The organism is Burkholderia sp. ABCPW 11 (assembly GCF_001523445.1).
Taxonomy (GTDB): Bacteria; Pseudomonadota; Gammaproteobacteria; order Burkholderiales; family Burkholderiaceae; genus Burkholderia.
On sequence record NZ_LOVM01000004.1, the window covers coordinates 52729 to 165770 of the forward strand.

Sequence of the window (113042 nt, forward strand, 5' to 3'; positions counted from 1 at the left end):
TACGTGGGGAGCGAGCGCAAGACGCGATACACGGTGGCGCTCGTCAGCTACAACGATCCGTCGAACCAATACAAACAGGCGGTCGAGTACGTGCCGGACGACGACGGCATCGCGCGGTACGGCGTCATCAAAACGCAGGTAACGGCGTTCGGCTGCACGTCGCAGGCGCAGGCGCACCGGCTCGGGCGCTGGCTTCTCCTGACGTCGCGCTACGAGTCGGGCACGGTGTCGTTCAAGGTCGGGATGGACGGCGTGCTGGTCGGCCCGGGGCAGGTGATCGCGATCGCCGATCCGCGAAAAGCTGGTCGTCGCATCGGCGGGCGCATTCGCGCGGTGGCTGGCAACGTCGTCACGCTCGACAAGGCGCCGACCGTGGCGCCTGGCGATCGCTTCACGGCGATTCTGCCGTCGGGCGTTGCCCAGTACCGAGCGGTGAAGTCCGTCGACGGCGACGTACTCACGCTGGTCGATCGCTTCGACGCGGACCCGGTGCCCGGCGCGGTGTGGATGCTGGAAAACGCGGAGGTCGCGGCGCAGCTCTATCGCGTCGTGAGCGTTCAGGAAGGCGACGACGACGGCCTGCTCGAGTACACGATCACGGCGACGATGCACGAGCCGGGGAAGTACGCGGCGATCGACGACGGCGCGCAGATTCAGCAGCGGCCGGTGACGGTCGTGCCGCCGTCGGTGCAGGCGCCACCGACCAATGTGCGCGTGACGACGTACTCGGCCGTCGATCAGGGGATTTCCAAAACGACGATGGTGATCGCGTGGGACGCCGCGGATAACTCCGTGACGTACCTGCCGGAATGGCGGAAGGACAACGGCGAGTGGGTCAGTGTGCCGCGCACGGGCGGCCTGCAGGTCGAGGTGCCCGGGATTTATCAGGGGCGGTACGTGGCGCGCGTGCGTGCGCAGAACGTGATGGGCGTTACGTCGCTGCCGGCGATCAGCGCGGAAACGCAGCTGAAGGGAAAAACGACGCCGCCGCCAGCCGTTGCATCGCTCAAGGCCGCCGGCATCGTGTTCGGGATCAATCTGGATTGGGCATTCCCCGGCGACGGTACGGCCGGCGATACGCAGCGCACCGAGCTCTGGTACAGCCGCACGCCGAGCCGCGACGACGCGATCAAGCTGTCGGACTACGCGTATCCGCAGGCTTCGACGTCCTTGCAGGGGCTCGCGGTCGGTCAGGTGTTTTATTTCTGGGCTCGGCTCGTCGACACGTCGGGAAACGTCGGGCCGTGGTATCCGGCGGCCGGGCCTGGCGTGCAGGGGCAGCCCACGACCGACGAAGGCGAATACGAGAAGTATTTCTCGGGACGGATTTCGAACTCGGCGCTGGGCGAGGATCTGCGCAAGCAGATCGATGCGATTCCGGGGCTTCAACAAGGCGTCGCGGATAACGCGAGCGCCATCGAAAAGGAGATTCAGGATCGCGCGGACGCGATCGCGAAAGAGGCTCGGGACCGGGCGGACGCCGTGGCCGAAGAGGCGCGGCAACGTGGCGCAGCGGTCACGGCCGAGCAGCAGGCGCGGCAGACGGCCGACACCTCGCTCGGCCAGCGCATCGATGCCGTGACGGCCAGCGTCGGCGACGCGGCGGCGGCCATCAAGCAGGAGGCAACCGCGCGCGCCGACGCCGACGGTGCGCTGTCGACGCGAATCGATACCGTCGTCAGCAAGGCGAGCGACAACGCGGCGGCCATCTCGTCGGAGGTCACGGCGCGGGCGGCCGCAGACACGGCGCTCGGTAAGCGCGTCGACGCCGTGACGGCCGACGTCGGTGCGAACAAGGCGGCGATCACGGCCGAGCAGCAGGCTCGAGCCGATGCCGACGGCGCGCTGTCGTCGCGTATCGATTCGACGGCGGCCACGGCGAACGCGAACAAGGCCGCGATTTCGGCGGAGCAAACCGCGCGCGCCGATGGCGATTCCGCATTGTCGCGGCGGATCGACTCGGTTTCGGCACAGATCAATGTGCCGATGGCCGGCGATACCGGTCAGGCTGCCGGCTCGACGCTGGTAATGGCGGGCGTCTATTCGGAACAGTCCGCGCGGGCCGAAGCCGATATGGCGCAGGCGCAACGGCTCGAATCGGTGACAGCGCGCATGCAGTCGGCGCAGGCGAATCTGGTGGCCGATATTCGTACCGAGTCGAAGGCGCGGGCGGACGCCGACAGCGCGCAGGCCGAGCAGATCACGACGGTGCGTGCGCAGGTCAACGAAAACTCCGCTGCCGTGCAGACGGTTGCGCAGTCGTATGCGGACCTGAACGGTCGCGTGTCGGCGTCGTACCAGATCAAGACGCAGATCACGTCGGACGGTCGCACCTACATCGCCGGCATCGGGATCGGCATCAACAACGACAGCGGCATTGTCGAGTCGCAGGTTCTGGTATCGGCGCAGCGCTTCGCGGTGGTTGACCCGAACAACGGCGGCGCTTCGATCGTGCCGTTTGTGGTGCAGGGCGGGCAGGTGTTTCTTCGGCAGGCGCTTATCGGCGCCGGCTGGATCACGAACGCGATGATCGGCAGCTACATCCAGTCCGACAACTACATCGCGGGCCAGCAGGGCTGGCGGCTCGACAAGAGCGGCTGGTTCGAAATCAACGCGTCTAACGGCAGCGGAAATCGACTGGTGATCGACGGCAGCAGTGTTCGTGTCTATGACGGCAACGGCGTGCTTCGCGTGCGCATGGGGATGTGGTGATGGCTACAGGGCTTCAGATTTTCGACGGCGCCGGTCGGCCGATCTTGGATGCGCGTTCGCGCGCAGGGCGCGTCGTCGGTATTGCATCAACCGGCGGCGGTAACGGAAGCGTTGCAGCGGACCTTTCCAGCGGGGAGCCGTTCTGGGCCTTCATGCCAGCGCGGATTTTTTATCGCGTATCGGGCGCCGAACCATCTCCGATTATTGCGATCGACCGGAACGGCGTGAGTTGGCGGTACAGCGGCAATACGAGTGGATCAAATGCCTACACGCAGGTGCCCGGCTGGATAGTTTATGGAGTGTATTGATGCCGGCAGGATTTCAGGCGTTTACTGATTCGGGCGTGTATCAGATCGATGGATTGACGCCGAATTATCAAATGGTGCAGGCGATGTCGGCACAGTCGGTGGACACGTCGCTACTCCTTGCGGTCAACGATGCGGGGAAGAAATTCAATGCGACGCTTCCGAGTGTAGCGTTTACGTTCAACGCAACGGCAGGCCCGATGTACGGCGTATATGCGTCGGATGGTGCTGGCATCACGATTTGGAGTACCGATGTTGACGGGGCCACATACACCCTGAGATTTGTAACGGAGCGGCCATGCACTGTCTATTTTTTTCAGTTCGATCGTGTGCCGCCGGCGTCAGGAAATTTCGGGCTTCAGGTATTCAATGAGCAGGGGCGCCTCATTGCTGACTCGTCCAAACCATTTCTGCGCGTGCTTGACGTGATCTACAACGAGTACGTTCCGGGAGATGGGTGGATGGTGGAGGGTGCGCCGAGCCCGCAGTGGGACTCTCGGGCATACGATGTCCCAATCATCGTCTCGGGAATTTATCCGGTTCGTCACGCGTGGAGCTATGACCCTGCGGGCGTCGAGTTGACTTCGATTCGCGTGAGCGGGGGTAGCGTTTCTTGGGGGACAACAATGTACGGAGGTGGCCGAAAGCCAAACTTGGCAGGATTTCGAGAACAATGGCATTCACGCTTCATGGTGCTGGATGCGACAGGGATTGTGTGATGGGCCGCCAACTTGGCGGCCTTTCTTTTTACGGGGCTGGAAACGGGGAGCGGTAATGCAAGAGCACGAGAAGACGATTCTGGAGTTGATCCTCATGGGCGGACTGATTGGCATTGCGAAAGTGTTGGTGGGGAGCGAGCAGCTGACGTTCCGGCTTGTGGCCGGGCGTGCCGTGCTCGGTTCGGCGACATCGATGGTTGCGGGGCTGGCGCTGCTGCAGATCCCGGATTTGCCGCCGATCGCGTTGCTCGGCCTCGGGAGTGCGCTCGGCATCGTCGGGTCGCAGTACCTCGAAGTGCTGCTGCGACGGAACGCAAAACGAATGTTTGGGGGGAAGTGAATATGACGAATCTGACTGCACATTTCACGCTCGAGGAATTGACCGCGAGCGACACGGCGCGCCGGCGCGGCATCGATAACACGCCGTCGGCCGCCGTGACGGCGAACCTGCGTAGGACGGCGGAAGCGCTCGAACGCGTGCGCGACGTGCTCGGCGGCCGACCCGTGATCATCACCTCGGGCTATCGAGCCGCGGCGCTCAATCGCGCGGTCGGCGGCGTTCCGACGAGCGCGCATCTGTCGGGCCTGGCCGCCGATTTCGTCTGTCCGAAATTCGGCGCGCCGCTCGACATCTGCCGGGCGATCAGCGCGTCGCCGATCGAATTCGACCAGCTGATTCAAGAGGGCACGTGGGTTCACATCGGCCTCGCGCCGATCGGGACGAAGTCGCGTCGACAGGTGCTGACGGCATCGTTTGGCGCGACGAGCACGACGTACTCGGAGGGGCTATGACCTGGTTCGATCCGCGGCTTTGGCTCGCAATCGTCGCGGCGGTGGTCATCGGTTCCGCGGCTGGATATTTCAAGGGCCATCGCGACGCCGACCAGTCGCACACGGTGGAAACACAGGCGCAGCGAATTCGCGAGCTCGTCGGCGAGCGCGACGAAAGCGACCGTATCGCGCGTCAACAACAGGGGAATGCTGAAAATGCTGCGAAACAACGTGAACAGGCTCGCGCTGCTGCTGATGCTGCCGGTGCTGCTGCTAACAGCCTGCGCAAGCAGGTCGCCGAGCTTGTCGCCCGAACGCGCGATCCCGCCGCTCCGGCCGGAGGCGCGGCAACCGGCAGCACCCTCGATCTGCTTGCCGACCTGTTCGGCCGGGCTGACGAGGCTGCGGGAGAGTTCGCGCGAATCGCTGACGAACGGGGCATTGCCGGCCGGCAATGCGAAGGCGACTACGACGCGCTGACGGGCGCGGCACCGCGATAGAAACAGGGCGACCGAGGGGCGTGCGGTAACACGCCCCTCGGTCGCTTTTCCACTGTCTGAGCCAGTGAATCAGCCAAGGCCCTGCATACCTACGTAGGCGGGCCGGATTCTACACCAAGTTCAAAAACGGCTTTCACAATGGCAAATCCGATTATTCCGTGGATCGGCGGCAAGCGCCGGCTTGCAGACCATCTCATTCCGCGCTTTCCGGCGCACGACTGCTACGTTGAGGTGTTCGCGGGCGGCGCTGCTTTGTATTTCATGCGGCCGCCGGCAAAGGTTGAGGTAATCAACGACGTCAACGGCGAGCTGATCAACCTGTATCGCGTCGTGCAGCATCACCTCGAGGAATTCGTGCGGCAGTTCAAATGGGCCCTCACCAGTCGACAGGTGTTCGAGTGGTTGAAGCAGACGGCGCCGGAGACGCTCACCGACATCCAGCGTGCGGCGCGGTTCTACTACCTGCAGAAAAACTGCTTTGGCGGGATTGTCCACGGGCAGACGTTCGGCACGGCTACCACTGCGCCGCCTGGTCTGAATTTGCTGCGGATTGAGGAAGAGCTATCCGCGGCGCACTTGCGCCTCGCGAGCGCATATATCGAGCGTCTGGACTGGGCGGATTGCATCGATCGCTATGACCGGCCGCACACGTTGTTCTATCTCGATCCGCCGTATTTCGAAACGCGCGGCTACGGCGTCGATTTCCCGTTCACTGAGTACGAGCGGATCGCGGAGAGGCTCCGCCGCATTAAAGGGCGAGCCATAGTAAGCCTGAACGATCACGATGAGATCCGGCGCGTATTCGATGGATTTCACATTGAGACAGTGCCGCTGCAGTACACGGTTGCGGGCTCGCATAGAAGCGTCGAACGAAGCGAATTGATCATCTTCAGTTGGGACGACGCGGCGCAGCCGGCCGGGTTGTTCTGATCGCCGCCCGCGCTTGCCGCGGGCTTTCTATTTCCCGAATTCGTAATCGATATGTAAAATCGACGATCCGGGGATATAACAACTTCCGACCTGAGAACCACAATGAAAAATACTTTGATTTCTGCTGTGTTGGCGGGGCTTGCGCTGTCCGCGTGCGGTGGCGGTGACGATTCGTCGACGCCGGCCGCGACTGGTCCGGCAATCCGCCTTGCGTATTCGGGGGCGCCGCTGGTGTCGACGCAGCGGGCGCGCGCAATGGCTGCTGCGGCGGACGTGGCGAGTGCGGCATCCGCGCCTGATGCTTCTGCCGGCGATGTGGAGCCGACGATCACTGCGCTGCAGAACGCGTTCAAGGCGAGGGGCGCCGACATCGCGGTCTATCCTGGTGTCGTCAACGGCTCGAAGCTGCACGACATCGTCATGAGCGAAAACGGTGGTGTCGGGCCGACTGACGCCGAGATTGCGAATTCGAAAACTAACATCAGCGAGTGGGCGCTGGTGTACTTCGAGCTCGACGATATGTCCGGATACATCGATTCGGCACAGCGGCGCGCCGAAGTTACCCAGTTCAAGCGTGACCTGCAGGTGTACGGTGCGCGCGAATATCTCAAGGGGCGAGTCATTTTCGCGGCGCGGCCGATCGTGTCGTGTGCGGGGCCGAAGGAGGTTCGAACCGTCAACGGCGACGGGATGGTCGTGGTGGACACGTATAAGCCGACGTCGCAGGTACTGTACGAGGTAATCGAGGGTGCCAGCAACGAGGGGTTGGTGTCGCCGATCGGTGGAATTTACAGGCCCGACGTTTCCCATATGGGCGCCGACTGCAGCACGCCAGATCAGACGGTGCGAGATGCGCACCTCGCCAGCATTGCCGATCCGCTGGTCGATCGATACAAGGTCGCGCTCGACACGATCAATAAGTGCAAATACAACCCGTCGGCCATTCCGGAAGCTGACCGGTCGGCACAGTGCTGGGGTATCGAGCCGGTAAAGAAGTAACGGCCCGGCGTTTCAGCGGCGCGCCTGGACCGCGCGCTGATGTCTGCTCAGTCGCCCGCGATACTGTCGCGGGCGGCCAGCGGCTAGTTGAGCGGTTCGATATAGAACCCGCGCGCCGTCAGGTCCATCTTCGCGTCACTGAACGACTCGAAAATATCATATCCGCATTCGACGTACGTGGTCTTGGAGTCGAATTTGAGATCCTCGATATTGCGCTTCCACGTGAGCGGCAAGTCGGTCGCGTGCCCCGGATCGAAGTGGACGACGCTCAGGTACGGCGCACGAATGCCGCGAGGCGGATACTCCGTGCGTAGTACGAGCTCGACGTTCACGACGACATGGTGTGCCGGGATGCGGTCCGCGTAACGCAGCAGGTACGCCCGCAGCGAATGGCCGTCCTTCCGGTCTTGCGCCGAGGCGAAGCCGAACCAGTCGTCGTCGGAATCGCTGAATTCTTCCTGAATCGTGCGCATGTCGATCTCCAGTGCGACGAGCGTCCAGAATGCCACAGGTGCGTCGCTAGGTCAGACCCGTCGCGAAATCGTCCGAGCCCCTTAAAGCCCCGTACTACCGCATCCCGGCCCGCCGCATCTCCGCGCGCAGCAGATGCATCAGCCGATACAACTGGCCCTGCGCGCCGGCAAGGTCGCCTTTGTTCGCGACGTTCTTGTCGGTGTAGAGATACCAATCCTCGATGCGCTCGAGCGACTTCCTCAGCGCACGGATTTCGAGGATTAACCACCGCACCTGAAGGTCCGTGTACTCGCGCCACAGAGCGCGCAGCTCGGCGTCGGTCGGGGCATCGAATTCGGGCACCTCCGGTCGCAGCTTGAATCGTGAATCCGTCAGAGGAACGCGGTTGCGATCGATCCTGGTCGCCTCGATCGGTGCGGATGTAACGAGGAACACCGACCGCGGGTCCTCGTCGATCCAGTGCTCAAATTCGCGTTTGGTGAGCTCGACCGGGGTCCTCAGGCGGTTCTTCTCGCCCTGGAATCCGTACTCCCAGATGTAGGCCCACTGTGGCTTGATCACGGCAGAAACACTGTATAAAAACACAGTGTATCCCGAGGTAAGATGGGGCCGTCAAGATCGAAAATTGGGGACGGCGATGTGCACGAACTACGTCGCGCCGGGCGAAGATCCGGGCCTGAGCGAGCTCAAGATCGACAACTTCCGCGACTTGTACCGCTGGACGCCGTGGAAGCCCGAGATATACCCGGACTACGACGCGCCGATCGTCGGCTACGTCGACGGTCAGTTCAAGCCGCTGATCGCCGGTTTCGGCTTCTGGCCGAGCGCACTGCAGAAGGCGAACATCAAGAGGGCGAGGGAGCAGGGGCGCAAGCCGCCGCTCATGCGCAGCACGATGAACGTGCGCGACGATAACCTCGGGAAGTCTCCGCTGTACGGACCAACCTGGCGCGGCGGTCGACGTTGCCTGATTCCGGCACGTTTCATAGTCGAGCCGTCGTACCCGGAGGCGTATCAAGATGAGAAGGGGAAATGGGTGAACGGGCCGTGTGTGTGGCAGCGCATCGGCGTCGTCGATCGTCCGACGATGTGCGTCGCCGGCATCTGGCGCACGCTTACGAACCAGGACGGCGCCGAGCACCACGTGATGTCGATGATCACGGTTAACGCCGACGGTCACCCACTGATGTCGCGCATGCACAAGCCGGCCGACGAAAAGCGGTCGGTCGTAATTCTGCGGCCCGACGATTGGGAAGAGTGGTTGACGACGGCGAACGTCGAGGCCGCGCGCGCGATGCTGCAGCTCTATCCGGCGGACGAAATGTATGCGGAGGCGAAGTGATTTGGTATTACGCCAAATTTACGCCAAATTCGGCAGGGGGGCTTATCGTATAAGGCTGGGGTGGGGTGTCACTGGTCCCCCCGACAGGAATCGAACCTGTATCTAGCGCTTAGGAGGCGCTTGTTCTATCCATTGAACTACGGGGAGAGCCATGTCCGGCTAATCGCGCGCAAAAAACACGAACCGGACGGCGGCGTGGACAGCGCGCAGAGTATAGCAAACGCGCGGCGCGTCGGCGGGGCGGAATGCACACCGACGCGCGTATCGCGTAATCAACCGCGATCGGAACGGAAAATCAGAAATCGACGACGACGAAATCTTCCTTGCCCACGTCGCACAGCGGGCAGCGCCAGTCGGCGGGAATGTCGGCGAAACGGGTGCCGGCGGCGATGCCTTCATCGGGCAGGCCTTCCGCTTCGTTGTAGACCCACCCGCAAATCAGGCAGACCCAGCTCTGGTATTCGGTTACTTCGCTCATGTTGCGCTCGGGACAATGAAAATTCGGCGATGCCGTCCGCAGCCTCGCCGGCGGACGAAAGGCGCAATGGTACCGGAATTTCGCCGAACACCTGCGCAACGTCGTTTTAAACGTACGCATCGCGAACAACCGACGCCGACGCGTCGGCCGGGCACGCGGTGTATGCTTCGTGAGCCTGTCAATCAGAAGGAGGTAACGATGCTCAACAGAAAGTGGATCGCGGGTGCAGTCTGTGTCGCGGCGCTGGCCGTGTCGACGCTCGCGCGCGCCGAAGCGCGTGTGTTCTTCGTCGAGCCGCAGGACGGCGCGACGGTGTCGAGCCCCGTGCACGTGAAGTTCGGTCTCGAAGGCATGGCGCTCAAGCCGGCCGGCGACATGACGCCGGATACCGGTCACCATCACCTGTTGATCGACGGCAAGCCGGTGCCGAAGGGCGACGTGATCCCGGCGACCGATCATTCGCTGCATTTCGGCAAGGCCCAGACCGAAACCGACGTGAAGCTGCCGCCCGGCCAGCACACGTTGACGCTGCAGCTCGGCGACGGCGCGCACCGTTCGTACGGCCCCGAAATGAGCTCGACGATCACGGTCAACGTGAAATAACGAAATAACCGCGCATCCCGCGCAGGCGCCCGATGCGCCGCGCGCGGGATCTGCCGATCGGCCGGCCGCGCGGGCATCCGGCCGGCATTCGGTCGTTTTCGCGGGAACGCAAACCGCGGCCGGCATCCGCACCGGAATCCGGCCGCAACCCGCTCACGGCGGCGCGCCGGCGCGCTTCGAGCGCCGCCCGCGGCCTTCGTCCGTCCGGCCGAGCCGATACCGGCCTCCGCGACCGGTACAATGGGCGCTTCCGATTTCTCTCATCGCCGTCTTCCCATGTCGCTCTATTCCATTACCGGCGCGCAGCTCGCGTTCGGTCACGTCGCGTTGCTCGATCACGCGGATTTCTCGCTGGAGGCCGGCGAGCGCGTCGGCCTGATCGGCCGCAACGGCGCGGGCAAGTCGTCGCTGCTGAAGATCGTCGCCGGTCTCGCGAAGGCCGACGACGGGCTGGTCACGCGCCAGCAGGAGCTCGTGACCGTCTACGTGCCGCAAGAGCCCGAATTCGAGCCGGGTGCGACGGTGTTCGACGCGGTCGCGTCGGGGCTGGCGCACACGCGTGAACTGCTCGAAGAATACGATTCGATCGCGCACCGCCTCGCGGAGATACCGGAAGGTGCCGAGCACGATGCGCTGCTCGCGCGGATGAACGCACTGCAGTCGTCGCTGGACGCGCACGACGCATGGAACTGGCGCACGCGCGTATCGATGACGCTCGCGCAGATTGGCCTGCAGGACGGCGACGCCCGCGTCGACGCGCTGTCGGGCGGGATGCAGAAGCGCGTCGCGCTGGCGCGCGCGCTGGTGCTGCAGCCCGACGTGCTGCTGCTGGACGAACCGACCAACCACCTCGATTTCGACGGTATCCGCTGGCTCGAAGAGCTGCTCGTCGCGCAGCGCGCGGGCCTGCTGTTCATCACCCACGATCGCGCGTTCCTCGACCGCGTCGCGACGCGCATCGTCGAGCTCGATCGCGGCCGGCTGCTGTCGTATCCGGGCAATTTCTCCGCGTACCAGACGCGCAAGGCGCAGCAGCTCGAAGTCGAGCGCGTGGAGAACGAGAAATTCGACAAGCTGCTCGCGCAGGAAGAAGTGTGGATCCGCAAGGGCGTCGAAGCGCGCCGTACGCGCAGCGTCGGCCGCATCGCGCGGCTCGTGCAGATGCGCAACGAGCGCGCCGAGCGCCGTAATGCGCAGGGCAACGTGAAGCTCGACGTCGCGCAGGGCGAGAAGTCGGGCAAGATCGTCGCGGAGCTGACCGACGTGACGAAGCGTTACGGCGGCCGCACGGTGGTCGACCGTTTCTCGACGACGGTCATGCGCGGCGACAAGATCGGCTTCGTCGGCCCGAACGGCGCCGGCAAGACGACGTTGCTGAAGCTGATCCTCGGCGACCTGAAGCCCGACGAAGGCACGGTGCGCACCGGCACGAACCTGCAGGTCGCGTATTTCGACCAGATGCGCGCGCAGCTCGACCAGGAGAAGAGCCTCGCGGATACGATCAGCCCCGGCAGCGAATGGGTCGAGATCGGCGGCGTGCGCAAGCACGTGATGAGCTATCTCGGCGATTTCCTGTTCGCGCCGGAACGCGCGCGTTCGCCGGTGAAGTCGCTGTCGGGCGGCGAGCGCAACCGGCTGCTGCTCGCGCGCCTGTTCGCACGCCCGGCCAACGTGCTGGTGCTCGACGAACCGACCAACGACCTCGACATTCCGACGCTCGAACTGCTCGAAGAGCTGCTGGCCGACTACGACGGCACGGTGCTGCTCGTCAGCCACGATCGCGCGTTTCTCGACAACGTCGTGACGTCGGTGATCGCGGCCGAGGGCGACGGCAAGTGGCGCGAATACGTCGGCGGCTTCACCGACTGGCAGATCCAGAGCGCACGTTCGGAGCAGCTCGCGCAGCAGGAGGCGGCGAAGCGCGCGGTCAAGGAGGCGGCGCCCGCGAAGGACGAGCCGGCGAAGAGCGCGGCGGGCCGCAACGCGCAGCGTACGGTGAAGCTGTCGTTCAACGAGCAGCGCGAACTCGATTCGCTGCCGGAGAAGATCGCCGCGCTCGAAGCGGAGCAGAAGACGATCAATGCGCAGCTCGAGGACGGCTCGATTTTCGCGAAGGATCCGCAGGAGGGCACGCGCCTGACCGAGCGGTTCGCGGCGATCGACGACGAACTGCTCGCCGCGCTCGAACGGTGGGAAACGCTCGAGGCGAAGCGCAAGCCGGCGTGACGCGTGCGGCGCGCGCCGATCCCGCGATTGGCGCGCCACGCGGAACCAGTAAAATACCGCGCGTTCAGGAGCGCGCCGCGCACGCCGCGCGCCCGCTTTCGGAGCAGTCCAAGCACACCGTTGTTTCGATTCGCTTTTTTACGGAACTCAACGTTTTGTCCACGACGTTATCCACACGAGGTGTGGACAACGTCCCGATGAATGACGAAATTCAGCGCCTATGTCAACGAAGAAACCCAGCGCGGCCTATAGCGAAGCATCGATCAAGGTGCTCAAGGGTCTCGAGCCGGTCAAGCAGCGGCCCGGCATGTACACCCGTACCGAAAATCCGCTGCACATCATCCAGGAAGTCATCGACAACGCGTCCGACGAGGCGCTCGGCGGCTACGGCAAACAGATCACGGTCACGCTGCACACCGACCAGTCGGTGTCGGTCGAAGACGACGGCCGCGGCATCCCGTTCGGCATGCACCCGGAAGAAGGCGTGCCGGTGGTCGAGATCGTGTTCACGCGCCTGCATGCGGGCGGCAAGTTCGACAAGGCCGCCGGCGGCGCGTATACGTTCTCGGGCGGCCTGCACGGCGTGGGCGTGTCGGTGACGAACGCACTCGCGACGCGTCTCGACGTGACGGTCTGGCGCGACGGCAAGATCGCCGAGCTCGGCTTCGCCGACGGCGACGTCGTGAAGCCGCTCGCGACGCAAGCCGCGGGCCGCAGCGAGAAGAAATCCGGCACGCGCGTGCAGGTGTGGCCGAATCCGAAGTACTTCGATTCGCCGAACCTGCCGCTCGGCGAGCTGCAGCGCCTGCTGCGCTCGAAGGCCGTGCTGCTGCCGGGCGTCGAGGTCGTGCTCGTCAACGAAAAGACCGGCGAGCGCCAGACGTGGAAGTATGAAGACGGCCTGCGCGGCTATCTGCTCGACGAAATGAACGGCAGCGAGCTCTTGATCCCGCTGTTCGAAGGCGAGCGTTTCGCCGATTCGCGTTCGACCGACGAAACCTTCGCCGAGGGCGAGGGCGCGTCGTGGGTCGTCGCATGGAGCGAGGAAGGCTCGCTCGTGCGCGAGTCGTACGTGAACCTGATCCCGACGCCGGCAGGCGGCACGCACGAGTCGGGCCTGCGCGACGGTCTCTATCAGGCGGTGAAGAGCTTCGTCGAGCTGCACAACCTGCAGCCGAAGGGCGTGAAGCTGCTCGCGGAAGACGTGTTCGCGCGCGTGTCGTTCGTGCTGTCCGCGAAGGTGCTCGATCCGCAGTTCCAGGGGCAGATCAAGGAGCGGCTGAACAGCCGCGACGCGGTGAAGCTCGTGTCGTCGTTCTCGCGTCCGGCGCTCGAATTGTGGCTGAACCAGCACGTCGAGCACGGCAAGAAGCTCGCGGAACTCGTGATCAAGCAGGCGCAGGCGCGTACGCGCGCGGGCCAGAAGGTCGAGAAGCGCAAGAGCTCGGGCGTCGCGGTGCTGCCGGGCAAGCTGACCGATTGCGAGACGGAAGATATCGCGCGCAACGAACTGTTCCTCGTCGAAGGCGATTCGGCGGGCGGCTCCGCGAAGATGGGGCGCGACAAGGAGTACCAGGCGATCCTGCCGCTGCGCGGCAAGGTGCTGAACACGTGGGAAACCGAGCGCGACCGCCTGTTCGCGAACAACGAGGTGCACGACATCTCGGTCGCGATCGGCGTCGATCCGCACAGCCCGGACGACTCCGTCGACCTGTCGAACCTGCGCTACGGCAAGATCTGCATCCTGTCGGACGCGGACGTCGACGGCTCGCACATCCAGGTGCTGCTGCTCACGCTGTTCTTCAAGCATTTCCCGCAATTGATCGAGCGCGGCCATGTCTATGTGGCGCGCCCGCCGCTGTTCCGCGTCGACGCGCCCGCGCGCGGCAAGAAGCCCGCGCAGAAGCTCTATGCGCTCGACGACGGCGAGCTCGAAGCGATCCTCGACAAGCTGCGCAAGGACGGCGTGCGCGACACGCAGTGGAGCATCAGCCGCTTCAAGGGTCTCGGCGAAATGAGCGCGGAGCAGCTGTGGGACACGACGATGAACCCCGATACGCGCCGCCTGATGCCCGTGAAGCTCGGCGAGCTCGACTACGAGGCGACCGTCGCGCGGATGACGATGCTGATGGGCAAGGGCGAGGCAGCCGCGCGGCGCGGCTGGCTCGAGGAAAAGGGCAACGACGTCGAAGCGGACATTTAAGCGGACCTGCCGCGCGGCCGGGCATGACGCCCGGCCCGGCCTCACGCCACTTACGAATACGGAATTCAGATGGACGACAATACTTCCGATCTCTTTGCCAGCCCCGACGCGCCGGAGAGCGACGCGCTGACGCTCGGCAACTACGCGGAGCAGGCGTATCTCAGCTACGCGGTCAGCGTCGTGAAGAGCCGCGCGCTGCCCGACGTGTGCGACGGCCAGAAGCCGGTGCAGCGCCGGATTCTCTACGCCATGAACGAAATGGGCCTTGGGCCCGACGCGAAGCCGGTGAAGTCGGCGCGCGTGGTCGGCGACGTGCTCGGTAAATACCATCCGCACGGCGACCAGTCGGCGTACGACGCGCTCGTGCGTCTCGCGCAGGATTTCTCGCTGCGCTATCCGCTGATCGACGGGCAGGGCAACTTCGGCTCGCGCGACGGCGACGGCGCGGCGGCGATGCGTTACACGGAAGCGCGCCTCACGCCGATCGCGAAGCTGCTGCTCGACGAGATCGACCAGGGCACGGTCGACTTCATGCCGAACTACGACGGTTCGTTCGAGGAGCCGAAGACGCTGCCGAGCCGCATGCCGTTCGTGCTGCTGAACGGCGCGTCGGGCATCGCGGTCGGCCTCGCCACCGAAATCCCGTCGCACAACCTGCGCGAAGTGGCGGCCGCGGCGGTCGCGCTGATCCGCAATCCGAAGCTCACGCACGCGGAGCTGATGAACCTGATTCCCGGGCCGGATTTCCCCGGCGGCGGCCAGATCATCTCGAGCGACACCGAAATCTCGGCGGCGTACGAAACGGGCCGCGGCAGCCTGAAGGTGCGGGCGAAGTGGAAGATCGAGGATCTCGCGCGCGGCCAGTGGCAGCTCGTCGTGACCGAGCTGCCGCCGAACACGTCGGGCCAGAAGGTGCTCGAGGAAATCGAGGAGCTGACCAACCCGAAACTCAAGCTCGGCAAGAAGACGCTGACGCCCGAGCAGCTCAACACGAAGAAGGCGATGCTCGACCTGCTCGACGCGGTGCGCGACGAGTCGGGCAAAGAAGCGGCGGTGCGGCTCGTGTTCGAGCCGAAGTCGCGCACGATCGACCAGACGGAATTCGTGAACACGCTGCTCGCGTACACGAGCCTCGAATCGAACGCGACGCTGAACCTCGTGATGATCGGCGCCGATGGCCGGCCGGGCCAGAAGGGCCTGCTGACGATCCTCGACGAATGGGTGAAGTTCCGCCAGTTGACGATGACGCGTCGTTGCCGCCATCGTCTCGCGAAGGTCGACGACCGCATCCACATCCTCGAAGGGCGGATGATCGTCTTCCTGAACATCGACGAGGTGATCCGTATCATCCGCGAGTCGGACGAGCCGAAGGCCGCGTTGATGAGCGCGTTCGGGCTCAGCGAGCGGCAGGCCGAGGACATCCTCGAAATCCGCCTGCGCCAGCTCGCGCGGCTCGAGAAGATCAAGATCGAGAAGGAACTCGAAGCGCTGCGCGACGAGAAGGCGAAGCTCGAGGAACTGCTCGCGAACGAAAGCGCGATGAAGCGGCTGATGATCAAGGAGATCGAGGCCGATGCGAAGCAGTACGGCGACGATCGCCGCACGCTGATCCAGCAGGAAAAGCGCGCGACGTTCGAGGCGAAGGTGGTCGACGAGCCGGTGACGGTGGTCGTATCGCAGAAGGGCTGGGTGCGCGCGCTGAAGGGCCACGGGCTCGACCCGGCCGGCTTTACGTTCAAGGCGGGCGATCACCTGTACGCGGCCTTCCAGTGCCGTACGCCGGATCGCCTGATCGCGTGGGGCAGCAGCGGCCGCGTGTATTCGGTCGACGTGTCGGTGCTGCCGGGCGGGCGCGGCGACGGCGTGCCGGTCACGTCGCTGATCGAGCTCGAGTCGGGCTCGCACCTGATGCACTACTACGCGGCGCCGGCCGACCAGCAACTGCTGCTCGCGTCGAGCAACGGCTTCGGCTTCATCGCGAAGGTCGGCGACATGGTGAGCCGCGTGAAGGCCGGCAAGTCGTTCATGACCATCGACGCGGGCGCGGTGCCGCTCGCGCCGATGCCGGTGCTGCCGAACGCGACGCAGGTCGCGTGCCTGTCGAGCGGCGGGCGCCTGCTCGTGTTCGGGATGGACGAGATGAAGACGCTGTCCGGCGGCGGGCGTGGCGTGATCCTGATGGCGCTCGACGACAAGGAAACGCTCGTGCAGGCGCTGGCGATCGATCCGGCGGGCGTCGTGCTGATCGGCACCGGCCGCGGCGGTAAGGTGCAGGACGACACGCTGTCGTACGCCGGGCTCGCGCCGCACATCGGCAAGCGCGCACGCAAGGGCCGCGCGCCGGAGACGAAGCTCAAGATCGTCAACGAGCTGCGTCCGCTGCTCGGCTGACGCCGCGCGCGATCGCCCGGTTCAGCCGCGATCGAAGGCCGCACGTCCGCTTCGGCGGGCGTGCGGCCTTTTCTTTTCGGCGCGGGGATGCGGGTAAGCAAGCGTGGCGTTGTCACGCGGAACTTGCAAAATAATGTGAAATCGCGCCGAGGGCCTGAACCGCGACGCGGCTGGCGGGTCGAACGTCGCTTGATGCCGCGTGCGACGCGGCTGTTCGTTGCACCTCACTCATCACAGGATCGTCTCCATGTCCCACGCCGTTGCCGTCGCGCTGTTTCTTCACCTGCTGGCCGTCGCCGTGTGGGTGGGCGGGATGGTCTTCGCCAACTTCTGCCTGCGCCCGGCGCTGTCCGACCTGTCGCCGCAGCTTCGGTTGCCGCTGATCGAAGGCGTGTTCGGCCGCTTCTTCAACTGGGTGTCGGGGGCCGTGATCGTGATCCTGCTGTCCGGCGGGTTCCTGTTGACGAGCTTCGGCGGGGCGCACGCGACGTGGTCGCTGCATGCGATGGCCGGGCTCGGCGTCGTGATGATGCTGATCTTCGGGCACATCCGCTTCGCGCTGTTCCCGCGCATTCGCCGTGCGGTGCAGGCGCAGAACTGGCCGGACGGCGCGCGTGCGGTGAATGCGGTGCGCCTGCTCGTCGTCGTGAACCTCGTGCTCGGCGTCGTCACGATCGGCGCGGCCGTGCTGTCGCGCGGTTTCTGAGCGGCCGGCGCCCGCCGCGGCCGCAGGCCGCTGGCCTGGCTGCATGCGCCGCTACGCGGCCAGCATCGCGTCGAGCAGCCATGAGCCGGCCGGCCCGAGCGGCCGGTTGCGCGACCAGACCGCGTCCACCCGCACGCGGCGCGGCCAGCCGCGCGAGCGTAGCTCGCACAGGCGGTCGCGCGCGAAGTGCTCGACCATCCAGCGCGGCAGTTCCGCCCAACCGAACCCCAGTACGGCCATCTCCAGCAGCATCAGGTAGCTCGGCGCCAGCCAGTGCTGCGTGCCGACGACGATCCGGTCGTCGGTGCCGCGGCCTTCCGTTTTCACGTACGTATTGAGGCGCAGTTCGCGCACGTCGCGCAGCGCCGCGTGCGGCACCTCGGTGTCGCCGTATTCGGCGAGCGCGTGCTTGCGGCCCACGAACAGCCCGATCTCCGATTCCTCCGCCACCGTCGCCGCGCCGATATCGGCCGGGTAGGCGGCGCGCGCGGCCATCAGCCCGAGTTGCGCGCGGCCCTGCTGGATCAGGTCGAGCACGTCGTCGTGCTCGGCGATCTGGTATTCGAGCTCGAGCGCCGGAAAGCGCCGTTCGAGCGCCATCAACGTTTCTTCGTAGCGCTTCGACTGATACGTATCGGACACGACGAGCGTGAGCCGCGCTTCCTCGCCGTGCGCAAGCCGCGCGGCCGTGCGGTCGATCGCCGCGCTGGCTTCGAGCGCGCGTTGCACCTGCGGCAGCAGTGCGCGCCCGGCGTCGGTGAGCGTCGGCGTGCGCGTCGAGCGATCGAACAACTGCACGCCGAGATCGATTTCGAGGTTCGCGATCGCCTCCGACACGGTCGACTGACGCTTGCCGAGCTTGCGTGCGGCGGCCGTAAACGAGCCGAGCAGCGCCGCCTCGGCGAATGCGAGCAGGGCTTCCGGGGCGTGGTGCATGCAGTGCTCCTGGCGGCTTCATATCGGTAAAACCGATGATATCAAACTGGATTCATCCGGTTTCGCCGATCAAAATGGCCGCCATGAATCAGGTCATGCCTTGGAGGACATCATGAAACAGACGAATAAAACGGTGACGGAACGCCTGCTGCACGCGCTGACGTTCGAACTGGTGGCGATCGCCCTGTGCGCGCCGATCGGCGCGTGGCTGCTCGACATGCCTGTGTCGCACGTCGGTGTGCTGACGGTGATGGTGTCGCTGATCGCGATGGCGTGGAACATGATCTTCAACGCGCTGTTCGACCGCTTCGAGCGGCGAGCCGGGTTGTCGCGCACGCTCGGCATGCGGATCGCGCACGCGGTGACGTTCGAGCTCGGCCTCGTCGCGATGGTGGTGCCGGTTGCCGCGTGGTGGCTGAACGTGAGCCTCGTCGAGGCGCTGCTGCTCGACCTCGGCATCGTGCTGTTCTTCCTGCCTTACACGTTCTGCTTCAACCTCGCATACGACGCGCTGCGCGTGCGCTGGATGGCACGCCGGGTCGCGACGCAGGCCGGTTGACGGAGCCGGGCACGCAGGGCGTTGGCGGGTTGGAGGCGGCCGCCCGTCAGTGCGCGGCGGCCCACAGCCACACGCTGCACGCGACGGCGACCGCGCCGTACACGGCATAGACGGGCACCTTGAAGCGCGTGAAGCACAGCGTCGCGAAGGCGCCCGTCAGCCAGTAGACCGGGTCGGCGGGCTCGCGATGCAGGATCTTCACGACGGCGACCACGAGAAAGCCCGTCGTCGCCGCGCGCAGCAGGCGCATCCCGTGCTCGAAGCGCGAATGGCGCTTGAGCCGGAACAGGTGGTTGTGCGCGAACACGACGAGGCATCCCGACGGGATGAACAGCGCGGCGGTGGCGAGCAGCGCGCCGACCCAGCCGTCGGTCAGGTAGCCGAGAAACGGCACCACGTTCAGCAACGGCCCCGGCGCGACCGGCGACAGCGCGAATGCCAGCGTGAAGTCGTGATCGGAGATGCCTGTTGCCGGCGAGACGAACAGCGTCTTGAGCACCGGCAGCGCGGAGAAGCCGCCGCCGAACAGTGTCATGCCGGCGCCCGCGAGGCGCGGCCACAGCAGCTCCGCCTGGTAATTGCCGGGCAGCGGCACCGCGAACAGCAGGACGAGCACGCCGAGCAGCACGAGCAGGCCGCGGTCGCGCTTGGACAGCGTGAAATCGACCGCGTCGCGTTGCGACGGCCCCGTCAGCCAGCCCGCTGCAAACGCGGCGAACAGAATCCCGACGAAAGCGGCCGGACTATGCGCGAAAGCGAGCAGAATCGTCGATAGCGCGGCGATCGACTGTTCGAGCCGCGTGCGCGCGAGCGAGCGCAACTGCTTGACCCACGTTACGCCGATCAACGCCGCGAGCACCATTCCGAAGTGATTGATCAGCATCGGCGCCGCGAGCGAGCGCACGAGCGGCGTCCGATAGAAGATCGCGAACAGCGTCATCAGGATCGAGAACGGCAGCACGCTCGCAATACCGGCGACCCATGCGCCGGCACGGCCGTGCAGCGTTTGGCCGACCTGCACGGCGACGTTGCAGCCGACGGGGCCCGGGACGAGCCACGCGAGCGCGACGAGATCGCCGAAGACGTGCGGCTCGATCCGCTGCAGCCGCTCGACGTAATGGCGTTCGAGTTGCGCCATCATCGAAAGTCCGCCCCACGAGACGGCCGAAATGCTGGCGACGACCTTGAACAAGGCCCAGAGGGATGCCGGTGCCTCTTCGACACGAGCGGGCGCTTCGACTTCGACGGTTGTCATGATTGTGTAGTTGGCGCAGGGCCGGATCTCTCGCGTATGGCCATGCCGGTGGCCGACCGACACGTAGGCCCTCCCAATTGTCCGCCGCGCATCATGACACTGCCATGCGCGAAAACGCTAGTTAATGAACTCGACGATCGGATCGGAAAACGCAACAATTGCGACGGCGCGCCATGGCGGCAGCGGCGCGGCGCTCAGGCGCCCGTGCTGCCGGTCGCGCGATGCGCGACGACGTTCGGATGATCGTCACGCACGCCGAAGCGTGCGATCAGCGCGGGAATCGCATCGGCCGGCACCGGGCGCGAGAACAGGAAGCCCTGCGCCTCGATTTCGCCGAGCGTGGACAGCCACGTGATCTGCTCCTCGGTCTCCGTGCCCTCGACGACGACGGTCAGCCCGAGCGAGCGCGCGAGATGTACGATCGACGACACCATCACGCACACGCTGCGATCGGTCGGAATCGCCTGCACGAACGAGCGGTCGACCTTCAGCGTGTCGACGGAGAAGCGGTGCAGGTACGACAGCGACGAATAGCCGGTGCCGAAATCGTCGAGCGCGATCCGGATGCCGAGCTTTTTCAGCGCGACGATCTTCTCGGATACGAGTTCCGGATATTCCATCATCGCGGTTTCGGTGATCTCGATCTCGAGCCGGTTCGCGTCGATGCCGGTGTCCTGCAGCGCCTGCGAGATCGTTTCGATCAGGTCGCCGCGCCAGAACTGCACCGGCGAGATGTTGACCGCGAGCGTCAGCGTGTCGTGGCCCTCGTCGCGCCAGCGCGCGATCTGCTCGCACGCGGTGCGGATCACGAAGTCGCCGATCGGCACGATCAGGCCGGTCGATTCGGCGATCGAGATGAACTCGTTCGCGGAGATGACGCCGTGTTCCGGATGATCCCAGCGCGCGAGCGCTTCGAAGCCGGTGATATAGCGGTGCGTGAGATCGATCTTCGGCTGGTACGCGAGGAACAATTGCCCTTCGGCGAGCGCGACGCGTAATTGCTGTTCCCAGCGCATCAGGTGGTCGGCGCGGTGCGACAGATGCGGCGCATAGAACTGGTAGCAGTTCTTGCCGGCGTCCTTCGCGCTGTACATCGCGAGGTCGGCCTTCTTCAGCAGGTCGATCTCGCTCTCGTTCGCGACGGTGTGCAGCGCGATGCCGATGCTCGCATGCAGCACGAACGAACTGCCGCGTACGTCGAACGGCTCGCTGAACATCCGGATGATCGCTTCCGCGAGCCGCACCGCACGCCGCTCGACGTCGTCGCCCTTCATCACGACGACGAACTCGTCGCCGCCGATGCGTGCGAGCGAGCCTTCGTCGTCGACCGCATCGGCCAGGCGCGACGCGGTCATCTGCAGCACGATGTCGCCGGCGTTGTGGCCGAGCGTGTCGTTGACGGTCTTGAAGTTGTCGAGATCGATGAACAGCAGGCCGAGCCGCGACAGGCTCGCGGGCATCGACACGTCGTTGCGCAGCCCGCGCAGCGTCGCATAGCGGTTCGCGAGGCCGGTGAGCAGATCGTATTCGGCGAGCTGCGTCATTTCGCGCTCGCGGCCGAGCAGCTTGCCGATCAGGCCCGTCGCGACGCCGAAGAACGCGAGCATCGCGAGCGTGATGAAGCTCGTCATCAGCAGGTAGACGTTGCGCGTGTGGTAGTAGTCCGCGAACTCTTCCGTCTGCGACAGCCCGACCATCACCGCGAGCGGGTAGCCGTCGAGGTGGCGGTACGACACGATGCGCGTCACGCCGTCGATCGGATCGATGATCGTGCCCGTCACGCGCTCCGCGATCGGGTAGACGCCCGAGGCCGAAAACGCGCCCGGCGCGTTGCTCACCGAACCCGTGCGCCGTGCGAGCACCGCGCCCGTGTCGGATACGACCGCGATCACGCCTTCCTTGCCGATCGCCGCGTTGTTGTAGAAATCGTTCGTGAAGTAGCTCGGGTCTTCCGACACCACGACGATGCCCGCGAAGCTGCCGTCCGGGTTGTTCAGGCGCCGCGTCATCTGCAGCGTCCAGTGGCTCGACACGCGGCCGAGCACGGGCTTGCTGATGAAGAGGCGGTCGTCGTTGTGCGCGAGATGGACTTTGAAGTGCTCGCGATCGGACAGGTTGATCGGTTGCGGATGGAGTTCGGCGGTGTTCGCGAACAGGATGCCCTTCGCGTTGACGAGCGACACCTGGATCAGCGTGTCGCTCGGCACGACGCCTTTTTCGACGGCGCTCGCGAGATTGAAGCGCGCCGGCGATTTCTCGAATTCGAACTTGACGAAGCGGGTGATCTGGTCGACCTGGTGGATCGCCTTGACCGTATGCTGCTCGAGCGCGGACGACAGGATCGCCGCGGAGGCCGCCGCTTCCTTGTAGGCGCTGTCCTTTTCGACGGACAGACGCGCGATGATCACGGCCCACAGTAGCGCGAGCGCCAGCATCCCGAGCAGCGGGATGGCAAACAACGCACGCCGGCGCGATTTGCGCGGCGCGCGCAGCGGCCGGTTCGGCGGCGTGTGGTTGGACCGGGCGGAGCTCATCGAAGAGGGCGGCGTCCTGCTCGCGTGCGCCATCCGTCTGGATGGCCGGCTATGGTTCGGATTGTCCCGACGTCTGTTCGTTCGCGGGACGCGCAACCATGGACAGACCTCCGAAACAACGGATTAGGCCCGATATTACTGGCTGGAACGTTTTTGCGATAGTTGGGCAAAGCGTAGGGCGCCGGACGAGCCGGCGCCATCGCACATCGCGAAATGTCAGGCGGGTGACCGGAACGTGCCGTCGACGACCGTGACGACGTGGCCGCCGATCCAGGTCGTGCCGTCTTCGTCGTAGCTGACGAAGATGCGGCCGTCGCGACCGATCGCCGTGCCCTGGCGGGCGGTGTACGACTGGCCGGGGCGGCGTTCCTGCCGCGTCAGCAGCCCGGCCAGCGCGGCGTTCGCGCTGCCGGTGACGGGATCCTCGCCGGGGGTGCCGAACTGGCCGCCCGTCATCAGGCAGCGGATCTCGAACGTCGCGGGGCCGCCTTCCGCGTGCGGCGCGTAGGCCGCCACGCCGTGTACGCCGTAGCGGTGCGTAAGTGCCGGGAGCGCGGCCGGATCGGGCGACAGGCCGATGCACGCGTCGGCCGACTTCAGCCGCACGACCAGCCACGGCGCGCCGTTGTCCACCGCGCACGGCTCGGCGTCCAGGTCGAGCGCGTCGCTGTGCAGCGCGGCGGCCAGTGCCGGGTAGTCCGAACGGTCGAGCGGCGTGACGCGCGCCGGCGGCGCGGCGAATGCCCAGCCGCCGGCCTGCTCGCGCAGCGCGACCCGGCCGACCCCGCATTGCTGGATCAGCCGGCCCGGCGTGCGCGGCCGCGCACCGCTTTCCAGGAACGCATGCGCGGTGCCGAGCGTCGGGTGGCCGGCGAACGGCAGTTCGCCGCCCGTCGTGAAGATCCGCACGCGATAGTCGGCTTGCGGATCGGTCGGCGTGCAGAGGAACGTCGTTTCCGACAGGTTCGTCCAGCGGGCGATCTCGAGCATCGCGTCGTCGCCGAGCGCATCGGCGTCGAACACCACGGCAAGCGGATTGCCCTTGAACGGCACCGACGTGAACACGTCGACCTGCTTGAAGCGAACGAGACGGCCAGGCATCGCGGTGCGTCCGTTACGCGACTTCGGCGATCAGTTCGATCTCGACGCACGCGCCGAGCGGGATCTGCGCGACGCCGAACGCCGAGCGCGCATGCTTGCCCGCATCGCCGAACACTTCGGCGATCAGCTCCGATGCGCCATTCGTCACGACGTGCTGTTCGGTGAAGTCGAGCGTCGAGTTGACGAGGCTCATCAGCTTGACAATGCGCGTGACCTTGTTCAGGTCGCCGGTGTGCGCGTGCAGCGTCGCGAGCAGATCGATCGCGATCGAGCGGGCGGCCGCCTTGCCGTCTTCCGTTTGCAGATCCGCACCGAGCTTGCCGGCCCAGACCTTGCCGTCCTTCTTCGCGATATGGCCCGACAGGTAGACGGTGTTGCCGCTTTGCGCGCTCATCACGTAGGCGGCGGCCGGTGCGCCGGCGGTCGGGAGCTCGATGCCGAGCGACTTCAGTTTGTCGTAGACGTTAGCCATGCGTTCGATTCCTCGTAGAGAGTCGTGACAGGGAAAAAGGGGATCAGAGGCGCTCGCGCAGCAGCTTGCCGAGGCGCGCGACGCCTTCCTCGATCTTCTCGGGCGGCACCGTCACGAACGACAGACGCAGCGTGTTCTGCTGCGCATTCTCCGCGAAGAACGGCGCGCCCGGCACGAAGGCGACGTGGTTGTCGACGGCCGCGGCGAGCAGCTTCATGCTGTCGATCTGCGCGGGCAGATTCACCCAGATGAACATCCCGCCTTCCGGACGGTTCCACGTGACGCCTTCCGGCATGTGGCGCGCGAGCGCGCCGAGCATCGCGTCGCACTGCGCGCTGTACAGCTCGCGGATCGTCGGGATGTGCTCGTCGAGGAAGCCGTCCTTGATCACTTCGTGCGCGATGCGCTGCGTGAGCGTCGGCGTGTGCAGGTCGGTGGCCTGTTTGGCCTGCACGAGCTTGAAGTGGAGTTCTTCGGGCGCAATGATGTAGCCGATCCGCAGGCCCGGCGCGAGCACCTTCGAGAACGTGCCAAGGTGCACGACGTGATCGGGCGCCATCGACAGCATCGTCGGCAGCGGCTCGCCCCGGTAGTTCAGCGCGCCGTACGGATCGTCCTCCAGCACCGGGAACGGGCTCGACTGCGCGAACGCGGCGAGCGCGCGGCGGCGCTCGACGGGCAGGCGGCGACCGGTCGGGTTCTGGAAGTTCGGCTGCGCGTACAGCAGGCGCGCGCCTTGCGTGAGTTCGGGCGTGAGGCCTTCCGGCAGCAGGCCCTGCTCGTCGGTGGGCACCTGCACGTAGCGCGGCTCGTACAGCGAGAACGACTGCAGCGCGCCGAGGTAGGTCGGCGTTTCGACGAGGATCGGGCTGCCCGGGTCGACCAGCGCCTTGCCGAGCAGGTCGAGCGCCTGCTGCGAGCCGGTCGTGATCAGCACCTGCGACACGCGCACGCTGTAGCGTTCGGCGATCCACTCGCGCAGCGGCAGGTAGCCTTCGGTCGCGCTGTACTGGAGCGCGGCGGCCGGCGCGTCGCGCAGCACGCGATCGGCGGCGGCGCGCATGCGTTCCGCCGGGAACGTCGCGGGGGCGGGCAGGCCGCCGGCGAACGAGATGACCTCGGGGCGCTCCGTGACCTTCAGGATCTCGCGGATCGCAGAGCTCGTCAGCTTGCGGGCGCGTTCGGAAAGCTGCCAGTGCGGCGGATGCAGGTCGCTCGGATTCATAGTCTCCTCGTTCGGGTATCGTGGTCAGTCAAGAAAGGTCGCTCGGGCGGATCGTTTCGACGCCGCCGGGTGGGCGAACGCGAGCGCGATCGAGCCTTCGCGGCTGGGTGGGCACGGCCAGTCTGGCAAACCGATCAGGCAAAGCAGCCATTATGGCGTACCTGTTCAGCCGGCGCGAGCGGGATGCGGCGCCGTGGCGACCGCCGAGCGGCGCCCGAGCACCACGGTCGCGATCACGGCGGCGGCGAACAGCCACGTCGACGACGTGACCGTTTCGCCGAACAGCAGTGCGGAAAACGCGATCGTGAAGAAAATCTGCAGCAGTTGCACTTGGCCCACGCGCGCGGTGCCGCCCATCGCGAGCCCCGCGTACCACGCGAAAAAGCCGATGAACTGCGAAAAAAGGGTCACGTAGCCGAACGCGAGCCACGTGCGCAGCGCGAGCGGGCCCGGATGCGCGGCGTGCTGCAGCCACGCGAGCCAGCCGACCGGCAGCACGAGGAACGGCGCCGATACGACGAGCGCCCAGCAGATCACCTGCCAGCCGCCGATCTGGCGCGCGAGCCGCGCGCCTTCCGCATAGCCGAGCGCGCCGATGCCGACCGCGACGAGCATCAGCGCGTCGCCGGCCTGCACGGCGCCGCCGCCGTCGCGCAGCGCGAATGCGATCACGAGCGCGCTGCCGGCCACCGCGCTGGCCCAGAACGCCTTCGACGGCCGTTCGTGCGACAGCCATGCCGCGTACAGCGCGACGAACAACGGCTGCAACCCGTTGACCACCGCGCCGTGCGATGCCGGCACCGATTTCATCGCCCAGGCCGAGAACACCGGATACGCGATGATCACGCCGGCCGACGTGATCGCGAGGCTTTTCAGTTGCGTGCGCGTCGGCAGCGGCTCGCGGCGCCACCACAGCAGCAGGCCGGCCGGCACGGCGGCGGCGAGCGCGCGGCCGAGCCCGTTGAGCAGCGGGTTGAGTTCGGATACGACGATCCGCGTCATCGGCAGCGTCAGGCTGAAAATCATCACGCCGATGAGGCCGAGCAGCATGCCCCGGGTTTCGCGCGAATTCATGTCGAGGGTGTCTCCGTCTTGCAGGGTGGTTACGATCGGGCGGGCGTTCAGCGCAGCGTGCGCGGGCCCTGCGGCGTGTCGAATTCGGCGACGAGCGCCGGCGGACCGTCGGTCGATTCGACGTCGATCAGGTGAGCGGCGCCGAGCCAGTCGAGCTGTTCGCGGATCGCATCCGCGCGCGGGTGGGCGCCCTTGAGTGCCTTCAGCGCGATGCCGTCGCCGGGCAGCGATTCGGACGGGTGGCGCGGGCTGTCCCACTGGATCAGCGACGGCACGAGGCCGTCGCCTGCGCCTTGCCAGGCGGGGAAGCTGCCGTCGTCGGGCACCGTGAGGCCCCAGCTCAGGTCGCCGCGTCGCATCGCGACGACGGGCGCGATACGGGCCGGATACTGGCGCTGCCACAGCGCAAGCTGGCGCGGGCGGTCGACGCGCGCGACCCAGTGCGCGAGAAACGGGCCCTGCGCGAGCCGCGCGTGGAGCGCCGGATCGTCGAGGCCGAACAGCCGCGCGCGCGGCGGCTTTGCGTCGTCGTCCGGCGCGGGCGCGTCGGGGTCGATCGCGATCACTTCGAGGTAAAGCCCGCCCCACGCGCCGAACAATGCATTGTGGGTCCGCATCAGCGAGTGGCGGCCGCCGCCGGCCGGTTCGATGCCGAGCGCATCGGCGACATGGCGCACGCCTTCGTCGAGGGTGCGCGCGGCAATCACGAGATGGTCGAGTGTCAGGGAGCGAGCTGGCATGAGCGTCGGGCGGGAAGCGAAAGTGTCATGGTAAGCGGGCGAGGCGCCGGGCGGGGGCCGGACCGGCCGGCGCCCGGCCGCGATGCGGGCCGGCAGGCGCGGCACCACGTGCGGCGGGGCCGAACCGGCGGCCGCACGATCGCCATTCCGGTCAACTGTAATCGTCGCTACCGGCACAGTAACGGTACAATCGGCGCGATAGCCTTCGGTACAGTTGGAGCCGCCGCCCATGTCCACCGTCCCACTCGCCCAGATTCCCGCGCCGCACGACACGGCCACGCTCACGCTCGTCGACCAGTTGGTCCAGTGGGCGCGGCGGCGTATCGACGAACGCGTGTTCCGTCCCGGCATGCGCATGCCGTCGATCCGCAAGCTCGCGCTCGACAAGAGCGTGTCGCGCTTCACCGTCGTCGAGGCCTACGAGCGCCTCGTCGCGCAGGGCTACCTCGACTCGCGGCGCGGCTCCGGCTTCTACGTGCGCGAGCGCACGGGCGCCGGCCCGCAGCCGGCCGACGGCGCCGCGCGCGTAGCCGAGGCCGCGCCCGTGCACAACACGATCGACGTCGTCTGGCTGCTGCGCAACATGCTGCACACCGTCAGCCCGGAGAAGGGCCCGGGCCTCGGCTATCTGCCGGGCCGCTGGCTCGACGGCGAGCTGATCACCGGCGCGCTGCGCGCGCTCGGGCGCCAGTCGGGCGCACAGATGCTCGGCTTCGGCACCGCGCAGGGCTTCCTGCCGCTGCGCCAGCAACTGCAGACGCGCCTCGCCGAAGTCGAGATCGGCGCGAAGCCCGAACAGATCGTGCTGGTTTCCGGCATCACGCAGGCAATCGACCTGATCTCGCGGATCTACATGCGGCCGGGCGATGCGGTGATCGTCGGCGATCCCGCTTGGTTCCAGATGTTCGGCCGTTTCGCGGCGCAGGGCGCGCAACTCGTCGGGATGCCGTATACGCCCGACGGCCCCGACCTCGATGCGCTCGAAACCCTGGTGCAGATGTGGCGGCCGAAGATGCTCGTGATCAATTCGGTGCTGCAGAACCCGACCGGCACGTCGCTGTCGGCCGCGCAGGCGTTCCGGATCCTGAAGCTCGCGGAGGCCTACGATTTCCTCGTCGTCGAGGACGACGTGTACGGCGACCTGTGCCCGCCGAGCTATCCGGCCACGCGCCTCGCGAGCCTCGACCAGTTGAAGCGGGTGATCTACCTCGGCAGCTACTCGAAGACGCTCGCGGCGAACTTGCGGGTCGGGTACGTGGCCTGCGCGCCGGAGATCGCGAAGGCGGTCACCGACCAGAAGATGCTGGTCGGGATGACGACGCCCGAGCTCAACGAGCGCGTGCTGTACAAGATCCTGACCGAAGGGCATTACCGGCGCCATGTCGAGCGGCTGCGCGCGCGGCTCGACGGCGTGCGCGACAAGACCGCCCGGATGCTCGAGCGCACGGGGCTCGGGCTCTTCACGATGCCGGCGGCCGGGATGTTCCTGTGGGCCGACACGGGCGTCGATTCGGACGCGCTCGCGGCGGTCGCGCACGAGGCCGGCTTCCTGCTGACGCCGGGCAGCCTGTTTTCGCCGCAGCAGTCGCCGTCCACGTGGATGCGCTTCAACGTCGCGAACTGCGGCGATCCGGCGCTGCCGGGGCTGCTGGCGCGCTATATCGATTCGGCGGTGCGGCGCGCGTCGTGACGCGGCGCCGCGGGCCGGCTCTTGAAATGCCGCGCACCGTCCCCAGATACGCGCGCAAACCGCCGGCGCCCGGCGGTCGTCCTTCGTGGGGCCGCCGGCATCGCGCGCCGGGCGCCGGCGTCACCCCTTTTCAGTTCAAGTAAGAGGAAACAGTATCCATGGCACACGAAACGATGAGCTTTCAGGCAGAGGTCAAGCAACTCCTCCACCTGATGATCCATTCGCTCTACAGCAACAAGGAAATTTTCCTGCGCGAACTGGTGTCGAATGCGTCCGACGCAGCCGACAAGCTGCGTTTCGAAGGGCTCGCGGACAACGCGCTGTACGAGAACGATCCGAACCTGCGCATCCGCATCGGCTACGACAAGGCCGCGCGCACGATCACGATCGACGACAACGGCATCGGCATGAGCCGCGACGAGGCGATCGCGAACCTCGGCACGATCGCGCGTTCGGGCACCAAGGAGTTCTTCACGAAGCTGTCCGGCGACCAGCAGAAGGACGCGGCGCTGATCGGCCAGTTCGGCGTGGGCTTCTACTCGGGCTTCATCGTCGCCGACAAGATCACCGTCGAAACGCGCCGCGCGGGCCTGCCGGCGAATGAAGCCGTGCGCTGGGAAAGCGCCGGCGAGGGCGATTTCACGATCGACGCGATCGAGCGCGCGCAGCGCGGCACGACGATCACGCTGCACCTGCGCGAAGGCGAGGACGACCTGCTGTCGTCGCATCGCCTGAAATCGATCATCCAGAAGTACTCCGACCACATCGCGCTGCCGATCCTGATGCGCAAGGAAGAGTGGGATCAGGAGAAGGGCGAGATGGTCCTGAAGGACGAGGACGAGACCGTCAACCAGGCGAGCGCGCTGTGGACGCGTTCGAAGGGCGACGTCACCGACGAGCAGTACACGCAGTTCTACCAGCACATCGCGCACGATCACCAGGATCCGCTCACGTGGACGCACAACCGCGTCGAGGGCCGCAGCGAATACACGCAGCTGCTGTTCGTGCCGGCGCGCGCGCCGTTCGACCTGTGGAATCGCGACTACCGCGGCGGGCTGAAGCTGTACGTGAAGCGCGTGTTCATCATGGACGACGCCGAGCAGCTGCTGCCGCAGTATCTGCGTTTCGTGAAGGGCGTCGTCGATTCGGCCGACCTGCCGCTGAACGTCTCGCGTGAAATCCTGCAGGAAAGCCGCGACGTGAAGGCGATCCGCGAAGGCGTGACCAAGCGCGCGCTGTCGATGCTCGAAGAGCTCGCGAACGCGGAAGACGACGCCGGCAAGGAGAAGTACAAGACGTTCTGGAGCGCGTTCGGCCAGGTGCTGAAGGAAGGCGTCGGCGAGGATCACGCGAACCGCGAGCGCATCGCGAAGCTGCTGCGCTTCGCGTCGACGCACGGCGACACCGACGCGCAGGACGTGTCGCTCGCCGACTACGTGTCGCGCATGAAGCCGGAGCAGAGCAAGATCTACTACGTGACCGCCGACACGTGGCAGGCCGCGAAGAACAGCCCGCATCTGGAAGTGTTCCGCAAGAAGGGCGTCGAGGTGCTGCTGCTGACCGACCGCGTCGACGAATGGATGCTGTCGTTCCTGCACGAATTCGACGGCAAGCCGCTCGCGAGCGTGGCCCGCGGCGATCTCGACCTCGGCGAGCTGAACGACGAGGAGAAGAAGGCGCAGGAGCAGGCGGGCGAGGCGATCAAGCCGGTCGTCGAGAAGATGAAGGAAGCGCTCGGCGACAAGGTGAAGGAAGTGCGCGTCACGTTCCGCCTGACCGACTCGCCGTCGTGCCTCGTCGCGGACGACAACGACATGAGCGGCTACCTGCAGCGGATGCTGAAGGCCGCCGGCCAGAATGCGCCGGCGATGCAGCCGATCCTCGAGATCAATCCCGAGCACGCGCTCGTGAAGCAGCTGAAGGCCGACAGCGCCGATTTCGGCGACTGGTGCCATCTGCTGTTCGATCAGGCGCTGTTGGCCGAAGGCGGCATGCTCGACGATCCGGCGAGCTTCGTGAAGCGGACCAACGCGCTGCTGCTGTCGCGCGCCGCGTGAACGTGCGCATGCGATTCGACGGCGCCCGGGCCGGCTGGCGCGAGACGCCGCGTCCTGGCTGCACGCTCGACCAGCGCGACTGGCTGACGCGCGGCGGATCGCTGACCGCGCACCTCGCGCGGCTCGGCCGCGTGAACGTGCGCGTGACGCGCGAGGCCGTCGACTCGCCGTGGTTCGACGAGCCGGACGCGCTCGCCAGTTCGCCGCGCGCGCCGATGTGGGTGCGCGAGGTGATTTTGTCGGTCGACGGCACGCCGTACGTCGCTGCGCACAGCATTGCGCCGCTCGCCGCCAGCAAGGGCGTGTGGCAGGCGATGCGGCGGCTGCGCACGCGGCCGCTTGCGGAGCTGCTGTACAGCGATCCGCAGGTCGAGCGCTCGGCGCTCGTGAGCCGGCGCGTGATCGCCGGTCATCCGTTGTATGCGCTCGCAAGCCATGCATTGCAGGGCGCGCGCGCGCCGCATGCGTTTGCCGCGCGGCGCTCGGTGTTCCAGCGTCACGGCAAGCCGTTGATGGTCACCGAGTGCATGCTGCCGGCGCTGTGGCGCCATCTCGATGCGTACGGCGACGGGCCGCAATCGGCCGGGCCGCGATCGGCCGGGCCGCACGGAGGCGCGTGATGTTGCAGGGCTTTCCGCCCGTCGTCGCGGCGAATACGCACACGATGATTCTCGGCAGCTTTCCGGGCGAGGCGTCGCTCGACGCCGCGCAGTACTACGCGCATCCGCGCAACCAGTTCTGGCGGCTGCTCGGCGCGGTGCTCGGCGAGCCGATGCTGCACGAATTGCCGTACGACGCGCGGCTCGAGCGCGTGCTGTCGCACGGCATCGGCATCTGGGATGTGCTGGATGCGTGCCATCGCCAGGGCAGTCTCGATTCCGCGATCAGGAATGCGAAGCCGAACGACTTCGATTCGCTGCGCGCGCATGCGCCGTTGCTCAAGCGCGTGTGCTTCAACGGCAAGACGGCCGGGCGATTCGCCGACGTGATCGGCCAGGCCGGGTACGAGACGCTCGTGCTGCCTTCGTCGAGTCCGGCGAATGCAATGCTGTCGTTCGAGCAGAAGCTCGAGCACTGGCGTCGAATCGTGCTTTGATCGACCGGGCGCTGCCGGCGGCACGTGCGGCCAGCGCATCGGTGCGATCGAAACGACGCTGCCGTCAGGCGGCGAAAACGACTTCGATGTGTCCTGCGGCTTCCGACCGCCGGTCTGGCCCGACGACAATCTGCACGTCGCGTCCGAGCTTGGCGAGACATTCGAGCATCTTCGTCTCGCTCACGCCGCGAAACTGACCGCGCAACATGTTCGACAGCTTCGGCTGAGGGATGCCGAGCAATCGTGCCGCGTGCTGCTGCGTCCATTTGCGCGCCTTGATGATTTCCGCGATTTTCGCCGCGAGCTGGGCCTTCACCCGCATTTCGTCGGCATTGCGCATGCCCAGATCAGCGTAGACGTTCCCGCTGCCCTGTTCGATTTCGATCATCGCCTTTCTCCTGTTGCGTGTGCTTCGGCCGCTTTCAGACGTTCGCGGACGAGGTCGCTGTCCGGCCTGGGTGTCGCGACGCCGCTCGACGATTTCTTCTGGAAACAGTGCAGCACGTAGACGCTGCTGCCCAGCTTCACCGTGTAGGCCGCGCGGTACGTGCCGTTGTCTTCGGAGTCCACGATCTCCAGCACGCCTGCCGATCCGAATCCCCTCAAGGGCTTGGCCCGATCGTGCTTGCGTCCCGTCTGCGCCAGATACAGCGCATACCCGAACGTGTCCTGCACGGCTTCGGGCATCGCCATCAAATCCTTGCGCGCCGAGCCGAGACAGTACAGCGGATCAATTTATCCCTATTTGGGTATAGTTGCAAAGACCGCCGAAGCATTCGGCGTGGCCGTTCGAATGCGGTGCCAGGAGCGGGGCAGGCGCGCGGCGGCCACGGAGAGGGCAGGGCCGGTTCAACAGTCGAGTGCCGCCGACGGGAAACGCGATGTGAACTTCAGGCCAGGAGGCCGCTGCTTCACAGTGTTGCGTCGCGTGGAGAGTCGAGACAATTCAGCCGTTTGACAGAGTGCTGTCGCGACGTATCGATGACGAAAGGAGGGCGTTGCTGACGAACCGCGATCACATGGGCTGGCGTGTCGCGTCGAAGCTCAATCGTCGTTGCCCCATCGCCAGCGGGGCTTCTCGCCCTTGATCCAGCACACGGCCGTCAGCAGCGCGACCAGCACCACGATGCACGCGCCGTACGCCACCGGCGATCGTTGCGGCGGCACCAGCCACGCGCTCGCGACGATCCCGATCGCGAACAGCAGCAGCACGACCCAGCCCTGCCACGCTACCGGTAATCCCCATCCCCAGCCGTAGCGCTTCGCCGGGAACCAGATCTTCTTGTCGTTCGAAGTCATACGCGCTCCTGTGGATCCACGAACGCAGCGTAGCGCCGACGGGGTCCGGCGTCACGCGTGGCGGGATGCGCGTCGCGGCCTCCGTCTTCCGCCAATGCTATCCTCTCGTCCGCTCATCCAGCGTCACCCAGCGAGATTCAACCATCATGACCCGACTGATCAAGCGCGCGTCCGCCGAGGCACGCGCGTTCAAGCAACGCAAGCCGTCCGCCTACAACGGCTCCGAAAAGCTCCAGCCGCCGCGCGTGAAGCGCCGCCCGGACATCGACGAACACGACGACGTGCCGGTGCTCGAAGCGCCGCGCAAGCCGCGCTTCGCGCCCGTTACGTTCTCCGAAGAAGGCGGCGTGCGCTTCCTGCACTTCGGTACCGAGTGGGTGCAGGGCGCGATGCGGATTTCGAAGCCGCTGCATATCGAGCTCGAATACGCGCAGCAGATGATGGCGTGGCTGCTGTTCCTCGAAACGCCCGAGCGGATCGTCCAACTCGGGCTCGGCACCGGCGCGCTGACCAAGTTCGCGCATCGTTTCCTGCCGCACGCGAAGGTCGAGGCCGTCGAGCTGAACCCGGCCGTGATCGTCGCCGCGCGCACGATGTTCGCGCTGCCGCCCGACGACGCGCGCCTCGTCGTGCACGAAGCCGACGCCTGGGACTTCGTCAACGATCCGGCCAACCGCGGCACGACCGGCGCGATTCAGATCGACCTGTACGACGCGACCGCGCGCGGCCCCGTGCTCGACAGCGTCGCGTTCTACCGCGCGGTGCGCGGCTGCCTCGCCGACGCCGGCATCGCGACGATCAACCTGTTCGGCGATCATCCGAGCTTCGTGCGCAACATGAAACACCTGAACGCGGCGTTCGATCACCGCGTGATCGCGCTGCCCGAGGTGCACGACGGCAACCGGATCGCGATTGCGTTCTCGGGCCCCGCGCTGGAGGTGTCGTTCGCTCAGCTCGACGCCCGCGCGAAGCTGATCGAGGACACGCTGAAGCTGCCCGCGCGCAAGTGGGTGAAAGCTTTGAAAGAAACGACGGGCGCACGCGACGCCGCGTTCGCGATCTGACGCCGGATGCATCGGCGGCAGGCCGGTGCAACCGCGCGACAAGGGGCGGATCACCTCGGGTTCGCCCCTGCTTGACCGCGTGCTCGCGGCTCCTATACTGGCGCGAAGCCAGGGGAGCCGCAGCCTACCCGTTTTGCCGCTCCTCTCGGTGCCGTACCCGCTCAACAAGATCGATAACCGGGATAGAAGAGGAGACGTCATGGCTCACGATGCCGACGCCAACCGGGCCGCCAAGCGCTGGCTCTGGCTGCTGGTACTGCCGCTGATCGCGATGGTCTGGGTGCCGTCGTACAGCAAGATCGAACCGCAATGGTTCGGTTTTCCGTTTTTCTACTGGTACCAGTTGCTGTGGGTCTTCATCAGCGCGGTGATCACCGCGTTCGTGTACTTCAAGACCAAGAACGCATGGAAGGCGAGCGGCCCGCAAGGAGGTGCGCAATGAATCTCGGCGCGACCTTCGTCTTCGTCCTGCTGTTCATCGGCGTCACGATCATCGGCTTCCTGGCCGCGAACTGGCGGCGCGGCGATCTTGCTCATCTCGACGAATGGGGCCTCGGCGGCCGCCGCTTCGGCACGATCGTCACGTGGTTCCTGCTCGGCGGCGATCTCTACACGGCCTACACGTTCGTCGCGGTGCCCGCGCTCGTGTTCGGCGCCGGCGCGATGGGCTTCTTCGCGCTGCCGTACACGATCCTGATCTATCCGTTCGCGTTCGTCGTGTTCCCGAAGCTGTGGAGCATCGCGAAGCGGCACGGCTACGTGACGGCCGCCGATTTCGTCAACGCACGCTACGGCAGCCGCATGCTCGCGCTGGCGATCGCGGTGACGGGCATCGTCGCGACGATGCCGTACATCGCGCTGCAGCTCGTCGGCATCGAGGTGGTGATCGGCGCGCTCGGCTTCGACACGACCGGCTTCGTCGGCGATCTGCCGCTGATCATCGCGTTCGCGATCCTGGCCGCGTACACGTACACGTCGGGGCTGCGCGCGCCGGCGATGATCGCGATCGTGAAGGACGTGCTGATCTACGTCACGATCGCCGCCGCGATCATCGTGATCCCCGCGAAGCTCGGCGGCTTCGGGCACATCTTCTCCGCGGTGCCGCCCGCGAAGCTGCTGCTGAAGGCACCCGACGCGACGAGCCTGAACGGCTACAGCGCGTATGCGACGCTCGCGATCGGCTCGGCGCTCGCGCTGTTCCTGTATCCGCACTCGGTCACGGCGATCCTGTCGTCGTCGTCGGGCAATTCGATCCGCCGCAACATGGCGATGCTGCCCGCGTACTCGTTCGTGCTCGGCCTGCTGGCGCTGCTCGGCTACATGGCGCTCGCCTCCGGCGTGAAGGACATGCCGCAGTACGCGCCGTACTTCAAGGCGTTCGGCCCGAACTTCGCGGTGCCCGCGCTGTTCCTCGAGTATTTCCCGTCGTGGTTCGTCGGCGTCGCGTTCGCGGCGATCGGCATCGGCGCGCTGGTGCCGGCGGCGATCATGTCGATCGCGGCCGCGAACCTGTACACGCGCAACATCCATCGCGAGTTCGTCAACCGCAACATGTCGCATGACCAGGAGACGCACGTCGCGAAGCTCGTCTCGCTGATCGTGAAGGTCGGCGCGGTGGCGTTCATCCTCGGGTTGCCGCTGACCTACGCGATCCAGTTGCAGCTGCTCGGCGGGATCTGGATCATCCAGACGCTGCCGGCGATCGTGCTCGGCCTGTACACGCGCGTGCTCGACCATCGCGGCTTGCTGGCCGGCTGGGCGGCCGGCATCGTCTGCGGCACGTGGATGGCGATCTCGCTGAAGCTGGCCAGTTCGATCTTCACGATCCACCTGTTCGGCCTCGCGATCCCCGGCTATGCGGCCGTGTGGTCGCTGGTCGTGAACCTGGTGGTGTCGGTGGCGGTGAGCGTGCTGGTGCGCGCGATGGGCATGGCTCATGCGGAGGATCGCACGCGGCCGGAGGATTATCTCGACGTCGTCGAGGGTTGAGACGGCGTCGTGCGCGGCCGTGTGCCGCGCACGACGCTTTGCTCAGGAGCGAAAACGCCCGCCACCGCGAGGTGGCGGGCGTTTCCTTTGCGTCAGCCCTGCGCGCGTTTCGCGAGATCCTCGCGCTGCGACGGATCCTCGACGTTGACCATCCAGTGCACGCCGAAACGATCCTTCGCCATCCCGAAGCCGAGCGCCCAGAACGTCTTGCCGAACGGCATCGTCACTTCGCCGCCGTCGGCGAGCGCATTGAACAGCTTCTGGCCTTCGTCGACGGTCGTCGGGTTCAGCGACAGCGAATAGCCGGCGTGCGCGGCGCCGGTCGGCTGGCTGCAATCGCCGTCCGAGCACATGATCATCGAGTCGCCGATCGTGAAGCTCGCATGCATCACCTTGTCGCTCATTTCCGGCGGCATCGGGTAATCGGAATTCGGCGGTGCGTCCTTGAAGTGCATCTTGAACACGGTCTTTGCGCCGAGTGCTTTTTCGTAGAACTGAAGGGCTTCGTCGGCACGGCCGTAGAACGTCAGGTACGGTTGAACTTGCATCGTTGTCTCCTGGGATGAGCCGTGCCGGCGCGTCGGCGCTGGCTTGGCGTCGTGCAAGATTGACTGGGGGAAAGGGCGCATCGGGAGGCGGCCGTCGCACCCGTGACGTGGATTGTAGTGCGCGCGCTTGACGATGGAATGAAAAATAAAAACGGCCGGGAACATCGCGTTCGCGACCGTTGCAGCGCACGTACTGACGGCTGTTGTCAGTCTTGCTGACAGCCGCTGACGCGCAGCGCGGCTCAGCGCAGCGCGTCGATCAGCTTCTCGAGCTTCACCGCGTCGGCGGCGAATACGCGGATGCCTTCGGCGAGCTTTTCGGTCGCCATCGCTTCGTCGTTCAGCTGGAAGCGGAACGATGCCTCGTCGATCGCGACGCGCTCGGCCGGCTTGTCCTGCAGCGTTTCCGGGGACAGCTTGCGTGCGACCGTCTCGTTGCTCTCGTGCAGCTTCTGCAGCAAGTCGGGACTGATCGTCAGCAGGTCGCAGCCGGCGAGCTCGATGATCTGGCTCGTCGTGCGGAAGCTCGCGCCCATCACTTCGGTCTTGTAGCCGAACGTCTTGTAGTACGTGTAGATGCGGCGCACCGATTGCACGCCCGGATCGTTCGCGCCGCCGTCGCGCGCTTCGTTCCATTCCGCGCCGGCCTGCTTCTTGTACCAGTCGTAGATGCGGCCGACGAACGGCGAGATCAGTTGCGCGCCGGCTTCCGCGCACGCGGCGGCCTGCACGAGCGAGAAAAGCAGGGTCATGTTGCACTTGATCCCTTCCTTCTGCAGCACCTCGGCTGCGCGGATGCCTTCCCACGTCGACGCGAGCTTGATCAGGATGCGCTCGCGGCCGACGCCGGCGGCTTCGTACAGCTTGACGAGCTCGCGGCCCTTGTCGATCGAGCGCTGCGTGTCGAACGACAGGCGCGCGTCGACCTCGGTCGACACGCGGCCGGGGATCAGCTTCAGGATTTCGGTGCCGAATGCGATCAGCAGGCGGTCGATGATGAAATCGGTGCTTTCGTTGCGATGATCGCGGACGGTTTTCTCGAGGATCGGCTTGTACGCATCCTTCTGGACGGCCTTCAGGATCAGCGACGGGTTCGTGGTCGCGTCCTGCGGCTTGTATTGCGCAAGCTGCTGGAAGTCGCCCGTGTCGGCGACGACGGTCGTGTACTGCTTCAGCTGGTCGAGTGCGGTAGTCATGGCGATTCGGAAGAAGAGCGCGGGGCGCCGGGTTCTCACGGGCCGCGCGAGCGCGGCGGCGAAGCGAAGCGGCGCCGGGCGCCGCTTCCGATCCATCATTTTAGGCCCGATTCGTGTCGGGCACGTTTTGGCGTGCCGGGCGCGCGCCGCGGCGGGCGGCGAGCCGCGTCACGCGGGGCGCCGCGCGTTCAGGATCACCTGCGTGACGACGCCCGCGACGAGCCCCCAGAACGCCGAGCCGATCGACAGCAGCGTGAGGCCCGACGCGGTCACCATGAACGTGACGAGCGCCGCTTCGCGCTGCTTCACGTCCTGCATCGCGTTCGCGAGCCCGCTCATGATCGAGCCGAACAGCGCGAGCGCCGCGACCGACACGACGAGCGCCTTCGGCAGTGCCGCGAACAGCGCGGCGATCGTCGCGCCGAAGATGCCGGCGACCAGGTAGAACGTGCCGCACCACACGGCGGCCGTGTAGCGCTTCGCATGATCCTCGTGCGCTTCGGGGCCGGTACAGATCGCGGCCGTGATCGCCGCGAGATTCACGCCGTGCGAGCCGAACGGCGCGAGCAGCAGCGACGCGAGGCCGGTCGTCGCGATCAGCGGCGACGACGGCGTCGGATAGCCGTCCGCGCGCAGCACCGCGATGCCCGGCACGTTCTGCGACGCCATCGCGACGACGAACAGCGGAATGCCGATGCTGACGATCGACGCGATCGAGAACGCGGGCATCGTGAACACGGGCTGCGCGAGCGCGATGTGGAAGCGGCTGAAATCGAGCAGCCCGAGGCCGCCGGCCACCGCGGTGCCGACGAGCAGCGTCGTGACGATCGCGTAGCGCGGCGCGAGCCGCTTGACGATCAGGTAGGTGAAGAACATCGCGAGCACGAGCGCGGTCTGGAACTGCGCGGCGCGGAAGATCTCGATGCCGATCTCGAACAGGATGCCCGCGAGCAGCGCGGCCGCGATGCCGGCCGGGATGCGCTTCATCAACGTGTCGAACAGCCCGCTCACGCCGACGGCCGTCAGCAGCAGCGCGCATACGACGAACGCGCCGATCGCCTCGGGGTACGGCACGCCGGGCAGCGACGCGATCAGCAGCGCGGCGCCGGGCGTCGACCATGCGACGACGACGGGCGCGCGAAAGCGCAGCGACAGGCCGATCGTCGTCACCGCCATGCCGATCGATAGCGCCCAGATCCACGACGAGATCTGCGCATCGGTGAGGTGGGCGGCGCGGCCGGCCTGGAACATCAGTACGAGCGAGCTCGTGTAGCCGGTCATCATCGCGACGAAGCCGGCGACGAGCGCGGACACGGACGTATCGGCGAAAAAGCGGCGGCCGCCGGCGCGGCCGGCGCTCGCGGTGGACGAAGGGTTCATGCTTTCTCCGGGGCGGCCGCTCGGACGCGGCCTGTGTATCTGCGGGTGGGTGTCGTTACTTGCTGAGTGCGCGCATCGCGGTTTCGAGGCCCGCGAGCGTGAGCGGATACATGCGCTGGCCGAGCACGTCGCGAATGATCGCGATCGACTGCCGGTACTCCCATAGCCGCTCCGGCTCGGGGTTCAGCCATGCGTGATGCGGAAATTGGTCGGCGAGGCGGCGCAGCCACACGGCGCCGGCTTCCGGGTTGTTGTATTCGACCGAGCCGCCGGGCTGCAGCACTTCGTACGGGCTCATCGTCGCGTCGCCGACGAAGATCAGCTTGTAGTCGGGCGTGAACTTGTGCAGCACGTCCCACGTCGCGGTGCGTTCCGAGTGGCGGCGGCGGTTGTTCTTCCACAGGTGGTCGTACACGCAGTTGTGGAAGTAGAAGAATTCGAGGTGCTTGAATTCGGCCTTCGCGGCCGAGAACAGCTCTTCGGTGCGCTTGATGTGGTCGTCCATCGAGCCGCCGACGTCGAGCAGCATCAGCACCTTCTCGTTGTTGTGGCGCTCGGGCACCATCCGCAGGTCGAGCCAGCCCGCGTTCGCGGCCGTGCTGCGGATCGTGCCGGGCAGGTCGAGTTCCTCGGCCGCGCCTTCGCGCGCAAAGCGGCGCAGCCGCCGCAGCGCGACCTTGATGTTGCGCGTGCCGATCTCGACCGAATCGTCGTAGTCGCGATAGGCGCGCGCTTCCCACACCTTCACCGCCGTGCGGTTGCCGTTCGACGGGCCGCCGATGCGCACGCCTTCAGGGTTGTAGCCGCCGTGCCCGAACGGCGACGTGCCGCCGGTGCCGATCCATTTGTTGCCGCCTTCGTGGCGTTCCTTCTGCTCGTCGAGCAGCGCCTTCAAGCGCTCCATCAGCTTGTCGAGCCCGCCCATCGCTTCGATCTGGGCCTTTTCCTCCGGCGACAGCTCGCGCTCGAGGCGCTTCTCGAGCCAGTCGAGCGGGATGTCGAACGCCTCGGACGGCAGCGCGGACACGCCGTGGAAATATGCGCCGAACGCCTGGTCGAACTTGTCGAAGTACTGCTCGTCCTTGACGAGCGTCATCCGCGCGAGGAAGTAGAACGCGTCGATCGACGGCGAGATCAGCCCGGCCTTCAGCGATTCGAGCAGCGTCAGGTATTCCTTCACCGAGACGGGCAGCTTGGCTGCGCGCAGCGCGTAGAAGAAATTGAGCAGCATGGCCGGGCCTTCGCGGGTGAGGGAGGATTACCGGTTGTGCCGGTTCATGTAGACGAGCCGTTCGAGCAGGCTCAAATCCTGCTCGTTCTTCAGCAGCGCACCCGCGAGCGGCGGCACGATCTGTTTCGCGTCCGCACCGCGCAGCGCGTCGGCCGGGATGTTCTCGGCGAGCAGCAGCTTCAGCCAGTCGAGCAGTTCGGACGTCGACGGCTTCTTTTTCAGGCCCGACACGCCGCGCAATTCGAAGAAACTCTCGAGCGCCGCGCGCAGCAGCTCCTCGCGGATGTCGGGGAAGTGCACCGCGACGATCTTCTGCATCGTCGACGGGTCCGGAAACTGGATGTAGTGGAAGAAGCAGCGGCGCAGGAACGCGTCGGGCAGCTCCTTCTCGTTGTTCGACGTGATGATGACGAGCGGGCGGTGCTTCGCGCGGACCGTCTCGCGCGTCTCGTACACGTGGAACTCCATCCGGTCGAGCTCGCGCAGCAGGTCGTTCGGGAATTCGATGTCGGCCTTGTCGATCTCGTCGATCAGCAGCACGCTCGGGCGCTCGGCGTCGAACGCCTGCCACAGCACGCCCTTGACGATGTAGTTCGCGATGTCCTTCACGCGCTCGTCGCCGAGCTGCGAGTCGCGCAGCCGCGACACCGCGTCGTATTCGTACAGGCCCTGCTGCGCCTTGGTGGTCGACTTGATGTGCCACTGCAGCAGCGGCATGTCGAGCGCGGCGGCCACTTCCTCGGCGAGCATGGTCTTGCCGGTGCCGGGCTCGCCCTTGATCAGCAGCGGGCGTTGCAGCGTCAGCGCGGCATTGACCGCGAGCTTCAGATCGTCGGTGGCGACGTAGTGCGAGGACCCTTCGAAACGCATGGCGGCGCTCTTCTTTCTCGGGAAAAAAACCCAGTATAAGTCAGAAGGGCTGTGCGGTTGAGCCGCGCCCGCGTATCGTAGCGGGGCTGTGGCGGGGCGGACCGGGGCGCCTTATGGACGCGTTCCCCGCCGACGCGGTACAATCTGGCCGTTTTTTTTGGCCTGCGTGGCGATCCGATAAGCAAAACGGCGCGGGCCGTTGCCGCTTAGGCGCCAGTTTCCCCTCAAGCTAGGTTACAAGAGCTATGAACAAATTCGTCGGCAAACACGTCGTTGTCGCAGCGCTCGTGGCGCTCACGGGCAGCGCGCAGGCGGCCGGTGTGGTCGGCAACCCGAAGGACGGGGCGAGCAAGGCCGCCATGTGCATCGGTTGCCACGGCATCCAGGACTACCGCGCGGCGTATCCGGAGGTCTACCGGGTGCCTGTCCTCGGCGGCCAGAACCAGCAATACCTCGAGAACGCGCTGAAGGCCTACCGCAAGAAGGATCGTCACTTCCCGTCGATGAATGCGATCGCCGGTTCGCTGACCGACCAGGACATCGCGGATCTGTCGGCGTACTACGCCGCCCAGAAGGCCGACACGAAGGACAACCCCTACAAGTAAAGCGCGCGCCGCCGATCTCCCCGGCGGGACAGGAGCATTCATGAACAACGCATTCAAGACGGCGGCGGTGGCACTGGCGGCCGGCCTCGCGATCGGTACCGCGCACGCCGCGGACATCTCGAAGGGCAAGGAACTGGTCGAATCGCACAACTGCGCGGCCTGCCACGGCGCGCAACTGAACAAGCCGATCAACGCGGAGTACCCGCGCCTCGCCGGCCAGCACGCCGACTACCTCGTGTGGGCGATGCGCCAGTACCAGATGGGGCTGACGAACCCGCTGCTCGGCCGCAACAACGCGATCATGCAGGCGCAGGTGCAGAACCTGTCGGTCAGCGACATGAAGGACATCGCGTCCTACATCGAGTCGCTGAAGGAAACCGACCTCGTGTTCAAGAAGTAAGCGCGACGGGCCTCACGGGCTCGCGCAGCAAGAATGCCCCGCCTCGGCGGGGTATTTTTTTGTCCGCGGCCCAGCGCAGGTCGACGTGCCGGGCCGCGCGCTCAGTCGCGCGACGCGCGGCGCAGGATGCGCTGCAGGTACGCGTCGGTATCGGGCGGCGTGTTCGTGCGCTGCGCTTCCCAGATCGTCTCGCCGAGGCATTCCATGATCGCGTGCTGCGCGTCGTGGGTCGAGTCGAGCTTCGCGGCCAGCTTGTCGTGCGCGGCGCGGATGCCGGGCGGCTGGTCGATCGACAACTGCTCGCTGATCGCGAGGTGCATCGACAGGTGCAGGAACGGGTTCGTGCGGCCTTCTTCGGGCGTGTAGTCGCGCGCGGTCGCGCCGTCGGCGTCGGCCAGCTCGTCGTGGTATTCGGGATGCTCGACGATCCAGTCGGCTGCGATCGCTTCCAGCGGCGTCAGGATTTCGCCCGCGCGCTGCTTGCGCCAGGTCTCGGTGAAAAAGCGACGCACGTCGTCGCGGCTTGGATTGAACATGGTGGGGAAACGTCGTGATTCGGGCGGCGTCATGCCGCGTCGCGCATTGTACGCCGGAGCGGCGGACGGCGCTGGCGGCCGCCGCGGGGCGGCTGGACGCAGGCGACGCGGGGCGTTGCGGCCGCCCGCTGCGCAACGGGCAAGCGCGGGCCAGGCTCGCCGCCACCGCGCCGCTACACGCCGACGGTTCCGTCACGGCGCCTGGTTAGCCCGTTTCATCATGACCGACGTCGTTCGCCGTTCGCCTTTCGCCCTCCGTCCTCCGTCCTCCGTCCTCCGTCCTCCGTCCTCCGTCCTCCGTCCGCCGCCCTGCAGGGCGCGCTCAACGTCGCATTGTCCGCCGCCGCGTTCGGTGCGATGGCGATCGTCGGCCCTTACGCGTATGCGGCCGGCGTCGACGCGACGGCGACGGCGACGTCCAACGCGTAGCCGGGAAGGGGAGGAGCGGGCGTCGCGACGGCGCGTGCGGCGCTCGCCCATGCGGCGCGACGCTTATTCGTCGGGCGGCGGCGTCTTCGGCCGGAACTCGCACAGCGGTTCGATCGCGCAGTGCCAGCATTCGGGCCGCCGCGCCTTGCACACGTAGCGCCCGTGCAGGATCAGCCAGTGATGCGCGTCCTGCAGGAATTCCTTCGGCGTGAACTTTTCGAGCGCGGCCTCGACGGCCCGCACGTCCTTGCCCGGCGCGAGCCCGGTGCGATTCGCGACGCGGAAGATATGCGTGTCGACCGCGATCGTCGGCTGGCCGAACGCGGTGTTCAGCACGACGTTCGCGGTCTTGCGGCCGACGCCCGGCAGGCTTTCGAGCGCTTCGCGATCGGCCGGCACCTCGCCGCCGTAGCGCTCGAGCAGGATCCGGCACGTCGCGACCACGTTCTTCGCCTTGGTGCGATAGAGGCCGATCGTCTTGATGTACTCGGTGACGCCTTCCTCGCCAAGCGCGACGATTTGTCGCGGGGTATTCGCGACCGGAAACATTTTCCGCATCGCCTTGTTGACCGACACGTCGGTCGCCTGCGCGGACAGCATCACGGCGATCAGCAGTTCGAACGGCGTCGAGTATTCGAGTTCGGTGGTCGGATGCGGATTGAGGCTCTGCAGCGTTTCGTAGATCGCGCGTCGTTTGCTGGCGTTCATGGAGCGTTCTGGTCGGGCGGCGCGGACGGGCCGTCCGGATCGTCGCCATCTGTGTCGTTGTCGTTGTCGTGGCCGCCCGATGCCGCTTCGGCGTCGCGCTGCGCCTGCTGCTCGGCGAGTCGCTTGCGGCGGGCCTCGGCCGCGTCGATCTGCGCCTGGACGGCCGCACTCACGCCTTCGGTGTTCTTCGGCCCGGCGCCTTGCCCGGACAGTTCTTCCTTCTTCTTGCGTGCGCGTTCGAGCGCGGCGGCGATGATCGCGCGTTTCTTCGCTTCGGCGTCGTCGGCGGCCGGCGCATCCGGCTGCGCCGCGGCGGGGCCTGCGGCCGGCTTTGCCGCACTGGCCGCGCGGCGGGCGGCGGCGCGCGCTTCGGCGGCCTCGCGCTCGCGGCGCTGGCGCGCGAGCCGCAGGTCGTGGCGTTCGCGTGCGGCGTCGGCCTGTTCCTGCGACCACGCATCCCAGCCCGTGCGATCGCCGGTCACCGGCAGCATCGCGATGCAGTCGACCGGGCACGGCGGCACGCACAGGTCGCAGCCCGTGCACAGCGACGCGACGATCGTGTGCATCTGCTTCGGTGCGCCGACGATCGCATCGACCGGACACGCCTGCATGCACAGCGTGCATCCGATGCACAGGTTTTCGTCGATGAACGCGATCGCGCGCGGATGTTCGCTGCCGTTGACGGGATTCAGCGGAATCACCGGCTTGCCGAGCAGGTTCGCGAGACGCGTGATGCCTTCGGCGCCGCCGGGTGGGCACTGGTTGTAGTTCGCGTCGCCGGCGGCGATCGCCTCGGCGTACGGACGGCAGCCGTTATAGCCGCACTTCGTGCATTGCGTCTGGGGAAGCAGATCTTCGATGCGATCCGCGAGTGTTTTGGAGTCGGTCACGGTGACAACGGGCGCAACGGCGCCGAATGGCTCTCGGCCGCGTCGGGCGCGGCCGGAAAGGTTTGCCAAAGCTCGATTATCGCCGATTTCCCGCATTGCGCTGGACGCCGTCTATGCGCATAATCGAACCGCTTTTTTGCAGGGGCTCAGCAGGAGGGCGGCCGCCCGCGGGGCGCCCGTTCCAGGGCGGCCGGCGCCGAGGCGGTGGGGGTGCCGGTCCGGATCAAGCGGCTCACGTAGCAAAACGCCACCATGAATCAGCCAAAAATCAAAAGAGATCCTGAAGGTACGCGCCGCCGCATCCTGATGGCGGCAGCCGAAGAGTTCGCGAATGGAGGGCTGTTCGGCGCGCGCGTCGATCAGATCGCGCGCCGGGCCGAAACGAACGAGCGCATGCTCTATTACTACTTCGGCAGCAAGGAACAGCTCTTCACGGCGGTGCTCGAACACGCGTTCTCCGCGCTGACGGAGGCCGAGCGCGTGCTGGATCTCGACGGCGTCGCGCCGGTCGAGGCCGTCACGCGGCTCGCGCATTTCGTTTGGGACTACTACCGCGACCATCCGGAGCTGCTCAGGCTCATCAACAACGAGAACCTGCACGAAGCGCGCTATCTGCACAAGTCGACGCGGATCCGCGAGATGATGTCGCCGATCGTCGCGAAGCTCGGCAACGTGCTGATGCGCGGCCAGAAGGCCGGGCTGTTCCGCGGCGACGTCGATCCGCTGCGCTTCTACGTGACGCTGTCGGGGCTCGGCTATTACATCGTCTCGAACCGCTTCACGCTCGCGGCGACGCTCGGCCGCGACTTCACCGACACCGACGAGCGCGCGGAGATGGTCCGGATGAGCACCGAGGTGCTGCTCGCGTATCTGCTGCGGCGCTGACGCGACGAACGGACGAGCCGATGAGCCGCCCGCTCGCGGCCGCCGCATAAAAAAACGCCGCCGTACGCAAGAACGGCGGCGTTTTTGCGTCGGAACGCGGCGCGTCAGGCGGCCTTGCGGGCCCGCACGGTTTTTGCGCGCGAGCCGCCTGCCGCGCGTTTCGCAGCGGGCGCGGCTTTCGCAGCGGGCGTTTTGGCGGGCGCGACCGTCACGGCCGGCGTTTTCGCGCGCGCGCGTTTCGCGGCAGTGACGCGCGCTGTCGTTTCCGGCTGCGGCTTGGCGGCCGGCACGGCGCCGATCGTGGTCGCATCCTGGGCGTCGGCCGGCAGCTTCGTCGCGCCGTGCTTCGGTTCCGGTGCATGCTCGCGGATGAAGTCGCGCAGTTGCGGGTAGATGATCGTGCGCCAGCGGCGGCCCGAGAAGATCCCGTAGTGGCCGCACTTCTCGGCGGTCAGGCTGCGGCGATCGTCTTGCGGGATGCCGGTGCACAGCTCGTGCGCGACGTGCGTCTGGCCGCTGCCCGAGATGTCGTCGAGTTCGCCCTCGATCGTCATCAGCGCGGTGTGCTTGATGTCCTGCGGCCGCACGCGCTCGCCTTCGACGTCCCACGTGCCTTCCGCGAGCCGGAATTCCTGGAACACGACGCGGATCGTCTCGAGGTAATACTCGGCGGCCATGTCGAGTACCGCGTTGTACTCGTCGTAGAAGCGGCGGTGCGCTTCAGCGTCGTCCTCGTCGCCGCGCAGCAGGCTCTGGTAGAAATCCCAGTGCGATTGCGCGTGCCGCTCCGGGTTCATCGCGACGAAGCCCGTGTGCTGCAGGAAGCCCGGATACACCTGGCGGCCTTCGCCCGGATAGTTCGCCGGCACCGTGTGGATCACGTTGTTCTCGAACCACGCGGTCGAGTGCTGCGTCGCGAGCGAATTCACGGAAGTCGGGCTGCGGCGCGCGTCGATCGGGCCGCCCATCATCGTCATCGTGAGCGGCGTGTCCTCGCCGCGGCTCGCCATCAGCGAAATCGCCGCGAGCACCGGCACCGTCGGCTGGCATACCGAGATCACGTGCAGGTTGCGCGCGCCGATGTGACGGATGAATTCCTGGATGTACGCGATGTAGTCGTGCAGGTGGAACGGGCCGGTCTCGACCGGCACCATCCGCGCGTCGATCCAGTCGGTGATGTAGACCTTGTGATCCTGCAGCAGCGTGCGCACCGTGTCGCGCAGCAGCGTCGAGTGGTGGCCCGACAGCGGCGCGCAGACGAGCACGACCGGCTCGTCCTTCAGTTGCGTGACGGCGTCGGCGTCGTCCGAATAGCGCTTGAAGCGCAGCAGCCGGCAGAACGGCTTCTCGATGATCGTCTGCTCGACGATCGGGATGTTGTGGCCGTCCTTGACGATCTGATGGATGTTGAATTCCGGCTTTTCGTAATCCTTGCCGAGCCGATACATCAACTCATAGGCGGCCGCCATCCGCGGCGCGCCGGGGATCAGCGAGAACGGGCTGGACGGATTCGCGAACGACTTCGAGGCGGCCTGGGCCCAGGCCGTGAGCGGGCTCAGCATTGCCCGCTGGAATTCGTGCAGTTGGTAAAGCATGCAGGCTACTCCCGCGTGGGGGGACGGTGCGCAAGGGCGGCGTGGGGCGTCGCGGCGTGCCGTGTGGGTCAGCGGCCGGCCATGTTGCATTGCAGCCGGACAATCTCGTCGATCATATCGGACAACGATCGGTTGTGCAATGCAACATTTCCCGGTTTTTTCATCAAATTTTTGCGATTTGACGATCCATGAACAAGGGCGCGCGCCGCGCCGCTCAGCGGCCGGTCGCGACGGCCGGCGCGGGCTGGCCGGCCGCGCGCGCCATCGCGTCTTCATGGTGCATCAGGTTCATCGCGGTATGCACGAGCGCCACGTGCGAGAACGCCTGCGGGAAGTTGCCGACGAGCCGCCCGGCCACCGGGTCGTACTCCTCCGCGAGCAGCCCCAGGTCGTTCGACAGCGCGAGCAGGCGGCTGAAGAGCCGATGCGCGTCGTCGATCCGGCCGAGCAGCGCATAGCTGTCGACCAGCCAGAAGCTGCACGCGAGAAACGTGCCTTCGCCCGGCGGCAGGCCGTCGTCGTATTCGGTCGTGCGGTAGCGCATCACGAGCCCGTCGTGCAGCAATTCCCGCTCGATCGCGTCGACCGTGCCGACGATGCGCGGATCTTCCGGCGGCAGGAAGCCGAGCTGCGGCAGCAGCAGCACGCTCGCGTCGAGCTCGTCGCTGCCGTAGCTCTGCGCGAACGCCTGCTTGCCTTCGTGCCACGCATTGGCGCAGACGTCCGCATGGATCCGCTCGCGCAGCGCGCGCCAGCGGTCGAGCGAGCCGGGCAGCCGGAACATTTCCGCCGACTTGATCGCGCGGTCGAACGCGACCCACGCCATCACCTTCGAGAACGTGAAATGGCGGCGGCCGCCGCGCGTTTCCCAGATGCCTTCGTCGGGCTCCTGCCAGATCTTCTCGAGATGGTCGAGCAGCGCGCACTGCACGGACCAGACCGTGTCGTCGGCCTGCAGGCCGCCCACGCGCGCGAGGTGCAGCGCGGCCATCACCTCGCCGAACACGTCGAGCTGGAGCTGGTTCGCGGCGCCGTTGCCGACGCGCACCGGCTTCGAATCCTGGTAGCCGGGCAGCCAGTCGAGCTCCATTTCCGGCAGCCGGCGCTCGCCGGCGATCCCGTACATGATCTGGATCTGCTCGGGCGAGCCGGCCATCACGCGGCCGAGCCACGTGCGCCATGCGCGCGCCTCGTCGTAGTAGCCGCCGCGCATCAGCGCGAGCAGCGTGATCGTCGCGTCGCGCAGCCAGCAGTAGCGGTAGTCCCAGTTGCGGTTGCCGCCGATCTTTTCGGGCAGCGACGTGGTCGGCGCGGCGACGATGCCGCCGGTCGGTTCGTACGCGAGCGCCTTCAGCGTGATCAGCGAGCGGCGCACGGCGGCCGCGTAGCGGCCCTGCACCTGGCAGCGGCCCGACCATTCGAGCCAGTAGTTCTCGGTGCGCGCGAGCATCGACAGCGGGTCGCGCGCCGGCGGCAGCCGCATGTGCGACGCCGCGTAGCCGAGCGAGAACGGCACGCGCTCGTCGGCGCTCACCGTGAATTCCGCGAGCGTATGGAGGTTCTTGCCGGTGAGCGGCACCGGCGTGCGCAGCACGACGGTATCGGGGCCGGCGATGGCCTTCATGCCATCCTCGCGGGTCAGTTGCGTGACCCACGGAATCGAGAAACCGTAGTCGAAGCGCAACACGAGCTCCATGCGCATCTTCATCGTGCCGTGGCGGCCGACGACGATCCGCACCAGTTCGGACCAGCCGTTGCCGGGCGGCATGAAATCGATCACGGTGACGGCGCCGTCGGCGCTTTCGTAATCGGTTTCGAGAATCAGCGTGTCGCCGCGATAGCGGCGGGTCGTGTGCGTGATCGCGGCGTCGGCGGCCGGAGCAAGCAGCCAGCGGCCGTGCTCGGGCGTGCCGAGCAGCGCCGCGAAGCAGGCGCCCGAATCGAAGCGGGGCCAGCACAGCCAGTCGACGGAGCCGTCTTTTGCGATCAGCGCGGCCGTGTGGCCGTCGCCGACGAGGGCGTAGTCTTCGATCAGGGCGGGCATGGGCAGGCGATCCTTGGGTATTCGAGTTCACAATGCGGACGCCGGCGGCCCGGACTTCACGCCCGGGCGCCGCGCCCCGTATACTCGGCCGGGCGGCGGAGCGCATGAACGGCCGGCGTTTCGTCCTATCTCAACACTTGAAGCGACTCGATGCAAGGAGGATTCAATGCCCAACCGTTTACGCGAGCGTGACGCACGCGCTTCGACACGAGGGTTCCCGCTTAGGTTCGCTCACTGGATGAAAGGTTTCGCGATCGTGCTTTCCCTGTCCGCGACCCACGCATTCGCGCAGCAATCGTCCGCCCCGGCCGACGGCGTCTACAACCTGCTCGTCGGCACCTATACGGGCGGCGGCAGCGACGGGATCTACGTTTACCGCTTCGATACGAAAACGGGCAGCGTCGCGCCGGTGTCGTCGGCGAAGACCGAGAATCCGTCGTATCTGTTGCCGAGCCGCGACGGTCGCACCGTATATGCGGTCAACGAACTGCCCGGCGACAACGGACCGGCGACGCAGCGCGGCGGCATCAGCGCGTTCGGCTTCGACGCGAAGACGGGCGCGCTCACGTTCATCGACCGCGTATCGTCGGAAGGGAACGATCCTTGCTATCTCGCGCTGTCGCCGGACGGCAAGTACCTCGTCACCGCCAACTACTCGGTTGCGGCCGATCCGGGCGGCAGCTTCGCGGTGTTCCCGATCCGCGACAACGCCGCCGTCGGCCCGGCCGTGCTGACGGTCCATCACGAAGGCACGGGGCCCGTGAAGGGCCGCCAGGACGGCGCGCACGTGCATTCGACGGTATTTTCGCCGGACGGCCGCTACCTGTTCGTGCAGGATCTCGGCGCGGACAAGATCTACGGCTACCGCTACACGGTGGACGGCAGCCGCGGGCTGATCAGCCCGACCGACACGCGCTACACGCCGGTGAAGGCCGGCTCGGGCCCGCGTCACATGGTGTTCGGCGCCGACGGCCGGTTCGCGTACGTGACGAGCGAGCTCAACGCGTCGGTCGAGGTGTTCGGCTATCACGACGGCAAGCTGACGCCGGTCGAGACGGTGCCGATGACGGCCCCGGGCTTCAAGGGCAAGGTCGGCGGCGGCGCGATCCACCTGTCGCCGGACGGGCGCTTCCTGTACGTGAGCAACCGCGGCGACGCGAACGACCTCGTGATCTACGCGGTGAACAAGGCGGACGGCCGGCTGAAGTACGTCGGCCGCCAGTCGAGCCTCGGCAAGACGCCGCGCGAGTTCCTGATCGATCCGACCGGCAAGTGGCTGATCGTCGGCAACCAGGACAGCGACACGTTCTACGTGTTCAGTCGCGACGTCGAAACGGGGCAGCTCGGCGCGAATCCGCAGAAGGTCGCGGTCGGCAAGCCGGTCGATTTCAAGCTGGTGCCGGTGCAGTAAACGAGAAAGGCGCTGCTGAGGCAGCGCCTTTTTTTGCGGGCGGCCGGTTGCGCGGCGCGCCCGTCTCGATGAATCGCGGCCGGCGGGCCGCCGGCCTCAGTCGGCTGCGGCCGGCACGAGCACCTCGCGGCTGCCGTTGATGCCCATCGCCGACACGAGGCCGGCCGCTTCCATCTGCTCGACGAGGCGCGCCGCACGGTTGTAGCCGATGCGCAACTGACGCTGCACCGACGAGATCGACGCGCGCCGCGTGCGCACGACGAACGCGACGGCTTCGTCGTACAGCGGATCGGCTTCCGCGTCCGGCGCATCGCCGAACAGGTCCTGCGTCGCGCCGTCGGTGGCCGGGCCGTCGAGAATCCCTTCCTCGTATTGCGGCTCGCCGAACTGCTTCAGATACTCGACGATCCGGTGCACTTCCTCGTCGGCGACGAACGCGCCGTGCACGCGCTGCGGATAACCGGTGCCCGGCGGCAGGAACAGCATGTCGCCCATCCCGAGCAGCGACTCCGCGCCCATCTGGTCGAGGATCGTGCGCGAATCGATCTTCGACGACACCTGGAACGCGACGCGCGTCGGAATGTTCGCCTTGATGAGGCCGGTGATCACGTCGACCGACGGCCGCTGGGTCGCGAGGATCAGGTGGATGCCGGCCGCGCGCGCCTTCTGCGCGAGGCGGGCGATCAGCTCCTCGATCTTCTTGCCGGCGACCATCATCAGGTCGGCCAGCTCGTCGATCACGACGACGATCAGCGGCAGCTTCGACAGCGGCTCCGGGTCGTCGGGCGTCAGCGAGAACGGGTTGCCGATCTTCTTTTCCTTCGCTTCCGCGTCGCGGATCTTCTGGTTGAAGCCCGCGAGGTTGCGCACGCCGACGGCCGACATCAGCCGGTAACGCTTCTCCATTTCGCCGACGCACCAGTTGAGCGCGTTCGCCGCGAGCTTCATGTCGGTGACGACCGGCGCGAGCAGGTGCGGGATGCCTTCGTAGACCGACAGCTCCAGCATCTTCGGGTCGATCATGATGAGCCGCACGTCTTCCGGCGTCGCCTTGTACAGCAGCGACAGGATCATCGCGTTGATCGCGACCGACTTGCCCGAACCCGTCGTGCCCGCCACGAGCATGTGCGGGGCCTTCGCGAGATCGGTGACGACCGGGTGGCCGGTAATGTCCTTGCCCATCGCGATCGTCAGTTGCGACGGCGAATGCTGGTACGGGCGCGATTCGAGGATCTCCGACAGTCGGATCATCTGGCGCTTCGCGTTCGGCAGTTCGAGGCCCATGCAGGTCTTGCCGGGGATCGTCTCGACGACGCGGATCGACGTGAGGCCGAGGCCGCGCGACAGGTCCTTCATCAGGCCGACGATCTGGCTGCCGCGCACGCCGAGCGCGGGTTCGATCTCGAAGCGCGTGATCACGGGGCCGGCCGATGCGCCGACCACCGTCACCGGCACCTTGAATTCCTGCAGCCGCTGTTCGATCACCTGCGCGGTTTGCGCGAGGTGTTCCTCGGTGATCGTTTCGACGTCGTCGGATGCGGGCTCGAGCAGGTCGAGCGTCGGCAGTTCGACGCTGAACGACGCGGGTGCGTGGAATTCGAACGCGTTCGGGTGCGGCGGGCGGGCGGGGGCGACCGGGGCCGGTTCGGCTGCGTCGATGGCTTCGGCGGCTTCGGTGGCCCGTGCGCCGATCGACGGGGCAGCGGGCAAGGTCGGCGCGCAAACCGCGGCTGCCGGCGTGGGCGAGAGGTTCGCAGCGGGGAGGGGCGCCGCTTGCGGTGTCGCGCTCGGCGTTGCGCCCGCGTCATGCGACATCGACCAACTCGCCGACGACGCGGCCGGGGCGGGCTGTGTCGTCAACGTCTGGGCTGCGACTGCGGCGGGGACGAACGCGATCGACGGAGCCTGCGTCGCAGCGGTCGCACCTATCGACGTCGGCGATCCGGTGGCCGCGGCAGGCGAGCCCGCGATCGAGTGGATCGGCGTGGCGGCGGCCGTGGTCGTCGACGCGATCGTGCTGAAGGACGGCGACGCCGGTGCGGACGCGGTGGGCGACGCGGGCAGGCCGCTTGCCGGCTGCGGAGCGACTGCGCTCGATGAGCCCGATGTCGCGAAAGTCGTGGTACCGGTCGACGGGGTTGCCGTGTCGACCGGAAGCGTCGATGCCGGCGCGGAAGACGGTGCGGCGACGGCCGCGGACGCGAAAGTCGCGGGTGTCGCGGTGACGGGCGCCGGCGTTGTTGGCGCCTGCGCAGTCGAACCGAACGGCGAACCCGATGCGCCGGTCGCCGATGGCGTCACGGCGGGCGCATCGGTCGATGCGGGCGTCGAAGCGCGGGAAAGCGAACCGTAGGGCAGGCCCGTCACACCGGCCGGCGACGCCGACGCGGCGGAAGTAGCGGGTGGTGCCGACGCGGCCGGTTGCGACGGCGACGCGGACGCCGTACCGGTTACGCCGACCGACGAAACTGCGGCGTCGACGGGCGCGATGCTCGACGTGGAGGCGGGTGCGGACGCGTGTGCAGTCGAACCGTCAGCCGTGCCGGTCAGCGGCGACGCAGCGGCGGTCGAAGCCGTCGATGTCGCGGCAAACGGCTGAGCCGCCGGTGATTTCGGCGATTGGGCGGAGACGGTCGACGGGGCCGCGGCGGGCTGTACCGTCGAAGGTGTCCAATACGTGGCGGCGGGCGTCGCGCGTGGAGCGACAGCCGGAAACGACGCGGCAGGTTCCGCCTCGACCGGCTTGGCAGCGTCCGGTGCGGGATGCGATACGGCCGGTGCGGACGTTGCCGCAATCGACGAAGCGGGCAGGGCAGCGAACGAAACGATGCTGTCGGCCGGCGGCTTCACGTCGGCGTGCGCATCGGTAGCCCCTCGATGCAAGTGGACCGGTGCCGCGCGATCGATTGCAGGCGCCGGTCGTGCGTCGTCCTCGTCGTCGACATCGACGGACGCGGTCGGCTTGCCGGCACCGAGGTCGCGAACCGCTGCATTGCCTGCTTGCGCGAACGCCGAATGAGCGGACTCCGATCCCGTGGCGTGCACGGGCGCATCGGCCATCGGGTTTTCGGTCGACACGTCGAGCGCGGAAATCGGCGGGCTGACGACGTCGTCCCAAGGCGCGACGTCGAACGACGGCGCAGCGGCCGCATCGTCCACGCGACGGATTTCGTCGTCCGCGCGATGCGCGAACGCGCGATCATCGATGCCGGTATCCGGCCGCGCGGACGGTGCGGCGTCGTCGAGCGCCCGGGTGGGCGAATCGACACGCGGGGCCTGCGCGATACCGGATTGCGCAGGCATGAAGGCGTCGAGCACGATCGGCGCGCCGTAGTCGCGAGCAGGCGCGGCATCGCGTGCGGCCGGGACATCGGCGTCCTGGGCTGCGATGTCCTGCGCCGCGGGGACGAACGCGTTCGACGCGGCCGCGGATGCCGGCGCGGCCACGCTGCCTGCCGTCGCGGCGACGCCGGCCACGGCGGCGGCAGCGGTCGCCGCGCGCGTTGCATCGGCCGATTGCGCGCCGCCCAGCGATGCCCATTGCGCGGTGCTGGCCTCGATCGAACGCAGCGTGTCGTGAACGCTCGGCGCCGGCGTGATCGGCGCGGCCGGCTTCTCGTTCCATGCATAGAGCGGTGCGCGCGCCGGCGCGGGCGGTGCCGGGCGGCGTCGTGCCGCGTCCGACGGGCCGGCTGCCGCCGTGCCTGCGCCCGGCCGCACCGGCGGACGCTGCGGCGGTGTACCGGCCGGGCGCGGCGTGACCGTCGCGCGCGGCGCCGTCTGCGTCAGCGCGGCTGTGGCCGGTCGCGCGGCGGTCGGACGCGGCCGGACGGGTTCGAATCCGACCGGAAGCGGGGCGGGCGCGGGGCGCGGCACTTGCGCGTTCGCCGCGGCGCGCGCGAGGCTGGCGGTGCTGCCGGTAGTCGGCGGCGGCATCGCACTGGCCGGGATCGGCGCGGGCGGCACCGGCGTGCGCGGCGGGGCGGTCGGCTTCAGCCAGCCCGACGGCGCGACGGGCTCCGCGAGCGGGCGGGGCGGCGTCTTGCTGCGCGGCTTCGGGCGCGCCTGCGGATCGGGTTTCCACACCGTCGGGCGCGAATACCGGCCGTTCTGGCGCGGCGCCATCGAGTTGACGGTGTGCGCGGTGGTCGGCTGCACGACGTCGTCGTCGCGATGCAGCGCGCTGCGCGGCAGGTCGGCGATCCCGCGCGCGTCGTCGTCGCCGCCGTCGCGCGACAGCTTGACGCCGAACGACGTGTCGACCCACGCGGCGAACTGCCGCCAGCCGATGCCGGTCAGCCACGGCAAGCCGGCGAAGAACAGCACGACCATCGCGATCGGCGTGCCGATCGGGCCGAGCACGTGGGCGAAGCCGGCCGAGCACGCATGGCCGAGCGCGTTCGTGTCGGGGCCCGATAGCGGGCTCGTCAGCGTGCAGCTTGCGACGAACACCGCCGCGAAGCCGAGCCACAGGCGGATCGAGCCGCGGCCGGCGAGCCCGCCGCCGCCGGGCAGCATCGCCTGCACGAGACGCCAGAAGAGAAGGAGAAACCAGACGGCGGAGATGCCGAACCAGCCGAAGACAACCGTGTGCATGCTTTGAAACAGGAGTGGGGAGGGGCGCGCAGGGCGCGACCCGCCGAGTTTAACCGGCCGGCGAACAAGACTCTAACGCGGCGTGATTCCGGTTCACGCCGCGCGACGCACGTGGATGGCACGTGCGCGTGGCGCGCCACACGAAGGCGGTCGGTCGGCCTTCGCGCGCGCCGGACATCAGGGGCTCCGCTGCGTGAACGTCAGCGTTGCACCGGCTTGGGTCACGATCTGCAATTGCAGTGGCGCGCGCATCTGCACGCCGGTTTTCTCGATGTGGGCGAGCGCGTCGAGGTACGCGGATTCGAGCTGGCCGCCGAGCGTGTTCGGGCAGGCCATTCGCGTGCCGGCGAGCGGGCCGAAGCTCAGCAGGCCGTTCTTGATCGCGTAGGTGCCCATGTAGCGGTTGCAGCCCGAGAACCCGCTCGCGCGGCGGATGCCCGAGTCGGTCGACAGCGCGAGCTTGATCGGCTCGCCGTTGTCGCCGTGCGGGATCGCGCGTGGCGTGCCGTCGGCGTTCACCCAACTGGTGAGCTCCCAGCTCGTGTCGTCGAGTAGCTGGACGGCGGCCGGATTGTACGGATCGGGCGCGGGGGCGGCGGAATCGGGATGGGTCGGCATCGCACAGGCGGCGAGAAGCGTGGCAAGCGTCAACGCGCAGAGCGGCGCGCGCAACGGGCGAAGCAGGCCGGTGCGTGCGCGTGCGGCCGCGGACAGGTGGGACATGAGCCTCGTTCCTCTTCGGATTCTGATCAAGGCGTAAGAGTAACGCACCCGCCCCGCGGCAGGCGAGCCGACACTTCGCGCGCGAAAACGTTCGCGGCCCGCCCGCGGGCCTCGCGCGACCGGGCGCCGGCGCGGCCAAACCGCCCGAACCGGCCCGGATGCCCGTGTTAACATCGAAGCCGTTTTCGTCCTCCAACAGAACCAGCGGGAAATCACATGCAGATCGGTCAGCGGCTCGGTACGCCGCTTTCACCCTCGGCCACGCGCGTCATGCTGCTCGGCGCCGGCGAACTCGGCAAGGAAGTCATCATCGCGTTGCAGCGTCTCGGCGTCGAAGTCGTCGCGGTCGACCGCTATCGGGACGCGCCGGGCCACCAGGTCGCGCATCGCGCGCACGTGATCGACATGACGGACCCGGCCGCGCTGCGGGCCATCGTCGAAGCCGAACGGCCGCACCTGATCGTCCCCGAAATCGAGGCGATCGCCACCGACGCGCTCGCGGCGATCGAGGCGGCCGGCCTCGCCGAGGTGATCCCGACCGCGCGCGCGACGCAGCTCACGATGAATCGCGAAGGGATCCGCCGGCTCGCGGCCGAGGCGCTCGGCCTGCCGACTTCCCCGTATGCGTTCGCGGATTCGTTCGAGGCTTTCGGCGCGGCCGTCGCGAAGATCGGCATGCCATGCGTCGTGAAGCCCGTGATGTCGTCGTCGGGCAAGGGGCAGTCGGTCGTGAAGACCGATGCCGACGTGAAGCCCGCGTGGGACTACGCGATGGCGGGCGGGCGCGTGAACCACGGCCGCGTGATCGTCGAGGGCTTCGTCGATTTCGACTACGAGATCACGCAGCTGACCGTGCGCGCGATCGACCCGGCGACGTTCGACACGCGCACCTATTTCTGCGAACCGGTCGGCCATGTGCAGGTGGCGGGCGACTATGTCGAATCGTGGCAGCCGCAGCCGATGAGCGCGGCGGCGCTCGAGAAGTCGCGCGAGATCGCGCACAAGGTGACCGAGGCGCTCGGCGGGCGCGGGCTGTTCGGCGTCGAGTTGTTCGTGCGCGGCGACGACGTATGGTTCTCCGAGGTGAGCCCGCGGCCGCACGATACGGGCCTCGTCACGCTCGCCTCGCAGCGCCAGTCGGAATTCGAGCTGCACGCGCGGGCGATTCTCGGCCTGCCGGTCGATCCGGCGCTCGGCACGCCGGCCGCGTCGGCGGTGATCTACGGCGGGCTCGACGAGCGCGGGATCGCGTTCGAAGGCGTGCGCGACGCGCTCGCGGTGCCGGGCGCGGACCTGCGCCTGTTCGGCAAGCCGGAAAGTTTCGCGAAGCGGCGCATGGGCGTCGCGCTGGCGACCGGCGCGACCGTCGACGAAGCCCGCGAACGCGCGAAGCGCGCTGCCGCGGCCGTTCGGCCCGTGTCGGCGCGCTGACGGAACGAGGAGAGGACGATGGCGTCGCGATGGTTGCGTATCGGAAAGCTGGGCGCCGCGCTGGCGCTCGTCGCGAGTCTCGCCGGCTGCGGCGTCGCGGCCGCGCCGTGCCGGGTGGCGTCGGCCGGACTCAAGATCGTGCCGCTCGTCGGCCATCTCGCCGCGGCGCCGACCGATGCGTGCGCGGACGTGATCGATCCCTGATTCTGGCGATCGGCGCGATTTCCCGCCGATCCTGCAAACAATAACCGCGCGTCCCGCACGGGCGCGTTTCCATCGTCTCGTGAGAGGACCTGCATGATTCGCCCAACCCTCGCCGCGCTTGCGCTCGCCGGCACCGCCGTTTCGGTCGCGCATGCCGCGCAACTGACCGTCGAGGAGATCGACGCCGACGCGCGCCAGCAAACCATCTATCAGTGCGCGAACCACAAGCAGCCGGTGCGCGTGTCGTATTGGCTCGCGGGCAACGGCCAGAGCTTCGCGCTCGTGCCGGTGGACGGCAAGCAGATGCTGTTCGTCGATACGGTGTCGGCGTCGGGCGCACGCTACCAGGCCGGCCGCTATACCTGGTGGACGAAGGGCAAGGAAGCGACGCTGCGCGACGAGATCGCCGACCCGCAGTCGCCGCCGCTGCTGGGCGACTGCGTGCAGGTCGAGAAGAAAAAGAAGAAGGGCTGAGCGGTGGACGCGCGCGCAGCGCATATTCGCCTGCGTGACCTGCCGTCGGATTGACGGCAGGGCGCACGGGCGGGCATGCCCGTGTGGGATTTCAGGATCGAGCCCCTAATATGGTTCACTGGCCGATACGGATAGCCCGATCGGCCAATCGCCCGGTCGCGCGGGGCGGACAGGCACGCCGCGCGAACCGCGGTCGCGGCCGTTCGCGGCGTTGTCACGGACAGACGCCCGCACGGTGCTACAATACGACCCTTTCCGCCGGCATTCGCGCCGAACGGAGTCCGCACGGCCTGGCGTCCGGCGTTCGCATCGAACCGGTCCCAAGCACCAGAGCGGCGCCGCGCGGCGCGCCGCGGCTCCGTCTATTTCCGAATTGTGATGAGCGCAGGCCCGGCCGGCCTGACGCACGATGTCCCCGCCGCGCCTTTTGAGCGAAACGCCACCATGTCCGATTCTGTCGCCAAGCCCGTCGACGCAACCTTCGACCAATTCGGCCTTGCCGCCGATATCCTGAAAGCCATTGCGGAGCAGGGCTATACGACGCCGACGCCGATTCAGGCTCAGGCCATTCCGGTCGTGCTCGCCGGCCGCGACGTCATGGGCGCCGCGCAAACGGGCACCGGCAAGACCGCGAGCTTCTCGCTGCCGATCATCCAGCGTCTGCTGCCGCAAGCCAATACGAGCGCGTCTCCGGCGCGCCACCCCGTGCGGGCGCTGATCCTCACGCCGACGCGTGAACTCGCCGACCAGGTTGCCGCGAACGTGCACGCGTATGCGAAGCACACGCCGCTGCGCAGCGCGGTGGTGTTCGGCGGCGTCGACATGAACCCGCAATCGGCCGAACTGCGCCGCGGCGTCGAGATCCTGATCGCGACGCCGGGCCGCCTGCTCGACCACGTGCAGCAAAAGACGGCGAACCTCGGCCAGGTGCAAATCCTCGTGCTCGACGAAGCCGACCGGATGCTCGACATGGGCTTCCTGCCCGATCTGCAGCGCATCCTGAACCTGCTGCCGAAGGAGCGTCAGACGCTGCTGTTCTCGGCCACGTTCTCGGGCGAAATCAAGAAGCTCGCATCGACCTACCTGCGCAACCCGCAGACGATCGAAGTCGCGCGCAGCAATTCGACGAACGCGAACGTCACGCAGATCGTTTACGACGTCGCCGAAGGCGACAAGCAGGCGGCCGTCGTGCAATTGCTGCGCGATCGCGGCCTCAAGCAGGTGATCGTGTTCTGCAACAGCAAGATCGGCGCGAGCCGCCTCGCGCGCAACCTCGAGCGCGACGGCGTGGTCGCGTCGGCGATTCACGGCGACAAGACGCAGATCGAGCGGATGCAGGCGCTCGACGCGTTCAAGCGCGGCGAAATCGAGGCGCTGGTCGCGACCGACGTGGCCGCGCGCGGTCTCGACATCGCCGAACTGCCGGCCGTGATCAATTTCGACCTGCCGTTCAGCGCCGAAGACTACGTGCACCGGATCGGCCGTACCGGTCGTGCGGGGGCGACGGGCGACGCGCTGTCGCTGTGCAGCCCGAACGAGCGCAAGCAACTCGCCGATATCGAGAAGCTGATCAAGCGTCCGCTCGAAGTGCAGACGCTCAAGCTCGACAAGCCGGCGCGCCAGCGTCACGACGAGCGCGGCGGTGAGCGCAGCAGCGAGCGCGGTGGCGAACGGGGCGGCCGGCGCGAGCGCGACGAGCATCGCGGTGCAGCAGGTCGCCGGTCGGGCAGTTCCGAGCGTGGTGGCCATCATCGCCGGCACGAAGCGCCGGTCGACGATTTCTTCCTGAAACCGTACGAGCCGTCGGCGCCGGCGAAGCAGCCGGACGACACGCAGGCCGCGCAGCAGCCCGAGAAGAAAGGGCCGAAGCGTCAGGTCGCCGCGCTGCTCGGCGGGTTCGGAATGCCGCGCAAGCCGTCGGCGTAAGCTGGGCGAAGCGGCAGGGCGGCGCGTGAGCGCTGCCGGACAGGCGGGCACATGCGACGGGCATGTGCCCGTTTTTCATTGGGCGACGCGATCGGGACGGGGCGTGCGTGCGCGGGCGATTGCGTGCCGCGCGGGGGCGGATATTTCGATGCGGTGCCGTAGCGGACGTGGTGCTCAGCCTTCTGTCACGCTTTCATGCGATCCGATTCGCCGCCGACGGATGCAGGAACTCGTCGGCATGGGCCGGTGTCCTGTCGGCGCTTCAACCGGCGCGCGGCCCGAAGCGACGCGCCCACGCATCGGTGGCGGCCGCGTAGAACGCGTCGATCGTATCGCCCGGCAGCTCGCCATCGTTCGACAGTCCGAGATGCGCGGCCGCGGCCCGCAGCGCCGGCAGCGGATCGTTGCGTTGGAGCGCCGTCGCGCCGGTCTGCTTGCTGAGCTTTTCGCCGTTGGCGTCGACGACGACCGGCACGTGCAGGTACGCGGGAGTCGGCACGCCGACGCAGCGCTGCAGATGGATCTGGCGCGCGGTCGAATCGAGCAGGTCGGCGCCGCGCACGACGTGCGTGATGCCGGCGTCGGCATCGTCGATGACGACCGCGAGCTGATACGCCCATTGGCCGTCCGCGCGTTTGAGCACGAAATCGCCGACTTCGGTCGCGAGGTTCTGCGATTGCGTGCGCTGCCAGCGATCGTCGAACGTGATGAGCGCGTCGTCGCCGTCCGGCACGCGCAGCCGCCATGCGCGCGCGGGTTTGCCGTGCAGGCCGGTGCGGCAGGTGCCCGGATACGCAAGCGTCGTGTGGCGTTCGTGGGTGGCGCGCAGCGAATCGGCGATTTCCTTGCGCGTGCAGCCGCATGGATACACGAGCCCGGCCGCGACGAGCCGCTCGAGCGCGGCCGCGTAGGCCGCGTCGCGCGTACTCTGCCAGACGGGCCGCTCGTCGGGCGTCATGCCGAAATGTGCGAGCGTCGCGAGGATGTCGTCGGCCGCGCCGGGCACCGTGCGCGGGCCGTCGAGATCCTCGATGCGCACGAGCCAGGTGCCGCCGTGCGCGCGTGCGTCAAGCCAACTCGCGAGCGCGCCGACCAGCGAGCCGAAGTGCAGCGGGCCGGTGGGCGACGGCGCGAAGCGGCCGCGATAGCCGTGGTTCATCGGCGGGGCGCGATGCGACGCGCGGTTACGCGGCGGCGCTGGCGGCCTGCGCGCAGGCCGGGCACGACTTGCCGGGCACGTAGCTCGGCGATTGTTGCGCTTGCGGTGTGACGACCGCGCGGCACGCGAAGCACGTGACGTTCTCGGTGGGCTGGAGCTGCGGGTTCAGCGCGGTGCGGTAGTCGAACACGAAGCAGTCGCCGTGATAGTGCGCGCCGCCGACTTCCTCGAAGTACTTCAGGATCCCGCCTTCGAGCTGGTACACGTTCTCGATGCCGATTTCCTTCATGTGGATCGCGGCCTTCTCGCAGCGGATGCCGCCGGTGCAGAACGACACGACCGTCTTGCCCTCGAGGTCGGCGCGATGCGCGTCGATCACTTCCGGGAATTCGCTGAACTTGTCGATCCGGTAGTCGAGCGCGTTGTCGAACGTGCCGACGTCGACTTCGAACGCGTTGCGCGTGTCGAGCATCACGACCGGGCGGCCCGTATCGTCGTGACCACGGTCGAGCCACGTCTTCAGCGTGCGGGCGTCGACGAACGGCGCACGGCCGAGTTCCGGCTTGATCGCCGGCTTCTTCATCGTGATGATCTCGCGCTTCAGGCGCACGAGCATGCGGCGGAACGGCTGCGAGTCGGACAGGCTTTCCTTGAACTGCAGCGTCGCGAACTTGCCTTCGAACAGCGGATCGTGGCGGATGTATGCGATGAACGCGTCGGTGGCTTCGCGCGTGCCGGCGATGAACAGGTTGATGCCTTCCGGCGCAAGCAGGATCGTGCCGCGCAGGCCGAGTTCGTTGCAGCGGGCGGTGACGAGCGGGCGCCATTGCTCGTTCGCGTCGAGCGAGACGAAGTGGTAGGCGGCGAGGTTGACGATGGTCATGATGGTCCGACGGGAAAACGGCCGCACGGCGGCCCGCAAAAAAGGGTGCGAAGCCGGGGCGTTGATTCGAAAAACCGTATTATCCCGCAAACGGCGCGGGCATCGGTACCCGGCCGACCGGCCAACCGCGCGACGCGTCGCCGCGTGCATCGGCCGAACGGCCAAAGCGGGCATTTTTTGGGCAGCCTGCGCGGCGAGGCGGCTACAATAGCGCCCATGTCAGATCCTCGCTTCGTCCATCTTCGCGTTCACTCCGAGTTCTCGATCGCCGACGGCATCGTGCGCATTGACGACATCGTCAAGGCAGCCGCCGCGGACGGTCAGGGTGCGCTCGCGCTCACCGATCTCGGCAACGCATTCGGTCTCGTCCGTTTCTACCAGGAAGCCCGTGGCAAGGGCATCAAGCCGATCGCCGGCTGCGACGTCTGGATTGCCAATCCCGACGACCGCGACAAGCCGTCGCGGTTGCTGCTGCTGGTCAAGGACAAGGTCGGTTACCTGAATCTCTGCGAGCTGCTGTCGAAGGCGTGGCTCACGAACCAGTACCGCGGCCGAGCGGAGCTCGACGCGAGCTGGCTCGACGGCGAGCGCGCGCAGGGGCTGCTCGCGCTGTCGGGCGCGCAACAGGGCGATATCGGGCTCGCGCTGGCCGCGGGCAACGAAGACGCCGCGCGCCGCCACGCCGAGCGCTGGGCGCGGGTGTTCCCGGGCGGCTTCTACATCGAGCTGCAGCGTTACGGCCAGCCGGGCGCCGAGGCGTACATCCAGCAGGCCGCGACGCTCGCCGCGTCGCTGAAGCTGCCGGTCGTCGCGACGCACCCGACGCAGTTCATGACCGACGACGATTTCACCGCGCACGAGGCGCGCGTGTGCATCTCGGAAGGCGACATCCTCGCGAACCCGCGGCGCCAGAAGCGTTTCACGACCGACCAGTATTTCCGCACGCAGGACGACATGGTCGCGCTGTTCGCCGACCTGCCGTCGGCGATCGCGAACACGGTCGAGATCGCGAAGCGCTGCAACCTGAAGCTTGAACTCGGCAAGCCGAAACTGCCGCTGTTTCCGACGCCGGACGGCATGTCGCTCGACGACTACCTGGTCCAGTTGTCGAAGGAAGGGCTCGAGACCCGCCTCGCGCAGTTGTATCCGGTCGAAGCCGAGCGCGACGCGCAGCGCGACACGTACTACAAGCGCCTCGAATTCGAGTGCGGGACCATCACGAAGATGGGCTTCCCCGGCTACTTCCTGATCGTCGCGGACTTCATCAACTGGGCGAAGAACAACGGCGTGCCGGTCGGCCCGGGCCGCGGCTCGGGCGCCGGCTCGCTGGTCGCGTACGCGCTCGGCATTACCGACCTCGATCCGCTGCGCTACAACCTGCTGTTCGAGCGCTTCCTGAACCCGGAACGCGTGTCGATGCCCGACTTCGACATCGACTTCTGCCAGCACGGCCGCGATCGCGTGATCCAGTACGTGAAGGAGAAATACGGCGCGGACGCCGTGTCGCAGATCGCCACCTTCGGCACGATGGCCGCGAAGGCGGCCGTGCGCGACATCGGCCGCGTGCTCGACCTCGGCTACATGTTCACCGACGGCGTCGCGAAGCTGATCCCGTTCAAGCCCGGCAAGCACGTGACGATTGCCGACGCGATGAAGGAAGAGCCGCAACTGCAGGAGCGCTACGACAACGAGGACGAAGTCCATCAGCTGCTCGACCTCGCACAGCGCGTCGAGGGCCTCACGCGCAACGTCGGGATGCACGCGGGCGGCGTGCTGATCGCGCCCGGCAAGCTGACCGATTTCTGCCCGCTGTACACGCAGGGCGACGACGGCGGCGTGGTCAGCCAGTACGACAAGGACGACGTCGAAGCCGTCGGTCTCGTGAAGTTCGACTTTCTGGGTCTCACGACGCTGACGATCCTCGACTGGGCCGAGCGCTACATCCGCCGCCTCGATCCGTCGAAGGCCGACTGGTCGCTCGCGCAGGTGCCGCTCGACGATCCGGCCTCGTTCCAGATCCTGAAGAAGGCCAACACGGTCGCGGTGTTCCAGCTGGAAAGCCGCGGGATGCAGGGCATGCTGAAGGATGCGCAGCCCGACCGCTTCGAGGACATCATCGCGCTCGTGTCGCTGTACCGTCCGGGCCCGATGGACCTGATCCCGAGCTTCTGCGCACGCAAGCACGGGCGCGAGAAGGTCGACTATCCGGATCCGCGCGTCGAACCCGTCCTGAAAGAGACCTACGGCATCATGGTCTATCAGGAGCAGGTGATGCAGATGGCGCAGATCATCGGCGGCTACTCGCTCGGCGGTGCGGACTTGCTGCGTCGCGCGATGGGCAAGAAGAAGCCCGAGGAGATGGCCAAGCACCGCGAGATCTTCGCCGAGGGTGCGGCGAAGAACGGCCTCACGCGCGAGAAGTCCGACGAGATCTTCGACTTGATGGAGAAGTTCGCGGGCTACGGCTTCAACAAGTCGCACGCGGCCGCGTATGCGCTGCTCGCGTATTACACCGCGTGGCTGAAGGCGCACCATCCGGCCGAATTCATGGCGGCCAACATGACGCTCGCGATGGACGACACCGACAAGGTGAAGATCCTGTTCGACGACTGCGTCCTGAACAACCTCACCGTGCTGCCGCCGGACATCAACCAGTCGCATTACCGGTTCGAGCCGGTCGCGGAAGCCGACGGCAAGCGCTCGCGCACGATCCGCTACGGTCTCGGCGCGGTAAAGGGCAGCGGCCAGAACGCGATCGAGGAAATCCTGCGTGCACGCGAGGAAAAGGCGTTCACCGACCTGTTCGACTTCTGCGAGCGGATCGACCGGCGCGTCGTCAACCGCCGCACGGTCGAGGCGCTGATTCGCGCCGGCGCGTTCGATTCGCTGAACCCGAACCGTGCGCAGTTGATCGCGTCGGTGCCGCTCGCGATGGAAGCGGCCGACCAGGCCGAAGCGAATGCGATGCAGGCCGGCCTGTTCGACATGGGCGCCGAGTCGCCGCATGCGCATGCGCTCGTCGACGAACCCGCGTGGGACGACAAGCGTCGCCTGCAGGAAGAAAAGGCCGCGCTCGGTTTCTACCTGTCCGGCCACCTGTTCGACGCGTATCGCGACGAAGTGCGCCGCTTCGTGCGGCAGAAGGTCGGCGACCTGAAGGAAGGGCGCGACAAGCTCGTCGCCGGCATCATTGCGTCGCTGCGCACGCAGATGACCCAGCGCGGCAAGATGTTGATCGCGTTGCTCGACGACGGCACGGGCCAGTGCGAGATCACGATCTTCAACGAACAGTTCGAGGCGAACAAGGCGCTGTTCAAGGAGGACGAGCTGCTGATCGTGCAGGGGCAGGCGCGCAACGACGCGTTCACCGGTGGCATTCGCTTCACGGCCGATACCGTGATGGATCTCGAACGCGCGCGCAGCCGCTATGCGCAGGCCGTGCGGCTGACGATGAACGGCAACGCCGACGCGCTCGCGCTGCGCCGCGTGCTCGAGCCGCACGTGTCGAAGGACGATCCGGCCGCGGCGAACGGGCTCGAAGCGCCCGCGCCGCGCGGCGGCGGCCGCGATGGCGGTCGGCGTCCGCAGCCGCCGCTGCCGAACGGGCTCGCAGTCCAGATCCACTACAGCAACGCGCGCGCGCAAGGCGAGATGCGCCTGGGCGACGCGTGGCGCGTGAGGCCGAGCGACGTGCTGCTGGCGGAGCTGCGTGCGGCGTTCGACGGCAGCGTCGTCGAAATCACGTACTGACCGCGCCCGCTTCGGCTCGCGTATAGGCGGCCCGTCGCATCGCCATCGTGCGGTGCGGCGGGCCGTTTTTACGTGCGAGGTAATCGGAGTCTTGGGCTGGCCATCCGGACGCTATACAATCCCGCGCTGACCGTCCGAACGCCGCGCCTGCCGCGGGTTCGCACGGCGAGTGGCGCCGCGCCGGTGGCGCGCGAATAAACAGGGGCGGGTCCATACGGGGTGCGGCAACGCGCGGCAGTGGAGCCTCCGAACGGGATGCCGTGGAACGGCCCGTCGCGACGATAAAAAACGGATTGTCACCACATGACTATGGCCGATGGGAACCCGACGCAGCGGATCCTCGTGATCCGGATTGATTTTCTGGGCGACATGCTGTGCACGACGGCGTTTCTCCGCGCGCTGAAGGCGCGTTGGCCGAGCGCGGAGCTGCATGTGGTCGCGAACCGCTACAACGCGGCCGCGCTGGCCGGAAACCCGAACGTGCACACGGTCCATACCTACGTGTACAGCCGTCAGTGCGAGCGCAACGACCGTCCCGGGCGGATGCGCGCCTTCTTCGACCGGTTGCGACTCGTACGCCGTTTGCGCCGTTTGCGGTTCGACCTCGTGATCGTGCCGAACGGCGGCATGCATCGCAGCAGCATGCAGTTCGCGCGCCAGCTTCGCGCGAAGGATTGCCGCTGGCACGATGCCAGGACCGAATTCGACGATCGCAAGCCCGAGCATGTCGCGCAGCGGCCGATGTGCCATGAAGCGTTGTCGGGCTTCCGGCTCGTGCCCGAACTCGGCTGCGCCGATCTCGACCGTCTCGAGCTGTCGGTGCATCCCGATCGCACGCTGCAGGAGGCGTGGCATCGCCTGCTCGGCGCGCGGACGAAGCCGCGCGTCGGGCTGTTCGTGTCGAACAAGGCGGTCGAGCGCCGCTGGCCCGCCGACCGCTGGCGCGACCTCGGCGAGCGGCTCGCACCGGTCGCCGACGTGATCGTGTTTCGCGATCCGGCCATCGGCCCGGCTGTCGAAGACGAGGTATGGCGCGACGTGAATGCACGGCATGTCGCGCCTGCGTCGATCGCCGAACTGGTGGCGGCCGCGAGCCTGCTCGATATGATCGTCTCGGCCGACAGCGCACCCGTCCACCTTGCGTCGGCGCTCGGCGTACCGGTGGCCGCACTGTTCGAGGACCGTCCCGAGAAATACCTGCGCTGGCATCCGCTGGGCGTGCCGCACGTGATTCTGCGCGCGGGCCCGACCGTCGATGCGATCGGCGTCGATGCGGTCGAGCGCGCGGTGCACCACCTGCTGCCGCAGGCCGGCCATCGCGACGACGCTGCGGCCGACGCGGCGCTTGAGCAGCCGGCCGCCGCCACGGCGGCCGCGATCGTCACGACCGCTTCGTAGCGCCGGGGGCGCATCGCGGCCGCGTACCGCACGACGGCCCCGCTGGCGGGGCCGCATCGCAGCAGCCGGCGCGGCCGGTGCGCGATGCCGCGCCGGCTGCTGCAAAATCCTGTACATTGCCAGCCTTGTTCAGCCAGCCAGACGATCGCCGTGGCCCTGTTTTCTTCCGCCCGTCCGCCCAGAACCATCCTCGTTGCCGCGCCGCGCCGTATCGGCGACGTGCTGCTGACGACGCCGCTCGTCCGATCGCTGAAGGCTCGCTGGCCGGATGCGCAGATCGACATGCTGGTGTTTCGCGGCACCGAGGGCGTGCTCGAGCACAATCCGGACGTGCGGCGCGTGATCGTGGTCGCGCAGCGCGCGGGGTTTGGCGAGCGGCTGCGCGACGCGCTGTCGATGTGGCGCCGCTACGATCTCGCGTGCGCGGCGTTGAGTTCCGACCGGCCGCGTTTCTATAGCTGGTTCGCCGGCCGCAAGCGGGTCGGTCTCGTCGACCCGAACCGCGTCACGTGGCTCACGCGGATGATGCTGAACGGGATCGCGATCAATCACCACGAATCCGCGCATACGGTCGTCAGTACGCTCGCACTCGCGCCGGTGATCGGCATCGAGCCGGTGTCCGAGGTCGTCGCACCCGGCATCGGCGACGATCCCGCGCGGCGCGCGCGGTTCGACGCGTGGCTCGCCGAGTCGCCAGCGATCCGCGCCGGCAAGCCGCTGGTCGTGCTGCATCCGTATCCGATGTTCCGTTACAAGCAATGGCGGCTCGACGGCTGGGTCGAAATGATCGGCTGGCTGCGCGAGCAGGGCTTCGCGGTCGCGTTGTCGGGCGGGCCGGCCGACCGCGAGCGCGAGTATGCGGAGCAGATCGCGAACGAGGCGGGCGGCGACCTGCTGAACCTGGTCGGGCGCCTGACATTCGGCGAGAGCGCGGAGCTCGTGCGGCGCGCACGGCTCTTCATCGGGCCCGACACCGGCGCGACGCACGTCGCGGCCGCGACCGGCACCGACACGATTGCACTGTTCGGGCCGTCCGATCCCGTGCGCTGGGGGCCGTGGCCGCAGCACTGGCCCGCGACCGAGAATCCGTGGTTGCTGCGCGGCTCGGGCCGGCACGGGAACGTGTGGCTGCTGCAAGGGGACGGCGATTGCGTGCCGTGCCGGCACGAAGGCTGCGAGCGTCATGTCGACAGCCGCAGCGACTGCCTCGTCCATCTTGGGGCGCAGCGCGTGAAGGCCGCGGCTGCCGAGATGCTCGGGCTGAATCCGCCGGGCCCGGCCGACGTCGTCGTCGACACGTCGCGACTGCGCCGCGCCGGATCCGACTGACGCACGGCAAACGCGCGTTTTTCTTCGTTGGCAGGGGGCTTCGTTTCGCGGAGAACCACGCGGCTCGCCCGCATCGACCGGGGATGTCCGCTGCCGCCGAACCGGTCGGCGTGGGCAGCGGAACGTATGCAGGCGTGCGTTACACGCTGCGGCGGATCGCCGACGTTTCGCGCGGCAGCGCTTCGCTACGCTCGCCGCAACCGAGCAGGATGCCGGCCAGCAGCACGATCAGGTGCCCTTCGGCGAAATCCAGCAACAGCGAATTCGCGAGACTGCCGATCGCGAAGATCGTGAGCCACGCGAGCAGCAGGTGTCGCGAGCGCGGATCGAGCGCACGGCTGCCGCGCGCGATCTGCACGATCAGGTTGATGAACAGCAGCACGCCGAGCGAGCCGAGCTGCACGGCCATCAGCAGGTATTCGTTGTGCGGGTTCGACGTGAGCTGACCTTCGGCCGCCGTCTTGCCGGCCGTGAGCTTCTCGAATTCGGATTCGAGGCCGCCTGCGCCGTAGCCGAGCACCGGGCGCTGGCGATACAGCTCGAATCCCTTCTTGTACCACTCGAGGCGCAGCCCGGTCGACGTGGCCGCGTCGCTCTGTCGGTATTGCTGCACTTCCGTCACGACCTTCGTCAGCCGGCCGTTGTGAACCGTGCAGGCGGCGACCACGAGCGCGGCGCCGGCGAGGACGAGCATGCCGGCGGCGAGCCCTGCGCGCAACGCAGACTGCCGGCGCAGCAACAGCACGAAACGCACGGCGACGACGAGGATCAGCAACAGCGCGATAACCTGCCCCGTGCGTCCTTGCAGCATCACGAATACGTTGACGAGCGACCACGCAGCGATGCCCGCATACGCGGCGCGGGACAGCATCGTGCGGGCTGCCAGCGCGAGATCGGCTGCCTGGTAGAAGAGCAACGCTCCGAACATGCCGGCGGCGATATGGTTCTTGAACACCCACGCGCGCGACAGCGGCAACTGGGTCGCATGCGCCGGCCCGATCGCGGTCAGCCCGAGGTAGTTGGTCGTCGACAGCAGCAGGATCACGCACAGCGTGGCGAACCAGCAGCGCCGCACGATCGGCGCCCAGTTCGAATGACGGAACGCGAGCACGGCGAACGGCAGCAGCAGCAGCTTGTCGTACTTCGCGACCCAGTTCCACGCCTTGTTATGCGGCGCGACCGTATAAGCGACGCTCACGGCCAGCGCGGCCAGGATCAGCAGCGCTGCCAGCGAAGCCGGGTCGACGACGAACGAGCGCAGGTTGCGCCAGAATTCGGGGGAGATCACGAGCGCGACCGCGAACAGCCCGCAGAACACGTTGGTCAGCGCGGTCGAGACGGGCACCATGCAGAGCGCGGCGACGGCGAATGCACGGGCGGCGGTCAGGCGCCGCGTGGCGGGAGTGGAAAACGAAAGCATCGGAACCTGGCGTATGGACGAATGCGGCGCGCGAGCGGCGTGCACCGCGCCGCGTCGCGCCCCCGGCGAGAGACCCGGGACGAACGGCGCAGTATACGCGAAGCAGGACAGGTTTCCGTGCGGTTTTTGGGGCTCGATCAGCTGAGCGCGCGCTTGATCCGCGAGCGCAGCAGCGCACGCTTCAGGCGGCCTTCCACGGTCGGCGTATCGAGCGCGATTCGGGTGCCGACCGGCTCGCCGCGATGCAGGTAATAGCGATCGAACGTCGCCTGGGTCATGCCCCATTTGTTCAGGAACTGACGGCGGCCGTCGTTCTTGACGATCTTGCCGGTGCTCTTCTGCTGGAAGTGATACACGAGGCTGTCGCCGACGCCGATGAAGATCCGGCAGCCGGCGTCCCAGAATTTCATCGAGAAGTCGTTGTCGCTGCTCATGCCCGGCGACAGCTCGCTGCTGTAGCCGCCGATGCGGTTCCACCAGTCGCGGTGCACGAGCGTCGGCGGCCAGGTCGACCCGAGCCAGTCCGCGCGCGCCAGCTTCGGCGTCGCGGCGACGAGGCCGGCCGCATCGAATTGCTCGGCGTCGCGGCCGAAATCGCTGACGACCACGCACGGGTTGCGCGTGTCGACCGGCTCGATCATCGTGCCGGACAGCATGAACAAGTCGGTCGGCATCCGTTCGATGCGGCGCACGAGCGCCGTGTCCCAGCCCGGGCAGCAGAACATGTCGTCGTTCATGTAGACGACGTAGTCGCGCACGGCGCGCGCGGCGGCCAGGTTGACCGCATGGCAGATGCCGATGTTGGTCGGCGACGCGGTGTGTTCGATCCCTTCGTTGCGCACCCAGTCGAGCGTGCCGTCCGAGCCGTCGTTCACGTGCACGACGATCTGGTGGTCGTACGCGGAATGCCGGCGCAGGCTGCCGACGACGAGCTTGAGGTACGGCAGGTTGTTCCAGGTCGGGATGATGATGGAGAACATGGCGGTCGGATTCGGTGGTCGTCGTGGCGGGCGGCGCGCGGCGCAGCCGTTCGGGCGGGCACGCGCGGTGCGCGCAACCCGGCATTGTAACGCCGGGCCGGCCGCGCGCCGGCGCTCGCCTAGCGGGCCGGTTCGTGGCCGAGCTTCAGGAAGCGGTAATACACGGTTTCCGCGTTGAACACGGCGATCATGAAGCCCGCGCGGCCGTCGAGGAACCCGCGCCGCAGCACGTAGGTGCGCACGAACGCCCAGGCGCCGCGGCCGAGCGCCTTGCCGAAGCCGCCGCGCTGGCCGGCCGCGCGGCGCTGACGCGCGCCGGCCGTCGAATACGCGTCGAGCTTGCGCACGACCGTTTCGAAATCCTCGTACGAGTAGTGCATCAGCTTGCCGGGCAGGCGCTGCGCGGCGGTCTCGAACACGAGGCGTTCGTGCACGAGATCGTCCGAGAACCGCGCGGCGCCGCGCCTGAACAGCCGCGGCACCCAGTCCGGATACCAGCCGCTGTGATGGATCCACTGGCCGCAGAAGCTCGACAGCCGGTCGAGCGCATAGACCTGCGCGGCCGGCGCGCGGATCGCGTCGCGAATCGATTGCGCGAGTTCCGGCGTGACGACTTCGTCGGTATCGAGCGACAGGATCCAGTCGGTACCGAGCGCGTCGAGCGCGCGGTTCTTCTGCGGGCCGAAACCCGGCCAGTCGCGCTCGACGATCACGCGCGCGCCGTGCGCCTGCGCGATCGCGACGGTATCGTCGGTGCTGCCGCCGTCGACGACGACGATCTCGTCGGCGAACGACAGCGCATCGAGACACTGGGCGAGCCGCGCGGATGCGTTGAGGGCGATGAGGGCGACGCCGAGGGAGGGTTCAGCCATGAAATCGTCGGAAAGGCGGAGAAAACGGTGAGCGGCAGTATACCTTCGGGCCGGCCGCGGGCAGCATCGGCGACGGCCGTGCCGGCGAGGGCGGTGCAGCTATAATGTTGAGCCCTTTTCGGCACCCGCCCGACCAGGGCGCACACCCGGGCGGCCGCGCGCCGGGCGCCGCATCGCGGCTCAAGAAGGATTGCCTTGGAAACCCAGAATACTCTTCGCAAACCGATGGACGGCAGCGGCACTTCGCCGGTGACGGTCCTCAAGCGCCTGTGGCCGTACATCCGGCCGCTCATCGGCATCGTCGTGCTCGCCGTGGTGACGATGGGCGTCGTCGCAGCCACCGAAGCCGGTATCCCGGCGCTGCTCAAGCCGCTCCTCGACCACGGCTTCGGCTCGCACGGCAGCGACCGCGCGAAATGGTACGTGCCGATCGCGGTGATCGGCCTCGCGCTCGTGCGCGGCGTATCGCAGTACGCATCGAATTACCTGCTCAACTACGTATCGAACCGCATCCTGCTGCAGCTGCGGCTCGAGATGTTCCGGCGGATGATCCATACCGGCGCGTCGTTCTTCCAGCGCGAAACCGCGAGCACGGTGATCAACGCGATCGTGTTCGAGGTCAACCAGATCCTGTCGGTGCTGACGGGCGTGATGGTCACGCTCGTGCGCGACTCGCTGACGGTGATCTTCCTGCTCGGCTACCTGTTCTACCTGAACTGGCGGCTCACGCTGATCGTCGCGGTGATCCTGCCGGGCATCGGCTGGCTCGTCAGCAAGATCAACCGCCGGCTGCGCCGCCTGAACCGCGAGCACCAGACGCTGACCAACGAACTGTCGTACATCGTCGAGGAGACGGTCGGCGGCTACAAGGTCGTCAAGGTGCACAACGGCGAAGCGTACGAGATGGACCGCTTCACGACGATGAGCAAGCGCCTGCGCGGCTACGCGATGCGCATGACGATCTCGGGCGGCCTCGCGCAGCCGCTCACGCAGTTCCTTGCGTCGATCGCGCTCGCGGTCGTGATCACGATCGCGGTCGTGCAGTCGTCGAACGACCAGACGACGGTCGGCGGTTTCGTCGCGTTCGTCACGTCGATGCTGCTGGTGATCTCGCCGCTCAAGCACCTGATCGACGTCAACCAGCCGCTGCAGCGCGGGATGACGGCCGCCGAGCTGATCTTCGGGCTGATCGACGAGCCGGCCGAGCCGCAGGGCGGCGGCCGGCCGCTGCCGCATGCGCGCGGCGAGATCGAATTCCGCGCGGTGTCGTTCGACTACGGCGCGGCCGAACGGCCGACGCTCGAGCGCATCTCGTTCAAGGTCGCGCCGGGCGAAATGATCGCGCTGGCCGGCCCGTCCGGAAGCGGCAAGACGACGCTCGTGAACCTGCTGCCGCGCTTCTTCGACCCGACGGACGGCACGATCCTGGTCGACGGCGTGCCGGTGTCCGACTACGATCTCCACGCGCTGCGCAGCCAGATGGCGATGGTCAGCCAGGACGTCGTGCTGTTCAACGACACGATCGCCGCGAACGTCGCATACGGGCAGACACCCGACCGCGCGCGCGTGCAGGCCGCGCTCGAGGCCGCGAACCTCGCCGATGCGGTCGCCGCGATGCCCGACGGGCTCGATACGCTGGTCGGCGGCAACGGGATGCGCTTGTCCGGCGGCCAGCGCCAGCGGCTCGCGATTGCGCGAGCGATCTACAAGGACGCGCCGATCCTGATTCTCGACGAAGCGACGTCGGCGCTCGATTCGGAGTCGGAGCGCCACGTGCAGGCCGCGCTCGAGCGGCTGATGGAAGGCCGCACGACGCTGGTGATCGCGCACCGGCTGTCGACGATCGAGCGCGCGGACCGCATCCTCGTGCTCGAGGGCGGCAAGATCGTCGAAGAGGGCAGCCACGACGAGCTGCTGCGCCACGACGGCCTCTACGCGCACCTGCACCGGATCCAGTACCAGCAGCAGGCGGCGTAACGCGCGGTGAGGCGGCCGCGATGCCGTGTGCTAGTCTTCGTCGGGCAGTCCCGGTCGTTTCTTGTTCGACGTGACACCACGGAGGGAAGGACAATGAAGAGGATGCACGGCATGATGCTGGCCGCACTGATCGCGGCAGGTTGCGCTGCTACCGCGGCAATGGCGCAGGACCACGACAATCGCGATGACCGTGGCGGCCACGGGATGCAGCACGGCCGTGGCCCGAAACACGTACCGCCCGGCCACGCGATGCATCGCGAAGACGACGTCCCGCCACGCTGGGCCGACGGGCCGCGCCGCGACTGGCACAAGGGCGACCGGCTGCCGGCCGAGTTCCGCGATCGCCAGTATGTGGTCGACGACTGGCGCGGCTACCATCTGAGTGCGCCGCCGCGCGGCTACCATTGGGTCGGCGTCGGCGGCGACTACCTGCTCGTGCAGATCGGGTCGGGCATCGTGCTGCGGGTCGGTCCGTAACCCGGTCCGTACTCCCGTACCCGTTACGCAGCGGTTCGATACGCAGCGGTCAGTTACGAAGCGGTCCGATCATTCATCCGGCTGCCGGGCGCGTTGCCCGGCGCCGCGTCACTTTGCCGCCGCGCGGCGGAACCAGCGCCGCTCGATTCTCGACATCAGCCAGCACACGCCCAGCGCGCACACCGTGCCGAGCGTCACTTCGCCGAGCCGGATCAGCGGAACGTCCCACAGCGGGCCGTTGCCCGGGAACAGCAGCACGATCGTCGCGGTCACGCCGCCGAGCCGTGCGGCGCTGCCGACGTTCAGGCACCAGCAGCAGACGATCGCGACCGCGACCGTGATCGCATACGCGACGAGGCGATCGCCGCCCAACGCCGCACCGGCGAAGCCGAGGATGCCGCCGACCATCGCGCCGATGAACTGGTCGCGCGACAGCGACATCGTGTCCGAGTAGTTGTGCTGCGTGACGGCGATCGCGGTGATCGCCGCCCACACGGCCTGCTCGGTATGCATCGCGCGGCCGATCGCATACGCGAGGCACGCGCCGCAGACGGCCTGCAGCGCCATCAGCGCACCTTGCGCGAACCGCTCGCCGAATGACAACCCCTTGAACAGATCGAAGATCGACTGCTGGATCTGCTGGCGGGCTTCGTTGAGTGTCCTGATCGTATCCATCGTGCGTCGGCCAAGAAGCGGGTAGCGGCGGCGCGCCGCCGTCAATGCGCCTGTTCGGGCGAGGCGGCCGCCGGTTCGGCGGCCGTCGCGTCGCCGTTCTCGACGCGGGTTTCGGGCATCACGAGCCAGACCAGCAGCACCGCGAGCGCGCCGGCGGCCGCAAGCCCGAAGAAGCTGACCGCGTTGCCGAAGTGATCGGCGACGTAGCCCGCCACGGCCGTGCTGAGCGTCGCGCCAATCCCGGCCGCGAGCCCGAACAGCCCGATACAGAGGTTGTAGCGGCCTTTGCCGCCCGCGACGTCGGCCGCGATCAGCGGCAGCATCACGCCGAACACGGCCGCGCTGATGCCGTCGAGCATCTGCACCGGCACGAGCAGGTACGGGCTGCTGACGCCGGCGAACAGCAGCGCGCGCACCGGCAGCGCGGAGAAGCCGAGCAGCAGGATCGGCCGGCGCCCCCAGCGCTGCGCGGAGCGGCCGACCCACGGCGACAGCATCGCGACGATCGCCTGCGGCACGATGATGCACGCGGCGATCACGAGCTGCACGTTCTCGCCCATCCCGGCCGTGACTTCGCCGGCCGCGAGGTTCAGCATCGCGGCGTTCGACAGGTGGAACAGCACGACGCAGGCCGCGAAGATCAGCATCCGGCGGTCGCGCAGCAGTTCGAGCAGCGTTTCGCGTTCCTCGCCTTCGTCGGCGTCGTCGTGCTTCGACGATTGCGGAATCACCTCGTGCGTCGGCTGGATCATCGCGAGCGCGAACAGCGCGGGCAGCGCCAGCACGGCGGTCAGCCAGAACACCGCGCGCGCGGAGAAATATTCGCCGGTCAGCCCCATCAGGCCCGCCGCGACCGCACTGCCGATCGACGCCCAGCGCGCGTTGCGGCCGAGCCGGTCGCCGAGATCGGCGCGGCCGACGAGCGAGAACGAGATCGCGGCCATTGCCGGCACCAGCATGCAGCTCGCGAAGCCGTGGAACACCTCGGCGGCGATCACCGGCACGATCGTCGGGCTCGACGCGAGCAGGACTGCGGACAGGATGATGGCCGCGATCGCCCACGCGGCCGCGCCTTTCTTGTTCTTCAGCGCGTCGACGGCCGCGCCTCCCGGTACCTGGCTGACCATCGCGCTGATCGTGCCGATCGACAGCACCATGCCGATCTCGCCCTGCGTCCACTTGTGCGACGCGAGATAGGACGCGATGAACGGACCGAACCCGGTTTGAACGTTTGCAACGAAAAAGTTGAGCCAGTCGAGGGAGCGCAGACTGCGAGCGCTGACGGAATGCTTGATCGTCATCGGGTGGCACTCGCAGACGAAGCCGGCGCGGCCGGGGCGACAGGCGGGAAGACGGCGACGATCGGCTTGTCGGCCGCGTACGGCGGCGATGCCTTGATCTGGGCGTCGTTCAGGTCGAGCTGCGGGTGCAGCGCCTTGTCGCGCGTGACGAAGCGCAGCGCGCCCCAGCTCGCGGCGATCGAACGGCGGTCGGTATTGACGAGCCCGCCGAGGTCGAGCACGACGGCCTGGGGCTGGGCGCCGCGGTCGATCAGCACGTCGACGATGCGGCCGATCTTCGTGCCGTTCGGGCGTTCGACATCGCTGTCGAGCATCGGCAGTCGCGTCGCCGGCGACGCCGCGGCCGAGCCCGACAGCGGCGCCGCCTTCGGCCGCGCGGCCGGCGGCAGGTCGCCCGACGGCACGTCGAGCACGATCGGCTCCTGTTTGCCGCCCGGCGTGAAGCGGAACACGTTCCACGGGAAGATGACCTTGCGGTCGCCGATCCCCATGAAGCCCTGCAGGTTGACGATCATCTCGCGCGGCTTGCCGCTCGCGTCGACCACCATGTCGACCGCGCGGCCGACCACCTTGCCGTTGCGGCGCGCGACCTCGCTGTCGAGCAGCGCATGGATCTGGGTGCGGTCGAGCGCGCGCGTCGCGACGAGCGGCGCGGGCGGCGGCGGGGGCGGGGTCGGCGATTCGGGGCGCTGCACGGGCTTCGGCCGCGTCACCTCGCGGTGCGGCTTCTTCGGCGCTTCCGGTTCCTCCGGTTGCGTCGGCGCAGGCACGGGCGGCATCGTCAGCGGCTCGCCGGCGGTCTCCTCGACGGGCTCGACGAGCGCCTCGCTGATCGGCGCGGGCGGATTCTGGACCGGCAGCAGCCCGCAGCCGGACAGCAACGCGGCGACGGCGAGAATCAGGAAGACCGTCGAGGACGGCAACGACTTGCGGGATGCGGGAAACGGGAGTCCGCCGCTCATTGACACTCACTCCATGGGTCGGGGGCGGCACGAGGGCACGCGGCTGGCGATGGATGGCGGGTGCGGGCGGCGCACCACGCGAGGTGAGAGTTTAACGTGTCTTGCTTTCAGGACCGATTTCGATGGCCGGTTGCAAGCGGATCGTGCGGAAAAGGAAGGGATCGGAGGCGGGTGGCGGTCCGGCGCGGCGCGCGGGCCACGACGACGTGGGGCAGGCGCCGCCGCCATTGCCCTGGCTCAACGAGCCTGAGCCGCCATACGCGGACGGCAACATCGGCCCGGCGACGCGGGGGCCGTCACGATCGTTCGGAAGAAGCGGCGCCGGCCTGGCTCGCCGTGATGGGGGCAGGCTCGGGCGCCGTTTGAAGCAGCGTGAAACCGGGCAATCAGGCGTCCGGATACCACGCGTCGGTGAATTCGCTGACCTTGACGTCGGTCAGCTCCGGACGGGCGGCCAGCCATCCGCGCACGAGTTCGCGGTCGGCGTCGGTCGTCGTGCCGCGCGGCGCGCCGGAGATCACGTACGCGCCGATGCCTTCATCCGCGGACGCGACGGTCAGCAGCCCGTTCGCTTCGACGAAGTCGATGAACGCATCGATCAACTGGCCGCGCTCGAGGTCGGTCATGTCGTTGCGGTAATGCGCGGTGGCGTTGAACGCGAGTTCCTGGAATTCGCCGATGTGGAGTTTCTTGCGCTGGCGGCGGTTGTGGCGTTGGCTCATGGTGTGGGGTGAATGCGAAAAGGATCGATGAAAGGGCGGCGGCGGTGCTGGCGCGGCATACGCGAACGGCCCGGCCGCCGCATCGGGGCGCCGCGCGGCGCTGCCGGCGGCGGATGGCGCAACGTTACATCAGCACGATGTCGTACTGCTCCTGGCTCAGGTTCGACTCGACCTGCAGCGACACCGGCTTGCCGATGAAGTCGATCAGCATCGCGAGATGCTGCGACTCCTCGTCGAGGAACAGGTCGATCACCTGCTGCGCGGCGATCACGCGAAACTCGCGCGGGTTGAACTGCCGCGATTCGCGCAGGATCTCGCGCAGGATGTCGTAGCACACGGTGCGCGATGTCTTCACCTGGCCCTTGCCCTGGCAGGTCGGGCACGGTTCGCACAGCACGTGCGCGAGCGACTCGCGCGTGCGCTTGCGCGTCATCTCGACGAGCCCGAGCTGCGAGAAGCCGTTGACCGTCACGCGCGTGCGGTCGCGCGACAGCGCCTTCTTCAGCTCGGACAGTACCGCGTCGCGATGCTCGGCGTTCTCCATGTCGATGAAGTCGATGATGATGATCCCGCCGAGGTTGCGCAGCCGCAACTGCCGCGCGATCGTGTGCGCGGCCTCGAGGTTGGTCTTGAAGATCGTGTCGTCGAAGTTGCGCGCGCCGACGTAGCCGCCAGTGTTCACGTCGATCGTCGTCATCGCCTCGGTCTGGTCGATCATCAGATAGCCGCCCGACTTCAGGTCGACGCGGCGCGACAGCGCGCGCTGGATCTCCGTCTCGATGTTGTACAGGTCGAACAGCGGTCGCTCGCCCGTGTAGTGATGCAGCTTCGGGCTCACGGCCGGCGTGAACTCGCCCGCGAATTCCGCGAGGCGCTGGTACGTCTCGCGCGAATCGACCTGGATGCGCGTCGTGTCGTCGTTCGCGAAATCGCGCAGCACGCGCTGCGCGAGATCGAGATCCTGGTACAGCAGGCTCGTCGCCGGCAGCCGCTGCGCTTGCGCGACGATCGTCGCCCAGGTCTTGCGCAGGTAGGCGACGTCGCCGGCCAGCTCGTCGGAGGTGGCGTCCTCGGCGATCGTTCGCACGATGTAGCCGCCTTTCTCGTCCGGCGGGATCACGGCCGTCAGGCGCGCGCGCACGGCCTCGCGCTCGGCCTCGCTCTCGATCTTCTGCGAGATGCCGATATGCGGCTCCTGCGGCAGGTAGACGAGCGTGCGGCCCGCGATGCTGACCTGCGTCGACAGCCGCGCGCCTTTCGTGCCGATCGGATCCTTGATCACCTGCACCATCAGCGTCTGCCCCTCGAACACGATCTTCTCGATCGGCTGGTGCGGCGCGCCCGACTGCGGTTCGCCCGCGAGGCGCGGATGCCAGATGTCGGCGACGTGCAGGAACGCCGCGCGCTCGAGGCCGATGTCGATGAACGCCGACTGCATGCCGGGCAGCACGCGCACGACCTTGCCGAGATAGATGTTGCCGACCCGCCCGCGCGACAGCGTGCGCTCGACGTGAAGCTCCTGCACCGCACCTTGCTGGACGAGTGCGACGCGCGTTTCCTGCGGCGTGAGGTTGATCAGGATTTCTTCGTTCATGGTGCGGTTCAGAAGGCGACGCGTGCGGTACGCAGCAGCGCGGCAGTCTCAAAAAGGGGCAGACCCATGATACCTGAATGGGATCCGTCGATTCGCTCGATGAATTCGGCCGCGCGGCCCTGGATCGCGTACGCGCCGGCCTTGCCGAACGGCTCGCCGGTTTCGACGTAGCGCGCGTACGCGTCGCGCGACGCGGCCGCGAAGCGCACCGACGAGCGCGACAGCGCGGGCGGCAGCAGTTCGCCGCCGGCGTCGATCACGGCGACGGCGGTCAGCACCACGTGTTCGCGGCCGGCGAGGCGGGTGAGCATCGCGAGCGCATCGTCGGCGTCGGCCGGCTTGCCGAGGATGGCGCCGTCGATCGTCACCGTGGTATCGGCCACCAGCACCGGCGCGGCCGGCTTGCCGCTCGCGACGAGGCGCGCACGCGCGGCCTCGGCCTTTGCGACGGTCACGCGCCGCACGTATGCGTCGGCGGCTTCGCCGGGCAGTTCGGCCTCGAGCGCCTCGGCGTCCTCGTCGGGGCGCGGCAGCAGCAACTCGAAACGAACGCCGATCTGCTGCAGCAGCTCCTGGCGGCGCGGGCTTTGCGAAGCGAGGTAAAGGATCGGGAAAAGCGCGGGGGACGTGCTGGACGGCATGGTGTCGTTATCTCGTTGAGCGCGCGCGGCGCGCGTCTCGAGGACGACGCGTCATGCGCGGTGGTAGGGGTGATTCTGCGTGATGCTCCACGCCCGGTAAAGCTGTTCGGCGAGCAGCACGCGCACCATTCCGTGCGGCAGCGTCATGCTCGAGATGCGCAGCAGCACGTCGGCGCGCGCTTTCAGGTCCGGATCGAGCCCGTCGGCGCCGCCGATCACGAACGCGACGTCGCGGCCGTCCTGCTGCCAGCCGGGCAGCGCCTGCGCGAGCTGCATCGTGGTCCAGTCGCGGCCGCGCTCGTCGAGCGCGACGATGCGCGCGCCCTTCGGCAGCGCGGCCTCGATCTTCTGCCGCTCGGCCGCCATCACGCTTTCGGCGCTGCGGCCGCCCGAACGCAGTTCAGGCTTGATTTCGCGCAACTCGATGCGCAGCTCGGGCGGCATCCGCTTCGTGTATTCGTCGAAGCCGGATGCGATCCAGCCCGGCATCTTGTGGCCGACCGCGAGGATGAAAAGCTTCATCGGGAGACGCGTGACGGCTTAGCGGCGCCGGGCGGCCGTCTTGCGCGCCGGGCGTGCGGGCGCTTCTTCCTCTTCTTCGTCGTCTTCGCTCGCCGTGGCGAAGCCGTTGCCCTTGCCGCCGCCGAGCTTCATCCGCACGGGCTTGTCGCCCCAGATTTCCTCGAGGTTGTAGTACTGGCGCAGCGCCGGTTGCAGGATGTGCACGACCGCGTCGCCGCAGTCGACCAGCACCCATTCGCCGGTGTCCTCGCCTTCGGAGCTGACGACGTCGCCGCCGGCTTCCTTGACCTTGTCGCGCACGTTCGACGCGAGGGCCTTGGTCTGGCGGTTGGAGGTGCCCGAGGCGACGACCACGCGGTCGAACAGTTCGGTCAGGTGGCTGGTGTTGAACACCTTGATGTCTTGCGCCTTGACGTCTTCGAGGGCGTCGACGATCACGCGCTGCAGTTTGCGAATATCCATGGATTCAGGAATGGTAGAGGCGATGTTGAAGAATATAGGCCCATACGGCGGCCGGCACATGTTCGGCCGACGCGTCGGGCATTTGCGCATGGCGTGCGATGCATTCGCGCAGGTGCGCGCGGATGTCGGTCGCGGCGATGTCGAACGAAAGGGTCGTATCGATCAGCAGGCGGCCCGCCGGCGTGGCCTTGAGCACGTCGGCGCCGGCCTGCCGCGCGGCGATTTCGCGCGCGACGTCCGGCGGCGCCGCGTCGAGCTCGAAGCCCGGGCGCGTCGACACGCCGATGTGCGCGTAGTCGAACAGCGTGCGCCAGTCGCGCCACGTATCGAGGCGCACGAGTTGGTCGGCGCCGATCAGCAGCGCCAGCGACGCATCCGGGCCGATCCGCTCGCGCCAGCGCGCGAGCGTCTCGACCGTGTAGGTCGGGCCGGCGTGCTCGATCTCGTCGGTGGCGACGGTCACGGTCACGCCCGGCATCGACAGCGTGCCGGCGGCCGCGCGTGTCATCGCGAGCCGGTGCTCGGCGGCCGACACGTCGCGCTTCTGGTACGGCTGCCCGGCGGGCAGCAACACGAGTTCGGTCAGGTCGAGCAGCCCGGCGAACCGGCGCGCGAGCGCGAGATGGCCGTCGTGGATCGGGTCGAAAGTACCGCCCAGCAAGCCGATACGACGCGGCAGCGGGGCGGGGCGGGCGGTGGTGTCCAGAAACGCGTCCTCTCGTTGGGGCAGCGGGGCGCGCGGGCTCAAACCCAGTCGCGCGGCACGAGGAAGTCGCTATACAGGCGCGCTTCCGGCGAACCCGGCTCGGGCTGCCAGTTGTAGCGCCAGTTCGCGACCGGCGGCATCGACATCAGGATCGACTCGGTCCGGCCGCCGCTTTGCAGGCCGAACAGCGTGCCGCGGTCGAACACGAGGTTGAATTCGACGTAGCGGCCGCGGCGGTATGCCTGGAAGTCGCGCTCGCGCTCGCCGTACGGCAGCCCGGCGCGGCGCTCGACGATCGGCAGATAAGCGTGCAGGAACGCATCGCCGACGCTTTGCATCATGTCAAACGAGCGTTCGAAACCGGGTTCCGAGAAATCGTCGAAGAAGATCCCGCCGATGCCGCGCATCTCGTTGCGGTGCTTCAGGAAGAAATATTCGTCGCACCATTGCTTGAAGCGCGGGTAGAGCTCGACGCCGAACGGGTCGAGCGCGTCCTTGCAGGTCTGGTGGAAATGCCGCGCGTCGTCCTCGAAACCGTAAACCGGTGTCAGATCCATGCCGCCGCCGAACCAGAACACGGGCGCCTCGCCCGGTTTCGTCGCGATCAGCATCCGCACGTTCATGTGCACGGTCGGGCAGTACGGATTGCGCGGGTGCAGCACGAGCGACACGCCGAGCGCCTCGAAGCCGCGGCCCGCGAGCTGCGGGCGCGCCGCGCTCGCCGACGGCGGCAGCGCGTCGCCCGCGACGTCGGAAAAGCCGATTCCCGCGCGTTCGAACACGCGGCCGCCTTCGAGAATCCGCGTGCAACCGCCGCCGCGCAGGCGTTCGGCCGGCCCGCGCTGCCACGTGTCGGTCGCGAGCGGCGTGCCGTCGAGCGCGCCGAGCGCGTCGGCGATACGTGTCTGCAGGCCCTGGAGGTACGTGCGCACACGCGCCACGTCGTAGGTCGAATCGGTCATGTCTGGACTGGCTGCCCCCGCGCTGAGCGAGGGCCGTAAAAAAAGCGTCTGCCGGGCATTCTATCGAACCCCGGCAGACGGGCCGCCGCCGCGAGGGCGCGGGGCGGCGATGGCGACGTCACGCGCTCTTGCGGTTGAGCGCGCGAAAGCCGATGTCGCGGCGGTACTGCATGCCTTCGAAATTGATCTGGTTGATCGTGTCGTACGCATGCTGCTGCGCTTCGCGCACCGAATCGGCGAGGCCGACCACGCACAGCACGCGGCCACCGGACGTCACGAGCTTGTCGCCGTCGGCGAGCGTCGTGCCTGCATGGAACGTCACCGCTTGTTCGGTCTCGGCCGGGATCCCGTTGATGCGGTCGCCCTTGCGCGGCGCGTCCGGGTAACCGTGCGCGGCCAACACGACGCCGAGCGCGGTGCGGCGATCCCAGTCGAGCTCGACCGTGTCGAGCGTGCCCGCGATCGCCTGTTCGACGACCTTCGAGAAATCGCTCTTCAGGCGCGCCATGATCGGCTGCGTTTCCGGATCGCCCATCCGGCAGTTGAACTCGAGGGTGCGCGGATTGCCGTCCTTGTCGATCATCAGGCCCGCGTACAGGAAGCCGGTGAAGCGGATGCCGTCCTTCTCCATCCCGCGCACGGTCGGCATGATGATTTCGCGCATCACGCGTGCGTGCATCTGCGGCGTGACGATCGGCGCGGGCGAATACGCGCCCATGCCGCCGGTGTTCGGGCCGCGATCCTCGTCGAGCAGGCGCTTGTGGTCCTGGCTGGATGCCAGCGCCAGCGCGTGCTTGCCGTCGACCATCACGATGAAGCTCGCTTCCTCGCCGTCGAGGAATTCCTCGATCACGACGCGCGCGCCGGCGTCTCCCAGCTTGTTGCCCGACAGCATCATGTCGACGGCGGCGTGCGCCTCTTCGAGCGTCGTCGCGACGACGACGCCCTTGCCGGCCGCGAGGCCGTCGGCCTTCACGACGATCGGCGCACCCTTCGCGTCGATGTACGCGTGGGCAGCCGCCGCGTCGGCGAAGGTTTCGTAATCGGCGGTCGGGATGCCGTGGCGCTTCATGAACGCCTTCGCGAAATCCTTCGAGCTTTCGAGCTGCGCGGCTTCGCGGGTCGGGCCGAATACCTTCAGGCCGCGTGCGCGGAACAGGTTGACGATGCCGGCCGCGAGCGGGGCTTCCGGCCCGACGAGCGTGAACGCGACACCTTCGCGTTCCGCGAAATCGGCGAGTTCGTCGAGCGACGTGATATCGACGTTCTTCAGACGCTCGTCCTGCGCCGTGCCGCCATTGCCGGGCGCGACGTAGACCATCTGGACGCGCGGCGACTGCGCGAGCTTCCACGCCAGCGCATGTTCGCGGCCGCCGGAACCGACGACGAGTAGTTTCATGGGATTCCCCGCAGACTAGAAAACAGGGCGGCCGGCACGCTCAGGCGCGCCGGCCGCGGAATCGGTCGGGCCGCCGCCGCGACAGGTGCGGCGGCCGGCATTTCATTCCTCGACGATGACGGCGTTCGTATACACGTCCTGCACGTCGTCGAGGTTCTCGAGCGCGTCCAGGAGCTTTTGCATCTTTACCGCATCGTCGCCGGCGAATTCGACTTCGTTCTGCGGCTTCATCGTCACTTCGGCGAGTTCGGCCTTGAAGCCTGCGGCTTCGAGCGCATCCTTCACCGCCGAGAACGCCTGCCAGTCGCACAGCACTTCGATCGAGCCGTCGTCGTTCGTGTTCACGTCGTTCGCGCCGGCTTCGAGCGCGGCTTCCATCAGCGCGTCTTCCGACGTGCCGGGCGCGAACAGGAACTGGCCGACGTGATCGAACATGAACGCGACCGAGCCGTCGGTGCCCATGTTGCCGCCGAACTTCGAGAACGCGTGACGGACTTCCGCGACCGTGCGGGTGCGATTGTCGGTCAGCGTGTCGACGATGATCGCCGCGCCGCTGATGCCGTAGCCTTCGTAACGGATTTCTTCGTAGTTCGCGCCGTCCGCGCCGCCGACGCCGCGGTCGATCGCGCGCTTGACGTTGTCCTTCGGCATGTTCGCGTCGGCGGCCTTGTCGACCGCGAGACGCAGGCGCGGGTTCGAGTTGACGTCGCCGCCGCCGAGGCGCGCCGCGACCTGGATTTCCTTGATCAGGCGGGTCCAGATCTTGCCGCGCTTCGCGTCGGCCGCAGCTTTCTTATGCTTGATGTTGGCCCATTTCGAATGACCAGCCATACCTTTCTCCGTGCCCGGGCGCGCAGCGCGGGCGATTGTTGCAATGTGTCGTTGAATCGGCGGCCGTGTCGGCGGGCATGAAGCCGCGGGGCCGCGCGTGTCGAGTGGATCGTGATTTTATCACGCGGCGACCGCCGGTTCGGGGCCGCCGCGCATGGCCGAACGACCAGGGCGGCCGTTGCGGCCGCTCGTTTCGGTCAGTTCTTGGTGCCGAACAGGCGGTCGCCGGCGTCGCCCAGGCCCGGCACGATGTACGCGTGCTCGTTCAGGTGCGAATCGAGCGACGCGACGAACAGCTTCACGTCGGGGTGCGCGTCCTGGAACACCTGCACGCCCTCGGGCGCGGCGACGAGCGCGACGAACATGATGTTCGCGGCCGGCACGTTGCGGCGCTTGAGCACGTCGACCGCGTGCACGGCCGAATAGCCGGTCGCGACCATCGGGTCGCACAGGATGAAGATGCGGTCTTCCAGATCCGGCAGGCGCACCAGGTATTCGACCGGACGGTGGTCGTCGGCGCGGTACACGCCGATGTGGCCGACGCGTGCGGACGGCACCAGATCGAGCAGGCCGTCCGACATCCCGATGCCCGCGCGCAGCACGGGCACGATCGCGAGCTTCTTGCCCGCGATCACCGGCGCGTCGACCGCCACCAGCGGGGTTTCGACCCGCTTGGTCGTGATCGGCAGGTTGCGGGTGATCTCGTAGCCCATCAGCAGCGTGATCTCGCGCAGCAACTCGCGAAACGTGCGCGTTGACGTGTCCTTGTCGCGCATGTGCGTGAGCTTGTGCTGGATCAGCGGGTGATCGGTGATGAAGAGGTTCGGGAAACGGCTGTCCTGTTTCATGACGGGGTGCCTTGGCGGCGAAAGGGGATCGGGGGCGGCGGCGGGCACGGGCCGGCCGTCGCCAATGGCCGCAATTTTACCAAGGCGCGCCGCGCGATCCGGATATTATCGACGTCTCACGACAATCCGCGTGCCGCGCACGCCCGTTCGCCTGCCCGCCGGCGGCAACGCGGGGCCGCGCCGGCACGCGCACCACCAGGGAAGCGACGATGGATCTCGGCATCGAAGGAAAGACCGCGCTCGTGTGCGCGGCCAGCAAAGGCCTCGGGCGCGGCTGCGCGGAAGCGCTGGCTGCGGAGGGCGTGAACCTCGTGATCGTCGCGCGCACGCGCGACACGCTGGAGGAAACCGCGGAAGAGATCCGCGCCGGCGCGAACGTGTCGGTCACGGCGGTCGCCTGCGACATCACGACGCCGGACGGCCGCGCGGCCGCGCTCGCCGCGTGCCCGCAGCCGGACATTCTCGTGACGAATGCCGGCGGCCCGCCGCCCGGCGATTTCCGCGATTTCTCCCACGACGACTGGATCCGTGCGCTCGAGTCGAACATGCTGACGCCGATCGAGCTGATCCGGGCGACCGTCGACGGGATGATCGGCCGCGGTTTCGGCCGGATCGTCAACATCACGAGTTCGGCCGTGAAGGCGCCGATCGACGTGCTGGCGCTGTCGAACGGCGCGCGCTCGGGGCTGACCGGCTTCGTCGCGGGGCTGTCGCGCAAGGTCGCGGGGCAGGGCGTGACGATCAACAACCTGCTGCCGGGGCTGTTCGACACCGACCGGATCGCGACGACGCTCGCCGCATCGGCGAAGGCGCAGGGCGTGACGGTCGACGAGATGCGTGCGCGGCGCACGAAGGACATCCCGGCCGGGCGCCTCGGCACGCGCGCCGAATTCGGCGCGGCCTGCGCGTTCCTGTGCAGCGTGCACGCCGGCTACATCACCGGGCAGAACTGGCTGCTCGACGGCGGCGCGTATCCGGGCACGTTCTGATCCGCGCTTTTCGATTCACGACGACGACACAACGAACGAACAACCGAACGACGAAGGAAACGGAGATGAGCAAACCCCGCATCGCATTGATTGCGCACGACGCGAAGAAGGACGAGATCGTCGCGCTCGCGGGCCAGTATCGCGAGACGCTCGCGCAATGCCGGCTGGTCGCGACGGGCACGACGGGCGGCCGTATCGCCGCCGCGCACGGGCTCGACGTCGAGCGCAAGCTGTCGGGGCCGCTCGGCGGCGACCTGCAGATCGGCGCGGAACTGGCCGACGGCCGCGTCGACATCGTCGTGTTCCTGCGCGATCCGATGACCGCGCAGCCGCACGACCCCGACATCACCGCGCTCGTGCGCGCCTGCGACGTGCACGACGTGCCGGTCGCGACCAACGTCGCGACCGCGCGGATGCTGCTCGACGATCTGGCGCGGAACATGCAGGACGTTTGCTAGGCGCGGACCGCGGCCGATTGTCCCTGCCGGCGGCAGGGCCATGCACGGCGGGCCGCGACGCGCGAGAATCGTGCGTCGCCATGCGCGCCTGCCGGCTCCCGTACGAATCGGTGCGACGCGCGCATCGGCGATCCGGATTTCCCTGACCGACAGACAGACGAGGAGCAAAACGATGCCGAAAGCAATCCGATACGACCAGCCGGGCGGCCCGGACGTGATGAAGTGGGTCGATGTCGACGTCGACGCGCCGAAGGCCGGCGAGGTGCGCATCCGCCAGCACGCGGTCGGGCTCAACTACATCGACGTGTATTTCCGCACGGGCCTGTATCCGCAGCCGCTGCCGGCGGGCCTCGGGATGGAGGCGGCCGGCGAAGTGACGGCCGTCGGCGACGGCGTGAGCGCGCTGAAGGTCGGCGATCGTGTCGCCTACGTCGCGCAGCCGCCGGGCGCGTACGCGCAGGAGCGCGTGCTGCCGGCCGAGAAACTCGTGAAGCTGCCCGACGGTATCGGGTACGACGACGCGGCGTCCGTGATGCTGCAGGGCCTGACCGCGCACTATCTGCTGCGTCGCACGTACCCGGTGAAGGCCGGCGACACGATCCTGATCCATGCGGCGGCCGGCGGCGTCGGGCTGCTCGTGTGCCAATGGGCGAAGGCGCTCGGCGCGACCGTGATCGGCACGGTCGGCTCCGACGAAAAGGCCGAACTCGCGAAGGCGCACGGCTGCGATCACCCGATCGTCTACACGCGCGAAAACTTCACGCAGCGCGTGAAGGAGATCACCCACGGCGCGGGCGTGCCGGTCGTCTACGATTCGATCGGCAAGGACACCTATGTCGGCTCGCTCGACAGCCTCGCGCCGCTCGGCTACTTCGTCAGCTTCGGCAACGCGTCAGGCCCGCTGCCGCCGATCGACTCGAAGGAATTCTCGTCGCGCGGCTCGCTGTTCTTCACGCGGCCGACGCTGTTCTCGTACATCGCGAAGCGCGCCGATCTCGAAGCCGCGGCCGCCGAGCTGTTCGACGTGATCCTGTCGGGCAAGGTGAAGACGAGCATCAACCAGCGCTATCCGCTCGCGGAAGTCGGCCGCGCGCATGCGGATCTGGAAGCGCGCAAGACCACCGGCTCGACGGTCCTCGTTCCCTGACCGTTCCTTGCGTGCCGGCGCCATGCCGGCATGCGCCTTCGCGGGCGGCGCTGCGGCGCCGCCCGTCCTGCCTGCGTTCTTCTCCCGCCTCGCGTTTACACGTTTTTTATATCCGCCGCGATACCTTTGACCCGCCCTTTACGCGCGTTCCCATAACGTTCCAGTCGTCTGATTTCGACGACGGAGAACACAAAAAATGGATGGGGTATTCATCGGCGCCCTGGTGCTTTTCACCGTGCTGATCCTCGGTTTGGTTGCCGGTTGCGAGAAGCTCGCGCAATACGGTCGCGGGGGGCGGGCATGACCTGGATGCTTTGGCTGGCGGGCGCGTCCACCGCGCTGCTGTTCGCGTATCTCGTCTTTGCGCTGCTGCGCGCGGAGGACATCGAATGAACGCGAACAACCTGTTGCAGACGCTGCTGTTCATCGTCGTGCTGCTGGCGGCGGCCGTGCCGGTCGCGCGCTATCTGACGGCGGTGATGGACGGCAGCGCGCGCGTCGTGCGTGTGTTCGGGCCGCTCGAACGTGTGCTGTACCGCGTCGCCGGCGTCGACGCCGGCACCGAGATGAACTGGAAGCAATACGCGGTCGCGACGATCGCGTTCAACGCGCTCGGCGTGCTGTTCCTCTACGGGTTGCTGCGCCTGCAGGGCTTCCTGCCCGGCAACCCGCAGCAGTTCGGCGCGATGACGGCCGACGGCGCGTTCAACACGGCCGTCAGCTTCGTCGCCAACACGAACTGGCAGGACTACACGCCCGAGCAGACCGTCAGTTACCTGACGCAGATGCTCGGCCTGACGGTGCAGAACTTCCTGTCGGCGGCGACCGGCATCGTCGTCGTGATCGCGCTGATCCGCGGCTTCGCGCGCCACACCGCGCAGACCATCGGCAACTTCTGGGTCGACCTGACGCGCGTGACGCTGTACGTGCTCGTGCCGATGGCGGCGCTCGTCGCCGCGCTGCTGATGAGCCAGGGCGTGCTGCAGAACATGAAGGCGTACCAGGACGTGCCGGTGTTGCAGGCGAGCGCCTATGCGGCGCCGAAGCTCGACGCGCACGGCAACCTGGTGAAGGACGACAAGGGCAACGCGGTCACGGTGCCGACCCCGTTGACGAAGCAGACGCTCGCGATGGGCCCGGTCGCGTCGCAGGAAGCGATCAAGATGCTCGGCACCAACGGCGGCGGCTTCTTCAACGCGAACTCCGCGCACCCGTACGAGAACCCGACGCCGTTCTCGAACTTCGTCGAGATCTTCGCGATCCTGATCATTCCGGCCGCGCTGTGCCTCGTGTTCGGCCGCATGATCGGCGACCGCCGGCAGGGCATCGCGGTGCTCGCGGCGATGACGGTCGCGTTCGCGGTCGCGACCGGCGTCGAGGTGAGCGCCGAGCAGGCCGGCAACCCGACGCTCGCCGCGCTGCACGTCGACCAGTCGGCGAGCGCGCTGCAGCCGGGCGGCAACATGGAAGGCAAGGAAACGCGCTTCGGGATCGCGCAGACCGGCATCTTCACGGTCGCGACGACGGCCGCGTCGTGCGGCGCGGTCGATGCGATGCACGATTCGCTGACGCCGGTCGGCGGCCTCGTGCCGATGCTGCTGATGCAGCTCGGCGAAGTGATCTACGGCGGGGTCGGCTCCGGCCTCTACGGGATGCTCGTGTTCGCGCTGCTCGCGGTGTTCGTAGCGGGCCTGATGATCGGCCGCACGCCGGAATACGTGGGCAAGAAGATCGAGTCGTACGAGATGAAGATGGTGTCGATCGTCGTGCTGCTCACGCCGCTGCTCGTGCTGCTCGGTACGTCGATCGCGGTGTTGGCGGACGCGGGCAAGGCCGGCATCGCGAACCCCGGCCCGCACGGCTTCTCGGAAATCCTCTATGCGTTCAGCTCGGCCGCGAACAACAACGGCAGCGCGTTCGCGGGCCTGACGGTCGGCACGCCGTTCTACAACTGGATGACCGCGATCGCGATGTGGTTCGGCCGCTTCGGCACGATCGTGCCGGTGCTGGCGATCGCCGGCTCGCTCGCCGCGAAGAAACGCATCGCGGTGACGAGCGGCACGCTGCCGACCCACGGCCCGCTGTTCGTCGTGCTGCTGCTCGGCACCGTGCTGCTGGTGGGTGCGCTGACCTACGTGCCGGCGCTCGCGCTGGGCCCCGGCGTCGAGCACCTGATGATGTGGCTGGGCGCCTGACGCGCGCCCGCATGGCGACACATTGAAAAGACTGAAGAGCTTGAAGAGATCGCAATGACTCAACATTCCGCAACACGGTCCATGTTCGATCCGGCGCTGCTGCGCCCGGCGATCGCGGATTCGTTCAAGAAACTCACGCCGCGCACGCAGTTGCGCAACCCGGTGATGTTCTGCGTGTACGTCGGCAGCATCCTGACCACGATCCTGTGGATCGCGGCGCTCGCCGGCCAGGCCGAGGCGCCCGCCGGCTTCATCCTCGCGGTCGCGCTGTGGCTGTGGTTCACGGTGCTGTTCGCGAACTTCGCCGAAGCGCTCGCGGAAGGACGCTCGAAGGCGCAGGCCGCGTCGCTGCGCAGCGCGAAGAAGGACGTGATGGCGAAGAAGCTCAACGAGCCGCATCCGAAGTCGCCGATCCGCATCACGACCGCGTCCGACCTGCGTAAAGGCGACGTCGTGCTCGTCGAGACAGGCGACGTGATCCCGGCCGACGGCGAGGTGCTCGACGGCGTCGCGTCGGTCGACGAATCGGCGATCACCGGCGAATCCGCGCCGGTGATCCGCGAATCGGGCGGCGACTTCTCGTCGGTGACGGGCGGCACGCGCGTGCTGTCGGACTGGATCGTCGTCAAGGTCACCGCGAATCCCGGCGAGGCGTTCCTCGACCGCATGATCGCGATGGTCGAAGGCGCGAAGCGCAAGAAGACGCCGAACGAAGTCGCGCTGACGATCCTGCTCGTCGCGCTGACGATCGTGATGCTGCTCGCGACCGCGACGCTGCTGCCGTTCTCGATGTTCTCGGTCGAGGCGATGAAGGCCGGCCACGTGGTGACGATCACCGCGCTCGTCGCGCTGCTCGTGTGCCTGATTCCGACGACGATCGGCGGCCTGCTGTCCGCGATCGGTGTGGCCGGGATGAGCCGGATGATGCAGGCGAACGTGATCGCGACGTCGGGGCGCGCGGTGGAGGCGGCCGGCGACGTCGACGTGCTGCTGCTCGACAAGACCGGCACGATCACGCTCGGCAACCGCCAGGCGTCGACGTTCGTGCCGGCGCCCGGCGTGGCCGAGGAAGCGCTGGCCGATGCCGCGCAACTGTCGTCGCTCGCCGACGAAACGCCGGAAGGCCGCAGCATCGTCGTGCTCGCGAAGGCGCGCTTCGACATTCGCCAGCGCGACATGGCGCAACTGCACGCGACGTTCCTCGGCTTTTCCGCGCAGACGCGGATGAGCGGCGTCGATCTGCCGGGCCGCGAAATCCGCAAGGGCGCGGCCGATGCGATTCGCCGCTACGTCGAGACGCACGGCAGCCGCTTTCCGGAAGAGGTGCGCCGCGCGGTGGACGATGTTGCGCGCCGCGGCAGCACGCCGCTCGTCGTGGCAGACCTGCAGGAAGGGGCGGCGCGCGTGCTCGGCGTGATCGAGCTGAAGGACATCGTGAAGGGCGGCATCAAGGAGCGCTTCGCGGAGCTGCGCAAGATGGGCATCAAGACCGTGATGGTGACGGGCGACAACCGGTTGACGGCCGCGGCGATCGCGGCGGAAGCGGGCGTCGACGATTTCCTCGCGGAAGCGACGCCGGAAACCAAGCTCGCGACGATCCGCGAGCACCAGGCGGCCGGACGCCTCGTCGCGATGACGGGCGACGGCACCAACGACGCGCCGGCGCTCGCGCAGGCGGACGTCGCGGTCGCGATGAACACCGGCACGCAGGCGGCGAAGGAAGCCGGCAACATGGTCGACCTCGACTCGAACCCGACGAAGCTGATCGAGATCGTCGAGACCGGCAAGCAGATGCTGATGACGCGCGGGTCGCTGACCACGTTCTCGATCGCGAACGACATCGCGAAGTACTTCGCGATCATTCCGGCCGCGTTCGTGACGACGTACCCGCAACTGCGCGTGCTCGACATCATGCACCTGAGCTCGCCGGCGTCCGCGATCCTGTCGGCGGTGATCTTCAACGCATTGATCATCGTCGCGCTGATTCCGCTCGCGCTGAAGGGCGTGACCTACCGGCCGCTCGGCGCCGCGTCGCTGCTGCGCCGCAACCTGCTGGTCTACGGCCTCGGCGGCGTGCTGCTGCCGTTCCCGTTCATCAAGCTGATCGACATGACGCTCGCCGCGCTCGGCTGGGCCTGAGCCGGCCGCACCTAGCCGGCCGCACCTAGCCGGCCGCACCCGAAGGAACCATCATGAAATCGTTGATTCGCCCGCTCGTCGTACTGTTCGTCATCCTGACCGCCGTGACGGGGCTCGCTTACCCGGCCGCGATGACCGTGTTCGGTCAGGCCGTGTTCCCGTCGCAGGCCAACGGCAGCCTGATCGAGCGGGACGGCAAGGTCGTCGGCTCCGCGCTGATCGGCCAGCCGTTCGATGCGCCGAAGTATTTCTGGGGCCGGCTGTCGGCCACCGCGCCGATGCCGTACAACGCGGCCGGCTCCGGCGGCTCGAACCTCGGCCCGCTGAACCCGTCGCTCGCCGATCAGGTGAAGGCGCGCCTCGCCGCGCTGCGCGACGCCGGCACCGACCTGTCGAAGCCGGTGCCGGTCGATCTCGTGACGGCGTCGGCGAGCGGCCTCGATCCGGAGATCACGCCAGCCGCCGCCGCGTACCAGGTCGAGCGCGTCGCGAAGGCGCGCAACCTGGCGCCGGACGCGGTCGCGCGACTCGTCGCCGCGAACACGACGGGCCGCCAGTTCGGCGTGCTCGGCGAGCCGCGCGTGAACGTGCTGAAGCTGAACCTCGCGCTCGACGCGGCGCAGGCCGCGCACTGACCGATCGCGCGTAGCGGCCGGCATCCGGCGCGCCTGAACCGCGCCGGATGCGCTTTTGCCGACGGCGCGCGCGCCGTCTTTGCCTTTTGCGGTGATTTGGAACCACAATGCTCGTACCCGCGCGCATCCGGGCGCTCCGCTTTCCTCACGCATGAACCGTCCCGATCCCGACCAACTTCTCGACAAGCTGCAGCGAGACGAAGAAAAGCAGCGGCGCGGCCAGCTCAAGATCTTCTTCGGCGCGTCCGCCGGCGTCGGCAAGACCTACGCGATGCTGCAGGCCGCGCGGCAGCGCCGGCAGGAGGGCGTCGACGTCGTCGTCGGCATCGTCGAGACCCACGGCCGCGGCGAGACCGCCGCGCTGCTCGACGGCCTCGACGTGCTGCCGCCCGCCCGCATCGACCATCGCGGCCGCACGTTCGCCGAATTCGATCTGGACGGCGCGCTCGCGCGTGCGCCGCAACTGATCCTCGTCGACGAGCTCGCGCATTCGAACGTGCAGGGCGCACGGCACCTGAAGCGCTGGCAGGACGTCTACGAGCTGCTCGACGCGGGCATCGACGTGTATACGACCGTCAACGTCCAGCACCTCGAAAGCCTGAATGACGTGGTCGGCGCGATCACCGGCATCCGCGTGTGGGAGACCGTGCCCGATCGCGTGTTCGACGCGGCCGACGAAGTCACGCTCGTCGACCTGCCGGCCGAGGAGTTGCTCGAGCGCATGCGCGACGGCAAGGTCTATCTCGCGCAGCAGGCCGAGCGCGCGGTGCGCAACTTCTTCCGCAAGGGCAACCTGATCGCGCTGCGCGAGCTGGCGCTGCGGCGCACGGCCGATCGCGTCGACGCGCAGATGCGCGAGTACCGCGCCGATCGTTCGATCCAGCGCATCTGGCAGGCGCGCGAGCGGCTGCTCGTGTGCGTCGGCCCGGGCGCCGAAGCGCCGACGCTCGTGCGCGCGGCGGCGCGCCTGGCCGCGAGCCTGAAGGCCGACTGGATCGCCGTGTACGTCGAGACGCCGCGCCTGCAGCGGCTGCCCGACGCGCGGCGGCAGCGCACGCTCGACGCGCTGAAGCTCGCGGCCGAGCTCGGCGCGGAGACGGCCACGCTCGCCGGCGCCGACGCGGTCGCCGCGCTGATCGGCTATGCGAAGGTGCGCAACGTATCGAAGCTGGTCGCGGGCGGCTCGCCGAAGGTCGGGCTCGCGCGCCGCTTCGCGCGGCCGTTCGGCGAGCAACTGGCGGAACGCGCGGGCGACGTCGACCTGATGCTGATTCGCGCGTCCGCGAGCGACGAGGCGCGCGCCGCGCCGCTCGACGCGCGGGCGCGCGACTGGCGCGATGCGTTCGCGCAGCTCGGCACGCATCGTTCGCCGCCGCGCCATTACGCGTATGCGGCCGCGATCTGCGCGGCGATCACCGTCGTCGCGAGCGTCGTGTCCGGGCGGCTCGACCTCACGAATCTCGTGATGCTGTACCTGCTCGGCGTGGTGTTTTCGGCCGTACGGCTCGGGCGCGGCCCGGGCGTGCTGCAGTCGTTCCTGTCGGTGGCCGCGTTCGATTTCTTCTTCGTGCCGCCGCGCATGTCGTTCTCGGTCAGCGACACGCAATATCTGCTGACCTTCTTCGGGATGCTGCTGACCTCGCTCGTGATCAGCCACCTGACGTCGACGCTCACGCGCCAGGCGAGCGTCGCGCAGCGCCGCGAGCGCCGCACCGGCGCGATCTACGCGATGGCGCGCGAGCTTGGCGCGGCGCTGACGACCGAGCAGATCGTCGAGATCGGCAGCCGCCACGTGGGCGAGGTGTTCCGCGCGCGCGTCGCGTTCCTGCTGCCCGACAGCGCGGACCAGGTACGGCAGAAGATCGAGGAGCCCGATGCGGCCGTCACGCTGGCGGGCGCGGAGCTCGACCGCGACGTCGGCCAGTGGGTGTACGACCAGCAGAAGCCGGCCGGGCGCGGCACCGATACGCTGCCGGCGACGGCCGCGCTGTATCTGCCGCTGAAGGCGCCGATGCGCACGCGCGGCGTGCTCGCGGTCGCATCGCGCGAGCCGCGCGAACTCGAGGTGCCCGAGCAGCAGCGGATGCTCGACGCATTCGCCGCGCAGATCGCGCTCGCGCTCGAGCGCGTGCATTACGTCGAGATCGCGCGCGACGCGCTCGTCAACATGGAGTCCGAGCGGCTGCGCAACTCGCTGCTGTCGGCGATCTCGCACGACCTGCGCACGCCGCTCACGACGATCGTCGGCTTTTCGTCGATGCTCGCGAACGGGCGCGCGGCCGCGCAGGCGGGTGACGCCGCGGCCGCCGCGCGGCTCGCGCAGCGCGAGGGCGAACTCGTCGACGCGATTCACGACGAGGCGCTGCGCATGACGGGCATCGTCACGAACCTGCTCGACATGGCGCGGCTGCAGGCCGGCAGCCTGCAGCTCAAGCGCCAGTGGTCGCTGCTCGAGGAAACCGTCGGCGCCGCGCTTGCCGCATGCCGGCGGGTGCTCGCGCGTCATCCCGTGCGCGTCGCGCTGCCGGCCGACCTGCCGTTGCTGCAGATGGACGCGGTGCTGATGGAGCGGCTGTTCACCAACCTGTTCGAGAACGCGGCGAAGTACACGCCGCCCGATACGTCGCTCGACATCGGCGCGGAGCGTGTGACCGACGACAACGGGAACCCGTTCGGGAACCCGTTCGTGCGCGTGCACGTCGACGATCACGGCCCCGGCTTGCCGGCCGGCATGGAGGCGCGGATCTTCGAGAAGTTCACGCGCGGCGAGAAGGAGTCGGCCACGCCCGGCATCGGGCTCGGGCTCGCGATCTGCCGCGCGATCGTCGAGGCGCACGGCGGTAAAATCGGCGCGCTCAACCGCGTCGCGCCCGACGGCCGCGTGACGGGTGCGCGCTTCTGGTTCACGCTGCCGGTCGACACGCCGCCGGCCGCGCCCGCCGTGCCCGACGACGAATCCGACCTGCCGGGCGCATCGCCCCCATCCGAGTCATTGCCAGACCATGAGTGAACCCAGCCTGACCGTCGTCCTGATCGAGGACGAAAAGCAGATCCGCCGCTTCGTGCGCGCCGCGCTCGAGGAGGAGGGCATCGCGGTGTTCGAGGCCGAGACGGGCAAGCAGGGGTTGATCGACGCGGCGACGCGCAAGCCCGACCTCGTGATCGTCGACCTCGGCCTGCCCGACACCGACGGCCTCGACGTGATCCGCGAGCTGCGCGGCTGGTCCGAGGTGCCGGTGATCGTGCTGTCCGCCCGCACGCAGGAGGAGGAGAAAGTCGCGGCGCTGGACGCGGGCGCCGACGATTACCTGACCAAGCCGTTCGGCGTGTCCGAACTGCGTGCGCGGATTCGCGCGCAACTGCGCCGGCGCAACCAGGGCGGCGCGAACGCGTCGCCGAAGGTGGCCTTCGGCACCGTGACCGTCGATCTCGCGCTGCGCCAGGTGTGGCGCGATGACGCGATCGTGCACCTGACGCCGCTCGAGTACCGGCTGCTCGCGACGCTCGTGCGTCACGCGGGGCGCGTGCTCACGCACCGCCAGTTGCTGCGCGACGTGTGGGGACCATCGCACGTCGAGAGCCATCATTACCTGCGTATCTACATGGCGCACCTGCGCCAGAAGCTCGAGGCCGATCCCGCGCAGCCCGAGCACATCGTCACCGAGACGGGCGTCGGCTATCGGCTCGTCGGCGCGGTGTGACGGGCGATGCGCGGCGGGGCACGCGGCCGAGGTGCCGCGCACCGGCAGGGTTGCGCCGGCGCGACAGTTTCGCGACCGCGGCCGCCCTTGCACACCGGCTGCGCAATCCCCGCTATCCTGACCGTTCCCCGAACGAAAACGAGGAGCGTGCAATGTCCGTCCGTCTGGTCGTCAGCTGTGCGCTGGCGCTAGCTGCGCCCGGCGCGTTCGCCCAGCCGCTGCCGCCCGGGCAGCAGCCGCCCGCGCAGGCGGCGCTGGCCAATCCCGCATCGGTCAACTGCGAGAAGCTCGGCGGTCGCCACGTGATCCGCAGCCTGCCGCACGGGCAGGTCGGCATGTGCATGTTCAAGGATGGCCGCGTGTGCGAGGAGTGGGCGCTGTACCGGGACGACCGCTGCGTCGGCGGCGTCGCGCCCAAGCGCGTGGCGAACTGACCGCGTCCGGCCGGTCGCGCCCCGCATCGGCCGCCGCCGCGGCCCACAGCCGGCAGGTCCGTCAGCCTCTTGTTATACTCGGCGCCGCCCGGGGACGACCCCGGGTCATTCGCTTCAACGGGGACGGCCCCATCCGATATGGAGTACGTCGAGATGGCGTGGGTATGGTTGTTGATCGCCGGTTTGCTGGAAGTGGCCTGGGCGGCCGGCTTGAAATCGTCGGACGGCTTCACGAAGCTCGGTCCGTCGCTGTTTACGATCGTGACGGCGCTGGCCAGCTTCGGGCTGCTCGCGGTCGCGATGCGCCAGTTGCCGCTCGGCACCGCGTACGCGGTGTGGACGGGCATCGGCGCGGTCGGCGCGTTCGTGTTCGGCATCGTGATGATGGGCGAGGCGCTGACCGTCGCGCGTGTCGCGAGCGCGGCGCTGATCGTCGCGGGGCTGGTCGGCCTGAAGCTGTCGTCGGCCGCCTGACGACGGTGTCCCGGGCGCGGCCCCGCCGCGGAATTGCGCCGGCCGCCCGTCCGGCCTGTCTATAATGGAACGCATTCGGGCCTGAATACCGTCGTGCTGCTCGCGGTACGCGGTGCCGGTCGCCACGCGCCGCGCGGCCGGTCTGTCCGACCCGATCCGATCAATCGGCAAAACGCACGGAAAGTGCAAGGAGAGGGCCATGATCGAAGCCATTTCGCTCGGCGCGGGACTCGCGTGGGCGAGCGGCCTGCGCCTGTACCTGACGGTGCTGATCGCCGGCGTGCTGGCGCGGTTCGGCTGGCTCCACCTGCCCGACACGCTGGCCGTGCTGACGTCGCCGTGGGTCATCGGCGCCGCGGCCGTGCTCGCCGTGACCGAATTCCTTGCCGACAAGATCCCCGCGTTCGACTCGCTGTGGGATGCCGTGCACACCTTCATCCGCATTCCGGCCGGCGCCGTGCTCGCGGCCGGCGCGCTCGGCCATGCCGATCCGACCATGCTGGCGGTCGCGGGGCTCGCCGGCGGCTCGCTTGCCGGCGCCGCGCACGTCGCGAAGGCCGGCACGCGCGCGCTGATCAACCTGTCTCCCGAACCGATTTCGAACTGGGTCGCGTCATCGACCGAGGACGGTCTCGTGGTCGGCGGGCTGGTCCTCGCGTTCTTCGTTCCGCTCGCATTCCTCGTGCTGCTCGCCGCGTTCGTCGCGGCGTCGGCATGGGCGCTGCCGCGCCTGTGGCGCGGCGTGTCGGGCGGTTTTCGCGGGATGGCGAATCACATGGTGTCGCGGCTCAACTCGATCGGAGGAAAACGCGATTGAAGGGGCCGCAACACGCGGTGCAGCCGCCGGCCGGGCAACCCGGCCATGACGGGCACGCGCATGCGGGCCGCTTCGGCCTGCGCGACCTGATCCGCCAGGCTGCCCGGATGACCGCGCGCGACTGGCGCGCGGGCGAACTGACGCTGCTGGTCCTCGCGCTGGTGCTCGCGGTCGCGGCGCTGACGAGCGTCGGCTTTCTCGCCGACCGGCTGCGCCAGGGGCTCGAGCGCGACGCGCGCCAGATGCTCGGCGCCGATTTCGTCGTGCGCGCTGATCGCCCCGTCGATCCGTCGTTCGACCGGCAGGCCCGCGCGCTCGGCCTGCGTACCGCGACGACGGCCATCTTCCCGAGCATGATCGCGTCCGCCGCGGGCGGGCAGGCCACCGACGCGGCGCCGTCGCGCCTCGCGGCCGTGAAGGCCGTGTCGTCCGGCTATCCGCTGCGCGGCGCGGTCGAGATCCTGCCGGCCGGCGCGACCGTCGCGCGGAAGGCGACCGCGATTCCCGCGCCCGGCACCGTATGGGCCGACCCGGCGCTGCTCGACGCGCTGCACCTCAAGGCGGGCGATACGGTGCGCGTCGGGTTGCGCACGTTTACGGTCGCCGCCGCGATTGTCCGCGAGCTCGATCGCGGCTTTTCGTTCGTCAATTTTTCCCCGCGGCTGATGATGCGCGCGGACGAGCTCGCCGCGACCGGGCTCACGGGCTACGGCAGCCGCGTCACGTACCGGCTGCTGGTCGCCGGCGACGCACCGGCCGTCGCGCGCTTCGAAGCGTATGCACACGCGCGCGTCGACGGCGGGAAACTGCGCGGCGTCGGGCTCGAGTCGTTGCAGGAAGGGCAGCCGCAGGTGCGGCAGACACTGGATCGCGCACGCCATTTCCTGACGCTCGTCGCCTTGCTGACTGCGCTGCTCGCGGCGGTCGCGATTGCGATGGCCGCGCAGCGCTACATGCGGCGCCATCTCGACGGCTGCGCGACGATGCGCTGCCTCGGCGTGAGCCGCCGCACGCTCGGCGCGCTGTTCGCGCTCGAATTCGCCGGCGTCGGCATCGCGTCGGGCGCCGCAGGCGCGGTGCTCGGCTATGGCGGCCACTGGGCGTTGCTGGCCGCGCTCGGCAGCCTGATCGACGTCGTGCTGCCGCCGCCGACGCTGTGGCCGGCGCTGATCGGCATGGGCGCGGCGCTCGTGCTGCTGCTCGGTTTCGCGCTGCCGCCGCTCGTGCCGCTCACGCGCGTGCCGCCGGTGCGCGTGCTGCGGCGCGAGTGGGGCGACGCATCGCGCACCGCGTGGGCCGCGTATGCGATCGGTGTCGTGCTGTTCGCGGGGCTGCTGATCGCGGCTGCCGGCAACCTGAAACTCGGCCTGATCGTCGCGGGCGGCTTCGCCGGCGCGCTGGTCGGGTTCGCGCTGATCGCCCGGCTCGTGCTGTTCGCGGCCGCGCGCGCGGTGCGCGATGCGCGCGTGGCCGCGGGCGTCGGCTGGCGATACGCGCTGGCGTCGCTGCACCGGCGCGGCACGGCCAGCGCGCTGCAGATCACCGCGCTCGCGCTCGGCCTGATGTGCCTGCTGCTGATCGCGATCACGCGCAACGACCTCGTGGCGGGCTGGCGGCAGTCGACGCCGCCCGACGCGCCAAACCAGTTCCTGATCGACATCCAGCCAGACCAGCGCGCCGATGTCGCGGCCTATCTGGCCGCGCACGGCGTGCGTGACGCCGTACCGGCGCCGATGGTGCGCGGCCGCCTCGTCGCGATCAACGGCAAGCCGGTGAATCCGGACGCGTACCCGTCCGAAGAGGCCCGCCGGCTCGTCGATCGCGAATTCAACTTGTCGTATACGACCGAACTGCCGTCCGACAACCGGATCGTCGAAGGCGACTGGTTCGGTACTGCGGCCACGCCGCAGATCTCGATCGAAGCCGGCCTGGCGAAGACGCTGAACGTGAAGCCGGGCGACACGCTGCGCTTCGACGTGACGGGGCTGACGGTCGATGCGCCGGTCACGAGCGTGCGCAAGCTCGACTGGGGCTCGTTCCGCGTCAACTTCTTCGTGCTGATGCCGCCGCCGGTGCTGAAGGATTTTCCGGCCGTCTATCTGACGAGCTTCCATCTGCCGGCATCGGACGCCGCGCTGCTCGATCCGCTGATCGCGCGCTACCCGAACCTAACCGCGATCGACGTCGCGCCGATCCTCGCGCAGTTGCAGCGGATGATGCTGCAGGTGGTCGGGGCGGTGCAGTTCCTGTTTGCGTTCACGCTCGCGGCCGGCGTGCTCGTGCTGTATACGGCGCTCGCCGGCTCGCGCGACGAGCGCGTGCGCGAGGCCGCGCTGCTGCGCGCGCTCGGCGCGTCGCGCGCGCAGGTCAATGCGGTGCAGCGCGCGGAATTCATCGTGGTCGGCGCGCTGGCCGGCGCGCTCGCGTCGGCGGGCGCGATCGCGGTCGGCTGGGTGCTCGCGTCGCGCGTGTTCGACTTCCAGCTCGCCGTCGATCCGTGGCTCGTGCCGGCCGGCATCGCGGCCGGCGTCGTCTGCGCCGGTGCGGCCGGCTGGCTGAGCCTGCATAATGTGTTGCGGCGCCCCGCGCTGCAGTCGCTGCGCGACGCCTGAGCGTCGCCGCAGCCCGAAGATCCCGTTTTCCGACAATCCGTATGACCGATGTGAATGACGATGCGCCGTCGCAGCCGACGGCGTTCGAACTCGTGGGCGGCGAAGCCCGCGTGCGCGAAATGGTGGACCGCTTCTACGACCTGATGGACCTCGAACCCGAGTTCGCGCAGATTCGTGCGCTGCATCCGCAGTCGCTCGACGGGTCGCGCGACAAGCTGTTCTGGTTCCTGTGCGGCTGGCTCGGCGGTCCCGACCACTACATCAGCCGGTTCGGCCATCCCCGGCTGCGCGCGCGGCACCTGCCGTTCCCGATCGCGTCGGTCGAGCGCGACCAGTGGCTGCGCTGCATGGCGTGGGCGATGGAGGATGTCGGGTTGCCGGAGCCGCTGCGCGAGCGGCTCATGCATTCGTTCTACGACACGGCCGACTGGATGCGCAACCGGCCCGGTTGATCGACCGGTACGCCGCTGCCCGCGCGCGGGACGATCTGCGTCTGGGCGCCCGTGCAGCCCGGCGCGACACTGGCCGTTTCCCCCATCGATACGAGGTCCCTCGATGACGACACAAGCGCTGTTTCGCGAAGACGCGTACCTCACGCAATGCGAGGCGATCGTCCAGGCCGTCGGCGACGATGGCATCCGGCTCGATCGCACGGTGTTCTATCCGCTCGGCGGCGGCCAGGCCGGCGACGCCGGCACGCTGACGCTGCCCGACGGCAGCACGATCGCGATTGCCGATACGCGCAAGGCGAAGTTCGACGGCGCGACGCCCGACGACGCCGTGCACGTGCCCGCGCCGGGCCAGGAGGCGCGCGTGGCGACGCTTGGTCCCGGCACGCGCGTGGTTGCCGCGATCGACTGGCTGCGTCGCTACCGGCACATGCGCCTGCACACGGCCGCGCACCTGATGTGCGCGGTGCTGCCGTACGCAGTCGACGGCTGCAGCGTGACGGCCGACTACGTGCGGCTCGATTTCGCGACGTCCGACGCGATCGACCGCGACGACGTCGAGCGGCGCCTCGCGAGCCTCGTCGGCGGCGCGCATCCGGTCACGACCGAATGGATCACCGACGACGAGATGGCCGAGCGGCCCGAACTCGTGCGCACGATGAGCGTGAAGCCGCCGATGGGCCTCGGCCGCGTGCGGCTGCTGCGCATCGAAAACGTCGACCTGCAGCCGTGCGGCGGCACGCATGTGCGCAACACGTCCGAAATCGGCGGGCTGCGGGTCGCGAAACTGGAAAAGAAGAGCGCGCGCACACGGCGCCTCGTACTGGAGTTTGCATGACGATCGATACCGGGAAAGCGGGCGCGGCGGCGCTCGATCCACAGGCACGGGAGATTCTCGATTTCTGGTTCGGTGAGCCGGGCTCGGCCGAATTCGGGCACGAACGCAAGATCTGGTTCAACGGCGGTGCGGCGTTCGACGACGTGCTGCGCACGCGTTACGGCGCGCTGCTCGACGCCGCGTGCGACGGCGCCTGCGATCACTGGGCCGGTTCGCCGGAGGGCGCGCTGGCGTTGATCGTCGTACTCGACCAGTTCTCGCGCAACATCCATCGCGGCACGCCGCGCGCGTTTGCCGCCGATCCGAAGGCGCTTGCGCTCGCCCGTCGCGTCGTCGCGGCTGGCTGGGACGCACAGTTGCCGAGCGGACATCATCGTGCATTCGCGTATCTGCCGTTCGAGCACGACGAATCGGTCGAGAGCCAGCGCGAGGCCGTGCGCCTGTGCGCGGGCATCCGCGACGAGGCCGGGTGCGAGGGTTATCACCGCTTCGCGTTGCTGCATGCGGCGGTCGTCGAGCGCTTCGGCCGCTTTCCGCACCGGAACGCGATTCTCGGTCGCGCGTCGACCGACGAGGAAACGGCGTTTCTACGGGAGCCCGGCTCGTCGTTCTGACGATCGGGTGTGACGACGGAAGGGGCGGCGAGTCCGTGACGCTGGCGGATTCGTGCCGCCGGCCGGCATCGCGCAAAGCGCGCGGCCTGTGCCGAAGCGGAAAGTAACGGCAGGCAGGACGGCGCATCGCGCCGCCCCGTGTCACTGCAGGTGCTGTTCGGGCGTGCGTACGTAGACGCGCAGTAGTTCCGCGTTGTCGCCCGGGCGGGCGCCGGTCCAGAACAGCTTCCATTCGTTGCCGGGCGCCGGATCGACGGCCCGTACGCCCTGCACGATCATCCACGTGCAGCGCGTCGTCTTCGCGTCGTCGATCGGCGTGTGCTGGATGCCGGAGAAGTAGTACAACATCGGCGCTTCCGATTCGCCGAGCCCGTGCAGGCTCGCCATGCAGTCGCCGTCGTTCCATTCGAGCGCGAGATGCGCGTTCAGGTCGTCGAACACCGAGCGATAGCTCTTCGCGACGTCGAGCCACGGCAGCAGCAGCGTATAGATCAGCCCCCACGCGACGAGCGCGCCGGCGCCCCACGACAGCGCGCCGCGCCACAGGCCCGTCGTGCGCAGCGACGGCAGCAGCGTCAGCCAGCCGACCGTCAGCGCGAGCGCGCCGGTCACGAGCGCGGGCTGGATCGGCATCGTCCAGTCGAGCGGCAGCCAGCGGCCGAGTAGCGCGAGATCGGCATGCGACGCAGCCGGATCGGCCATCACCGCCCAGATCGCCCATGCGAGCACGACGACCGTGCCGAACAGGATGCGGCTCAGGTAATCCCACGCGAGATGCAGCCGGCGCGGCAGGCGGTCGATCGCCTGCGCGGCGACCAGCGCGAGCGGGGCGAAGAACGGCAGGATGTAGAGCTGGCGCGACGTCGCGGACACCTGCAGCACCACGAGCCCGATACCGGCGAACAGCACGGGCAGCGCGATGCGCGGCGCGCGCCAGTCGCGCCATGCGCCGCGGGCGAGCGCGACGATCGCGAGCGGCGCGACCGGGAAGCCGACGAGCAGGAACGCACGCAGGATGAAGAACGGCTTGTCGTTTTCGGCGCCCAGTTCGGGAACGGAGAAGCCGAAGAAGCGGCCGACGTTGTTGTCCCAGAACCACGTCATGAACAGCGTTTCCGAGCGCAGGAACAGGGCGGTCGGCCAGATCAGTGCGAACGGCGCGAACACGAGCGCGGCAATGCCGAGCGCGCGTGCGAACGAGCGGGTGCGGCAGGCAGGATAGAGCGCCAGCGTGCAGGAAAGCGTGGCCGCGAATACGAGCGGCACGAACAGCCCTTTCGCCATCAACGCGACGCCGACGCCCGCGCCGAAGATCGGCGCGGCCCAGCGGCTCGCCGGATGCGCCGGCAGCCCGTGCCGCATCTGCTGCGCACGTGCGACGTGCTGCATCACGAGTTCGAGCAGCCCGCAGAACCCCATTGCCGTGCCGGCAAACAGCGCGACGTCCGTCATCATGTCGTGCACGTGCTTGATGACGACGAGCGTGCCCGCGCTCAGCACGACCGGGCCGAGCACGCGCAGGTCGAACCAGTCGTCCGCCCGGCTGGCCACGCGGGCCGCGCGCGCGATGAAGCCGAACGCGAGCGCGGCGAACAGCGCGCTCGCGAGGCGCGCCGCGTCGTGCAGCGGCATCACGCGCTGCAGCAGCCACGCGAGGCTGGTCGCGACCCACGCGTAAAGCGGCGGCTTTTCCATGAACGGCAGGCCGGCATTGGTCGGCACGACGAAGTCGCCGGTCTCGAGCATGTGCTGGATGATGCCGAACGTATAGGTTTCGTCCTGTTTCCACGGATCGTGCCCGAGCACGCCGGGCAGCGTGTACGCACACACCAGTGCGACGACGAACAGCCATGTGCGCCAGCCGAGCAGCAGCGAGCGCTCGCGTGGGGTGTGGGTGACGGCGATCGACGCGGCGACGGGCGTGCCGGCGACGTCCAGCGTCGCGATGACGTCGGTATCGGCGGTCGAGCGGGTGTGCGCAGCCGGGGCGGGCACGGGCGTGCGTCGCCGGCTGGGCGCTGCGGTTCCAGGCATGGAAAAGATCTCGGGTCGAGCGAGCCGGTCCGGCGACATGGGCAGGACCGATAAGGGGCTATATCCGGGTAACGGACAGCGTGTTCAAGACACCCGTCCGAATGCCCGCTAGTAAAACACGGAATTGTTACGGACGTTTACTGAAACTGTCACGGAATTGTGGAGATTTGTGGCGCTGTGACCACGGGGCGGTTTCGACCGCCGTATTGTTGCGCCGCGCGTCAGCTTAGCGGCCGCCGCCGACGTCGAGCAGGGCGCCTGTCGTGTAGGACGCCGTATCGCCGAGCAGCCACACGATCGCCTCGGCGATCTCCTGCGCTTCGCCCGCGCGACCGAGCGGTGTCTGCGCGCCGAGACGGGCCGCACGGTCCGGCTGGCCGCCGCTTGCATGAATGTCGGTCTCGATCAGGCCGGGGCGCACCGCGTTCACGCGCACGCCGTGCGGGCCGAGTTCCTTTGCCAGGCCGATCGTCAGCGAATCGACCGCGCCTTTCGAGCCCGCGTAGTCGACGTACTCGTTCGGCGAGCCGAGCCGCGACGCGATCGACGACACGTTGACGATCGCGCCGCCGCGGCCGCCGCGGTCGGTGGACAGCCGGCGCGCGGCTTCGCGCGCACACAGGTAGGCGCCGAGCACGTTGGTATCGAACATCCGCCGCAGCCGGTCGACCGGCATGTCGGCGAGCGGCATCGACGGCGCGACGATGCCTGCATTGTTGACCAGCGCGTCGAGCCGCCCGAATTCGGCGGCAACGGTGTCGAACATCGCGACGACGTCCGCCTCGTTCGCGACATCGCCCGCGACGATGCACGCGCGGCCGCCCGCGTCGCGCACGGCCTGCGCGGTCCGTTCGGCCGCCGCCGCGTCGCGCGCGTAGTTGATGCCGACGTCCCAGCCGCGTTCGGCCGCGAGCACGGCGGTCGCGCGGCCGATGCCACGGCTCGCGCCGGTGATGAGGACGGCCTTGCGGTCGGACGGTGCGGTCATCGTGCGGGTTCCGGTGAGGGTTACTTCGCTGCGTCGGGTGCCCACTTGTCGCGGGCGGGCGGCTGGTAGCGGCGCAGCCGCTCGATCAGCCCGGCCGGTTCCGATTCGACGCACAGCGCGTCGAAGTAGGCCGGCCGCATGAAGCCTTCGTCGACCGTATGACGCAACAGCGCGATCAGCGGATCGTAGAACGCATCGATGTTGTAGAGCGCGACGGGCTTGCGGTGATAGCCGAGCTGCGCCCACGTGTAGACCTCGAAGAGCTCCTCGAGCGTGCCGGCGCCGCCGGGCATCGCGACGAACGCATCGGAGAGGTCGGCCATCATCTTCTTGCGATGGTGCATGTCGGGCACCACGTGCAGTTCCGACAGCCCCGTATGGCCGACTTCCTTGTCGACGAGCAGCTCGGGGATCACGCCGACCGCACGGCCGCCGGCCGCCATCACTTCGTCGGCGATCACACCCATCAGGCCGACGCGGCCGCCGCCGTACACGAGCGTGAGGCCCTCGTCGACCAGCGCGCGGCCGAATGCGCGCGCGGCATCGGCATAGACGGGCCGCACGCCGGACGACGAGCCGCAGTAAACGCAGACCGCCTTCATTGCTTGGCGTCCTTGGCGGCGGCTTGACCGGTGGCGACGGGCCCGCCGGCCGGGCGCGGCGAACCGTCGCGCGGCGGCAGGTAGTCGGAGAACTGGCGCTTGGGCAGCTTGCCGGAGACCAGATCGTCGAACAGCTGGCGCGAGCGGCCGCGCAGGTACGGGGCCATGATCGAGATCACGTGCATGCTCACCTGGTGCAGCTCTTCGCGGATCGCGTCCTGGTCGTTGTATTTGCGCGGATGCATCACGTACTGGTACGACAGCCAGTACGTCGAGATCACCGCCATGTTGGTCGCGATGACTTCGATCTCGGCGGGCGTCGCGACCATTTCGGCGTCGGAGACGAGCAGTTCGCACATGTCGTGCGCGAAGCGCACCTTGTGGCTGATGATCTGCTTGAAGTGCGTCTCGAGCGTGCGGTTGCGTGCGAGCAGGTCGTTGAGGTCGCGATACAGGAACCGGTAGGTCCACATGAAATCGGCCATGTACTGCAGGTACGACCAGGTTTCGTCGATCGTCGGACGGTGATCTTCGGGGAAGCGCAGCCGCCGTTCGATCTGCTGCTCGAACTGCGCGAAGATGCTGTTGATGATGTCGTCCTTGTTGCGGAAATGGTAGTACAGGTTGCCTGGACTGATTTCCATTTCCTCGGCGATCGTCGTGGTGGTGACGTTCGGCTCGCCGATCTCGTTGAAGAGTTTCAACGACAACTCGAGAATCCGTTCGCGGGTGCGGCGGGGAGGTTTCGCTTCCATGTCGTCCGGCCCTGTGTGTGCCGGACTGGCGGGCGCTGCAATCGATGCTGCGTGATTCGTCCGGCGCGGGTTGCTGTTCTATGTCTAGCGGACGATTATAAACCGGGGTTTCGCCACATCGGGGCATTTCGTGATCGCGGCCCCGCGCGGCGCATGGTGCGGCGCCGCATGCGGGTGGCCGGGGCAGGCGCCCGGCAGGGCTAGAAGCCGAGCCAGCGTGCGACGACCGGGCCGAGCACGAAGCCCCAGGTCGTCACGCACGCGAACAGCGCGACCGTCACGGCCGCGCTGCCGAGGTCCTTCGCGCGCTTCGAGAGTTCGTGGCGCTCGAGCGAGATGCGGTCGATCGCGGCTTCGACGCTCGAGTTCAGCAGCTCGACGATCAGCACCAGCAGCACCGAGGCGATCAGCAGCGCGCGCGACGCGGCCGGCACCGGCGCGAAGGCGCCGATCGGCAGCATCAGCGCGGCGAGCGTGAGCTCCTGGCGAAACGCGCTTTCCTCGCGGATCGCGACGCGAAAGCCATTCAGCGAATGCTTGAGCGCGAACCACGCACGCGTGATGCCGCGGTGGCGCTTGTACGGGTTCGGCGGCAGCGGCGTCAGCCGATCGTCGGGGCCGAGCGGCTCATGCGGATGCGCGTCCGTTTCGGCGTGCGGCTCTTCCTCGTCGAACGGCCGGTGCCGTTGCGGCGTTGCGTTAAAGGGCGGGGTCTTGTCGTTCAGGTCTCGTTTCAAACGGCGGCACCTTCGGCGGGCGAGTACGCGGTCTTCGGCAGCGGCTTCAGATGCGACGCGAACTGCTCGGATGCCGCGCGCCACGAGAAGCGTTCCGCCCACGCGCGCGCAGTCGTGCGTTCGATCTTCAGCGCCTCGAGGCAGGCTTCCTGCAGGTCCTCGTGCATCGCGCCGGCGTCGCCTCCGCTGAGCACGTCGATCGGGCCCGTGACGGGATACGCGGCCACCGGCGTGCCGCAGGCGAGCGCCTCGAGCAGCACGAGGCCGAACGTGTCGGTGCGACTCGGGAACACGAACACGTCGGCCGCAGCATACACCTTCGCGAGTTCGGCCTGCGACAGCACGCCGAGATAGTTCGCCTCCGGGTAGCGCGACTTCAGCTCCGCGAGCGCGGGGCCTTCGCCCGCGACCCATTTCGAGCCGGGCAGATCGAGGCGCAGGAACGCCTCGACGTTCTTCTCGATCGCGACGCGGCCCACGTACAGGAAGATCGGCCGCGCGGTATTGAGCACCTTCGACTCCATCGGATGGAAGATGTCGAGATCGACGCCGCGCGTCCACAGCACCACGTTCGTGAAGCCGTATTTCTCGAGATCCTGCTTGACGACCGGCGTCGGCGCCATCACCGCGAGCGACGGGCCGTGGAACCAGTGCAGGAAGCGGTAGGTCGCGGCGAGCGGAATACCGAAGCGCGCCTGCACGTATTCCGGAAAGCGCGTGTGGTAGGCGGTCGTGTACGGCAGCTTGCGGGCGCGTGCATAGCGCCGGGCGGCCAGTCCGAGCGGGCCTTCGGTCGCGATGTGCAGCGCGTCGGGCGCGAACGCATCGATCCGCGCGCGCAGCTTGCGGTACGGCAGGATCGACAGGCGGATCTCGGGGTAGGTCGGGCAGGGCACCGTGCGGAATTCCAGCGGCGTCAGCAGTTCGACGCGGTGGCCGAGCGCCGTGAGTTCGCGCGACGTGCTTTTCAGCGTGCGCACGACGCCGTTGACCTGCGGTTCCCACGCATCGGTGACGATCATGATCTTCATCGCGGCATCTGTCCTGTAAGTAAGGTTGTGTCAGGCAGCGGCCTTGGCCTTGCGCGACGTGGTCTCCGACGGCGCGGAGCGCATCACCGTCCAGTAGACGATCTTCAGTTCGCCTTCCATCGTTTCGACGAGCGCGGACAGGCTTTCGACCCAGTCGCCGTCGTTGCAGTACAGCACGCCGTCGATGTCGCGGATCTCGGCCTTGTGGATATGGCCGCACACGACGCCGTCGCAGCCGCGGCGGCGGGCCTCGTCGGTCATCACGGTCTCGAACTGCGAGATGAAGTTGACCGCGTTCTTTACCTGGTGCTTCAGGTACTGCGACAGCGACCAGTACTGGAAGCCCAGCCGGCTGCGGATCCGGTTGAACCAGCGGTTCAGCACGAGGATCAGCGTGTAGAGCGTGTCGCCGAGGTACGCGAGCCATTTCGCGTGCTGGATCACGCCGTCGAACAGGTCGCCGTGCACGATCCACAAACGTTTGCCTGCGAGCGTCGTGTGGAATGCCTCGCCGCGCACCTGGATGTCGCCGAACGCGAGATCGCAGAACTGCCGCGCGCCTTCGTCGTGGTTGCCGGGGATGTAGACCACCTGCGTGCCCTTGCGCGCCTTGCGCAGGATCTTCTGCACGACGTCGTTGTGTGCCTGCGGCCAGTACCAGCCTTTCTTCAACTGCCAGCCGTCGATGATGTCGCCGACGAGGTACAGGTATTCCGAGTCGTTGTGACGCAGGAAGTCCAGCAGGTAGGGCGCCTGACAGCCGCTCGAGCCGAGGTGGATGTCGGACAGCCAGATGGTGCGGTAGCGATGGGCGGACGGTTCGGGGTCCTCGTGCTGCGTGGTGTGCGCGACGGGCGGCTTTTGCGACACCACGCCGTCGGTTGCCCCCGAGCCGGACAGGAACGCAGTGGCGGCGCGAGCGCCGATGGGGTGACGAAACAGTGAGGTCGCGGACGTTTTCTGGCCCATGCATGACTCGCGCCGGTTGACATTACCGGCATTCCGCCATGCGGGCGTGACTGTGCCGTGACAGTCACGAGACGTTCTTATTACGGCCGTTGAAGGGTGTTTAGCAGTGAATGGACAGGCGTTGCGTAACCTGCCGCACCGAACGATCGTCGCTTGTCCGGCACGGCCGTCCGGCTCGACGAGCGCACCGGACGAGCGGATTTCGTCTGACGAATGCGGTGCGTTAGCGCGGTATCGCGACGACGCGCGTGCGCGCGATCCGGTCGTGCAGGAACTGGCGATCGGCGTGCAACCGGGCGGCGCCGGCCCACACGACGATCCATGCGGCGGTGAGCGCGAGCGTGACGGGTACGGACAGTCCGAGGAGCGGGTGCAGCGCGAGCGGCGGCAGGAACCACAGCCAGCCGAGCACGTAGCGGACGAGCGCGTGGCCGGCGCTCAGCGGCCGGCCGCTCGACGATTCGAGCCGTAGCCGCCAGGTCTTCATCGGCAGCGTCTGGCCGCCGTGCGTCCAGAACCACACGAAATACGCGCCGACGACGAGCGCGATCCACGCGGCAAGCAGGTTGTGATGGACGAGGCCGTTGCGTTGCCGTGTCGCGAGGCTGAACGCGAGCCCGGCGAAGAACACGACGCCGAACAACAGTACGCCTTCGTAGAGCAGCGCGGCGAGGCGCCGCCGTACGGACGGCGCGACGGCCGGGGTTTCGGGGGCGCGGGCGCTCGCCACGGCCGCTCAGGAGCCCTTGAACAGCGAGGGCGCGTCGGCGGGCGACACCGGCGCCACGGCGGCCGGTGCGGATGCGGTGCCGGAGGTCGACGACGCGGGCGCCGGCTGCGCGGCGGCACCGGCCGACGCGGGCGCCGCGGCGGCCGCCGCGCCGCTCGCCGGGTGTTCGTGCGCGTTGACGAGGCGGCGCACGTCACGGTCGGCGACGGTCGGCGGCGCGCTGACGACACTCGGCTTGCGACGGCGCTCGGCGGCGGCAAGCCGTTCCTTCTGCTCTTGGGGGAGTTGCTGGTAGGCCTTCCACGCGCGCTCGCGCGCCTGAGCGGACAGCTCCTTCGCACTCTGGTAGTTCTCGCGCGCGACGCGGCGCTGCTCGGGCGTCATCTTCGCCCATTCGGTCATCCGCTCCTGCAGGCGTTTCTGGTCATCCGGCGATAACTTCGCGAAACGCGATGCGATCTTCAGCCATTTGCGCTTGCGGGCGTCGCTGAAGCCGTCCCACTGGTCGGCGAACGGAGCGAGGGCTGCGTGCTGCGCCGGCGTGAGGCGCGCCCACGACAGCGGGCCCGCGGCGGCCGGCAGCGGCAGGGGCAGCGGGGGGAGTTCGGTGGTCAGGCCGGTTGCGGTCGACGCGGGCGCGGCGGGGCTGGTGGTCGCGACGGGAGCCGTCGCGGGGGCCGGGTGAAATCGGGGATACGTGGCGACGTAGGAAACGGCGATCGCGATCACGCATCCGAAAAATACGGCCAGGCCGCGCTTCTGACTCACCCGTACGATCCCCTCGTTATTGTCTGTTAGTGAGCGCGCGAAAGATACGCGTTGAACCCGTGGTCGAGATACGCGTTGAGCGGCAGGTCGTCGCTGAGCATCGCCGCGTCGATGTCGGCGAGTTCGGCGGTGCGCTGCATGTCTTCCCAGTACGCGATGCCGACGAGCCCCGCGAGCAGCAACGCGAGCGGCCATGCGCGCAGCAGCCGGCGCGCGAACGACAGGCGGCCGGCCTGCGGGCGGTTCGCGGGCGTCGGGCCATAGGCGCCGGCCGCGCCGGCGAAGGCCGGCACGAACACCGGCGCACTCGCGGCTTCGGGCTTCTTGCGCGCGAGCGCGGCCCGGCGGGCGACGGCCAGCCGGTCGGTGGTCGCGGCAGGCAGGGCGGCGGCGCGCTCGTCCAGCGCGCGGCGCACCTTCAGCGCGAATTCGTGTTCTCGGTTTGCGGGAGCGGAGCTCATAGCGTGATTCCTTTGGCCTTGAGCGCTTGCGCCAATGTGTGGGTGGCTCGCGAGCAGTGCGTC

The 113042-nt window shown here is 67.9% G+C and carries 106 protein-coding genes and 1 tRNA gene (2 of these 107 only partly in view); 51 read left to right on the top strand and 56 right to left on the bottom strand.

Annotated features, from left to right (window positions below; all coding sequences use genetic code 11):
- The 8 genes from WS61_RS02840 to WS61_RS02870 form a co-directional block, all read left to right on the top strand.
- On the top strand, positions 1–2712 hold the 3' portion of the coding sequence (locus WS61_RS02840) for a phage tail protein (RefSeq protein ID WP_059499152.1). It extends 1194 nt beyond the left edge of the window; only the last 2712 of its 3906 coding nucleotides appear in the window; the start codon falls outside the window, past its left edge; its stop codon occupies positions 2710–2712.
- Complete coding sequence (locus WS61_RS32470) at positions 2712–3020, top strand: hypothetical protein (RefSeq protein ID WP_179949649.1); 309 nt, start codon at positions 2712–2714, stop codon at positions 3018–3020. Before WS61_RS02840 ends, WS61_RS32470 begins: the two co-directional genes overlap by 1 nt.
- Positions 3020–3736, top strand: a complete 717-nt coding sequence (locus tag WS61_RS02845) for a hypothetical protein (protein WP_059499153.1) — start codon at positions 3020–3022, stop codon at positions 3734–3736. Before WS61_RS32470 ends, WS61_RS02845 begins: the two co-directional genes overlap by 1 nt.
- Positions 3737–3791: 55 nt before the next feature.
- The gene (locus tag WS61_RS02850) at positions 3792–4076 is read left to right on the top strand and encodes a phage holin family protein (RefSeq protein ID WP_027808735.1); all 285 of its coding nucleotides are present in this window, start codon (positions 3792–3794) and stop codon (positions 4074–4076) included.
- 2 nt (positions 4077–4078) lie between these two features.
- On the top strand, positions 4079–4528 hold the full coding sequence (locus WS61_RS02855; protein WP_059499154.1) for a D-Ala-D-Ala carboxypeptidase family metallohydrolase: 450 nt from the start codon (positions 4079–4081) through the stop codon (positions 4526–4528).
- The gene (locus tag WS61_RS32475; RefSeq protein WP_095211574.1) at positions 4525–5007 is read left to right on the top strand and encodes a DUF2514 family protein; all 483 of its coding nucleotides are present in this window, start codon (positions 4525–4527) and stop codon (positions 5005–5007) included. The genes WS61_RS02855 and WS61_RS32475 overlap by 4 nt, the downstream gene beginning before the upstream one ends.
- Before the next feature lie 138 nt (positions 5008–5145).
- Positions 5146–5937, top strand: coding sequence for a DNA adenine methylase (locus tag WS61_RS02865; RefSeq protein ID WP_059499155.1), 792 nt, complete (start codon positions 5146–5148; stop codon positions 5935–5937).
- A 102-nt stretch (positions 5938–6039) separates the two neighbouring features.
- A complete protein-coding gene (locus WS61_RS02870) occupies positions 6040–6936 on the top strand; it encodes a hypothetical protein (RefSeq protein ID WP_059499156.1) in 897 nt (298 codons plus the stop codon).
- Between the two features lie 83 nt (positions 6937–7019).
- Here WS61_RS02870 and WS61_RS02875 read toward each other — a convergent pair whose 3' ends face one another.
- Complete coding sequence (locus WS61_RS02875; protein ID WP_157692670.1) at positions 7020–7409, bottom strand: hypothetical protein; 390 nt, start codon at positions 7407–7409, stop codon at positions 7020–7022.
- A gap of 94 nt (positions 7410–7503) precedes the next feature.
- Positions 7504–7995, bottom strand: coding sequence for a hypothetical protein (locus tag WS61_RS02880; protein ID WP_059499158.1), 492 nt, complete (start codon positions 7993–7995; stop codon positions 7504–7506).
- A 52-nt stretch (positions 7996–8047) separates the two neighbouring features.
- On the opposite strand from WS61_RS02880, the gene WS61_RS02885 reads away from it, so the two are divergent.
- Positions 8048–8752, top strand: a complete 705-nt coding sequence (locus WS61_RS02885; protein WP_059499159.1) for an SOS response-associated peptidase family protein — start codon at positions 8048–8050, stop codon at positions 8750–8752.
- Between the two features lie 72 nt (positions 8753–8824).
- On the opposite strand, the gene WS61_RS02890 is transcribed toward WS61_RS02885, so the two are convergent.
- Both WS61_RS02890 and WS61_RS02895 read right to left on the bottom strand, forming a co-directional pair.
- A tRNA-Arg gene (locus WS61_RS02890) sits at positions 8825–8899 on the bottom strand.
- 148 nt (positions 8900–9047) lie between these two features.
- Positions 9048–9230 carry a rubredoxin gene (locus WS61_RS02895; RefSeq protein ID WP_034190709.1) on the bottom strand — a complete coding sequence of 61 codons (183 nt, stop codon included), beginning with the start codon at positions 9228–9230 and terminating at the stop codon, positions 9048–9050.
- A gap of 198 nt (positions 9231–9428) precedes the next feature.
- On the opposite strand from WS61_RS02895, the gene WS61_RS02900 reads away from it, so the two are divergent.
- The 5 genes from WS61_RS02900 to WS61_RS02920 all read left to right on the top strand — a co-directional run bounded on the left by WS61_RS02900 (position 9429) and on the right by WS61_RS02920 (position 17359).
- On the top strand, positions 9429–9833 hold the full coding sequence (locus WS61_RS02900) for a DUF4399 domain-containing protein (protein ID WP_059499160.1): 405 nt from the start codon (positions 9429–9431) through the stop codon (positions 9831–9833).
- Between the two features lie 240 nt (positions 9834–10073).
- A complete protein-coding gene (locus WS61_RS02905) occupies positions 10074–12059 on the top strand; it encodes an ATP-binding cassette domain-containing protein (protein WP_179949005.1) in 1986 nt (661 codons plus the stop codon).
- 220 nt (positions 12060–12279) lie between these two features.
- The gene (gene parE, locus WS61_RS02910; RefSeq protein WP_059499161.1) at positions 12280–14262 is read left to right on the top strand and encodes a DNA topoisomerase IV subunit B; all 1983 of its coding nucleotides are present in this window, start codon (positions 12280–12282) and stop codon (positions 14260–14262) included.
- A gap of 69 nt (positions 14263–14331) precedes the next feature.
- Positions 14332–16653, top strand: coding sequence for a DNA topoisomerase IV subunit A (gene parC, locus WS61_RS02915; protein ID WP_059499162.1), 2322 nt, complete (start codon positions 14332–14334; stop codon positions 16651–16653).
- A 247-nt stretch (positions 16654–16900) separates the two neighbouring features.
- Entirely contained in the window at positions 16901–17359 is a 459-nt protein-coding gene (locus WS61_RS02920; protein ID WP_059499163.1) for a CopD family protein, read from the top strand.
- A gap of 51 nt (positions 17360–17410) precedes the next feature.
- Here the strand turns inward: WS61_RS02920 and WS61_RS02925 are convergent, their stop codons facing one another.
- Positions 17411–18295: a LysR family transcriptional regulator gene (locus WS61_RS02925; RefSeq protein ID WP_059499164.1), complete on the bottom strand. Its 885-nt coding sequence runs from the start codon at positions 18293–18295 to the stop codon at positions 17411–17413.
- 112 nt (positions 18296–18407) lie between these two features.
- Here WS61_RS02925 and WS61_RS02930 point away from each other — a divergent pair, with 112 nt between their 5' ends.
- Complete coding sequence (locus WS61_RS02930; RefSeq protein ID WP_059499271.1) at positions 18408–18854, top strand: multidrug/biocide efflux PACE transporter; 447 nt, start codon at positions 18408–18410, stop codon at positions 18852–18854.
- Positions 18855–18900: 46 nt separating this feature from the next.
- On the opposite strand, the gene WS61_RS02935 is transcribed toward WS61_RS02930, so the two are convergent.
- The 7 genes from WS61_RS02935 to WS61_RS02965 form a co-directional block, all read right to left on the bottom strand.
- Complete coding sequence (locus tag WS61_RS02935) at positions 18901–20109, bottom strand: chromate transporter (protein WP_059499165.1); 1209 nt, start codon at positions 20107–20109, stop codon at positions 18901–18903.
- Between the two features lie 194 nt (positions 20110–20303).
- On the bottom strand, positions 20304–22643 hold the full coding sequence (locus WS61_RS02940; protein ID WP_059499166.1) for an EAL domain-containing protein: 2340 nt from the start codon (positions 22641–22643) through the stop codon (positions 20304–20306).
- A 216-nt stretch (positions 22644–22859) separates the two neighbouring features.
- Positions 22860–23744, bottom strand: coding sequence for a PhzF family phenazine biosynthesis protein (locus WS61_RS02945; RefSeq protein WP_059499167.1), 885 nt, complete (start codon positions 23742–23744; stop codon positions 22860–22862).
- Positions 23745–23757: 13 nt separating this feature from the next.
- Positions 23758–24216 (bottom strand): RidA family protein, encoded by a 459-nt coding sequence (locus WS61_RS02950; RefSeq protein ID WP_006478174.1) that lies wholly within the window; start codon positions 24214–24216, stop codon positions 23758–23760.
- A 43-nt stretch (positions 24217–24259) separates the two neighbouring features.
- Complete coding sequence (locus tag WS61_RS02955; RefSeq protein WP_059499168.1) at positions 24260–25441, bottom strand: PLP-dependent aminotransferase family protein; 1182 nt, start codon at positions 25439–25441, stop codon at positions 24260–24262.
- 165 nt (positions 25442–25606) lie between these two features.
- A complete protein-coding gene (locus WS61_RS02960) occupies positions 25607–26515 on the bottom strand; it encodes a DMT family transporter (RefSeq protein WP_059499169.1) in 909 nt (302 codons plus the stop codon).
- Between the two features lie 47 nt (positions 26516–26562).
- Positions 26563–27255: a VOC family protein gene (locus WS61_RS02965; protein ID WP_059499170.1), complete on the bottom strand. Its 693-nt coding sequence runs from the start codon at positions 27253–27255 to the stop codon at positions 26563–26565.
- A gap of 229 nt (positions 27256–27484) precedes the next feature.
- Between WS61_RS02965 and WS61_RS02970 the strand changes: the two genes are divergently transcribed.
- From WS61_RS02970 to WS61_RS02985, 4 genes are all read left to right on the top strand, one after another.
- On the top strand, positions 27485–28945 hold the full coding sequence (locus tag WS61_RS02970) for a PLP-dependent aminotransferase family protein (RefSeq protein WP_059499171.1): 1461 nt from the start codon (positions 27485–27487) through the stop codon (positions 28943–28945).
- Between the two features lie 158 nt (positions 28946–29103).
- Positions 29104–31002 carry a molecular chaperone HtpG gene (htpG, locus tag WS61_RS02975; protein WP_059499172.1) on the top strand — a complete coding sequence of 633 codons (1899 nt, stop codon included), beginning with the start codon at positions 29104–29106 and terminating at the stop codon, positions 31000–31002.
- 8 nt (positions 31003–31010) lie between these two features.
- On the top strand, positions 31011–31622 hold the full coding sequence (locus WS61_RS02980) for a chorismate lyase (RefSeq protein ID WP_059499272.1): 612 nt from the start codon (positions 31011–31013) through the stop codon (positions 31620–31622).
- On the top strand, positions 31622–32098 hold the full coding sequence (locus tag WS61_RS02985; RefSeq protein WP_059499173.1) for a DNA-deoxyinosine glycosylase: 477 nt from the start codon (positions 31622–31624) through the stop codon (positions 32096–32098). Before WS61_RS02980 ends, WS61_RS02985 begins: the two co-directional genes overlap by 1 nt.
- A gap of 64 nt (positions 32099–32162) precedes the next feature.
- On the opposite strand, the gene WS61_RS02990 is transcribed toward WS61_RS02985, so the two are convergent.
- The 3 genes from WS61_RS02990 to WS61_RS03000 all read right to left on the bottom strand — a co-directional run bounded on the left by WS61_RS02990 (position 32163) and on the right by WS61_RS03000 (position 33397).
- A complete protein-coding gene (locus WS61_RS02990) occupies positions 32163–32486 on the bottom strand; it encodes a helix-turn-helix domain-containing protein (protein WP_059499174.1) in 324 nt (107 codons plus the stop codon).
- Entirely contained in the window at positions 32483–32791 is a 309-nt protein-coding gene (locus WS61_RS02995; RefSeq protein ID WP_257126706.1) for a type II toxin-antitoxin system RelE/ParE family toxin, read from the bottom strand. Before WS61_RS02995 ends, WS61_RS02990 begins: the two co-directional genes overlap by 4 nt.
- Before the next feature lie 351 nt (positions 32792–33142).
- A complete protein-coding gene (locus WS61_RS03000; RefSeq protein WP_034208041.1) occupies positions 33143–33397 on the bottom strand; it encodes a hypothetical protein in 255 nt (84 codons plus the stop codon).
- A gap of 146 nt (positions 33398–33543) precedes the next feature.
- On the opposite strand from WS61_RS03000, the gene WS61_RS03005 reads away from it, so the two are divergent.
- The 3 genes from WS61_RS03005 to mctP all read left to right on the top strand — a co-directional run bounded on the left by WS61_RS03005 (position 33544) and on the right by mctP (position 36450).
- Positions 33544–34461, top strand: coding sequence for a hypothetical protein (locus WS61_RS03005; protein ID WP_059499176.1), 918 nt, complete (start codon positions 33544–33546; stop codon positions 34459–34461).
- Between the two features lie 199 nt (positions 34462–34660).
- Positions 34661–34903 carry a DUF3311 domain-containing protein gene (locus WS61_RS03010; RefSeq protein ID WP_006754439.1) on the top strand — a complete coding sequence of 81 codons (243 nt, stop codon included), beginning with the start codon at positions 34661–34663 and terminating at the stop codon, positions 34901–34903.
- Positions 34900–36450 carry a monocarboxylate uptake permease MctP gene (gene mctP / locus WS61_RS03015; protein WP_059499177.1) on the top strand — a complete coding sequence of 517 codons (1551 nt, stop codon included), beginning with the start codon at positions 34900–34902 and terminating at the stop codon, positions 36448–36450. Before WS61_RS03010 ends, mctP begins: the two co-directional genes overlap by 4 nt.
- Positions 36451–36542: 92 nt before the next feature.
- On the opposite strand, the gene WS61_RS03020 is transcribed toward mctP, so the two are convergent.
- The 5 genes from WS61_RS03020 to WS61_RS03040 form a co-directional block, all read right to left on the bottom strand.
- Positions 36543–36998, bottom strand: a complete 456-nt coding sequence (locus WS61_RS03020) for a VOC family protein (RefSeq protein ID WP_059499178.1) — start codon at positions 36996–36998, stop codon at positions 36543–36545.
- Positions 36999–37240: 242 nt separating this feature from the next.
- A complete protein-coding gene (gene tal, locus WS61_RS03025; RefSeq protein ID WP_059499273.1) occupies positions 37241–38194 on the bottom strand; it encodes a transaldolase in 954 nt (317 codons plus the stop codon).
- A gap of 168 nt (positions 38195–38362) precedes the next feature.
- Positions 38363–39574: a benzoate/H(+) symporter BenE family transporter gene (locus WS61_RS03030; protein ID WP_059499179.1), complete on the bottom strand. Its 1212-nt coding sequence runs from the start codon at positions 39572–39574 to the stop codon at positions 38363–38365.
- A 55-nt stretch (positions 39575–39629) separates the two neighbouring features.
- Positions 39630–40805 carry a VWA domain-containing protein gene (locus WS61_RS03035; protein ID WP_059499180.1) on the bottom strand — a complete coding sequence of 392 codons (1176 nt, stop codon included), beginning with the start codon at positions 40803–40805 and terminating at the stop codon, positions 39630–39632.
- Between the two features lie 27 nt (positions 40806–40832).
- On the bottom strand, positions 40833–41675 hold the full coding sequence (locus WS61_RS03040; RefSeq protein WP_059499181.1) for a MoxR family ATPase: 843 nt from the start codon (positions 41673–41675) through the stop codon (positions 40833–40835).
- 245 nt (positions 41676–41920) lie between these two features.
- Here WS61_RS03040 and WS61_RS03045 point away from each other — a divergent pair, with 245 nt between their 5' ends.
- Positions 41921–42280, top strand: coding sequence for a cytochrome c (locus WS61_RS03045; protein WP_059499182.1), 360 nt, complete (start codon positions 41921–41923; stop codon positions 42278–42280).
- A 40-nt stretch (positions 42281–42320) separates the two neighbouring features.
- Positions 42321–42680 carry a cytochrome c gene (locus WS61_RS03050; RefSeq protein WP_006490657.1) on the top strand — a complete coding sequence of 120 codons (360 nt, stop codon included), beginning with the start codon at positions 42321–42323 and terminating at the stop codon, positions 42678–42680.
- A 101-nt stretch (positions 42681–42781) separates the two neighbouring features.
- Here WS61_RS03050 and WS61_RS03055 read toward each other — a convergent pair whose 3' ends face one another.
- The 3 genes from WS61_RS03055 to rsxB form a co-directional block, all read right to left on the bottom strand.
- A complete protein-coding gene (locus tag WS61_RS03055) occupies positions 42782–43249 on the bottom strand; it encodes a DUF1841 family protein (RefSeq protein WP_373557106.1) in 468 nt (155 codons plus the stop codon).
- A 459-nt stretch (positions 43250–43708) separates the two neighbouring features.
- Positions 43709–44353 carry an endonuclease III gene (gene nth, locus WS61_RS03060; RefSeq protein WP_059499184.1) on the bottom strand — a complete coding sequence of 215 codons (645 nt, stop codon included), beginning with the start codon at positions 44351–44353 and terminating at the stop codon, positions 43709–43711.
- Positions 44350–45243, bottom strand: coding sequence for an electron transport complex subunit RsxB (gene rsxB / locus WS61_RS03065; RefSeq protein WP_373557107.1), 894 nt, complete (start codon positions 45241–45243; stop codon positions 44350–44352). The genes nth and rsxB overlap by 4 nt, the downstream gene beginning before the upstream one ends.
- Positions 45244–45495: 252 nt before the next feature.
- Here rsxB and WS61_RS03070 point away from each other — a divergent pair, with 252 nt between their 5' ends.
- On the top strand, positions 45496–46128 hold the full coding sequence (locus WS61_RS03070; RefSeq protein ID WP_034208032.1) for a TetR family transcriptional regulator: 633 nt from the start codon (positions 45496–45498) through the stop codon (positions 46126–46128).
- A gap of 104 nt (positions 46129–46232) precedes the next feature.
- Here the strand turns inward: WS61_RS03070 and WS61_RS03075 are convergent, their stop codons facing one another.
- On the bottom strand, positions 46233–47723 hold the full coding sequence (locus tag WS61_RS03075; RefSeq protein WP_059499186.1) for a polyhydroxyalkanoate depolymerase: 1491 nt from the start codon (positions 47721–47723) through the stop codon (positions 46233–46235).
- A gap of 214 nt (positions 47724–47937) precedes the next feature.
- Complete coding sequence (locus WS61_RS03080; protein ID WP_059499187.1) at positions 47938–49767, bottom strand: glycoside hydrolase family 15 protein; 1830 nt, start codon at positions 49765–49767, stop codon at positions 47938–47940.
- A 166-nt stretch (positions 49768–49933) separates the two neighbouring features.
- Here WS61_RS03080 and WS61_RS03085 point away from each other — a divergent pair, with 166 nt between their 5' ends.
- Positions 49934–51178 carry a lactonase family protein gene (locus tag WS61_RS03085; protein ID WP_095211575.1) on the top strand — a complete coding sequence of 415 codons (1245 nt, stop codon included), beginning with the start codon at positions 49934–49936 and terminating at the stop codon, positions 51176–51178.
- Positions 51179–51274: 96 nt separating this feature from the next.
- On the opposite strand, the gene WS61_RS03090 is transcribed toward WS61_RS03085, so the two are convergent.
- Positions 51275–55774: a DNA translocase FtsK gene (locus tag WS61_RS03090; RefSeq protein WP_059499189.1), complete on the bottom strand. Its 4500-nt coding sequence runs from the start codon at positions 55772–55774 to the stop codon at positions 51275–51277.
- A gap of 177 nt (positions 55775–55951) precedes the next feature.
- Complete coding sequence (locus tag WS61_RS03095; protein WP_059499190.1) at positions 55952–56497, bottom strand: META domain-containing protein; 546 nt, start codon at positions 56495–56497, stop codon at positions 55952–55954.
- 216 nt (positions 56498–56713) lie between these two features.
- On the opposite strand from WS61_RS03095, the gene purT reads away from it, so the two are divergent.
- The 4 genes from purT (at position 56714) to WS61_RS03115 (ending at position 60532) form a co-directional block, all read left to right on the top strand.
- Positions 56714–57928: a formate-dependent phosphoribosylglycinamide formyltransferase gene (purT, locus tag WS61_RS03100; RefSeq protein ID WP_059499191.1), complete on the top strand. Its 1215-nt coding sequence runs from the start codon at positions 56714–56716 to the stop codon at positions 57926–57928.
- An 18-nt stretch (positions 57929–57946) separates the two neighbouring features.
- The gene (locus tag WS61_RS03105; RefSeq protein WP_034208025.1) at positions 57947–58132 is read left to right on the top strand and encodes a DUF6726 family protein; all 186 of its coding nucleotides are present in this window, start codon (positions 57947–57949) and stop codon (positions 58130–58132) included.
- A gap of 93 nt (positions 58133–58225) precedes the next feature.
- On the top strand, positions 58226–58606 hold the full coding sequence (locus WS61_RS03110; protein ID WP_059499192.1) for an MliC family protein: 381 nt from the start codon (positions 58226–58228) through the stop codon (positions 58604–58606).
- Between the two features lie 378 nt (positions 58607–58984).
- Positions 58985–60532 (top strand): DEAD/DEAH box helicase, encoded by a 1548-nt coding sequence (locus tag WS61_RS03115; RefSeq protein ID WP_034208023.1) that lies wholly within the window; start codon positions 58985–58987, stop codon positions 60530–60532.
- Between the two features lie 262 nt (positions 60533–60794).
- On the opposite strand, the gene gluQRS is transcribed toward WS61_RS03115, so the two are convergent.
- Positions 60795–61691 carry a tRNA glutamyl-Q(34) synthetase GluQRS gene (gene gluQRS, locus WS61_RS03120; RefSeq protein WP_059499193.1) on the bottom strand — a complete coding sequence of 299 codons (897 nt, stop codon included), beginning with the start codon at positions 61689–61691 and terminating at the stop codon, positions 60795–60797.
- A 25-nt stretch (positions 61692–61716) separates the two neighbouring features.
- Complete coding sequence (locus WS61_RS03125) at positions 61717–62574, bottom strand: sulfurtransferase (RefSeq protein WP_059499194.1); 858 nt, start codon at positions 62572–62574, stop codon at positions 61717–61719.
- Positions 62575–62790: 216 nt separating this feature from the next.
- Between WS61_RS03125 and dnaE the strand changes: the two genes are divergently transcribed.
- The 3 genes from dnaE to WS61_RS03140 all read left to right on the top strand — a co-directional run bounded on the left by dnaE (position 62791) and on the right by WS61_RS03140 (position 69051).
- Positions 62791–66324: a DNA polymerase III subunit alpha gene (gene dnaE, locus WS61_RS03130; protein ID WP_059499195.1), complete on the top strand. Its 3534-nt coding sequence runs from the start codon at positions 62791–62793 to the stop codon at positions 66322–66324.
- Positions 66325–66633: 309 nt separating this feature from the next.
- Entirely contained in the window at positions 66634–67722 is a 1089-nt protein-coding gene (locus tag WS61_RS03135; protein ID WP_059499196.1) for a glycosyltransferase family 9 protein, read from the top strand.
- A gap of 150 nt (positions 67723–67872) precedes the next feature.
- Positions 67873–69051 (top strand): glycosyltransferase family 9 protein, encoded by a 1179-nt coding sequence (locus WS61_RS03140; protein WP_059499197.1) that lies wholly within the window; start codon positions 67873–67875, stop codon positions 69049–69051.
- 139 nt (positions 69052–69190) lie between these two features.
- On the opposite strand, the gene WS61_RS03145 is transcribed toward WS61_RS03140, so the two are convergent.
- The 3 genes from WS61_RS03145 to WS61_RS03155 all read right to left on the bottom strand — a co-directional run bounded on the left by WS61_RS03145 (position 69191) and on the right by WS61_RS03155 (position 72323).
- On the bottom strand, positions 69191–70471 hold the full coding sequence (locus tag WS61_RS03145; protein WP_059499198.1) for an O-antigen ligase: 1281 nt from the start codon (positions 70469–70471) through the stop codon (positions 69191–69193).
- A 137-nt stretch (positions 70472–70608) separates the two neighbouring features.
- Entirely contained in the window at positions 70609–71451 is an 843-nt protein-coding gene (locus WS61_RS03150) for a glycosyltransferase family 2 protein (RefSeq protein WP_059499199.1), read from the bottom strand.
- A 119-nt stretch (positions 71452–71570) separates the two neighbouring features.
- Positions 71571–72323, bottom strand: a complete 753-nt coding sequence (locus tag WS61_RS03155; RefSeq protein WP_059499200.1) for a glycosyltransferase family 2 protein — start codon at positions 72321–72323, stop codon at positions 71571–71573.
- Between the two features lie 225 nt (positions 72324–72548).
- Between WS61_RS03155 and msbA the strand changes: the two genes are divergently transcribed.
- A complete protein-coding gene (gene msbA / locus WS61_RS03160; protein ID WP_059499201.1) occupies positions 72549–74300 on the top strand; it encodes a lipid A export permease/ATP-binding protein MsbA in 1752 nt (583 codons plus the stop codon).
- A gap of 93 nt (positions 74301–74393) precedes the next feature.
- Positions 74394–74777 (top strand): RcnB family protein, encoded by a 384-nt coding sequence (locus WS61_RS03165; protein WP_059499202.1) that lies wholly within the window; start codon positions 74394–74396, stop codon positions 74775–74777.
- Between the two features lie 108 nt (positions 74778–74885).
- Here WS61_RS03165 and WS61_RS03170 read toward each other — a convergent pair whose 3' ends face one another.
- The 13 genes from WS61_RS03170 to upp all read right to left on the bottom strand — a co-directional run bounded on the left by WS61_RS03170 (position 74886) and on the right by upp (position 86402).
- Positions 74886–75452 carry an aromatic acid exporter family protein gene (locus WS61_RS03170; protein WP_059499203.1) on the bottom strand — a complete coding sequence of 189 codons (567 nt, stop codon included), beginning with the start codon at positions 75450–75452 and terminating at the stop codon, positions 74886–74888.
- Positions 75453–75493: 41 nt separating this feature from the next.
- Positions 75494–76753 (bottom strand): MFS transporter, encoded by a 1260-nt coding sequence (locus WS61_RS03175; RefSeq protein ID WP_059499204.1) that lies wholly within the window; start codon positions 76751–76753, stop codon positions 75494–75496.
- Complete coding sequence (locus tag WS61_RS03180) at positions 76750–77715, bottom strand: PRC-barrel domain-containing protein (RefSeq protein ID WP_059499205.1); 966 nt, start codon at positions 77713–77715, stop codon at positions 76750–76752. The genes WS61_RS03175 and WS61_RS03180 overlap by 4 nt, the downstream gene beginning before the upstream one ends.
- A 386-nt stretch (positions 77716–78101) precedes the next feature.
- Positions 78102–78437: a YggL family protein gene (locus WS61_RS03185; protein ID WP_034208010.1), complete on the bottom strand. Its 336-nt coding sequence runs from the start codon at positions 78435–78437 to the stop codon at positions 78102–78104.
- A gap of 124 nt (positions 78438–78561) precedes the next feature.
- Positions 78562–80031, bottom strand: a complete 1470-nt coding sequence (rng, locus tag WS61_RS03190) for a ribonuclease G (RefSeq protein WP_059499206.1) — start codon at positions 80029–80031, stop codon at positions 78562–78564.
- A gap of 8 nt (positions 80032–80039) precedes the next feature.
- Positions 80040–80672: a nucleoside triphosphate pyrophosphatase gene (locus tag WS61_RS03195; RefSeq protein ID WP_059499207.1), complete on the bottom strand. Its 633-nt coding sequence runs from the start codon at positions 80670–80672 to the stop codon at positions 80040–80042.
- Between the two features lie 51 nt (positions 80673–80723).
- Positions 80724–81194, bottom strand: coding sequence for a 23S rRNA (pseudouridine(1915)-N(3))-methyltransferase RlmH (gene rlmH / locus WS61_RS03200; protein ID WP_034208007.1), 471 nt, complete (start codon positions 81192–81194; stop codon positions 80724–80726).
- An 18-nt stretch (positions 81195–81212) separates the two neighbouring features.
- Complete coding sequence (gene rsfS / locus WS61_RS03205; RefSeq protein ID WP_006484266.1) at positions 81213–81656, bottom strand: ribosome silencing factor; 444 nt, start codon at positions 81654–81656, stop codon at positions 81213–81215.
- A 4-nt stretch (positions 81657–81660) separates the two neighbouring features.
- Complete coding sequence (locus tag WS61_RS03210; protein ID WP_059499208.1) at positions 81661–82404, bottom strand: nicotinate-nucleotide adenylyltransferase; 744 nt, start codon at positions 82402–82404, stop codon at positions 81661–81663.
- Positions 82401–83324, bottom strand: a complete 924-nt coding sequence (gene hemF, locus WS61_RS03215; protein WP_059499209.1) for an oxygen-dependent coproporphyrinogen oxidase — start codon at positions 83322–83324, stop codon at positions 82401–82403. Before hemF ends, WS61_RS03210 begins: the two co-directional genes overlap by 4 nt.
- Positions 83325–83442: 118 nt before the next feature.
- The gene (gene purD, locus WS61_RS03220) at positions 83443–84723 is read right to left on the bottom strand and encodes a phosphoribosylamine--glycine ligase (protein ID WP_059499210.1); all 1281 of its coding nucleotides are present in this window, start codon (positions 84721–84723) and stop codon (positions 83443–83445) included.
- Positions 84724–84825: 102 nt separating this feature from the next.
- Complete coding sequence (locus WS61_RS03225) at positions 84826–85554, bottom strand: YebC/PmpR family DNA-binding transcriptional regulator (protein ID WP_059499211.1); 729 nt, start codon at positions 85552–85554, stop codon at positions 84826–84828.
- A 197-nt stretch (positions 85555–85751) separates the two neighbouring features.
- On the bottom strand, positions 85752–86402 hold the full coding sequence (gene upp / locus WS61_RS03230) for a uracil phosphoribosyltransferase (RefSeq protein WP_006481871.1): 651 nt from the start codon (positions 86400–86402) through the stop codon (positions 85752–85754).
- 209 nt (positions 86403–86611) lie between these two features.
- On the opposite strand from upp, the gene WS61_RS03235 reads away from it, so the two are divergent.
- The 16 genes from WS61_RS03235 (at position 86612) to WS61_RS03315 (ending at position 103904) form a co-directional block, all read left to right on the top strand.
- Positions 86612–87391: an SDR family oxidoreductase gene (locus WS61_RS03235; protein WP_059499212.1), complete on the top strand. Its 780-nt coding sequence runs from the start codon at positions 86612–86614 to the stop codon at positions 87389–87391.
- A gap of 65 nt (positions 87392–87456) precedes the next feature.
- Positions 87457–87849: a methylglyoxal synthase gene (locus WS61_RS03240; protein WP_034208002.1), complete on the top strand. Its 393-nt coding sequence runs from the start codon at positions 87457–87459 to the stop codon at positions 87847–87849.
- Positions 87850–88021: 172 nt separating this feature from the next.
- A complete protein-coding gene (locus tag WS61_RS03245; protein ID WP_059499213.1) occupies positions 88022–88996 on the top strand; it encodes a quinone oxidoreductase in 975 nt (324 codons plus the stop codon).
- A gap of 300 nt (positions 88997–89296) precedes the next feature.
- Complete coding sequence (gene kdpF, locus WS61_RS03255; protein ID WP_006752209.1) at positions 89297–89389, top strand: K(+)-transporting ATPase subunit F; 93 nt, start codon at positions 89297–89299, stop codon at positions 89387–89389.
- A complete protein-coding gene (kdpA, locus tag WS61_RS03260) occupies positions 89386–91191 on the top strand; it encodes a potassium-transporting ATPase subunit KdpA (RefSeq protein ID WP_059499215.1) in 1806 nt (601 codons plus the stop codon). The genes kdpF and kdpA overlap by 4 nt, the downstream gene beginning before the upstream one ends.
- A 54-nt stretch (positions 91192–91245) precedes the next feature.
- Positions 91246–93330 carry a potassium-transporting ATPase subunit KdpB gene (gene kdpB / locus WS61_RS03265; protein WP_059499216.1) on the top strand — a complete coding sequence of 695 codons (2085 nt, stop codon included), beginning with the start codon at positions 91246–91248 and terminating at the stop codon, positions 93328–93330.
- Positions 93331–93383: 53 nt separating this feature from the next.
- Positions 93384–93965: a potassium-transporting ATPase subunit KdpC gene (gene kdpC / locus WS61_RS03270; protein WP_059499217.1), complete on the top strand. Its 582-nt coding sequence runs from the start codon at positions 93384–93386 to the stop codon at positions 93963–93965.
- A gap of 151 nt (positions 93966–94116) precedes the next feature.
- Complete coding sequence (locus tag WS61_RS03275) at positions 94117–96975, top strand: DUF4118 domain-containing protein (protein ID WP_059499218.1); 2859 nt, start codon at positions 94117–94119, stop codon at positions 96973–96975.
- A complete protein-coding gene (gene kdpE, locus WS61_RS03280) occupies positions 96968–97666 on the top strand; it encodes a two-component system response regulator KdpE (RefSeq protein WP_059499219.1) in 699 nt (232 codons plus the stop codon). The genes WS61_RS03275 and kdpE overlap by 8 nt, the downstream gene beginning before the upstream one ends.
- A gap of 152 nt (positions 97667–97818) precedes the next feature.
- Complete coding sequence (locus WS61_RS03285) at positions 97819–98100, top strand: DUF333 domain-containing protein (RefSeq protein WP_059499220.1); 282 nt, start codon at positions 97819–97821, stop codon at positions 98098–98100.
- Between the two features lie 153 nt (positions 98101–98253).
- Positions 98254–98574, top strand: a complete 321-nt coding sequence (sugE, locus tag WS61_RS03290) for a quaternary ammonium compound efflux SMR transporter SugE (protein ID WP_034208737.1) — start codon at positions 98254–98256, stop codon at positions 98572–98574.
- 199 nt (positions 98575–98773) lie between these two features.
- The gene (locus WS61_RS03295; RefSeq protein ID WP_034207994.1) at positions 98774–99391 is read left to right on the top strand and encodes a DUF4126 domain-containing protein; all 618 of its coding nucleotides are present in this window, start codon (positions 98774–98776) and stop codon (positions 99389–99391) included.
- A complete protein-coding gene (locus tag WS61_RS03300) occupies positions 99388–102003 on the top strand; it encodes an ABC transporter permease (protein WP_257126772.1) in 2616 nt (871 codons plus the stop codon). Before WS61_RS03295 ends, WS61_RS03300 begins: the two co-directional genes overlap by 4 nt.
- Positions 102004–102044: 41 nt before the next feature.
- Positions 102045–102455, top strand: a complete 411-nt coding sequence (locus tag WS61_RS03305) for a group II truncated hemoglobin (protein WP_059499221.1) — start codon at positions 102045–102047, stop codon at positions 102453–102455.
- A 103-nt stretch (positions 102456–102558) separates the two neighbouring features.
- Complete coding sequence (locus WS61_RS03310) at positions 102559–103290, top strand: alanyl-tRNA editing protein (RefSeq protein WP_059499222.1); 732 nt, start codon at positions 102559–102561, stop codon at positions 103288–103290.
- Positions 103287–103904: a DUF924 family protein gene (locus WS61_RS03315; protein WP_059499223.1), complete on the top strand. Its 618-nt coding sequence runs from the start codon at positions 103287–103289 to the stop codon at positions 103902–103904. Before WS61_RS03310 ends, WS61_RS03315 begins: the two co-directional genes overlap by 4 nt.
- 141 nt (positions 103905–104045) lie before the next feature.
- Here the strand turns inward: WS61_RS03315 and WS61_RS03320 are convergent, their stop codons facing one another.
- The 11 genes from WS61_RS03320 to WS61_RS03370 all read right to left on the bottom strand — a co-directional run.
- Positions 104046–105938, bottom strand: coding sequence for a glycosyltransferase family 39 protein (locus tag WS61_RS03320; protein ID WP_059499224.1), 1893 nt, complete (start codon positions 105936–105938; stop codon positions 104046–104048).
- Between the two features lie 226 nt (positions 105939–106164).
- Positions 106165–106926 (bottom strand): SDR family oxidoreductase, encoded by a 762-nt coding sequence (locus tag WS61_RS03325; RefSeq protein ID WP_059499225.1) that lies wholly within the window; start codon positions 106924–106926, stop codon positions 106165–106167.
- A 20-nt stretch (positions 106927–106946) separates the two neighbouring features.
- Positions 106947–107528: a TIGR00730 family Rossman fold protein gene (locus tag WS61_RS03330; RefSeq protein WP_059499226.1), complete on the bottom strand. Its 582-nt coding sequence runs from the start codon at positions 107526–107528 to the stop codon at positions 106947–106949.
- A complete protein-coding gene (locus tag WS61_RS03335; RefSeq protein WP_034207986.1) occupies positions 107525–108283 on the bottom strand; it encodes a TetR/AcrR family transcriptional regulator in 759 nt (252 codons plus the stop codon). The genes WS61_RS03330 and WS61_RS03335 overlap by 4 nt, the downstream gene beginning before the upstream one ends.
- A 200-nt stretch (positions 108284–108483) precedes the next feature.
- Positions 108484–109020 (bottom strand): diacylglycerol kinase, encoded by a 537-nt coding sequence (locus WS61_RS03340; RefSeq protein WP_059499227.1) that lies wholly within the window; start codon positions 109018–109020, stop codon positions 108484–108486.
- Positions 109017–110051, bottom strand: a complete 1035-nt coding sequence (locus tag WS61_RS03345; RefSeq protein WP_059499228.1) for a glycosyltransferase family 1 protein — start codon at positions 110049–110051, stop codon at positions 109017–109019. Before WS61_RS03345 ends, WS61_RS03340 begins: the two co-directional genes overlap by 4 nt.
- 30 nt (positions 110052–110081) lie before the next feature.
- Positions 110082–111020, bottom strand: coding sequence for a UDP-2,3-diacylglucosamine diphosphatase (locus WS61_RS03350; RefSeq protein ID WP_059499229.1), 939 nt, complete (start codon positions 111018–111020; stop codon positions 110082–110084).
- A 223-nt stretch (positions 111021–111243) separates the two neighbouring features.
- The gene (locus WS61_RS03355) at positions 111244–111750 is read right to left on the bottom strand and encodes an RDD family protein (protein ID WP_059499230.1); all 507 of its coding nucleotides are present in this window, start codon (positions 111748–111750) and stop codon (positions 111244–111246) included.
- Positions 111751–111756: 6 nt separating this feature from the next.
- Positions 111757–112518, bottom strand: coding sequence for a DUF3106 domain-containing protein (locus WS61_RS03360; RefSeq protein ID WP_059499231.1), 762 nt, complete (start codon positions 112516–112518; stop codon positions 111757–111759).
- Positions 112519–112544: 26 nt separating this feature from the next.
- The gene (locus WS61_RS03365; protein ID WP_059499232.1) at positions 112545–112979 is read right to left on the bottom strand and encodes a DUF3619 family protein; all 435 of its coding nucleotides are present in this window, start codon (positions 112977–112979) and stop codon (positions 112545–112547) included.
- Positions 112976–113042: the final stretch of an RNA polymerase sigma factor gene (locus WS61_RS03370; RefSeq protein WP_027784998.1), read on the bottom strand. It continues 497 nt past the right edge of the window; the window shows 67 of its 564 coding nt (coding positions 498–564); its start codon lies off the right edge, out of view — the gene reads right to left on this strand; it ends in the stop codon at positions 112976–112978. Before WS61_RS03370 ends, WS61_RS03365 begins: the two co-directional genes overlap by 4 nt.

Excerpts from the sequence above, each read along its gene's own strand:
- WS61_RS03135 (WP_059499196.1), top strand. The coding sequence starts at position 66,634 with ATGGCCGATGGGAACCCGACGCAGCGGATCCTCGTGATCCGGATTGAT.
- sugE (WP_034208737.1), top strand. The coding sequence starts at position 98,254 with ATGGCGTGGGTATGGTTGTTGATCGCCGGTTTGCTGGAAGTGGCCTGG.
- kdpF (WP_006752209.1), top strand. The coding sequence starts at position 89,297 with ATGACCTGGATGCTTTGGCTGGCGGGCGCGTCCACCGCGCTGCTGTTC.
- WS61_RS03095 (WP_059499190.1), bottom strand. The coding sequence starts at position 56,497 with ATGTCCCACCTGTCCGCGGCCGCACGCGCACGCACCGGCCTGCTTCGC.
- WS61_RS03125 (WP_059499194.1), bottom strand. The coding sequence starts at position 62,574 with ATGACCATCGTCAACCTCGCCGCCTACCACTTCGTCTCGCTCGACGCG.
- WS61_RS02990 (WP_059499174.1), bottom strand. The coding sequence starts at position 32,486 with ATGATCGAAATCGAACAGGGCAGCGGGAACGTCTACGCTGATCTGGGC.
- WS61_RS03145 (WP_059499198.1), bottom strand. The coding sequence starts at position 70,471 with ATGCTTTCGTTTTCCACTCCCGCCACGCGGCGCCTGACCGCCGCCCGT.
- WS61_RS03115 (WP_034208023.1), top strand. The coding sequence starts at position 58,985 with ATGAGCGCAGGCCCGGCCGGCCTGACGCACGATGTCCCCGCCGCGCCT.
- WS61_RS02895 (WP_034190709.1), bottom strand. The coding sequence starts at position 9,230 with ATGAGCGAAGTAACCGAATACCAGAGCTGGGTCTGCCTGATTTGCGGG.
- WS61_RS32475 (WP_095211574.1), top strand. The coding sequence starts at position 4,525 with ATGACCTGGTTCGATCCGCGGCTTTGGCTCGCAATCGTCGCGGCGGTG.
- WS61_RS02935 (WP_059499165.1), bottom strand. The coding sequence starts at position 20,109 with ATGACAACCGTCGAAGTCGAAGCGCCCGCTCGTGTCGAAGAGGCACCG.
- WS61_RS03345 (WP_059499228.1), bottom strand. The coding sequence starts at position 110,051 with ATGAAGATCATGATCGTCACCGATGCGTGGGAACCGCAGGTCAACGGC.
- WS61_RS03275 (WP_059499218.1), top strand. The coding sequence starts at position 94,117 with ATGAACCGTCCCGATCCCGACCAACTTCTCGACAAGCTGCAGCGAGAC.
- WS61_RS03245 (WP_059499213.1), top strand. The coding sequence starts at position 88,022 with ATGCCGAAAGCAATCCGATACGACCAGCCGGGCGGCCCGGACGTGATG.
- WS61_RS03305 (WP_059499221.1), top strand. The coding sequence starts at position 102,045 with ATGACCGATGTGAATGACGATGCGCCGTCGCAGCCGACGGCGTTCGAA.
- WS61_RS02855 (WP_059499154.1), top strand. The coding sequence starts at position 4,079 with ATGACGAATCTGACTGCACATTTCACGCTCGAGGAATTGACCGCGAGC.
- WS61_RS03285 (WP_059499220.1), top strand. The coding sequence starts at position 97,819 with ATGTCCGTCCGTCTGGTCGTCAGCTGTGCGCTGGCGCTAGCTGCGCCC.
- mctP (WP_059499177.1), top strand. The coding sequence starts at position 34,900 with ATGAATCTCGGCGCGACCTTCGTCTTCGTCCTGCTGTTCATCGGCGTC.
- WS61_RS02960 (WP_059499169.1), bottom strand. The coding sequence starts at position 26,515 with ATGAATTCGCGCGAAACCCGGGGCATGCTGCTCGGCCTCATCGGCGTG.
- kdpE (WP_059499219.1), top strand. The coding sequence starts at position 96,968 with ATGAGTGAACCCAGCCTGACCGTCGTCCTGATCGAGGACGAAAAGCAG.
- WS61_RS02875 (WP_157692670.1), bottom strand. The coding sequence starts at position 7,409 with ATGCGCACGATTCAGGAAGAATTCAGCGATTCCGACGACGACTGGTTC.
- WS61_RS02865 (WP_059499155.1), top strand. The coding sequence starts at position 5,146 with ATGGCAAATCCGATTATTCCGTGGATCGGCGGCAAGCGCCGGCTTGCA.
- purD (WP_059499210.1), bottom strand. The coding sequence starts at position 84,723 with ATGAAACTACTCGTCGTCGGTTCCGGCGGCCGCGAACATGCGCTGGCG.
- htpG (WP_059499172.1), top strand. The coding sequence starts at position 29,104 with ATGGCACACGAAACGATGAGCTTTCAGGCAGAGGTCAAGCAACTCCTC.
- rlmH (WP_034208007.1), bottom strand. The coding sequence starts at position 81,194 with ATGAAGCTTTTCATCCTCGCGGTCGGCCACAAGATGCCGGGCTGGATC.
- gluQRS (WP_059499193.1), bottom strand. The coding sequence starts at position 61,691 with ATGAACCACGGCTATCGCGGCCGCTTCGCGCCGTCGCCCACCGGCCCG.
- WS61_RS03165 (WP_059499202.1), top strand. The coding sequence starts at position 74,394 with ATGAAGAGGATGCACGGCATGATGCTGGCCGCACTGATCGCGGCAGGT.
- WS61_RS03155 (WP_059499200.1), bottom strand. The coding sequence starts at position 72,323 with ATGGCTGAACCCTCCCTCGGCGTCGCCCTCATCGCCCTCAACGCATCC.
- WS61_RS03090 (WP_059499189.1), bottom strand. The coding sequence starts at position 55,774 with ATGCACACGGTTGTCTTCGGCTGGTTCGGCATCTCCGCCGTCTGGTTT.
- parE (WP_059499161.1), top strand. The coding sequence starts at position 12,280 with ATGTCAACGAAGAAACCCAGCGCGGCCTATAGCGAAGCATCGATCAAG.
- WS61_RS03180 (WP_059499205.1), bottom strand. The coding sequence starts at position 77,715 with ATGAGCGGCGGACTCCCGTTTCCCGCATCCCGCAAGTCGTTGCCGTCC.
- WS61_RS02955 (WP_059499168.1), bottom strand. The coding sequence starts at position 25,441 with ATGAATCCGAGCGACCTGCATCCGCCGCACTGGCAGCTTTCCGAACGC.
- WS61_RS03035 (WP_059499180.1), bottom strand. The coding sequence starts at position 40,805 with ATGCTGCTCAATTTCTTCTACGCGCTGCGCGCAGCCAAGCTGCCCGTC.
- WS61_RS02885 (WP_059499159.1), top strand. The coding sequence starts at position 8,048 with ATGTGCACGAACTACGTCGCGCCGGGCGAAGATCCGGGCCTGAGCGAG.
- WS61_RS03030 (WP_059499179.1), bottom strand. The coding sequence starts at position 39,574 with ATGAACCCTTCGTCCACCGCGAGCGCCGGCCGCGCCGGCGGCCGCCGC.
- WS61_RS03080 (WP_059499187.1), bottom strand. The coding sequence starts at position 49,767 with ATGCCCGCCCTGATCGAAGACTACGCCCTCGTCGGCGACGGCCACACG.
- WS61_RS03085 (WP_095211575.1), top strand. The coding sequence starts at position 49,934 with ATGCCCAACCGTTTACGCGAGCGTGACGCACGCGCTTCGACACGAGGG.
- rng (WP_059499206.1), bottom strand. The coding sequence starts at position 80,031 with ATGAACGAAGAAATCCTGATCAACCTCACGCCGCAGGAAACGCGCGTC.
- dnaE (WP_059499195.1), top strand. The coding sequence starts at position 62,791 with ATGTCAGATCCTCGCTTCGTCCATCTTCGCGTTCACTCCGAGTTCTCG.
- WS61_RS03050 (WP_006490657.1), top strand. The coding sequence starts at position 42,321 with ATGAACAACGCATTCAAGACGGCGGCGGTGGCACTGGCGGCCGGCCTC.
- WS61_RS03070 (WP_034208032.1), top strand. The coding sequence starts at position 45,496 with ATGAATCAGCCAAAAATCAAAAGAGATCCTGAAGGTACGCGCCGCCGC.
- WS61_RS32470 (WP_179949649.1), top strand. The coding sequence starts at position 2,712 with ATGGCTACAGGGCTTCAGATTTTCGACGGCGCCGGTCGGCCGATCTTG.
- WS61_RS02905 (WP_179949005.1), top strand. The coding sequence starts at position 10,074 with ATGGGCGCTTCCGATTTCTCTCATCGCCGTCTTCCCATGTCGCTCTAT.
- hemF (WP_059499209.1), bottom strand. The coding sequence starts at position 83,324 with ATGACCGATTCGACCTACGACGTGGCGCGTGTGCGCACGTACCTCCAG.
- WS61_RS02900 (WP_059499160.1), top strand. The coding sequence starts at position 9,429 with ATGCTCAACAGAAAGTGGATCGCGGGTGCAGTCTGTGTCGCGGCGCTG.
- WS61_RS03075 (WP_059499186.1), bottom strand. The coding sequence starts at position 47,723 with ATGCTTTACCAACTGCACGAATTCCAGCGGGCAATGCTGAGCCCGCTC.
- WS61_RS03110 (WP_059499192.1), top strand. The coding sequence starts at position 58,226 with ATGATTCGCCCAACCCTCGCCGCGCTTGCGCTCGCCGGCACCGCCGTT.
- WS61_RS02945 (WP_059499167.1), bottom strand. The coding sequence starts at position 23,744 with ATGCCTGGCCGTCTCGTTCGCTTCAAGCAGGTCGACGTGTTCACGTCG.
- tal (WP_059499273.1), bottom strand. The coding sequence starts at position 38,194 with ATGACTACCGCACTCGACCAGCTGAAGCAGTACACGACCGTCGTCGCC.
- WS61_RS02965 (WP_059499170.1), bottom strand. The coding sequence starts at position 27,255 with ATGCCAGCTCGCTCCCTGACACTCGACCATCTCGTGATTGCCGCGCGC.
- nth (WP_059499184.1), bottom strand. The coding sequence starts at position 44,353 with ATGAACGCCAGCAAACGACGCGCGATCTACGAAACGCTGCAGAGCCTC.
- WS61_RS02995 (WP_257126706.1), bottom strand. The coding sequence starts at position 32,791 with ATGGCGATGCCCGAAGCCGTGCAGGACACGTTCGGGTATGCGCTGTAT.
- WS61_RS02920 (WP_059499163.1), top strand. The coding sequence starts at position 16,901 with ATGTCCCACGCCGTTGCCGTCGCGCTGTTTCTTCACCTGCTGGCCGTC.
- WS61_RS02850 (WP_027808735.1), top strand. The coding sequence starts at position 3,792 with ATGCAAGAGCACGAGAAGACGATTCTGGAGTTGATCCTCATGGGCGGA.
- WS61_RS02950 (WP_006478174.1), bottom strand. The coding sequence starts at position 24,216 with ATGGCTAACGTCTACGACAAACTGAAGTCGCTCGGCATCGAGCTCCCG.
- WS61_RS03325 (WP_059499225.1), bottom strand. The coding sequence starts at position 106,926 with ATGACCGCACCGTCCGACCGCAAGGCCGTCCTCATCACCGGCGCGAGC.
- WS61_RS03350 (WP_059499229.1), bottom strand. The coding sequence starts at position 111,020 with ATGGGCCAGAAAACGTCCGCGACCTCACTGTTTCGTCACCCCATCGGC.
- kdpB (WP_059499216.1), top strand. The coding sequence starts at position 91,246 with ATGACTCAACATTCCGCAACACGGTCCATGTTCGATCCGGCGCTGCTG.
- WS61_RS03055 (WP_373557106.1), bottom strand. The coding sequence starts at position 43,249 with ATGACGCCGCCCGAATCACGACGTTTCCCCACCATGTTCAATCCAAGC.
- WS61_RS03225 (WP_059499211.1), bottom strand. The coding sequence starts at position 85,554 with ATGGCTGGTCATTCGAAATGGGCCAACATCAAGCATAAGAAAGCTGCG.
- kdpC (WP_059499217.1), top strand. The coding sequence starts at position 93,384 with ATGAAATCGTTGATTCGCCCGCTCGTCGTACTGTTCGTCATCCTGACC.
- WS61_RS03040 (WP_059499181.1), bottom strand. The coding sequence starts at position 41,675 with ATGCGTTTCGAAGGGTCCTCGCACTACGTCGCCACCGACGATCTGAAG.
- WS61_RS03365 (WP_059499232.1), bottom strand. The coding sequence starts at position 112,979 with ATGAGCTCCGCTCCCGCAAACCGAGAACACGAATTCGCGCTGAAGGTG.
- WS61_RS03335 (WP_034207986.1), bottom strand. The coding sequence starts at position 108,283 with ATGGAAGCGAAACCTCCCCGCCGCACCCGCGAACGGATTCTCGAGTTG.
- rsfS (WP_006484266.1), bottom strand. The coding sequence starts at position 81,656 with ATGGATATTCGCAAACTGCAGCGCGTGATCGTCGACGCCCTCGAAGAC.
- WS61_RS03045 (WP_059499182.1), top strand. The coding sequence starts at position 41,921 with ATGAACAAATTCGTCGGCAAACACGTCGTTGTCGCAGCGCTCGTGGCG.
- WS61_RS03005 (WP_059499176.1), top strand. The coding sequence starts at position 33,544 with ATGACCCGACTGATCAAGCGCGCGTCCGCCGAGGCACGCGCGTTCAAG.
- WS61_RS02985 (WP_059499173.1), top strand. The coding sequence starts at position 31,622 with ATGTTGCAGGGCTTTCCGCCCGTCGTCGCGGCGAATACGCACACGATG.
- WS61_RS03150 (WP_059499199.1), bottom strand. The coding sequence starts at position 71,451 with ATGTTCTCCATCATCATCCCGACCTGGAACAACCTGCCGTACCTCAAG.
- WS61_RS03320 (WP_059499224.1), bottom strand. The coding sequence starts at position 105,938 with ATGCCTGGAACCGCAGCGCCCAGCCGGCGACGCACGCCCGTGCCCGCC.
- WS61_RS03175 (WP_059499204.1), bottom strand. The coding sequence starts at position 76,753 with ATGACGATCAAGCATTCCGTCAGCGCTCGCAGTCTGCGCTCCCTCGAC.
- WS61_RS03330 (WP_059499226.1), bottom strand. The coding sequence starts at position 107,528 with ATGAAGGCGGTCTGCGTTTACTGCGGCTCGTCGTCCGGCGTGCGGCCC.
- WS61_RS03235 (WP_059499212.1), top strand. The coding sequence starts at position 86,612 with ATGGATCTCGGCATCGAAGGAAAGACCGCGCTCGTGTGCGCGGCCAGC.
- msbA (WP_059499201.1), top strand. The coding sequence starts at position 72,549 with ATGGACGGCAGCGGCACTTCGCCGGTGACGGTCCTCAAGCGCCTGTGG.
- WS61_RS02845 (WP_059499153.1), top strand. The coding sequence starts at position 3,020 with ATGCCGGCAGGATTTCAGGCGTTTACTGATTCGGGCGTGTATCAGATC.
- WS61_RS03185 (WP_034208010.1), bottom strand. The coding sequence starts at position 78,437 with ATGAGCCAACGCCACAACCGCCGCCAGCGCAAGAAACTCCACATCGGC.
- WS61_RS03000 (WP_034208041.1), bottom strand. The coding sequence starts at position 33,397 with ATGACTTCGAACGACAAGAAGATCTGGTTCCCGGCGAAGCGCTACGGC.
- WS61_RS03240 (WP_034208002.1), top strand. The coding sequence starts at position 87,457 with ATGAGCAAACCCCGCATCGCATTGATTGCGCACGACGCGAAGAAGGAC.
- WS61_RS03170 (WP_059499203.1), bottom strand. The coding sequence starts at position 75,452 with ATGGATACGATCAGGACACTCAACGAAGCCCGCCAGCAGATCCAGCAG.
- WS61_RS02940 (WP_059499166.1), bottom strand. The coding sequence starts at position 22,643 with ATGAGCTCCGCCCGGTCCAACCACACGCCGCCGAACCGGCCGCTGCGC.
- WS61_RS03020 (WP_059499178.1), bottom strand. The coding sequence starts at position 36,998 with ATGCAAGTTCAACCGTACCTGACGTTCTACGGCCGTGCCGACGAAGCC.
- WS61_RS02980 (WP_059499272.1), top strand. The coding sequence starts at position 31,011 with ATGCGATTCGACGGCGCCCGGGCCGGCTGGCGCGAGACGCCGCGTCCT.
- WS61_RS03010 (WP_006754439.1), top strand. The coding sequence starts at position 34,661 with ATGGCTCACGATGCCGACGCCAACCGGGCCGCCAAGCGCTGGCTCTGG.
- WS61_RS02870 (WP_059499156.1), top strand. The coding sequence starts at position 6,040 with ATGAAAAATACTTTGATTTCTGCTGTGTTGGCGGGGCTTGCGCTGTCC.
- WS61_RS02925 (WP_059499164.1), bottom strand. The coding sequence starts at position 18,295 with ATGCACCACGCCCCGGAAGCCCTGCTCGCATTCGCCGAGGCGGCGCTG.
- purT (WP_059499191.1), top strand. The coding sequence starts at position 56,714 with ATGCAGATCGGTCAGCGGCTCGGTACGCCGCTTTCACCCTCGGCCACG.
- upp (WP_006481871.1), bottom strand. The coding sequence starts at position 86,402 with ATGAAACAGGACAGCCGTTTCCCGAACCTCTTCATCACCGATCACCCG.
- WS61_RS03195 (WP_059499207.1), bottom strand. The coding sequence starts at position 80,672 with ATGCCGTCCAGCACGTCCCCCGCGCTTTTCCCGATCCTTTACCTCGCT.
- WS61_RS02970 (WP_059499171.1), top strand. The coding sequence starts at position 27,485 with ATGTCCACCGTCCCACTCGCCCAGATTCCCGCGCCGCACGACACGGCC.
- WS61_RS03310 (WP_059499222.1), top strand. The coding sequence starts at position 102,559 with ATGACGACACAAGCGCTGTTTCGCGAAGACGCGTACCTCACGCAATGC.
- WS61_RS02930 (WP_059499271.1), top strand. The coding sequence starts at position 18,408 with ATGAAACAGACGAATAAAACGGTGACGGAACGCCTGCTGCACGCGCTG.
- WS61_RS03315 (WP_059499223.1), top strand. The coding sequence starts at position 103,287 with ATGACGATCGATACCGGGAAAGCGGGCGCGGCGGCGCTCGATCCACAG.
- parC (WP_059499162.1), top strand. The coding sequence starts at position 14,332 with ATGGACGACAATACTTCCGATCTCTTTGCCAGCCCCGACGCGCCGGAG.
- kdpA (WP_059499215.1), top strand. The coding sequence starts at position 89,386 with ATGAACGCGAACAACCTGTTGCAGACGCTGCTGTTCATCGTCGTGCTG.
- WS61_RS03295 (WP_034207994.1), top strand. The coding sequence starts at position 98,774 with ATGATCGAAGCCATTTCGCTCGGCGCGGGACTCGCGTGGGCGAGCGGC.
- WS61_RS03105 (WP_034208025.1), top strand. The coding sequence starts at position 57,947 with ATGGCGTCGCGATGGTTGCGTATCGGAAAGCTGGGCGCCGCGCTGGCG.